Genomic DNA, 115,343 nt, shown 5'->3' on the forward strand with positions numbered 1-115,343 from the left:
GTCCTTTGGCTTTGTCCAAATGTGCTTCAATGACAGTTCCTCTCGCCATCCGGTCTGGGTTAGCAGATAGTTCTCCGATTTCTGCTACTAACAGAATCATTTCAAGCAGCGTATCGAGGTTTTCACCTTTGATAGCGCTGACTGGAACCATAATGGTATCGCCGCCCCATTCTTCTGGAACTAGAGCGAATTCCGTTAATTCTTGCTTCACCCGGTCTGGTTGAGCTTCTGGTTTGTCGATTTTATTAATTGCCACCACAATGGGAACTCCAGCTGCCTTAGCGTGGCTGATAGCTTCCACTGTTTGCGGACGGACGCCGTCATCTGCCGCCACCACCAAGATGGCAATGTCGGTGACTCGTGCTCCTCTTGCCCGCATTGCTGTAAATGCTTCGTGACCGGGAGTATCGAGAAATACAATTTGCTGCTCTTTGCCATCGTGTTCGACATCTACGTGGTAAGCGCCAATATGCTGGGTAATACCACCCGCTTCACCGGCAGCAACCTTTGTTTTGCGAATCGAGTCGAGCAGGGTTGTTTTTCCGTGGTCTACGTGACCCATAATTGTCACCACTGGCGGACGTCGCTGGAGTTTCTCCAGATCTTCGACATCGATCATTTCGGTGACTTTACGGGCTTCGGCTTCGGGTTCGGCAGTTGTAATTTCTGTACCTAACTCGTTAGCAACCTGCGTAATTATGGGAACATCAAGGCTTTGGGTAATGCTGACTGCTATACCCTTCATAAACAGGATTTTTACAATCTCTGTATCAGCAACTGCTAAAGCGTCTGCCAGTTCTTGTACCGTCATTGGACCAATGACTGTGACTATTTCTGGTCGCTCCCGCTTTTGCTCTGTCTGGCGACGATTTTGTTGTTGCTCGGCGCGATTGCTGCTACTGGATTTTTTCCCTCTAGTAACTGGAGTAACAACAGCAACAGCAGGTTGTGCTGCTCTAGCAGCCTTGGGTTTGGGTGGACGGGCAATAGAAAGACTGACTTGAATGGCGGCGGGTATTTCCAGTCCTTCTTCATCAAGTAGATCGTCTTCTAACAAGTCCTCATCATCAACAATCGGCTTGAGGCGCTTTCCTTTGGTGACGCCCTTACCGGGTTTAGCCGCTTCTTTGAGTTCGTCGATGTCTTCTTCCTGCCACTTCTTACCTTTGGCTTGGCGTGGCGGTGTTGGACGCTTGAGTTCGATAACTTCAGCTACAACTACGTCGTCATCGTCTTCCTCACCAGCTCCTGCTGTTTTGGTTGAGCCTGGGATTTGTTTTGCTGGAGCTGCCAATGTTGCTGCTGCTGGATGGTCAGCAGACGGACGCATTGGTCTGCTCGGTCGCGGACTATCTGCGCCTGCGGGTACTGGTGCAGACGGTTTCCCCGCACCGCGTTCCGATCTCACAGGTGGAGCAGGACGCGAAGTTTTTTGCGGCGGTGCTGCTGTTGAATCCCCTGTTGGTGGTTTGTTTGCTCTTTCTCTTTGCGGTCTTGCCTGGTGGTCGTGCTTGGCAGCTTGTTCTTGCTTTCCACCTCGTTCGCGTTCGCGATCGCGTTCGGGATCGCGTTCGGGTTTGGCTTGGTCGCGATCGCGCTTCAGAATTGGCTTTTCGCTAACACTGGCTTGGGGAGAATCGTCTGTATTTGGCTTTTCTCCTGCTGGTCTTGTAGGTGGTGCAGTCAGCTGCGGTTTTTGAGGTCTGTCCGGTTTTACCTTAGACCCTTGTGACGGTGCAACTGATTTTTCTGGCTTTGCTGCCGTTGTTTTTTCCGCCGGTTTTTCTGTATCTTGTGTCTTATTAGCCGCGTCTGTCACAACAAGTTCTTGAGCGGTCTCAGACTGATTCCGGGGTACAGGTTTGCTTGGTGCCACGGGCTTCATGGGTGAGACAGGGGTAGCGAAGGGCTTAGGGGGGGATAGAGGATTGACTTCAGAAGAAGCAAGTTTAATGTTGGTAGCAACTGACGCCTCGGAGGCGTTTGACGTCTGGTTTATCAAGTCTTTAGGTTTACGTATCTCCAAGATTTGTTGATTATTAGGTGCAGCAGGTCTGATTCGGGAGCCAGCTTGTAGTGAATTTATTCTATGGCTATTTCCGCCATTATCCTTTCTTTGCGGCACAGTTGTAGCCGCTAATTTTTCTGCTTGAGTCCGAATGCGCTCTGCTTCTGACTCTGTGATTGTACTGCTATGGCTTTTGACCGCAATGTTGAGCTGGTCGCAAATTGCTAATAGCTCTTTATTATCCAAATTCAATTCCTTTGATAACTCGTAAATTCTAACTTTGCCGTTGTTCATCCACTCTTCCCCTTTAATTTACAGTTTTAGCGGATGGTTGCCTGGTTGGTGACATCTCCATCCTTGTGATTACTGTTTTTTTTGGTTGCAGTTGCTATTTTTGCCGATGCCTCCAATCAGGAAAGAGAGATGTTCCCTTGTTAATGCTGGCATCCCCACCAGAATTGATGGTTGACGCCAAACTGCGCTTGGGCGCTACCAGGTTGCCATTCTGTTTTTTGTTTTTTTGCTGTTTCTGAGTCTTCCACAACACAACTAAGTAAAACTTGTTGGGAATGCTGCTTCGCCCCTTTTCATAAATGAAGAGCAATGCTAACAACACCCTTTTACTATTCTGGCACCACATGAGCAATTCTAGAGGACGTGTTGACAGCACAATTTGTTCGGCTGCCTGCACTTTTCCTCTGAAATTAGCGCTACAAGATAGTTTTAAGCTCCGCATGCATTCCCTTAGAGATTTTTCCGGCAGGGTTAGTGGTTAGTGGTTAGTACCTCAATCACTACTAACTACTAACTACTAACTATCCTTCTAAAAAATCTGTAACTTGTTCAAGCATAAGCTCAATTATCAGTTTGATGAGTGGTTATTTCCTTGGGATAGACGCTGCCACAATACTTGATACAGTGTTTCTGGCACTGATGCGTGTAGAGCACGCCCTAATTTATTTTTTTTTAGCGCTGCTGCGACACAGCTTTGGTTTGGACAAATATAGGCAGAACGCCCCATGCCCTCATCTAATTGTACCTGTCCTGAAGGAAACACGCGGACAATCCGCCAAAACTCTTGCTTTAACCCTACTTTACGGCAACTAATACAACGTCGGTAGTTTGGTTTCATCGTAACAAAAGATATTCAGATGTTACCTAGCTTGAAAACGGGGAGTGGGGAGTAGGGAGTAGGGAGTAGGGGTAAGAAATTTTCATTCCTTAATGATGACTACTTATCATCGCTTTTGTCCAAATCTTCATCATCGTTGTCAAAATCTTCATCTTCCTCTAGTTCTAATTCTTCCCGATCTTCATCAAGTTCGTCTTCGTCGAGTTCTTCCTCAAGCTCATCTTCAAACTCATCTTGCTCAGCCGCCTCTAATGCAGCTAATTCCGCCGCATATTTTGCCCTAGCGGCTACAAACTTAGCATCCTCTCCTGCATGATCGTACTTAGCTTTGTCTTTGATGTCAATTTTCCAACCCGTCAGTTTTGCAGCTAAACGGACATTTTGTCCTTCTTTACCAATCGCCAAACTTAATTGATCCTCAGCAACTAAGACGTGAGTTTGCCTGGTTTCAGGGTCCATCAGGCGGACTTCATCAACTCGTGCTGGACTCAAGGCGTTAGCAATGTAAGTTGCGGGATCTGGCGACCAACGAATGACGTCTATCTTTTCCCCACGCAATTCGTTAACAACAACTTGAATACGCGATCCCCGCGCTCCAATACATGCTCCTACTGGGTCTACATCGCGATCTAGTGTATCAACAGCAATCTTTGTTCGGGGTCCTACATGACGGGAAGGGGGGTTTGCTTCTCTGGCTACAGCCACAATTCTGACGACTTCATCTTCAATTTCTGGAACTTCATTAGCAAAGAGTTCAACGACCAAACCAGCATCAGCTCTAGAAACTAATAACTGAGGACCGCGTTGCTGACCTTGAGACACTTTTTTCAGATGTACTTTAAAGGTAGCATTTGCTCGGTAATTATCATTTGGTAATTGTTCCCGTTTGGGTAGTTCCGCTTCCACTTCTGGCTGACCCAAGCTACTTCTAACTGCCATAATGACTGATTGTCTTTCAAAGCGCAGGACTCTGGCTTGCAGTACCTCTCCTTCTAATTCTTGAAATTCTTCCTGCACCATCTGGCGCTGTTGATCCCGTAATTTTTGCGCCAAAACTTGTTTGGTTTGCATTGCTGCCATGCGACCAAATTCTCCTTGGTCGGGTGTTACATCTAGCACCACTTCTTGACCGAGTTGTGCTTCATCACCTCCCATTTCCTGAACTTGCTGTAAGGCAATTTCATGGTCAGAATTGGAGACAGCTTCTACAATAGTTTTTGTAGCAACGACGCGAAATCCTTCATCTTCCACGTCGAGTTGCACATCAAAATTGTCAAAATAATCATCATCAAACTGTTTGCGTTCTAAATTTTGAGCGCGACGATAACGTTCGTAACCTTTTAATAGTGCTTCCCTGATGGCTGATTGAACGGCAACACGAGGCAAATTCCGCTCGCGACTTATATTTTCAATTAAATCTTTTAATCCAGGTAACGTAACCATTGACATAAGCAAATCTCCTAATATTTTTCCATAAGTACATACAGAATTTTGGATTTTGGATTTTGGATTTTGGATTCTTTTCCAAAACTCTAAATCTAAAATCTAAAATCTAAAATCTAAAATTTTTCAGTGGCGTTCATCCAGTAGCACCCTAACAATTAGGGTACGAGGAATTTCAAGTACGCGACCTTTTTGGTTGATGTAAACTGCTGTTTCATCCCGGCGAATCAACTGACCATTCCACTCTTGCTGTCCCTCATGAGGTGAAGAAGTTCGGACAATGACAGGAAATCCTTTAAAAGAAATAAATTCCCGGTCAGTTTCAATTTCTCGTGAAATTCCAGGACTAGAAACTTCCAACACGTAGGCATCTGGAATGATTTCTGCCGCATCCAGAGTAGCTTCTAAAGCACGGCTCATCCGTTCGCAATCATCCAACCCTGTGTTTTGGTTGGGATTGCGGATATCTACCCGTAAAACAGGTGGGCGTTGGTTGGTGTGAAACACGGCTCCAACAACTTCTAAACCAATTTGTTCTGCTACTGGTGTTGCCAATTCTATAATTTGTGGGACTAAAGGGTGAGTCATGCGGCTATTCCAACAAAAAAAGTGGGTCATTGCCCACTTCCTGCGATAGGGATATCTTCCAAGAAGTCTTAGGGCGAACTTATAACTTAAGTTCGCCCTTAACCTTAGTTTAGCGCATTTTTTTTGAGTCAAGACGCCAAAACCTATTTCAACCAATCTTATCTCCAAAAGCTAGGCTAAGTGACACTAACTTTCTGAGGTTGCATCGGTTTGACTGCTTGAGGCACATTTTTAAGCAGCAATTCTATGTGCCTTGAGGTTACCATTATACACTTTTCCAGTTCCTTTGTTTATCAGAAAACTGTAATAACAATTTATGTGAATAAATTAACTTTTTTCCTTAGGTGATAACATGACAGAAGTTAGATCGCCAACTTGTTGAACGGCTGGTTTTGTTCTCAGTTGTCTGGTTTGCTGCAAAATTTGCATCATATCCTCTTCTGACATTTGCTGAACGTAATTGAGTTTGATTTCTTCTAGAAAATCGAGCACAAGGTTCTGAAGTTCTGAGAGGACTTGTTTGTCTTGCAATTCTGCTCCAAGAGCTTCGGTAAAACGCTGTACCAATTGACCAGAAAGTTTTGCCCCTACAGGATCTTCGGCTGCACTGACTACTGCACTGTAAAGGTTGGTCGCGATCTGAGTTGCTAACTGCTCGCTCAGTTGGAGCTGCATCTGTCCTACTCCAGGAAAGTTTTGCAAATCGCGATAAATAGGGGCTTGCTTGAGAGCACTATCTATGCTATGTCGTAAGATGGCGATCGCCTCTGGTTGGATTTTTGGTAAGACTTGGTAAATGATGGTTTGAACAAAAATGGTTCCAATGGCTTCAATTTCATTGATATTGTTAATATCTATGTAGGGACGTAAAGTTTCATTTTGCTGTAACCACCTTTTGAGTTCTCCTCTGTGAATAGACCCTTGAATCTGGTTGATAACCCGCACAACCACAATCTCCGTAATTTCCTCGGCAAAATTGGCTACAATTCCTTGATGCATTTGCTGGCGTAGGGGTTGAAGATTTAGTACTTTGGCTTGGTCTAGACGAATGGGTACAGGTATAACTCTTAACCATCGCCAAAATGGGAATAGTAAGAATAAGTCATACCAGCGCCAAAGAACTGCATTGAACCAGCTAAAACCAGGCTGGCTGCGCTTGATATAATAGCTTCGTGCTAGCAATTCTACAGCAAATATCAATACGAATGGTAAGTCTATTAGCCAAAAATCATCGATAAATTCGCCCTGTTCTCCTATACGACGGTAGTAATTGGTAGCAATTAAAGGTCTAATTGCCTGGTTGAAAAAATCTATTTCTTGAGTCCAATCGCGTTTTGATAAGTATGCTTGACTCCAAAAAATAGAAAAAGCGTTTTTTGATGATTCTACGTTAATGCGATCGCGCATCCGATTTTTGATTTTTTCTAATGTCCCACTCTTACCCACTCCAGTAAAGGGATTGCTATCAACCATTTCATTACTCAGATTGCGAAGTTCAGCTAGTGTTGTTTCTACTTGTGGCGATCTCAATCCTGTTTGACTCACTTGTTCTATGAGAGCGTCTACTGTTTTCAAATACTGGACTGTTTCGCGATGGGGCTCAATACCTTTAACGCGATCGTATACCTGAGTCACTTGAGGAAGTTTTTGTATATACAAATTTCGCCAAGGAACATAACTTAAATCAAATAAGACTAGGAGTAAATTTGCTGAGGCAAAAAGTGCCATCAATCTCTCAAACCATAAATTACGTGGTGATATAGGCTTTACGTTAGTCATTTGTTTGGTAATTAAGTCGTCACAAATAACTTAACTCGTTAGAGTTGTCATTGGTCATTTGGGTTAGTCAGATCCCCGACTTCTTAAAGAAGTCGGGGATCTTGCAGAGCTTGCTTAGCTTATACGACGTTAGATAGATGACAAAATAAGCAATTACTGTTTGCTTAGATTGTACCAAATATAAATTAAACTAATCAAAAATCATAAATAATTAAGATACAAAGACGTTAAAGAAACCCAAATTCATTTATTAACGTCATAACCATGCTAATTGGATTATGAGGAGTTTTGTCTATGTGGTGTGTGTTTGGAAAATCCAGTGTTAGCGTTGCTACAGCGTGTCTGATAACAACTAGCATAGTCATAACAGGCACAGCTTTTGCTGCCCTAAGGTATACACCTCAACAATTCCGTTCTGTGTTAAGGGGTTTAGGCTATAACATTAAGGTATCAAATGCGCCTCTAACAGACGCGGATACCAAAAAAGTCATCCTTGAATTTCAAAAAGGGTATAAATTAAAACCTGCTGATGGAGTAGCAGGAGAGAAAACTCAAGATCTTGCAGGGGCTACTATTGGAATTTTGCAGGGAAACCTGAATTTGGTAGTTAAGCCAAATCCTCTCTTACCAAAAAATCAATATTATGGTCCAAGGACAGAAGCAGCAGTAAAGCTGTATCAAAAAAAAGTTGGTTTGCAAGAAACTGGAATCGCTGATTTAGCACTCAGGCAAAGACTTGACCAAGAGGCAAAGGACATCTTAAAGGGAGCAGCACCGACACCAACAGCCGAACCAACACCTACAACTGAACCGACACCAACACCTTCACCCACATCTAAACCAAAACCGACAAGAAAACCTACTTCCACTCCAACAACTTCACCCAAGCCAAAGCCTACTTCCACACCGGAGGCATCACCTACAGAAACACCAACACCAGAAGCTACAGAAACACCAACACCAACACCAACACCAACACCGACTTCTACACCCACTCCATAAGCTTAAAAATAGTTAAGGGATGTCCAAGAAATAAATTATTCCCGATTGTGGGACGGGCGTCCTCGCCCGTTCTATATCTGGTGCAGGCGTCAATCCCGCACCACAAGAGAAAGTTGGATATTCTTTTATTTGGAAGTCCCTAACAGTTAACTTTTAAATTCTTTGACTTGGGCTGGGTTCCTCTAAAGGTCTACCTTTAGGAGTAGGAAGAATTGGGCGACCATTATCGTAAGGCATCGGGATGTACTGAACGCTTGGACGTCCGCCTTGGGATTGAGGATACAGATCCATGAGATCGTATATGACACGGGGCAGTCCAACTGTAATGGGCAGCCCCATTTGTGTTGCTTCCTCCGCAGTGATAGGATAGTCGTGGGTAACACGCCCGGTTGTCAGTGCGTCGATAATATTTTCGATGTTTTCTGGCTTGATTTTCTCTGTGGGAACTGAGTCTTTTAATAAAGTCCGTACAAAGCGCTGCACCTGCTCGATCGCTTTGCGAGACAGGTCAGCCATAATAAGAGTCTGGTCGTCAACTTCACCAATCGGTTTCTGTTCAACAACTTTAAGAATGCTAGCTGCTGGAAAGTTACCAAGTTGAGGATCCACTGGTCCGAGGACTGCATTGGCATCCATAACAATTTCATCAGCAGCTAGGGCAAGCATTGTACCACCACTCATAGCATAGTGAGGAACAAAGACACTGACTTTTGCCGGATGGCGAATTAATGCTCTAGCAATTTGTTCGGTTGCTAAGACTAAGCCACCAGGAGTATGCAAAATTAAGTCAATAGGAACTTCTGGTGGGGTCAGGCGAATTGCCCGCAAAATTTGTTCCGAATCTTCAATGGTAATGTAACGCGATACGGGAATGCCTAAAAAGCTGATAGATTCTTGGCGATGAATGAGCAATATGACTCGGCTTTTTCGTTGCTGTTGAAATTCCTGAATGGTGCGGATGCGACGAAACTCTATCTGACGTTTCTGCCACAAGGGTTGCAGAGAAGAAAGAAGGAGAAAAATCCAGAATAAATCACCTATACCGAAGCCCATAGGATTGATTGTAACAAACTAAGGGTAGTCGTCCTTATTGTGACAATTTTTAGAAATTTACTGGTCTATCTGGAGAGTTAGAAGGGCATTGGGCATTGGATATCATTCCTGCGTCCCATTTTCCCTATTCCCCATTCCCCATTCCCCATTCCCTCTTTTCATCAAGGTATTTGAATTTCAGTGACAAAAGCTTCTAGTACGGGTAAATCCTCTAGTGAAAGTGTTTCATCCTCAATAACTTCAGTCCCAAATGTTTTGATATGGGAATGGACGGCAGATTTAACATCAGCTAGGGCTTCCTCGTAGGTATCACCTTGACCAACCACAATCCCTTTGATGCCAAGGGGATAAGCAATATAACCATCAGAATGTTTTTCTACAATAATTTTTATGTGTTTCATCTTTTTTAATAACAACTTGCTGTAAGTACAGAATACTTTAACCATGTCGCCAAATTTTAATAGTGTCGTCATCGCTGCCTGTGACGATTATTTTTCCGTTAGGGCTGAAAGCAATGGATCGGACATAGCTGGTATGCCCTGTGAGAGTCATAACCTCAGCGCCTGTACTGACTTGCCAGATTTTGATAGTGCGATCCCAACTTCCACTGGCTAAAAATTGACCGTTGGGACTGAAAGCAACTGACCACACTGAGTCAGCGTGACCAGTTATGGTAACAATTTCTTGTTTTGTGTTAACATTCCAAAGTTTGATTGTATTATCAGCACTGCCACTTGCTAAAATTTGCCCATTGGGACTGAAGGCAACGGAGTTTACAAAGAAGGAATGACCTGTGAAGGTGTGCAGTTCTCTGCCTGTACTCACTTGCCAAAGCTTGATCGAACAGTCAGCACTACCACTTGCTAGAAGCTGACCATCTTGGCTGAAGGCGATTGACCATACTGAATCAGTATGTCCTGTGAGACTGCGGATTTCTACAGATGTGCTTGCCAGCCACAACTTAATTGTGCCGTCAGCTCCAGCACTGGCCAACATTCGCCCAAGCCCTGCTTGATACGAAGAAGAATCTGGCAAGAGGGGACTAAAGGTCACTGAATTGACCCAGTTGGAATGACCCGTGAATGTGCGAATTTCCTTGCCTGTATTTATTTGCCACAACTTTATTGTTTCATCAGAACTTGCACTGGCAAGCAACTGCCCATCAGGACTAAAGGCAACTGCATTCACCATATTGGAATGACCCGAAAACCAACGACCAAAAGTACGTATGAGTTTTCCATTGCTCAACTGCCACAATTTAACTGTGTGATCGTTACTTCCACTGGCGATCGCTTGACCATCAGGACTAATAGCGACGGCATGAACCATGCTGGAGTGACCGACCATAGTACGTATGCACTGCCATTGTAAAGAGGTTTCTGAGGAAAGGGGAGCGCGAGTAGGAGCAAAGAACTGTCTGCTAGTACGAGATTGAGGTGTAAGGCTTTGAGAGTGGGAACTAGACGAAAGCAACTGTGTGGGGGCAAGTTCTTCGTCTCCAGAAAGTAGATCTAGCCATTGTTGCACGGATTGGGGGCGATGGTGGGGCTGTAAATTCATCCCCCGCAAAATTGCTTCATTGACCCTGTTACTGATATTAGGATTATACTGTTGTGGTGGCTCTAGAGGAATTTCCTGGCTTCTGTCAACCGCATTTCTCGGTAAAACTCCTGTTAATATATTATATAATGTAGCAGCGAGAGCATAAACGTCAATGTATTCTCCTCTTGGTGCTTCCAATTCATATTGTTCGGGAGGGGCAAAACCGGGAGTACGATATACTGTATGTCTCTGGACTGCATTCGGGATAAATTCTCTAGCAATACCAAAGTCAATCAGTACAGCCTCATTTTTGTTAGCACGAATCATAATATTGCGTGGCTTGATATCTCGATGTAGCAAGCCTTTATTATGAATAACTTTCAGCGCATCACCAACTTGCTGGATGTATAAGAGTGCTTCCGTTTCTGATAATATTCCCAGACGGCGAACTCGGTTGCCCAGATCTTCGCCCTCAATATACTCCATAACTATGCAAGGAAGATTATCTTCATCAAAAATATTTTCTATCTGCACGATATGAGGATGGCGACAGACAGCAAGCCGAACTGCTTCATCGCGAAAATCTTGCTTCAATTTCACTTGGTGCGGCTTCCAAGCAGCCTTATTAAGAAGTTCTTCTCTAAGTGTTTTAATAACCCGCAGTTCTTTCTGCTCATTTCTGGCGAGGTAGGTCATACCAATTCCTCCCTCGCCTAGTTTACTTAAAATAATATACCGTCCCCCAAACAACTCTTGTCCTGCATTCCAGACCATTCGTAGTAATCGCCAAATTCTGTATTTATTCTGGCACAGCTATAAGATTGAGATTTAGTAGGGCAACCAACTTCCTTCGCCGTCACGCTGATACAGTGAGGATTGAAGGAAAATTTTATTAGTAAACTATGCTTATATTATCCTTAGATAATCACCGATTAAAAACTAAGAAAATTTTAAGATTTGTTTAATAACTAAAATTGAAGACCATGAGAATCATGTTGGATTTTGGAAATATACGTAGGTAGAGCTAAATCCCTCCGTATTCAGCACTATCATCGCATATTTTGGTATAAAATATTTGGGGTGATTGAAAAATTAAGGAATATTGCCCGTTCTTTCTTTCAAGAAAAAACTAAGTATAATTCGGAATGTTAGAAGATTATTTTGTAGCTATATATGTTTTTTTCAAGTGTGTTTATACAAAAATACAACCCACTCTACAAGAAGAAAGGCAAAGGGTAGAAAGTAGACGACAAAAGAGCCATACTTTTTATTTCACAAGTCTGTGTTTATGCTTGAGCATCTAAATTTAAGACAAAAATTAACAATTTTGCTGTCAATTGTAGTTATAGTGGGTTTAAGCTTGGGTGGGTTGGCGTTGTCTGCAGTCCTCAGGCACAATGCAAAGCAAGAAATAACAGCAACAGCCTTGTTGATTATGGAAACCATGAGTTCTGTCCGTGACTATACCAATCAACAGGTAAATCTGGAGTTAGCTGATAAATTAGCGGTTGATTTTGTACCCCAAAGTGTACCAGCTTACTCAGCCAGAGAAGTTTTTGAAGTTTTGCGAAAAAGAACAGAATATAAAGACTTTTTTTATAAGGAAGCAACACTAAATCCAACAAACTTGCGAGATAAAGCTGACAGTTTTGAAACCCAAATTGTTGAGCGATTCCGAAAAAACAAAAATTTCAAAGAATTGAATGGGTTTCGTGAACTACCAGGGGGAGATATTTTTTATATTGCTCGCCCGCTATTGGTCACCGAATCAACGTGTTTGGTGTGTCACAGCACTTTTAATGTTGCACCCAAAACTATGATTGACCGATATGGTTCAGTCAACGGATTCGGGTGGAAGTTGCATGAAATTGTAGGTGCTCAGATTATATCAGTACCTGCAAGGAAAGTTATCCAAAAAACACAGCAATCCTCTTTCTGGATTCTTGGAATTGTTTCCACTATGTTTATTGCTATCATTATCTTGGTGAATATTTTCTTAAATCATCAAATTCTTCGCCCTCTCAAACACATAACTCGCGTTGCTGAGGAAGTAAGTACAGGGCATATGGATGTAGATTTTCGGGAGATATCTAATGATGAAATTGGGAAGTTAGCCAAAGCTTTTAACCGAATGAAATTGAGTTTAGAACTGGCAATGAGAAAACTCAAACAGTTTTATAGTTCAGAAGAAAATTAGAAAATAGGGACGAGAGACTACTTTTTATTCACCCTAACGTACATATTTCATAGCAATGACTTAAATTGAGTGATAATTATGCTAAAAAATTTAAAACTAAAACAAAAATTTACAATTTTGTTACTTGTAATTCTTATAGTAGGTGTAACCTTTAGTGGAATTGCACTTTCTACAATATTAAATCAAAACGCTAGAGATGAAATTACCGCAAAAGCTTTATCTCTCATTGATACAATGTCTTCCGTGCGGGAGTATACAATTACTCAAATCACCCCAGAACTTACTGATGATTTAACAACTAAGTTTTTACCACAAACTGTCGCGGCATATTCAGCAAGAGAAGTTTTTGAAATTTTGCGAAAAAGGCCGGAATATCGTGACTTCTTTTATAAAGAAGCAACACTTAACCCAACGAACCTCCGAGATAAAGCCGACAGTTTTGAAACTCAAATTGTAGAAGGCTTTAGAAAAAATAAAAAATCAAAACAGGTAAGCGGATTTCGCTCGCTTCCTGGTAGTGATGTTTTTTACATTGCTCGTCCGCTAGCCGTGACAAAGGAAAGTTGTCTTGTCTGCCATAGCGCCCCTGATGCTGCACCCAAAACCATGATTGAACGTTACGGCACTGCGGGTGGATTTAATTGGCATTTGAATGAAATTGTAGCCGCTCAAATAGTTTCATTGCCCGCAAGCAGAGTTATTGAAAAAGCCAATCAATCTCTTTTCATTATGATAGGGCTTGTGTCTACTTTGTTTGTGGCTGTTATCTTGCTAGTCAATTTCTTTTTAAATCGAGAAGTTGTTGTGCCTCTCAAGCGTATAACTCGCGTAGCTGAGGAAGTCAGTACTGGGCATATGGATGTTGATTTTGAGCAGTTGACAAATGATGAAATTGGCAATCTTGCTAAAGCTTTCAAACGAATGAAGCTTAGTTTAGAGATGGCAATGAAAAGAATCAAACGTACTTATGGCAATACGGGGAGTGTGTAATTTTGGATTTTGGATTTTGGATTTTGGATTTTGGATTTTAGATTTTAGATTTTAGATTTTAGATTTTGGATTTTGGATTTTGGATTTTGGATTTTAGATTTTGGATTGAAAAGCTTTGTGTTTGAACGGGTTCAAAGAAAAGCAAACAATATTTCCCTATGAAAAGAGTGGTTAATTATTTTACTAACTACTAACTGCTCTTTCCAATTGGAAAAAAGAATGCAACGAATAGTTGAGCCAGTACTGCTCGGTTAAGAAAAAATGAGAAACCCGGTTTCTTCAAGAAACCGGGTTTTTTGCCTCCTTTTTGAATACTGTCTCGGCGCTCTAGGCAAGGCTTTCTCAATTCTCAATCCAAAATCCAAAATCTAAAATCCAAAATTTAAGAAAATAAACGCTGTCTGAAGGCAAAAGCGTCTTGTGAGTCGAGAATTTCCTTTGCTAGAAGCTCAACAAATTGATATGGCGCGACGTTTGGATGTTCGGCTAGTGTCTCCTCCACTATAAGACTTGCCATCGGTCCAATGTGATAAGCCAGTTCTTGCTGACAGCGTTCTATAAACGCTGGGTTGAGTGAGGATTGCGCTTGAGATGATGGAGCTTGAGGTTGGGATGTTGAGTATCGTGGTTGATAGGATTTGGATTGTGGTTGAACTTGTGGAAATTGCTGTGGAATTTCAAACGGTGGTTGACTCGGAAGTGAACTGAAATTGGCTTCTGGATGTTGGTTTTGGAAAGGTCGATTGGTTGCTGGCAAAAATTCATAATTCACCAAAGTGGGAGGCAAATTCTCATTTTGTGCTTGTAGTTGTGGTGATGGTTGTGGGGATACTTGGGCTATTCCAAGATGCGCTAAGTCTGTGAGAACTTCTCTTGAGTTTTGATAGCGCTGTCTTGGGGTATCAGCTAGTAGTTTATTGAGAATTTGAGCAAATGTATGACTAACATGGGCAAATTGATCCCACCTCCACTCTAAAGAATACTGATCCATTAAAAAACAAGGATCTCTTCCTGTCAGCAGTACTATTGCAGTGACACCTAAAGCATAAAGATCGCTGCTAGGAGAACACAACCCCAAGCTAATTTGTTCGCGGGGAGCATATCCCACCTTACCTACAAGTGACATTTTGCCAACAAAAGTTATCTGGCTATTTCTAGTTACTTCGTTTAAGTCAGCTATCTGCTTTCCTACACCAAAATCTATCAGCACGGGTAACTCTTTTCCTTGAGGCAACATAATGTTGTCAGGGGAAATATCTCTATGGATAATATTGTGTGTGTGAATATATTCCAAAATTGGTAACAGGTTCTTCAGCCACTGTACAACTTCACTTTCACCAAAAACTTGTCCCAGTTTTTGACGTTCTCGTAATAGTGCTGAGTACGTTTTACCATCAACAAACTCTTGTACCAAAAACAGCCGACCATCTCCTTCAAAACAAGCTAAGAATCGAGGGATTTGAGGATGTTCTAATTGATGGAGAATTTTAGCTTCTCTTTTAAATAAATTGCGGCATTTTTCTAGCGCACTTTCTCCCGAACCTGTGGGAGCAAATTCTTTTAAAACGCACGGTTCATTAAAACGACGCGTATCAAATGCCAAATAGGTTCTTCCCAATCCGCCCTGTCCCAAAAGTTTTTGGATGATGTAGCGATTATCGATAAATGTTCCAGAGGGTATTTCTGGTTTAATAACGGGGGATTGAGACATAATACGCGCACTCCTACCTAACCTCAGTATTTTAAAGACAATTAGTTTTATTTTTTACATAAATGATTTTGACAAGTAAAACTTATCTTCAACAGAAAATCCTAGTTTTAGGAGACAATTACATAGCAACAGACCTTAGTTTCTCGATGAATACACGTAATAAAATATACTTTTGAAGCAAGAAACTACTCATTGAACTTGCGAACCTTATAGAGAACCTAAATAATTAATCAGTCGAATTCTTATAAAATACGCAAATCTAACAATCGAATTCTATCAAGCAGTATGGATTACTAGTTTTTATCGCAATATCTCTTATTTAATTGCTTCGGGATTAATCAAGACAGTAGGTGTCTGTTTGACCTGCGCTTCTAGAGGTCTGACTTTTTCCACCAATTTAATAAACTGATCGTAGCTGGGTATTTTAGCAGCAGGAACATAACCGGCGTCTGATATTATGTAACCGGGTGCTTGCTCCATTGCTTTTTGGATCTGCTGCTGTCGATTACGCTCTACTGTAGGTGCTAGGAGTACAACTGCAGGAGGAATCCATCGACTAGTGTGTAGAATCCTAAATTTAGTTCCACTAAATTGCTGCTTGTAAAGCTCAAAATCTTTCTCAGCTATTGCGCCAGCATCTACACTCCCTTCATTGAGCCATTCGAGTACTGTTTTAGGAGTGGGCGCAAAACGAATTTGAGCCAGAGTTAATCCATACAGATCGTAGAGAGGAATATAATAACCAGCCGCAGAACCTACCGATTCCAAAGCAATAGTTTTATTTGCTAGATCTGCTATTTTGATAATCGGTGTATCATCTCGCACTACCAGTAAAGAACGCTGTCTGCTGCTAATTCCCTCCATTGAAAATAAAGGAATGTAAAGCCCTTTGCCCATAGCAATTGCTGCTAAACCAGGAGGGGCAAATACAATCTCCCATCTTTGCCGTTGAATCTGCTCGAGAGCTTGCAATTCGTTATAGGCTGGTTCTAGTTCTACGATTGACTGAGTTTGCGCTGCAAGATAGTTTTTGAATTGCTCGTACTTTTCTAATGAAACTGTTTGTTCGCCATAACTGACTACTCCTACAGTGAGTCTTTCTGTAGTCAAGGGTTCCTTAGCAGGACGGCATCCTACTCCAACTAGAGAGACAACCACACTTAACTGGATGAGTAGAAAGCACCGCCAGGTAATAGTTTTCATAATTAAACTTCTGGTTCTATCCCTGCTGCCCGTAACTGTGCTGCAAGTCGTTCGGCTCGTTGCCGTTCTTGTTCAGCTCGTTGCCGTTCTTGTTCGGCTAATTCAGAACCCCAAAGCAGCATTTGTCCTTGTTCATCCCACCAGCGTAACCAGTTACCTGTACGATTTCCACGGGTTCCTTGCCATATACCAAGATAAAGATTCATTTCTAGTATTTGGTAGCGGTTGTTTTCGTCGGGTTCTTGCAGTGCATACCGTCCTGCATCATCCAATCGATAAACTTCTAGTCTGCCTGTCTCTGGTTCTAAAATGATGTAGTTCAATACTTTTAAAATACGCTCGTAGAAAAACCATTTCCCTGGTGGATAAGTTGGCTTAACGGAATACTCAGTACCATCCACATCTGAGATAAACTCCATGATAACGGCTGGTGTCTCTCCTTGCAATTGCGGTGTATAACTGCGCTTCACCTCTTCTCTTGCTACAGAAATACTGGGTATATACGCCCAATCGGGAGCTTTGAGGGCAACTTTATCATTTAGGGTGGCACAGATGCCGTAATTAGTAGGAGTTAAAGCATTTTCTGGCAATCTGCCATTAACTTCTAAACTTTCGGTTAAAGCTGCGGCAAGGGGCGGTTGGTTAATATTATCCACAGGTTCATCTGGTAGTAAATAATCATCTGGTAATTTTTCCCAAGTAATTTTGTAGTCTTGGTTAGCGACGGCTATCATAACAGGTTTTCCTCTATGTTTTTAGAGTTGTTGATGTTTGATTCTAAATGGTTGGCTTTAGCCTCCCTACTCCCTACTCCCCACTCCCCACTCCCTAGTTTATTCATCATCATCTGGCGCTAAGTCAGCTTCTGTTAGCCCTTGTTGTGGAATTGCTGCAATAATCGCGTCTATAACTTTGGAAACTGGCAAAATCTCAAAGTCGTCAAAGTTAGGATATTTTTGCCCTTTAGGTACGATCGCCCGTTTAAATCCAAGTTTTGCTGCTTCTTTTAATCGCAATTCCATCTGCGATACGGAGCGCACTTGTCCCCCCAAGCCAACTTCTCCAATGAGTACGGTACGGGGGTCTACAATGCGATCGCGGAAACTAGCAACGATTGCTATAGCTATTCCCAAATCGACTGCTGGTTCTTCGACGCTCAACCCCCCTGCGGAAGCAACGTAAGAATCTAATTTCGACATGGGAATCCCTACTCGCTTTTCTAACACTGCTAGGATTTGTACCAAGCGGTTGTAATCTATACCTGTACCTGCACGACGGGGGGAGGGATAACTTGTAGGACTGACCAAAGCTTGCAACTCAACAACAATAGGACGTGTTCCTTCGCAAGCCACAACTAGGGCAGTACCGGGCGCGGGGTCATCACGATTTCCTAAAAATAACTCTGAAGGATTGGGGACTTCTCGCAAACCTGTATCTACCATTTCAAATATACCGATTTCATGCGTTGCCCCAAAGCGATTTTTTACTGTTCTTAATAATCGATGGGATGCAAATCGGTCACCTTCAAAATACAAGACTGTATCTACTAAGTGTTCCAATACTTTTGGTCCGGCGATCGCACCTTCTTTAGTCACGTGTCCCACAATTAACATTGTGATATCTTCGTGCTTTGCGACTTTCATCAAAGCTGCAGTACATTCCCGTACCTGAGCAACAGAACCGGGCGCAGAAGTCAAAGCCGGAAAGAATACCGTTTGAATACTATCAATAACTGCCACATTTGGTCTGAGTGAGTCCATTTCCTTCAAAATCTCTTCCAAATCAGTTTCTGGCAAGATATATAAATCCGCGCCTATAGTCTCAGCCGATTGTATTACCTCAGGAGTTATTTTTTGTACTGCTTCGCTATTTTCATTTTCGTTATCATTGTCATCGCTAACTAAACTAAGAGATTTTGAAACACCCAAACGAGCGGCTCTGAGTTTGACTTGCTGTCCTGACTCTTCTCCAGAAACGTAAAGAATGCGATATCTCTGCGCCAATTCGCTTGATACTTGCAGTAGCAGAGTAGATTTTCCAATTCCCGGATCGCCACCTATAAGTACCATTGAACCGGGGACAACGCCTCCACCAAGGACTCTATCAAGTTCTTCATAGCCAGAAGCCCAACGAGTCACTTGGCGATCGCTAATTTGGTCAAATGTTAGAGAAGCCCGTGCTTTTGCTGGCTTAGCTGTAGGTTTTGTGTTTCCCGCCTGTTGATGCCATCCACTTACCCGCCGACTTGGTATATCTGTCGATGACTGAATAGCCATCTGCTCTTCTAAAGAGTTGTAGGTGCCACAAGCCGGACACTTACCAAACCATTGAGGAGACTCCGAGCCACATTCACTACAAACGTAATATGTCTTTTGCTTTGGCATTTATTATAGCTTATCTTAATTTTTGCTTAAGTTTTTGAGCAAAGTGAAATTCAATAATGGTAGTAGATGCAGGTTTTTTCCATTCAAATTGTGAAATGATATCTTAATACTATGGTACTAAAAATTAAGCATGAAAAATTTTAGTTAAGGAGAGTTGAGAAACTTGGAAAGTCATAAAGAAAAAATTCTGGTAGTAGATGACGAGGCCAGCATTCGTCGGATTTTGGAAACACGCCTTTCTATGATTGGCTATGATGTGGTTACAGCAGGTGATGGTGAAGAAGCGTTGGAAACGTTTCGCAAAGCAGATCCAGACCTAGTCGTCCTTGACGTGATGATGCCAAAGCTAGATGGCTATGGGGTATGCCAAGAATTACGCAAGGAATCTGATGTACCCATTATTATGTTAACAGCCTTGGGAGATGTGGCTGATAGAATTACGGGTTTAGAGTTAGGTGCTGATGATTACGTAGTTAAGCCCTTTTCTCCCAAAGAGTTAGAAGCCCGCATTCGGTCAGTTCTAAGGCGAGTAGACAAAACTGGTGCTTCCGGTATTCCCAGTTCCGGTGTCATTCATGTTGGCAATATTAAAATCGACACTAACAAGCGGCAAGTTTACAAAGGTGACGAACGCATTCGCTTAACAGGCATGGAGTTTAGCTTGCTAGAACTGCTAGTTAGTCGTTCAGGCGAAGCTTTTTCCCGTTCGGAAATTTTGCAGGAAGTGTGGGGATACACACCAGAACGCCATGTAGACACCCGTGTCGTTGACGTGCATATCTCCCGCCTGCGAGCAAAATTAGAAGACGACCCCAGTAACCCAGAATTAATACTGACAGCACGCGGCACTGGTTATTTGTTTCAACGGATAATTGAACCAGGAGAAGAGTGAACAGTGACCAGTGACCAGTGACCAGTGACCAGTGACCAGTGACCACTAACAACTAACAACTAACAACTAGCCATTAATGACAAATGACTTTTTGCGGCGTCTGCCTATCGTAGTGGGTGGGTTAGGCGCTGTGCTTCTGTTGATTAATCGGTTACTGACACCAGACATAACTGATTCTCAAGCACGTGCGGATGTACTTGGTGTGATATTAAGTGCTGTATTAATTTTGATCGGTTTACTATGGCAACAAGTGCAACCGCGACTTCCTGATGCTGTTCAACTTGTGGGTGAAGAAGGTTTTGTCCTAGCCCCAGATTTACCGGAAACTGTAAAAACAGAACTTGCCTGGGCATCGCATCTGTTGTTAACTAATACAGTGACGCGATCGCTCGTTGTTTATTATCAAGGTAAAGTTTTGTTACGCAGGGGAATTTTAGCTGAAAAATCAGAGGTAGTACCCAGAGCAATACTCAAGAGAGTGCTAGAAAAACAAAAGCCAGTGTATTTGGTAGATTTAAAAGTTTACCCAGGACGAATTGAATTTGATTATTTACCAGAGAATACTCAAGGTGTCATTTGTCAACCGATTGGTAAAGAAGGCGTCTTCATCTTAGGTGCAAATGCTCCCCGAAGCTACACCAAACAAGATGAAATCTGGATTGCCGGAATAGCAGATAAATTAGCTGTTACGCTAAAGGGTTAGTGGTTAGTAGTTAGTAGTTAGTAGTGAATGGGAAAACAACTAACCACCAACCACTAACCACCAACCACTAACCACTAACTTTATGACAATTATTTACGTTTTAATCGTTGTTCTGATGCTTGTAGGTATTGCAGGTGCAGTTATTCCTGCCCTTCCAGGAGCAAGCTTAATTTTAATTGGAATTATTATTTGGGGCTTTGCCAGTGGTTCTTTTGCAGCTATAAAAATACCGCTTATTGTAACTGTTATAGTTTTACTTCTGAGTATAGGAATTGATTTTTTAGCAGGTTACATAGGAGCACAACAAGCAGGTGCTAGTAAGTGGGGGCAAATTGGAGCAGTGGTAGGATTGCTGCTAGGCTTTTTCGGGTTATTACCCACTTTGCCTGTTGGCGGGCCATTATTGGGGATGTTCTTGGGACCTCTTTTAGGGGCAATTATTGGTGAGTACCTTTACAGACGTGACTTGCTTGTTGCCATTAAAGCCGGGATTGGAATAGTGGTAGGTACAGTACTTGGAAATTTGATTCAAGGGTTGCTGGCAATAGGAGCCGTTGTGACTTTCCTTGTGACCACTTGGCCGCAGGTTTTTGGTTCTTAAAAAATTACCAAATAAACAAAACCCGCCAAGGCGGGTTTTTACTAACTTTCAAAGCACGGATTTTTAAAGAGTAACCTGTGAAAACAGGCTTTATATTATTTCATCAAGACTTTTGATTGATGAAATATTCGCGATTTGCACAAAACGTCAATTAACCAATTTGAGAAGCTTTTTTACGACGCAAGCCCAACAAACCAGCTACTGCCATTGCACCCAAGCCCAAAGTGGTTGTTGGTTCGGGTACTGCTTTTGTAGCTGCTAGTCCAGACAACCGAACACCGTCACCAGTGGTAAATTTGCTGCTATTGATACCGTAGTTTTTGCCAGGGTTACCCATTTGAATCACAAAGGATTTGACGTTCTTCAAAGTTAATGACTGGGTACCATCGTTAGGTCCGGCGTTAAGCAGAGTGCTAATGCTTTGTCCATTCACTTCTAGAATGCCACTGAAACCACTGTCTTCTACGTCAACAAAATCCAGTGACACTTCTTCATATGCCTTGTCAAAGTTGAACAAGAAACGACCAACTTCTAATTGACCAGTTTCAGGTAGTGAACCATCAGACTCGATAGCAACAGGACGGTACCAGTATTGAGTAGCATCAGGATTGGTGCCAAGGTCTGTTGCCTTGAATTTAATTCCTAAACCCCAGCTATTTGCAGTGCCATTCTTGTCAACAAATAAACGGCTACCTCCAAACTGACTGTTGTAATTTAAGCTTTCAACACTAAAGCCCATGGATGTTGTGTCAATACAAGTAGAAGAAACGCAACCTAAGTTGGTTGTGATTTCACCTTCTTGCTGAGGAATCAAAGAAATAGCATGAGCGGCTGGCATAGCAGCAGCTAAACCCATACTTAAACTTGTTCCTAAAATTGTTGCTGCTACTAAATTGAACTTTTGCATAACTTGCTCCCGATTAGATTAGCCCTATTAAATACGGGCAGCAGTTTTAATTTTTTGCCCGCTCTTTACATTCACTAATTTAGCCATCTTTTTTTCAATCGAGAAGTCTAAAAAGCAGAATTGATACAATCTTGATTTTGATATTTATGATTGTATTTTTGTCAGTAGAAATAACTAATACTTAAAAATGATTTGAGTTCTTTCATTCAAGTTTCAAGTTGATAGTATTACTGAATTTTGTTTTACATTACGTAAGTAATTCTCTACCAAGTGTCTTTACTTAAGCTTAAAAACATAATGGGGTTAAAGCCTTTACCAGCATAGGAGAGAACCGTTGAAGTCCAGCTATATTTTGCGATCGCGCTTCTCAACCTCTCAAGTTCTTTTTGTTTACTCAACAATCAATTCCAAATTGCTGTAGTTTTCCGATAAACTACTGGAAGAATTTGTACTGAGTTTTGGGATTTTTAGATCAAAAATAAGTATAAAAAATACTAAGTAATTTTGAGAAAATTTAGGACTGACGAACTGCGATCGACCATATTGCTCAGACAAGCTAGAACAGAAACCCTCCAAGCAATAAATTACCCATCTTGTGGGACGGGCGTCCTCGCCCGTTCTATATGAGTAGGGGTTGTGAGCACCGCACCACAAGAAATTTTGGGAAATTTTTTTATTTGGAAGTCCCTAAGACTCGCTTAAAGACTTTTTCGCTTCTGTTGCAACTGCTTCTACTTCATCTTTTGCCAAAGTTTCCAATACAGGTTTGGCATCTGCACTACCTAAACGCCTGAGAGCTTGCGCTAGTCTATACCGAAGTTGCCAATCTGGATTTGTGACAAATGGAGCTAAAAGGGGAACTGCTTGTGGATCGCCTAGCTCTCCCAAAGAACCAATCGCAGCTGTAATAACTAGCTCATTATTGGAAGCGAGTGCTTCTTTGAGCAACTCAAAGGCTCTTGGATCTCCTAACTCTCCTAATGCAGCAATAATGCTCAACTGGACAATCCATTCTTTGCTTGTACGGTAAACCTGTTGTAAATCTTGAAAAGCTTCCTGTAGCTTAAGAGCGCCCAAACAATCTGCTGCGGCTGCTTGTACATCAGCTTCTGGATCGTTGAAAAGGCGATCGCGCAGCACGTTTAAGGTTAAATCTATATTTTCATTGCCTAAGGTATCCAATTGACTGACGGCTGAGTAACGCACGCGAGAATTGCTGTCATTTATAGCGCTTTGGATTAACTCATAGCCTATAGATGGTTCTAATTGACGAACGAGATTTACTGCACGCAAGCGATCGCCCAAATCTTGCGAGCTAAGCATTTGCTTAACAGATTCTGGAGTAGTACTCATTTTTTTGTTAGTGGTTAGTGGTTAATAGTTAGTGGTTAATGGTTAGTGGTTAGTGGTTAGGGGTAGAAACATTCAACAACTAACAACTAACAACTAACAACTAACTGTCTTGACTTGCTGCCATTGCTCGGATAATATCACCACGGGTAAGAATACCAATGACTTGACTCTCGCTGTCAAGTACTGGAAGACGGTGAATATTGCGATCGTGCATGAGCCTAGCTGCTTCTGTTACAGTTTTGTCAGGAAAAATTGTGATGGGGTTGTGACTCATCACTTCGCCAACTGTTTGCCCTAATGCTTTATGTAAGTCACGTTCATAAGTACCGGGATTCTGTAAATAGATAACGCTGTCAAGAAACATTATGTAAGCCGGAGGTGTCACCCCTGTTTCTTGCCACATTAAATCTGTTTCCGAGATAATGCCTACCAATTTCCCGGTATTGTCTATAACGGGTAGTCCGCTGATTCGTCGCTCTGCCAAAATTTGAATGGCTTCCTTCAAAGGAGTTTCAGGTCGCACAACAACTGGGTTATGGCTCATGATATCGGCAACGGTTTTAGGCATTTGCTTGCTGTCACTTTCTATTTACTTCATTGCCATCATTGTATGTAATTGCCGTAGCAATAACCCTCTTCCTATTCACACATTTTAACCAAAAACAGTGACCAGTAAACAGTGACCAGTAAACAGTGACCAGTGACCAGTGTCAATTGGGTGGACGCTTAACATTTAATGCTTCAGTAGCTGATATTCCCTCGCCTTGAGTCCCAACGTACCACAAAACTGCTGCTGCCTCAGCACGAGTGACTGGCTTTTTCGGCTGAAATAGTGTGGTGTATCCAAATACACGTCGGATATTTGATTGTTCGCCATTCTGATGATCTGCCAGAATTGCTCGCAATGCTTTAGGGTCTATTTTCCCAGCATCCTGAAAACCCCAAGTTTGCTTGATTGCTTCTAAATTGGCATTTGGTAAGGCTTGGCGTATATCCAAAGGCACTTTCCACAAAATCAATTGTTCTCGTGTCAGAGGTGCGCCGGAACGAAACAATACTGCTGTAGAATCTCCTGATAAAAGGCTGGGAATTAATCCAGCTTCAGCTAATCCCTGAATCACTGGGAAATCTGGGTCGGTTTTTGGAACATCACTAAAAGCAGGTTGAGAACCAGAGGATGCTAAGCGAATCTGTTTGGCTGGATCGCTGGCATATATAGTATTGTTAGCAGTGACTAGCCAACGAGCATATTCACGTCGAGCAATAATTTTATTGGGTTCAAATTGGTTTGTTGCAACACCTCGATCGCTCTTAGCAGCATTTGAGCTTACGGATAAGACGCCCAACTCAGCTAAATCTCGAATGTATCTTTGGAATTCTTGGGGTGCTTTGCTTAAATCGCTAAATTCTTGAGGATTAGAAATTGCTGTGGCGTTGGCGGTAATGTTGGTTGGTTCGGAAGTTGTATTTGGTTGCGTTATTGGTTCGTTCGATCGCACCGGACCGACAAACTGTGATTCACTAGGTTGTGGAACTTCCGTTGCAGTTGTTTCGGGGCTGGAGGTAGGAGTTGGGGTAGCTTGTGCTATTGCTGTAGAATTTGGTTGATAATCAATCACTATCTCAGTTGAGGTTTGTGGTTGATTGGGTGCGGCGTTAGTGACAGTTTTGGGCTGAATAGAAACTTTGAGTAACAAGCGATCGCGTCGCGCCTCAATGAAATTTCCCTGCTCGTTGGACTGTTGTACAATTTGCCAGTTGTTTGCTGGAAGTTGTTGGAGATAGTAGCTAGCAATGATATTACTGGGGTCAATGCTCACCCAGCGAGTTGATGATGCACCTAGTTTTTCATCACTAGGTGGTGTCACTTCTTGCAAATTGGCATTGGGATATAAAGGGATATCCTTGGGAAAATCAGCAGGTAAGTTAACTGTTGCTCGATTGGTTTGCTGTTGTTGGTTTGTGCTTGCTTCTTGAGAAGCAAGACTAACTGGGTTACTGCTTAGCTTCGGATCTGCTGCCAAAGACCGCTCAATTTCTTTGGCAGTTGGACTATTGGCACAGGCTGTTAACGCAGCTAGTAGAACAGCCACACTTATCGCAACAACTGGACGTTTACTTTGCAACACGGACAACCATAAATGAGCAGATCAATTTCTACAGTAGCGCAGAGTGGGACGATTTACGGTGATGTTGAGTCCTATACTTTTGGACAAAGTTTATCACAAATATCTAATAGTTTTTCAGCCGCACCCCTAGGAGAAAAATGCTCAGCAACATATTGACTGGACAGCAAACCTCGGTGAAGTGCTTCAACTGGATTCTCCAGACACTCTCTCATACAATTGGCTAATCCGTTTGCATCTTCATTGTCAAAAAACCAGTTGAAAGGTCCAGCTACTTCTGGCAGTCCTCCCATTTTTGAGACAATGGAGCTTGTTTGAACGCTAGAAGCTTCTAAGACCACATAAGGAGCTGGATCTTGCCAACGAGAAGGAGCGATCAGAGCCACAGCGCTCTGAACTTCTAAAAGGGCTTCTTGATTTGGCAATTTACCTAAAAAACTAACGCTCTTTAAAATTCCTAATTTGGATGCTAACTGTTTCAATTCCTGAGCTTGACCTCCGTCTCCAATGAGGGCAACTTGAAATTCTTTATTTTCATTTTGTAAAATTTGTACAGCCCTCAATAAAATATCAACTCCTTTATCTGCATCTAATCTACCAACAAATATAAATTTATAAGGTTTAGATAAGTTTTCTAAAGTTTTACTAATCTTGTGAGGCTGAATTTTAATAGGATTATACAACGTAGAAACTGACCAAGGAAAAGCACAAGATTCACCTAAAAAATTACTGCAAGCTATATGAGAATTAGCTAATAATGTAGTAGTTAAACGAGTCAACAATTTGGCCCATTTTACAACAGTATATAACTTCCATTTAAGAGGATAGTTTGCTTTCGGCAGTGTCCTTTTGAATTCTTCTCTCAACCGTTGTGTAAACTTCATCGGCTCATAATAGCTATGAATAGAGTGGTAAAAGGTATAATGATATTTAATAATTATCTTTTTTCCTAAAATTTTACAAAGAAGCGCAAAAAGTAAGTCATTGGAATTCATGTGAACTATATCGGCCCAAAATACGTAGCTTAACCATTTTTGAAAATTATCTTGTCTTGTTGAAATGGTTTTAATTTTAATAGATTTTGCTTCTAACTCTGGTATGACTGAGTTAATGTAAGTTAAAACTCCGCTGATTTCATTGTTATAGTGGCGATGCTGGATCAAAAGCTTCAGATTCAAAAGTTGTTTTTCTTTTTCAACCTTGTCATCCACTAGATAAGGGAGAAAAACAGCAACATGAAATGGATTTTTGGACATACTCACTTCTTGGTCTTGCAGTATATATGTATAGTTCCCAAAAAACCAAACAAAGTAACATTGTCTCGTTTGCCATGAAAAATTGCTGGCTCCCTTAAAAACGATGGGGCCAAATATGCACCAGTACTGTAGTTTAATTCCACAGACTCACGAAGCAATCAAAGTTGTAGGTGTTAGTTCCACGAAAGGGCAAGTGCCGAATGGCACGTTACAAGGAAGGCTAAAAAACTGATAGAACAAAGGTTTCCTCAAATTAACCCAAATTCTAACTCTCGCTGTCGTACTAAGTTCCTCTCTATAGTTGGCAGTTATCAGCAACTATCTTAGGTGGTAAACTGAGAGTAAACCCGCTCTTTGCTTCTAAAGATGAACAAGGGTAGAGTTCGCTAATAATTCCGTGCAACCGATTTGGGAATGTTATTGGCGAGCAAATATGTGCTGGGCAACATCTGAAAAAATTAGTGTCAGTTCTTGTATCAATCAACCAGCAAGTACATATTCAGTATGCCTTTGAGTTTGGCGAAACAGGTTGATAAGAGCGAAATATTGCCCTCAAAGGAGAGGTAAGGGTGATTTTTAGGAGAAGATCTGGTCAAAAAACAATCAGAAGGCTAAAAAGAATGTATCTCATCTTAAAAACCAGTGTGGGATAGGACTATGAAGAATCTAAAATAGATATTAAATTAAAAAAAACAGAGGGACTATTCCAGCGACAACCGCCAGTCAATTTTACGAACACAATTACGCGTCGTCGGTTTGTTACCAGTGCTGAAACACGAATACATGCAACTTTACCAGAATCGGCCTATTTATTCTGAGGCTCCACTACAGCTGCTACTTTTTGTCGATGGACGCCCAAAGTCCAGACAGCAGGTACAGCGAATCCTTTCATACTTAGAAGAATTACAGGCTGACTGTAAGTTTGAACTACAGATCGTAGATGTAGGACAAAAGCCCTACTTGGCGGAACACTTTAAACTGGTAGCAACGCCAGCTCTTATCAAAATCCATCCGGAACCAAGACAAATTTTGGCTGGTAGTAACATTACATCTCAATTGAAAACTTGGTGGCCTCGATGGCAAGCTGCTGTTGACGCGTATTTAGAGTTACAAAATACTTTACGCGAAAATACGGTTGACAATTGTCTGAATCAGGAGAAAAAATCTACAATCGGTTCGCTAGCTGTTTCAGAAGAACTTTTACACCTCTCGGATGAAATCTTTCGCTTAAAACAAGAAAAAGAAAAACTTCAAGAACAGTTACAGTTCAAAGACCGAGTCATTGCCATGTTAGCCCACGACCTTCGCAATCCCCTCACTGCGACTTCCATAGCTATAGATACCTTACAATCTAACTTCAACGTGGAACAAGGTACTTTTGACCGCATCACACCAAAGATGACGGTACACTTATTTAAACAAGCTCGCATCCAAACTAAGATAATAGACAGGATGATTACTGACCTTCTACAGGTCAGTCGCGGCAGTGAAAAGGAATTTTATATCCAACCTCAGAAGATAGACTTGGGCAAACTTTGTTCAGAGGTACTAGAAGAGTTACGCGATCGCTACACAGCAAAATCTCATACTCTGACAAAAGACATCCCGAAAGACTTACCCAACGTCTATGCCGATCCAGAACGCATACGGCAAGTGCTGATGAATTTGTTGGACAATGCCATTAAATATACTCCTGAAGGCGGTACTATTGCCGTCTCCGGACTGCACCGTACAACTCAAAAAGTTCAATTTAGTGTTGGTGATACCGGTCCCGGTATTCCCGAAGAAAATCGAGAACGCATTTTTGAAAATCACTTCCGCTTAGAAAGAGATGAAACCATCGAAGGTTACGGAATTGGTTTGTGTTTGTGTCAGCGCGTTATCCGAGCACACTACGGTCAAATTTGGGTAGATGCTGCTCCTGAAGGTGGAGCATGGTTCCACTTTACATTACCAGTGTATCCAAATTAGTTAGTGGTTAGTAGTTAGTGGTTAGTGGAGAGCGACTAACAACCAACAACTAACAACTATCAACTAACAACTAACCCTTCCTCAAAACCTCAATAATTTGAAGATTGGCTTCGGGAAAAGTAAATGTTTCCAACTCACCTACACTCACCCAACGGACTTCATCACACTCAAGGGGTTGCGGAATACCTGAAAGATAGCGACATTCATGAACTGTAAGAGTCACTCGTAAGTGAGTGTAGGTGTGGTTAATTGTCACTAAATGTTTGCCAACCTCAATTTCAATCCCCAATTCTTCTTGTATTTCGCGTTTGATGCACTCAGACACTGTCTCATTTGGCTCAACTTTACCTCCAGGAAATTCCCACAAACCCCCCATGACTCCCTCTAGACGTCGGCGATCGATTAAAATTTGTCCTGAGTCATTTTTGATTATGGCAACACCGATGATTTTATGGGGTTTGGAACTGTCATCTAATTTCTGGACAAAACTAACCATTACTAGACTTTTTAAGTATGAGAAAACTTTAATCATAATATAGTAAAATCTAGTCATGTAGCATCAAGCCGAGGATAAACATGACATGAAACTTGGGGACTACGCAAAAGCAATAGGTATTTCCGCAAGGGACAGCATGGAGATACTTGAAAGCTCTTAAGATTCCATACCCCACAAAGCAACTAGACACAGGGACTGCGAACGCTTGACGCTCACCCTATTCCGCCAGGGTTGACGGTCACGCATTGTCCAATCATTTTCCCTTGTGAATGTGGGATTCAGTTACCAAAGACACCGTACATTCACCGGGGCAATGCCAGGAAGGAAAGTTTGATTTAATCAATAAATATACTGAAATATCTTAGAATAGTTCGAGGTCGAAGTTCCCCCTTTGTCAGTTGTGAAGATGCAAAACGTAGAAAAGCACACAATTAAACACAATCACGAGTGGTTTCCTTATTGTGAGGAGATGACTAACGCATCTCGCCAACTTTACAATGCGGCTCAATTTACACAACGCCAAGGTTTCTTTTATGGCTGGGGTACGCAGTCTGGTGGCACGTTAGACGTCATGTTTAAATCAAATAGCAATTACGGGGCAATGCCTGCAAAAGTTGCTCAACTGGTGTTAAAACAGAACGCTGATGCATGGTCGGCTTACTTCAAAGCAATGTCAGCTTACAAATTAGACCCAAACAAGTTTACTGGTTGCCCAAAACCGCCTAGTTATATTGACGAGAAAAACCTGGTCAAGTTTAATTACCAAGCTATTGGGAAAAAAGAGTTCAAGGGTGGCTATATTGTTCCTTCAATGTCTCCAATTAGGATACCAGTAAGACCAGGGTTAAAATTTTCAGACTTGTGTGAAGTGAGAATAGTACCATTAACTGGCTGTTTTGTGATAGAGGTGGTTTATGATGTTCCAGACAATCCAGAATTTTTCTGTAGTCTCAATCCAGAGTTAGCAGCCTCTATTGATCTAGGGTTAGATAATCTAGCAACGATAGTTTTTAGTGACCCGACCATACAACCAATAGCGGTAAATGGTAAACCTTTAAAATCAGCTAACCAGTTTTACAATAAGCAGGTAGCTAAATTCCGAGGTTTTCTTGCCATAGGTCAACGGACATCTAGGCGAATTCAAAACATTGTTCGTAACCGCAATAACTTTGTCGAAAGCTATTTACACTCCTCAACGAAAATGATAGTTGATGAGATGGTAAAACAAGGAGTACGGCTAGTAGCTATAGGGAAAAATGAACAATGGAAAACATCTCTTAATATTGGCAAAAGAAATAACCAAGCTTTTAATAGCGTACCGCATGCTAAATTTATCGAGATGCTGACTTACAAGTTAGAAAAAGTTGGCATCACCGTTAAGGTTGGTGAAGAGAGCTACACGAGCAAGTCTTCACTGATTGATTGGGACATCATCCCAACATTTGACCCTAACAACAAGGTAAAACATAAATTCTCTGGCAAACGGGTACAACGTGCGTGGTATGTTAGTAAAGATGGTTTGAGAATTCACGCTGATGTAAATGGCGCGTTTAACATAGCCAGAAAAGTAATCCCAAACTCTTTTAATTGTTTACAAGAGATTGTAGAGAGGGATAGGGGATGTCTGGTAGTACATCCTTTGGCGTTTAACACCTTTGTTCTATTGTGAAAATGATAAAAAAGGTGTTGCTTAAACTCAGGTGTAGTAGTCTGTCTATATTGGACTATGTAAACTGAAACTATATTGCTGTATAATGAATATACATTTAACGAGTCCGAGTTAGCAACATTACCAATTTCTTCTAACTTGCCATGGCTTGTGATGGAGTATTGCGCCACAGCTGATACAGTCTTGTGGCTGGCATCGTAAGGTACAAAATATCCCCTCCACTCAAGCTTGTTTCTAATAAATCCCAACCGTGAATGGTTTGGGAGTTTGTTTCCAAATATAAAGGAACAAAATCGGCGGACATAGCCGCTTCTCTGACTCGCAAACCACAAAAAGGATGTGCGGGTGTAATCAAAGTTGCAAAAGCGACCCAAAGACTATCTCCTGTAATACCATTACCAAGTATTTTTCCACCGAGTGCAGCAGCAGCAAAGGCTGGGGCTGCTAGTTCCGCAGGACAGAGAACTGCTTCAAAGTCAAATACCTGTTGCGCCACACCTGCAAAGTCAGGATCTGCATAATGGACAATGACTGGCACTTTGGGTGCTAATCCTTTGGCTTTCAGAGCAATTTCCAGATTAGTCGCATCATTCCCTGTCATAGCCAACAATGCTGCAGCCGTTTCCATATTGCTGGTTTTTAGTGTTGCAGGAAAGCTAGCATCAGCATGGATAACGGGAATACCCCATCCACGAGCAGTGTTGACATATTTGTTGTTAGTATCGCGCTCAATCACGACAACTTCATGCCCGCTATTATGCAGTTGTTGGACAATTTTTATACCGATACCCCCCAAGCCACAAATAATGTAGTGATTGCGGTGAGGAACTCGTGCTGCATCCCAAAATTGCTTGAAGCGCGTTCCTAAAATAAAATCGTTGAGCAACGCATACCAAATACCAAATACTGCGGCTCCGATTAACATCATCACAACAGTAAATAACTTAATACTGATAGGAGCTTGTCCTATTAATGCATCATTACCACCTGCACCAGTAATTATACCTACTGAAAAATACAGAGCATCAACGACAGATATTTTTAGCTCGGCGGACACGTAAGTGAGTGTGGCAACCAGAATAATAAATAATAGAACTAAAGCACCGACTAATACGGATTGAGCATGTTGTTTAAAATGCCGGAGATTGGTGAGGACTTTTAGCAGTTTTGCAATGAGGGATTTACGGGCGGGACGTATGCACGGTTGGGTTCCGACGATGAGGCGATCGCCCACCTTCAACTCTTGCTGTGATGCCACCGCCGTGACTAAATCCACCTCACCTTCCACAGGCAGATAGTAAATGAGGAGTCGCGATCGCTCATTCCACAAATCGCTCAACTTACAACCCCGCCAGGGGTGGTGTTCGTCAATCAATTCTTCATGGATGGGCCAAGTGTGTCCAAAAAGCTTGATTTGGCCGATCGCTTTGTTACCCAAAGCCGCAAACGTGAAGACTGGTGCTGCCAAACCCGCAACACTCATACTCCAGTGATTTGGCACGGTGTGATCTAGCCGTTCGCCCAAACTTGTGTTAAAGAAGCGATTGATAATGCGAATGCGTGGATTTAACACCCGCGCTTGCATCATAATCGCCAAATTCAGTTCATCATCAGGTCCGGCAATGACTACCGTGTGCGCTTGCTGAATTCCGGCGGCAATCAGAGTGCTAGCTGCAAGCAACTCACCAACAATCACATCTCCTGCTGTTTCGCTCGGAATATGTTGGTGATGAATGCCGACGACTAGCGCCCCCTGCTGTCTCAGCAAACGAAAGACCTTATATCCGGTTCGTCCTAAGCCACAGACAATAATTCGAGGTTTCATGAATGGGCAGCATGACTGACAGGAAAGCTGCATTTTTAATACTAATTTACATTCTTGCCGAATTCTCTCAGTTTGAACTGTAGTCAACAACACGATAATCCTAGATTTTCAGGCACTTTTATCGGATTTAAAAAGTCAATTAAGTTTGTACTAGCATTCTTTTTAGAAATTACCGATTGTGAAAAACTTAGCTCAAATAACAGCTTTTTTCGGAATTTTATGTACTTTCTTGGTAACAGAAATAATATCTGCCACAGCACAAACTCAACAACCACAAACAGAATCAAGACCGTTATCTGCGCCCAACGTCACAATGAAAGTACAGCGCATCTCTGGAACCTGTCCCCAATCAGTTGGATTGTGGTGGTTTTTGCTCCCCTTTGAAGGTGGTGCAGAACACACAGTAGTTGCAGATACAAAAGCATTTGCTGATTCAACTAAGTTAGTTTCATCTAATAACAAACAATTTGTTGAATTTGTATCACCTTTACGTATTAATTATGCTTCTTGTATCGGTCAAACACAAAATCAAGAATTGACCTTCTACAACGTCCAATTTAAAAACAAACAAGCATATTTTCGGATTGATTTACGAAAAATTAATGCACCTGCTCGTGAAATTACATACAAAGCTGTAGTCACATCTCGTCCTTTTGTACGTTGGGCTGTTGCTGATTAGCACACTCTTCAAACACATTGCGATCGCTTGGAAACCAAGTCGTTACCCACGAAGAGTTGCAATAAATAGGGTGTGGCGTTTATCAACCACACCCAAACATTTCTCTTTATCTTTAGGTAAAACCCTTTTCCATGACGAGAGAGGGAATATAGCAGATCTAGCCGTTTTGTCTTCGTGATGGATATTTTGCTTTTCTCGAACCATATAGCCGAGAAACGGGGTGAGGTATTTCTGAGTACCAAGAAGAACTATTCAATACGTGCATGAAAAGAAGATGAACAATTAATGAGAAAATTTTTATTTAGGTGTCATCACCTTATCAATCAAAACTAAGGGCGGATAGGTTGTCAGTTATGATTGGCTGATAATTAAAACTAGAAAATGGGCGAAAATCATCATGCCATGAAGCCGTCATGTTACATAACAAACGAAATTGAAGCGGTGTTGGAGCAGAATTAATGCGCTCAACCTGAACGTGTATAAGTTTTGGATTGTGTCGCAGCAATTCCAAAGCATCGCGTGCAATATAACGGGGGCAATAGCCCAAAATATAATGATCTTCTGTGTGTAGAGTTAATGCATTAGAATCATATGAATTCTGAGCCTCGTGAGCCAACCACAACATATCTCTGGGTTTTAATCTACTGATACGTTCGATTGAGCAAGGTGGGAGATGCCGCAGTCCATGTATAAAGAAGTGAATATGATATAAGCCATTCTCATCAGGTTCAGGACAGGGGAAAACTTCATAATGATCCGTTACCTTTTGCCCTCCGCTACGAGATAGAATGGTAATTGGGTCGTCTGAGTGTTGAGGAATATTTAACCACTGAACAAAATCCTTATATTCTGGACGAGAACGTCGCATTAATCGATTAGAGAACAAGGGAAACAGTTCTATAGATGTGTACACCTTATAAAAATCTGGGAATGAAAATATTGGTTGGAAGCCAGACTTAGACTGAGCTTCTAATACACCACTAGTATAAACAAATTGATACTTCTCCCCATCAAATGTTAACCGACCAATAGGGAACCAAGCGCGGCTATTTGGATCTTGCCAAGCTAAAAATAATGTTTTCATGGTAGGGTTTTCCGCAACTTTAGCAGCCTGCTTTGATTAATTTCCAATATTTTCAATGCAAACTCAATTGCTGTTTCTGAGATGATTACTGTAGGGATACGTTGAAAAAGTTTTAAAATATCATTATTCGACACCTTGTCAAGATGATTTAACCATACTCTAGCGGCATTCGGATAGCGTTGTAGCGCTTCACAAAATGCATCAAAAGTTTTAAGGGGTTTCTTGTCACTATCTTTAGCATACAAGGCAGACTTGCAGTTTGTGACATATGCTTGGACAGAAAAGCCAGTGTCTTTTGTAATCAGTCTTTGTTTTCGTTTTTCATCTGACTCGTTGCGACCAAGGCAAGAAGCATGGTCATAGGTTGGTGCTAGATAGGTCAAGCCATTTAAACTGACAAATGCCCAGTTTTCATGGTGGCGATCGCTATTCCCCACCCAAGCATCTAGAAGTAAATAGCCAACAAATGTTTCCTCTGCATTACTGATTCCCTTTAGTGGTATCCAATTTATAGGCAAATTTACTGAGTTATGTTTAATGGCATTGAATACGTTGTTAATCGTGTGTTGAAACACACCGTATTTTTGGTTTATTGGATAATCCGGTAATAATCCAGAAAGGATTTCATTACCAGCGATTAGACTTGCCTGTTCCGGTAAAAAACTTGGTGTAATGACTCCGCGTTCACCATCGGATGTTGCCAGATGGTACTCAGCATGAGGTAGTTCTAGCATCTCGCATAATTCAGACGCTATCTTCTCTGCCCAGTCTTCACCTGTTGGAATTTTTTCTGTCCCATTATTTAGAGTGTTGTACCTAATTTTCTTATATAAATATAAACGTCCCTCCTCATTACGAAACCAGAACTTTTCTCTAGTTCCTATTTCCTCAGTATACTGAGAAACATCTGACGGGACTCTAATTATAAGAAACTTCTCTACCATTTGCAATTTAATAGGTGGTACATATCACTAACATTAATTGCTTCAGCTTTTGTGAGTTCGTTGTACCGATTGAATCTATTGTGACTATAGGAAGTATAGCAATATGATGAATTACAACAAATAAACAAGGAATTAAACAAATGCGAAAACTGATTGAATTGATACTCAATGACCTTCCATTCGTACAAGAGCATCAATGGGTAATTGTCGCAGTGTTAGCTGTAATACTGTCTCCAATTCTCCTGATTAACCTGAAGTACTTTGTAGAAGACTACTTTCCGATAGAAAAATCAGATAAGAACTAATTTTTTGTTCTTTGATTTTCACCGTCGTCAAAATACCAGAGTAATTTACCTCTATTGCGATTGTGTCTATTCAATTACTTGCACAAACGATAGAGTGCAAACAGCACAAAAAAGGGCGGGGACGCCTGTTCTACACTTGGGCAGGCTAGAAGCCCGCACCACAAAAAAATTTTGGAGATTTTTAATTTGGAAGTTCCGAAGCCCAGGAACAGGAGAAGATACAAAGAGTTTCTTGATATCTTAATGCCTTTGCCCGATCTAAATTTCTGGATCGACTAGCCGAGTTGTAGGACGGCTTTGCAATACATCTTGTACGACTTGTACAACACAAACTACAGTGACAAGTCCCATGACAGCTATAGGTAATAAGCCTTTGCTCAGAAATGCAATTGCTAGTAAAACAAATGCAGCCCCAACTCGGTACTTAGTACGAATTTTACAATAAAGGATGACACCAAGGCGGTGAAGAACAGCTAGAGATAAATAACAAAGTGCTAGAGAACCACACAATAGCCAACGAATATTATCAGGTAGTCCAACCTCAGGATTGCTTAATAGTACTAGTTCTACTGCAACTCCAGTAGCAGCAATACCAATCACGAGAGGTAGATGAGTATACAGCCAAATATTGATAAGAACCGATCTTCCCTCTGTCTTAGTTCGTCGAATGGGTGTACCACCAAGGTTATCAAAATACACCCACCACAAGCTGAAAGCAGTACACAATCCTAAAACAGCAGTCATTGCTGTGGAAATTTGCCAATTCTTTTGAGAGACACCATTTACCACGGCGATAATGGCTTCACCCAAAACAAGAATTGTAAATAGTCCGAAACGTTCTGGTAAGTGAGAGGGATGGGGTGGTAATTGAAGCTGCAATTTGCTTGCTGTTATGGGTGTCGCAAAGTCAATAATAAGTCCCACCCCCCAAAGTGCAAAACGCCAAGGAGATGGTAAAAATGCTGATACCAACCAGCAAAAAGCAGCTATGGCAAAACCTGAAGCAAAACGATTTGTGAGAGGACGTGCTGCGGGAATATGCTGTCCAGCACGAGTGTATTCAATTACAAGCACGATACGTCCAAGCGCATAGGCGATCGCAAAACCAGCAGAGGTTTTATCCAATCCGTGATGTATGTTGACAGCCATTGCTGCTGCTGTAGCCATATGCAAACCTACTAGCAGTCGCCTTCCAATGTCATCGCTATCAAAGCGATTTGCGTAGAAAGTAGTACCAATCCACGACCACCAAACTGGTATAAATAAAACAACAAACCCTATCAAGCCTGACAAAGAAATATGTTCGTGGAGATAATGGGCGAGTTGAGAAACTGCTACGACAAATACTAAATCGTAAAACAGCTCCAGCCATGTGGCGCGTCGTTCTTCTTCGCTCTCTTCACCTATACGTAAACGTGGCGGGTCTAAAAAATTCATATTGTTAGTGGTTGGTGGTTAGTGGTTAGTAGTTAGCGGTTAACAACTAACAACTAACCACTAACAACTATCTATCAACAATAATCGCCCATAAACTTGCAGCTAGTCCAATCGCTGCTAAATGTTGCCAAAATAGCGATCGCATGGGTTGACGGGCAATTTTTTGTGTGAGTATTATAGTTAAAATTACTGAAAAAATCAAAGTACTGCCCTGTAGAAAAGCAATCACTGCTGGATGTGCAACTAATATAGGTAGCTGTTCCCCATTGAGACCAAAAGTTGCAAAAGTGACGGGTAAAATACGTCCTCCTTCTGCTAAACCCAAGCGCAGGTAATGGGCTAAGTTACCACCAAGCACGAGTGGTAGATAACCGTATGCTAGTTCGATAAATGGTCTTGGCTTGAGTTGAGAACCAACACGAGACAAACCATATGCTGCAAAGGGAATAACAATGGGAATCACTAAAGCAAACAGTGATAAACCTAAGTGGGGTAGAAACTGTGTGAGGTCGAAATGTAACCCCAACCAAGATTTCAACTCCGGTAAACGGTGGAGATATATACCTCCTAATAGTAAAAATAACAATGCGACTTCATAAGAACGGGGTATATGAGTTGTCCACAGTTCCATTCCGGGAGGACGTAAATTCAATTCAACGGAACGATGGGGACAAGCCTTCAGACAAGTCATGCACAATACGCAATCTCTGTTATCTTCTAACTGTGCTGGGTGAGAGTACAAGGGACACCCCCCACTTTCCATACCTTCGCCTTTTTGTTGTCCGCCTTTATAGCACTGATATGTCGTACACGTTGCGGAACAAATTCCTTGTTGTGCTCGCAATTCTGTCATGGAAAGTTTGGCAAACAAACCATTCATTCCACCAATAGGGCAAAGATATCGACACCAAAAACGCCTTTCAAAAAGAATTGAGAAAATCACTGCGCCTGCAGTGATTAATAACAGCAAACAACCAGAAAGATAAGCCGTATTTTCCAATTTCCAAAGTTCTTCCCATAAAAAAATTAAAGTAAATAATCCGAAGATAAACCATCCTCCCCATTTTTCTGCTTGCTCTCTGGGCCAGCGTTTTAGTTGTCGGGGAAACAGCCATAAGGAAAGTTTCTGGGTGACTTCTCCATAAATCATGAAGGGACAAACAGCGCACCAAATACGACCTAAAAAGGGAAATGCTAGCAGGAAAAATGGCCACCACCAAGCCCAGAATAAATTTAGGGCAAAATTGCGATCGCGTGTTTGCGGACCAACAAAAAGCACGGCAACGGTAAAAGCAAAGGCAATCAAAGTAAAACCATAATTAATGCGATCGGGCCACCAAGGACTGCGGAGAAATTTTCGCAAATTGGGATAGGCATTTAAAAGATTGACTCGAAATTCTTTTTTCTTTGTTTGAGCCGACCAGAAAATTTCTTCTGTTAGTGCTTTTGCCTCTCCTGCTTGCACGATCGCCCGTTCCACAAGGTTTTGCAGTTCCTTAAGATTTCCGGGAAAATCATAGGATTGCAAGCGTCGTAAGGCTTCTGGTGTCACTTTTGGCTTTGAAATTCCTCTTGCACTGGTGTAAAGACTGATGTAATATTCTACCTGCGCTTTGATATCAGTTTTCCGTACACGTAGCGGTGGAACTTTAATAACTTGACCTACAGCACGCTCAATAGTTGGCTGAATTTTTTCGGCAACAATCAAAATACGAGCACGGGTAGCACGAGGTTCAGCAGGTGGTTCTCCCGAACGAGTGACGGGGCTATACTGGGATGTTTGTAATAAATTAGCTAATACTGGTAATAACTCGGTCGGAGTTTCTTGGATGTTGTTGAGAACTAAGGTACCTTCTCCGAGCCATTCCAACAATCCTGGTTTGCCTCCATAACGACCAAATAAATCAGCACCACTCGTTTGCAGAATTCCACAGTTAACTTTAATAATAGGTTCTCGCCGATATGAGGAACCAAAATGAATGAGGGCGGCTATATTGTCCTTTTCTAAACCCGGTTCACCAAAAATCAAGACCGATTTGCGATCGCCCGCCGCTTGTCTAATTTCTTCCCGCAACCGGACTGCATAACGACTTGTCCCCACAATTCCACGCTGTGCTTTAGTGACTAAATAAGGTCGTAAGGCAACAGAACGTTCTTGTTCGTAGTTAAGGGCAGATGTGAGATGAGCCACTTCTTGAGCCATTTGGCGAGAAACAGCCTGAGCAATTTCTGGATATTGAGTCACTATTTCCCGAAATTTAGCAGCAGGTAGAATCCACAAGTGGCATTCTGTGATTGTTATAATTGTGCGCTGAGTCAATTCATCTAACAGCAGTTCTTGTAGGTTAATCACTGCTCCAGGGAGAAAACCAACAGCTAATGATGGGTTCGTTTTATTAGTACTATCGCTTTCCAACTGACCTTGTTGCAAAATATACAGGGCTTCTGGAGGGGACTCTTCAGTCATCAAACGATAATTTGCTGGAAAAACTTTTTCTTCTATAACTTCGGATAATGCATTCAAGGACTCAGGAGAAAGAATTCCCAAAGCCGTGCGTTCTTGTAGCCATATTAATATTTCTGTAGATGCCATAATACCATTTTGGATTTTAGATTTTGGATTTTAGATTTTAGATTTTGCGGAAAGAACAAAGCATCCTCAACACCAAAAAATCCAGAAATCATATCGTACCGCACACACCTGTTTCGTTGATCCGGAAAGTATACAACTTGGCACCAGGGTATTTCTCATGAGCTACTTTAGCGCTCTCCAATTCGTCTTGAAAGATAAAATATTCGCCACTATCCGGCTCAATCGTCATGTACCAGTTATAGTGCGTTTGCATGAATTCTGGCTTAACGCGGTCAAAGATGACTTGAGATTGCTTGCGGAATTCTAAGCATTCTGCTCTCCCTTGGGCTTTTTGTTCTTCTGTCCATTGAATTTCGGGGAAAATTCTTCCCCGGCGAGCAGTGCGATCGCGTTTTGTTTCAGTCATGGTTCTCACTTTGAGTACATAAAGCTGTTGCACTTTTAGTTTGCACAGTAGGGCGAGCGTCCTCGCACCCCACAAGAGCTAAGTTTACTAAAGCTGTGCAAGTTAAAGAATTGTTAGCTTATCTATATTTATAAATCAAAAGAGCAGGCAAGATGCCTACTCCAAATTAATGAAAGCTAACTTTTCAAAAAGCTACATCCTCAAGAGAGAGAGATGTAGGTAGTTAACCTCTTGTGGTACGGGCATCTTGCCCGTTGCTGCCACCTATTTCTAATTGCCCGTTGCTGCTACCTATTTCTAATTGCCCGTTGCTGCTACCTATTTCTAATTGCCCGTTGCTGCCACCTATTTCTAATTTAGGTAAAACTGACTCAGTCGTTGCTTTTGACAAAACCTTTGAATGACTAAAAAATCTGAAATACGTTGATACAAAAAATTCCTTCACCGGAAATAGTAGATATGTCAAAGGATTGATTGCCACAATAATATTGCGAGCATCGCGTTTGGCTGATGCTACAATTTGTCGTGCCACCCAATCACCGGACATAACTCCAATGGGATTAAGGTTGCTTTTGAAAGGTCCTAAAATTAATTTACGTATTACACAAGGAGCATCCAAACGACGTAATGTGACTAAATCTCCCAAAGCACGTTTGGAAAGTTCGTACAAAGGGCTAATCGCGGGGCTGACCTCTGCTTCAGAAGTATTTATCCACACTTCTTTGAGAGCTACGTGTTCGTGAGTCCGAACGGTGGTTAAAAAGAGTTCCAGCAGTCGCCAACTAGAAAAGGTATTGATCTCGTAAGATTTAAAAATTGCCTCTGGTGTTCTTTCACCTTTAACGTTAATACCGTGGTTGAGGACTAAAATATCTATCTGTTTTAGATGTTCAAGCAGTTCTCCCTCTTTCCCGACTTCCCAAGAAATTGTCTTCACTGTCAGTGGTTTGTCATTCACTGTCAGAGTTACGGGTTCTGATTTTGAACTCAGGGCTACCACCTTCGCACCTGCTAAATGCAAATGTAAAAGCAGCGATCGCCCTAGCGTTCCCGATGCTCCGGTAACGGCAATTTTTTTACCCTTTAGTGCCAGTGCTGTACCCATGAGCTTATCTATAAGAGTAAAAGTACTGCAATAGTAAGCGCGATCGCTATCGAAGTGATGCCGCCAGTGATAGGGTCGATTTACGAACCAGTTTCCCGGAGGAGTGATAAAAGGACCGGGCAGGTGAGTGACATCGGTTGCTTCCCGCGCCCATTCGCTGCCAATGCCACGTGCTATACAGCTAGCTAAAAACGTCAAAGTGTAAAGCGTTCCTACTAGGGCTGCCAACTGGTACTGTGGCGTCCACTGAGAACATCCCCACCAAACTACTAGCGAAAACAGCAACATCACAAGGCATTCAGGCAAATCGTGATGCCATTGTGCCTGACGGTAGATTTCAGCATTCACAACGTTCAAATCTCGATGAAAGACACGATGATGCCACACGTGTTGCCGATATAGTGGTTGCCAGTGATGGGCTAAGACGTGATACAAATCTCGTACTAGTTCTGCCCATAAGATAGAGCCTAGTCCCCAAGCCGCGATCGCTATCCAAAAGGACACCATAACCTACTTTACTTACACTCCAAAATTATTGTGTTGCAATTGCGTTGGTATTGCACGTAAACAGCCCAACTTTTGTGGCTTAGAGTGACTAGAACGACACAGTACAAATCCCTTAGTAATATATACCGAGAAAAACTCACTTGGCAAAGAGTTTACCCAGAATTGCTCTGCCCAGACATATAGCAATCCTAAATTATTCGTGAAAAGTTAGATCCCCGACAACTTTTACGAAGTCAGGGATCTGGATGCTGTCATCAAGGCAATTTTACGACTAAAATCCATATTTATATCTATTTGTCAATAGTTTTGGACTTTTGGTGCTACACTTTTCTTAACAACAGGCAACAAGAAGACTTTTATTTTCATTTTTGATTTTTCAGAACAGATGCAATTATCAGATATTCCTAACCTTTTTGTACCTCTCGTACTTTTAAGTTTAATCATGATTGCTGCAGTATTTTTCAGTCGTAGCAATTGATGCATTGAAATCTGAAGAGATAATAGATAAAGAAACCCGGTATCTAGGAGATACCGGGTTTCTATGACTCAGTAGGTAAGGCTAAAGCCCACCAAAAGCATCATACGGTGGCATAGCCCCCTAGTCCCTAACTGGTCACTGCTCACTGGTCACGGCTCACTGTTAATGAGTACTAATGACTAATCACAAATGATTAATGTCTAATTACTCCTAATGGGGGTTAAAATAAATCCCGATTGTCTCCAAAATATGAAGGTTTCATGATTTCCAGTAACGACTTTCGACCTGGCGTGTCTATAGTGTTAGATGGGTCTGTATGGCGAGTGGTAGAATTTCTCCATGTTAAGCCCGGTAAGGGTTCCGCGTTTGTACGGACAAAACTGAAAAATGCCCAGAATGGCAACGTGGTAGAAAAAACGTTCCGGGCTGGAGAAACAGTTCCGCAAGCCAATTTGGAAAAAAGTACAATGCAGCATACCTATAAAGAAGGTGAAGAATACGTCTTTATGGATATGGAATCTTATGAAGAAGGCAGATTGAGTGCTGCACAAATTGGCGAGCGTGTAAAATACCTCAAGGAAGGTATGGAAGTCAACGTAGTTCGTTGGGATGACCAAGTCTTAGAGGTAGAACTGCCCAACTCAGTAGTGTTGGAAGTTGTCCAAACAGACCCAGGTGTAAAGGGCGATACTGCAACGGGTGGTTCAAAACCTGCCACTGTGGAAACAGGAGCAATGATTATGGTTCCACTCTTTATTTCTCAAGGAGAACGCATCCGGATCGACACCCGTAACGATACTTACTTAGGCAGGGAGTAACCTACCTTTCACTTCACTCGTCAGCAAATCCCGAGTTTGATACGTTACAGGGATTTGTGTCCCTGCCTCGAAAGATGACTGACTTTACAGAAGATACCAAATTGGAATAAGTAATATTTTTTGGGACTGTTGAAACCGCCTAACTCAAAGGCACAACAATCCAAAATCCAAAATCTAAAATCCAAAGTTGGTATGAGTCTCTCTACCACCTAATTGCATGAGGTAAGAAAAGCTGTGCCATTAGACTTTAACGAAATCCGCCAACTACTGACGACCATTGCACAAACAGATATTGCAGAAGTGACTCTCAAAAGTGACGATTTTGAATTAACGGTTCGCAAAGCTGTTAGTGTTAGCAACCAGGTAATGTCAGTAGGTCAAGCGGGACAAGGTGCGGTGTCTTCGGGATTGCCACCCATTCCACCGCCTCCGCCATTGGTGGTGCCGACGGTGACGGAACTGACTCCTATTGACATGACGACTGCTACAAAAGGGATTCCGTCGCCAGTCGCTTCTTCCCCTGTTATTGACTTAAAACTGGTTGAAATCCCCTCCCCAATGGTGGGAACGTTTTACCGCGCCCCCGGTCCCAGTGAAGCGCCATTTGTGGAAGTGGGCGATCGCGTTAAGCGAGGTCAAACAGTTTGTATCATAGAAGCCATGAAACTCATGAACGAAATAGAAGCAGAAGTTTCAGGGCAAGTGGTAGAAATTCTTCTACAAAACAGTGAACCAGTGGAATACGGTCAACCTTTGATGCGAATTAAACCAGATTAAGTATTAATCTATATATCAAGTCAATAAACCGCAGCTAAGCCCTTCAGGGTCTAGCAAGCGTTTCCTGGCTAAATTTAATGGTCATTGTTAAAATTTCCAGCTGCGTCCTTACGGATCTACCCTGATGAAACAAGCGTTGCCTGTACCACCGGAAGTTGTGCAACAAGTGGCTGAATACTTCAGCCTCTTGAGTGAACCCATGCGTCTGCGGCTGTTGCATTTACTGCGGGATGAAGAAAAATGCGTGCAAGAATTGGTAGAGGCAACACAAACTTCTCAAGCTAATGTGTCAAAACACCTGAAAGTTATGTGGCAAGCAGGAATACTCAGCCGCCGTAGCGCAGGAACTTGTGCTTATTACCGGGTAGAAGATGAAATGATTTTTGAATTGTGCAACCGAGTTTGCGATCGTCTCGCCACTCGGTTGGAACAGCAAGCCCGTAACTTTCGGGTGTTAAATAATCAGTGACCAGTGACCAGTGACCAGTGACCAGTTACTGCTAAAGTTCAAAATTTTGTTTGTAACTTTCACGGGTGAGAGGTTGTTCTAACTCCAAACCTTCGCCGCCTAAAACGTCCAACTGTTTGCCGTTGACCTCAATGTATACTTTGGCATTGGGATTTAAAGAGGTGGCGGTGTAAACAACTTGTCCCACACGACCCATCATGGAGGAACTACCACCTCCTGTCGTAAAATCTTCTGATAAGTTGACGTGGACGCCGTCATCTCCTACTTTCACTCCCAGCAACTTGGTTTCTGTTGGGATAGTTGTGGAATCAGTTCCTTCCGTTGGTCCAGCTAATAGCTTTGAAAAAGCTGCTTCTATAACTTGGTCGGGTTCTCCTTGGGGTAGTGTAACTGCTTGCGGAACTAATGAAAGCTTTGTGCCATTGTCTTGCAACCAATAGACTTCAACCTTTTGTTCGTTAGTGATTTGCGTGTTGCTGTTAGGTTGTTGAGTGACACCCGGATTGGGCTTTGATATTACTCCTTTTTCTGGGTTTAACGCGTAGTAAGCTATAGCACCACTGACAGCAATAACCGCTACTGAAATAGCTGCAATGATACCTGAAGAAATACGATTACCTTGTTGTTCTTTCATATTGAATTCCTTGCTTTAAGCTGAAATAGAAAAAAGTCTTACTTTAAGAAGAAGCCTGGTAAAAGACGTTACCTAAGAGCCTGGAGTTTCCAAAAACTTGGAGGACGGTTCTATTCGTATGAATGCTGCGATTTCTAATTCTTGTTGTTTCATATTTAATTTTAGAATTCGTACTTGTAGACCGTCACCTTCTAAGTTTCCCAAATCCAATCGTTTGTTGATATTATTCACAATTTGATTTAAAAATTGTGGTGGAGCGGCTTCTCCATTGGCAGTGACCTCTGGCTCGACGAGTTGAATATTTTTACCACCAATAATATTTAGCCCTGATTCTGCCTTAATTAACAAAGGTTTATTTTGGCTTTCATTCTGTAATTCTACTTGGAATCTCAGTCTATTGTTTGTTAAAAATTTTACACTTGGATCGACAAATTTATATACAGAGTTATATTCTGTATTTGATGAATCGTCCACGCTAATTTTCATTTTTTCCAACTGAGCTAAGAATTTGGGTGACTGTAAAAGCTTGTTGATATCCTCCTGGGTTAAAACAACGCGCAGACCCGCCTGTAAAGGTCGTTGAAATAACGGTTTTCTTCTAAGAGTACGCGGGTCTAATTCAATGGCGTCGGTTTCCAATTCTAAAGCGGCAATTTGAAGATTTTGCTGCTTGAGTTGCAAAGAACGACCCGCAACCCTCACTCGTTGGACTTTTCCTTGTAGCAACTGATGAGAGGGCGCATTATCAACTCGTACCTGTAACTGCTTCACATTAGCGAATTGAGAGCGTATGGCATTTTCAGCAGTTCGGTCAATCACCAATCCTACAGGAGCAATCAATCCTAGCAAGCCGGATAGGACTATTGTGAGGAGTTCCATACTTGTTAGTTGTTGGTTGTTAGTTGTTGGTGGAGAATGACTACTAACTATTCACAATGACAGGCGAGACGCCTGTCCTACGCCACTAACCATTAACAACTAACCACTCCTTTATAGTAGATACAACTTCAGCAATATCAATTTCCTGAGAGTTGCGGCTTTTCCTTTCAACGACTTCAACTTTACCATTGGCGATCGCTCGTCCGGTGACGATTCTATAAGGGATTCCAATTAAATCGGCATCTTTGAATTTTACTCCCGGTCGCTCGTCGCGATCGTCAAGTAGGGTGTCAATTCCGGCTTGGTTCAGTTCTGCATAAAGTTTTTCCGCGATTTCCACTTGTTGGGCATCTTTAACGTTAGGAATCGTAACAATTGCCTGATAAGGTGCGATCGCAGCAGGCCAAATAATCCCATCTTTGTCATAGGATTGCTCTACAGCAGATTGCGCTAACCGCGATACACCTACACCGTAACAACCCATGATTAGAGGTTTTTCTTCTCCTTGTTCGTTGGTATACGTTGCGCCCATTGCTTGGGAATACTTAGTACCTAATTGAAAAATATGTCCTACCTCAATTCCACGAGCGCTCATCAAAAGTTGATCGGGATTGTGAACGGCTCGATCCCCAGGTTTTGACTTACGCAGATCTACTGTAATTTCGGGTAATTTATACTGCTCATGCCAATTTGCACCAACGACGTGATAGCCAGATTCATTTGCACCCGTGGCAAAATTCTTCAAATCAACGGCTGTTTTATCAACAAAGCGTACAAAATTAGGAACGACATCTTTGGCGGAGTGAATGTGACTGTCGGCAATATCTGGTGCAATATAGCCCAAAGGTAAAGGTTTTAGCAGTTTTGATTGATCTTCCGCATCTGGTACTAACAACTTAATAGCAGCTTTGGCACCAAACTGAGGAGCAAGTTTGGTCAGTTCGTTTTGCAACTTGACATCATTAACCTCTTGGTCGCCTCGGATACTAACTAGCACTAACGCTGTCATCCCATTATCAAAAATTGTTTGATAAAGAACATTTTTTACGACTTGGGTGGGGGAACATTTGAGAAATTTACACATTTTCTCAATAGTCTCTGTTCCAGGAGTTGCCCGCTTTTCATAGCTAGTAAACGGTGACGGTTCTGCATCAGGTGGGAGAGAAACCGCTTTTTCTACGTTAGCAGCGTATTGTCCATCTTCTGTGTACAAGACTTCATCTTCGCCTGCTTCGGCTAGCACCATAAATTCCTGGGAACCAGAACCGCCAATTGCACCGGAATCAGCTTGTACGGCACGAAAAGCTAGACCGCATCTTCGTAGGATATTATGGTAGGCGGTATCCATATCCTGATATGTTTTTTTCAAACTTTCTTCATCTGGGTGGAAGGAATAAGCATCCTTCATGATAAATTCTCGTCCGCGCATCAAGCCAAAGCGAGGACGAATTTCATCGCGGAATTTTGTCTGAATTTGGTAAAAAATCTGTGGAAGCTGACGGTAGGAACGAATCATATCGCGTGCGATCGTCGTAATCACTTCCTCATGAGTCGGTCCCAAAGCTTGTTCTTGCTCGCGACGATCCTTGAGGAAGAACATAATGCCTTCCCCTCTGGTGTAAGTGTCCCATCGTCCCGACTCTTTCCATAACTCAGATGGTTGTAACTGAGGTAAGAGACATTCTTGTCCTCCCACTTTGTTGATTTCTTCCCGGACAATTTGGGAGACTCTTTGCAAGACTCGCCACATAAATGGAAGGTAAGCATATACACCGCTACCGATGCGACGAATGTAGCCGGCGCGGACTAAGAGTTTATGGCTGGGAATCTCAGCATCTGCTGGATCGTCCCTAAGTGTGAGGAATAGCATTTGTGACAGTCGCATCGTTTGTCCCCTTTCCAGATTCAATAATCCTTTAATCAGTTAAGTTAGTCTATTAGCTTGCTATAAATTACCAAAAGGTATAAGCAAGCTTACTTTAATCAACCTTTTTAAAATGTCCGCTCACAACTTCAGGAGAAAAGCACCTTGCCCGATATTAGTTATCAAGCCCAACCACCCTTGGAATTTATTCCCCCGGCGTTAGATCCTTTATTTTTACGCGTTGTCCAGTTGGTATTACCCAAATGGATACGCTGGCAAACAGCAATTAACCATATTGAAGCAGACAACGTAGAGGTTTTGGTAGATTTATACCGCCAGTTCCAAGAAGGTAAAATCCGCTTTATGCTGGCATTTCGCCATCCAAAGACGGACGATCCCTTTGCTTTGGGCTATTTGCTTTATCACATTCTGCCAAAGGTAGCACGACATGGGGGTACAGTGCTACAGCATCCCATTCACGCTCATTTTATCTATGACCGTGGAATTCCTCTTTGGGCTGGTTCCCACGTTGGCTGGATTGTATCTCATTTGGGTGGAACTCCTATTCAACGAGGGAAAGCAGATTGGACGGGATTGCGATCAGCACGTGACTTATTTGTCAACGGTCAGTTTCCCATGGCGGCTGCACCCGAAGGAGCTACCAATGGTCTTTCAGAAATTGTCAATCCTCTAGAACCGGGTATTGCCCAAATGGGTTTTTGGTGTGCTGAGGATTTACAGAAAGACAAGCGGGATGAACAGGTGTTTATTGTACCAGTCGGTATTCGCTACAATTATGTTGCCGCTCCTTGGGATTCTATTGCCAATCTTTTAACTGAATTAGAAACGATTATTGGTGTAGCCTCATCGCCTTCCCCTGCGACCTTCGACTGTCTCTACCCTCGCCTGATAAGCGTGAGCGAACGTTTATTATCTTTGATGGAAGAATTTTACAAGCGGTTCTACCATAGAAAGTTGCCAGTTCCCGAGTCCGGACTAGATGTCAATGAGCTTTTTGCCGCTCGTCTTCAAGCTGTGTTAGATGTGGTTTTACAAGTTGCTGAAGGTTATTTTGACTTGCAAGCTAAAGGAAATTTTAGCGATCGCTGTCGGCGGGTAGAGCAAGCGGGATGGAATTATATTTTTAGAGAGGAATTTAAGGATATAAAAGCACTGTCTCCTGTAGAAAAGGCGTTAGGCGATCGTATAGCAGAAGAAGCGAATTTGCGAATGTGGCACATGAGACTGGTGGAAAATTTAGTTGCAGTCACGGGCAAATACGTGCGAGAAAAACCCACAGCAGAACGATTTGCCGAGACAACTTTACTTCTGTGGAATGTCGTCAATCGGATTACAGGTGGAAACCCTGTCCGAACTCCCAATCTTGGCAAGCAAAATGTGAAAATAATCATTGGTGAGCCGTTGTCTGTTTCCAAGCGTTACCCTGCTTACAAAGCAAGTCGCCAAGGTGCAAGACAAGCAGTTGCCGATCTCACAAAAGATTTACAACAGAGGTTGGAAGGGCTGGTTTTGAAGGATAATACATAACAACAATATTGAGCAAAACTATCTACTTAGAATTAGTTAAATAGGTAAGCATTTCTTCAATTTCATCAATATCCGTTAATGACAATCCCTCATAAATTTGAGTAGGTAGGGCTAAAGCCCACCACCCACTCCCACAAAGAAGGTGCAAGATGTCAAGTGAGGTACTCTAAGAAATAATTAACCGCAGATGAACGCGGACAGACGCAGATAAATTTGTACCTCAGGAAACTAGGAAACGCAATAACTCCTGGCTCAACTGTTGAGGATTTTATAGTCATATTTATTTTGGCAAGTATAATCCGTAAGTAGAGACATTTAGTTAAGCTAACCAGTTATATACAGTCAAGCCAGAAATTTGACAAAAATGGGATTGATTGTTAGTAACAATCGCCATGCTATTAACCATTGCTGAAGCAGCAATCAAAATATCCGCATCCCCGATAGGAGCTCCTTTTCTCCTTAGTTCTGCATAGATATCAGCTGCTTGAACAACTATCTCATCAGTTAAAGGGAGAATAATGTTGTTGGTGCAAAACTGTTCAAATGCTTCGAGTTGCTTATTAGCCGTTTTAGCTTTCAGTCCTCGTAGAATTTCATAGCGAGTAATAATCGAGAAAGTAAACCTGCTATGTTGCGCCAAATATGATTGTGCTTTAGCAAGGACAAGAGGATTTTGGCGCAGAATGACTGACAGCGTATCAGTATCTAAAAGAACTGGATCTTGGCTCATGCTTCAGTTCTATCAGAGAAAAAATTGTCTCGATTCAAGGCGATTTCTTCAATTTCGTCAATATCCGTTGCTGACAATCCCTCATAAACTTGAGCAGCGAGTTGTAGCATATCTTGAGGACTAAGAGGAGTAGTAGGTTCAACTATCAGTTGGACAAATTGCCCTTCAATCAATTCAGGTTCTTCTAAAGGGCGAAACACACCATTTTCATAAATAGCTTTTAAGGTTTGCATTTGATAACCTAGTCTTTATTTACTAAACATTGTATTCGCTCTCCGTGAAAAACGGTTTGCGGTTAAGAGCTAGTTCTGAGACCTCAATCATTGTTAACCGAGGAGTATTGAGTTCTATTTGCCATTGAGTCAGAACCGCTTTCGGAGCAAGAATGAGAATCCGCTTGGCAATTCCTGCTAACCAAGCTTGACGAATGAGCAAGCCGGCTTGAATGGTTTTTCCTAAGCCAACTTCGTCTGCTATGAGGAGTTTGGGAGGCCAATTTTGATAAAGACGCTGAAAAGCGCTAATTTGATGAGGATAGGGTATTATTGCACAGGTGGCTTCGCCTACGCGATCGCCTCTACCTGGAATTGCTGCTCCATATTGAATCATGCTCCAAATTTGTTTGAATTGTTCTTGCAAGTCTGGGGGCTGATTATTGGTTTCAGTTGTAGTATCAATAGATCCAATCTCTACAGTATTTAGGGTACTCGCTTCTAGCTCTGGACTTGTTTCCAAGCGTTTCGGTTTTTGATCGTTAGGTGGTAAATACCTCAAGAGTTGTTCTCGTACTGCAGTGGGAACATCCATTACCAGAAAGCGTTTGGCTTGATTAGTCCATAATTTAGCAAATCCACGCTCTTCATCATCTACATAGGTTTTTGTCCCGCCCCAGTCAGTGAAAACGTGAAAGCTTTCCCAATTGCTTGTCCAACCTTTGGCTGTTTCATTAACACTGCCATTAAAGGCTAGTCGGTTTCCCGCTTTGTCTTCGATCGCTCCTGCTTTTTCATGAAAAATACCTTGTATGGGAAGTGGTTGGCGATCTAGACTACAGGGTAAGGCAAGTTTGACTTCTAAATAACCACGAGCAATCATCCAGGATAAGAGTTCTAGTGCGTCTGCTTCTTCATCATTTTCTGCAACTAGAGGAGAATTAGACAGGGAACGATCTATGACTTCTCTGAGTTTTTCACCTCGTGCGATGGAGTCTACTTCTTTTTCTTGAAGAGTACAGCCAATGATTAACCGCATCACTCCATGATTGCGGATTAAACCTTCAATTCCCAATGCGGCGAGGGTGAGGATGCGAGCGGAAAAAAATCCTGTAGAGCGATCGTATCTGACTGCACAATTCAAAGCAGGTTCGTAAAACTCTTTAATTAAGCTCAAAGTGTCAGAGTCATATTTAGTTTGCCAAGTGTAGTCTGTAAGTAAACTCATAGATTTTTATGCATTAGAATGTAAGCGTGCATTTAACTACAGTTTCATCCCATACAAAATATAATTTTTCATCCGATTTCTTGGATACAAGTAGTAATAAATAAAGCTGTAAATAATTTTGTTTTCCTCTGGTTTAGGCATAATTAGGATAAAAATACGATTTATTTTTGAATAGTGCGGTAAGTTTGATGAGGAGCGTTCGGTTTTTCAGGATTTGTATATTCAAGCAATCCTTCATCAATTAAAGGCTTTAAATACTGGTCTAATAAATATTTTCTATTTCGTTTTAATAAAGATTCTAATTCACTAGATGCGCGACTTTTTAGTTCGCACAACTCAAGGATTAAACTTTTGATTTCCTCTGGTTCGTTTCGTTTACCTATTTTCGTTAATCGCTCTTCCAATGAATCTTTTTTATTGGGAGTAAATAATTCAAGAGTCAGTTGTTCAGGTGTAAGTGTACTACTATCCAGGTTAGAATTTTCCAACTGTCCAGATAAGCTTTCTCTAGCAGGTGTACTACTATCCAGGTTAGAGTTTTCCAACTGTCCAGATAAGCTTTCTCTAGCAGGTGTACTACTATCCAGGTTAGAGTTTTCCAACTGTCCAGATAAGCTTTCTCTAGCAGGTGTACTACTATCCAGGTTAGGGTTTTCCAACTGTCTAGATAAGCTTTTCCTATCAGGTGTACTACTGTCTAAATTAGATTTATCTACCTCTGATTCATCCTTTGATTGAAACTCAGGGCTAAGAATGTAGCAAGTAGCCGATCCTTTGCCTTGTTGTAGTAGTAGTCCGGCATCCCGTAAGCGTCTCAGGTGTTGACTAGCTGTAAGAGTATCAACATCATTAGTGAAACGGTAAATAAAATTATTAATAATCTTCACTTGGCTCAATAGAACCAATGCTTTGACTTCATCATTACTTAATGCGTAATTTTTAAATTGTTTCAGCCATTCAATATCATCTCCATCAAGGAGATGATGAGTAAAAAGGGTAACGTGAAAATAATCTCTATCGCGATTGGAAACAAACAAAGGTAGGGTCAAGTTAGCTTCTAGCATTTTCTCTAACATCACCCGACCTCCAGATCCTTTTGTTTCTGCAATGTTTACTTCATGGAGAACTGCTGCAATTTTTTCGTTACGAGTTTTAGAACCAGGTTGATCGAATTCATCTGTAGGTTTAAGAGAATAACCAGGATTACGAATTTCTAGACGGTCAGAAAAGCGAATAATCTGGACAGGACTCCATTCTCGATAGTTACGATGCATTAAGGCATTAACGATCGCCTCTCGGATCACTTTACGGGGAATCAGGGGGGTTTCTCGGCGGTGAATGTCATTTTCTGCAAGATTAAAGGCTTTGGGGAGATCGTTAAGGACAAGGGTGATTAATTTGGGAATAGCTAATAGTAGGGGTTCGCGGATTTCGATACTTTGATAACGCTTATCCAGATCTGAAACCCACTCTTTACCTTCTACAAGGATGTAGTCGATACGGTGCATGGGGAAGTAGCGTCGCAAGGCGATCGCATTTCCAAATAAGATTAATCCGGCTATAGTGGGGCAATATTCTCCTTTTTGAGTGGGATGTTTGGTGAGCACATTTAGGGCAAAAAGTAGCTTCCGATCCTCATAACCGAGTTCACTAGCGTTAGAGTTTACGGCTTGTCTTTCTCTGCGATAAGCGGCGATCGCTTCTGGATCTAAATCATCGAAGGTAGCGTCTGGGATTGGTGTAGTGTCATAGGTTTGATAACTGCGTTCTTGATAGAACCGTTCTATGTCTTTTTCAGTACAGCGTTGGTCAGTAGAGGAAATGCGTCTGTATGCACCTTTAGGAAGCCCTTGATTTTTTATATAAATAGGTTTTTCTGAAGGTTGGGCTTCGGGGATAAAAGCAACAATTATGGTTTTACCGTCTTTGATAGCGAGCTCTATATAAGGACGAATGGGAATGTTAAAAACTTCGCTACATTGGCTAGATAAGTCTGTTTGAATTTTGTCAGGGTTAATGATTCCTTCGATTTCATACTCATTGTTGTTACTGTCTTGTGGAGATTTAATCCCAAGGAGCAAGTATCCGCCACCTAAACCAGGTTCATTGGCAAATGCGCTAATGGTTTCCCAGCAACTTTTACCTACTTCTGATGCTTTCTTGGCTTCGATTTCTGTACTTTCGTCTTGGATAGTGAGGAATTCCCAAAGTTCATCGAAGGTTAGCATTATTCTCGATCTCCTTCCTGTAGTTCAAGATTGAGGGTGGAAAGATTAAGCTCATAAACTCCACAAGGTTTAAAGTTCGCTTTTTTCTGTCCCACTTTAACATTCACTGACTACTTTGACCAGACTCCAATAACTTCGGTTCTTTTTCTTGCAACATTTGGATTTCTTTTTTTCCTAATTCGGCATAGATATCAGGCGATTGAACAACTATAGCAATCCTAAATCATTTGCAAACAGTTAGATCCCCGACTTCTCAAAGAAGTCGGGGATCTGAACACTCGAATTTACACAAATCAGATAGGATTGCTATATTTTATTCGTTAAATAAAAATGTTCTTAGTGCAAATCTCTTCAAATATATTGAAAATAACTCATGCATAAGAAAATTTTGCTAAGAGTTTCCGTCTTTTTGATTCTTCATAATTCAATTTCCTACGCTATTTGAATATTGAGCCACAATTCTAATTGTTTGGGTCGTGCAACTTTTTCGCTAAAAGCTAAGCGACGCAAGCTTTCTAAGACATCAAAATCTTTAGCAGCTTCTGCTACCTCTCCTTCTTCTCCTGCAAAGCCCGTGTAGGTAATGGAAACAGGTAACACTTCCACACCTTGGGCTTTATGAGTAAACATGAGAGTGAGAATTCCATCTTCTTTAAGAACGCGGCGACATTCTGCAAAAATACTTGCCATGCGTTCTTGATAGTCTTTGGTAGCTAATGCTTTTGCGCCTTTTTCTCCTTGAAATTTAGCAGGGTTAGCTACCGCTTCGTTTTCTTTATCTGTCAGTTGACGAGTGAAGAATTCAGGGTAAACATAACCTGCTGTACGTTTAAGCCAAACATAGAAGAAGTCGCTTAATTCCGCATACATTACGTTGTCATAGTAGGGAGGATCGAAGACAACAGCATCTACGCTGCTATCTTCTAAATGAACGAGATTATCTCCAGAGTCGTTAGTAATGGTAATATTGGGACAGGTAAACGAAGTTGTTAGCTTTAGATCGAGTTGCTTGCTTTTGCTGCTAGCTTTTTTGATGTCAATGTCTGGACGACTTAACTCGATAAGTTCTTCAATACATTTTCCAGTTTGTGCGATCGCCCAATCATAACCTAGTCCAGTAATTAAGGGTGCCATTTCAGCATAAGACCAACAAAAAGCAAAATCATGACGATTAAAAGTATTTGCCACAACTTCTCTTGTTGGCATCCATACAGACATTCGAGAGTTATAATTCAGCAGTTTATCTAAAGCAAAACTTAAATAAATAAATGCTGCTTTAGTTGTTTCATCTAACGTTCCTTGTAGTTCTTCTTTTTCTAATAATTCTCGGAATACTTCTACACTTGTCCCATGACAAAGAAGTTGACGAGGATTAAATAAATCTCTCCAATATCGAACACCGTAATTTCTTGAACGATCAGCAAACATAGGAAGATATTCCTCGGTAGGAACAAAATTCTAAGCTTCCCATTCAATTAATTTTTCTACTAGCTTTTCCTTAATTGCTACTAAATTATCATCAGTATGTGGAGGTACGCGGTATCCCCTCTCCCATTTTTCTCTAATTTTACCTGTTTTAGTTTGTGTTTCTATTCTTTCTTTATATACGATAGCGAATAATTGATCGCCCATTTCTCCTGCTTGTGCTTGAGATCTTATCTCATCACCTGAAACAACTCGATTACAATCAGGATAGGGACACTGAGCATCACCTTTGCTAACTGTACCTGCTGATTGGTCTTTGCTTTTACTAACGATTTCAAATTCACAAATGCGTTTATTTAAATCTGGCTTTAAGCGTACTCCTGTGCCATCAGGTGCTAGTTTCCAGTTAGGAGAAAGAGGGATAATGCCTTCGCAATAAGGACAACGTATAGTACGGGCATAAATGTAATTGGTTGCGATTCATATTCAGCCGTCAGTTTGACTTGTTTATCTGCACCTGAGACAGTGTTAATTGCGCCAAGCAGTTTAAACCCATCACCACTATCAAAAACCCTTAAACTGAGCAAGCTAATTTTCTTAACTTGTGCGCCTCGTGCATCTTCCCAGATTTTGGTTAAAGCTTCCCGCAATGGTGCTAGAATTACCCGTTCAGAGGACAGTCAGCTACTCGTTTCATCCATAAAACTGGCAAAGGTAATACGCCAACTTGAGGGACACAATGCACGTTTAAACACCTTAGCCTTCGACCTCGTGGTATTCCACAAACTAAAAAACAGGTTGCGGTCAAGTGCGATGTCAACTATAATATAGGGACCTATCAAAACCTTCACAGGTTACGTTTTTCCTTTAAGTACCCCCACTTGGCTGTTCTGCATCAAAGTCTGGTGATGTTAGGTGGAGTATTTTCGAGCAAGTCCTTCAAAGCTTGGACTTTCAGATTTTGTAGATGATATTGCTTCTCCCAATTACACCAATGATGCTTAGCTCAAGGCTGAACAGATTGGTTATGTTAAAAGTGAGCAAAAGAGCGTTGTATAAAACTACTAAGTTAAATGTATCATATTCTAAATAACGTTCCGATACAAATGAACTATATTTAAAATATCCAATATGTTTATCTTAGAAAAATCAATGGTAGCAAAACCTTTTCTAAAATGGGCGGGAGGGAAAGGTCAACTCCTCGATCAGATGAATAGTTTTTTTCCCAATGAATTAGCAGAGGGTTCAATAAAAAAATACGTAGAGCCATTTGTTGGAGGTGGAGCAGTTTTCTTGCATCTGGTTCAAAACTATCCAATTCAAGAAGTTTTTATTTTTGATATTAATATTGAATTAGTCATAGCATACAAAACCATTCAATGCAGTGTAGAGGAACTAATTTCACTTTTATTAGATATACAAAATAAGTATTTATCTCTTGATGATAAGGAAAGAAAAACATACTTTTATCAAGTGAGGGCAGAATTTAATTGGCGACGCAAAGAAATAGATTCAACCAAATATAATTCAGAATGGATTGAGAGAACTGCACAAATCATTTTTCTAAACCGTACTTGTTTCAATGGACTTTTTAGAGTGAATTCAAACGGAAGTTTTAATGTTCCAGTAGGTAGATATAAAAACCCTAATATATGCGATCATACAAATTTAAAAGCTGTTTCTGAAGCTCTTAAAAAGACTCAAATTCATTATGGAGACTTTAGTAAGTGTGAAGAATCTGTAGATAGTAATACATTTGTTTATTTCGATCCACCTTATAGACCAATTAGTAAAACGTCTAACTTTACTTCATATTCACAAAATATATTTGATGATTCTGAACAATTGCGACTGCGAGACTTTTTCAAATCTCTTGATGCAAAGAGAGCTAAATTACTTTTAAGTAACTCCGATCCAAAAAATGAAGATGTTAACGATAATTTTTTTGATAATTCCTATGCAGGTTATCGTATTGAAAGAGTCATGGCTGTACGCAATATAAATTGTGATGCTTCAAAGCGGAAACTAATTAAGGAAATTTTAATTATGAATTACTAAAAGCCTATATTTGACTCTAAACTCTAGTAAGTACTGCTCGCATTCCCCAAAAAATCAAATTCTGTTCCACATAGAACCGTGCTGCAATCTCAGGAAACTGGGATTGCAAATAGTTTATTAACAAGGTGCGATCGCCTCCAGTCATTGCAATCTTCCCCTCAGGGTAATCCCGCCTCCACGCCTCAACAAAATCTTTGATTCCAGCAACTAGAGTATAGATAACTCCACTTTGTATTGCTTCTTCAGTCTTTAAAGCAAACCGTTGTGGAAGTTGCTCTTGTCGTTCAACCATTGGTAATTGTCCAGTTTTTTGAGCAAGCGTCTTAAACTGTAGACCTAACCCTGGAAGAATTGCGCCGCCAACTAAACGTTTGTTAGCGTCTGCACCTGTAAAAGTTAGTGCTGTTCCCGCATCAATAACTAACATGGGAAAACCCCAATTCTGCCCAGCACCCAACAAAGCTAGGGAGCGATCGATTCCTAGTGTAGGATAAAGACCTTGTAAGGGGATTTGGTCTAAGGTGATAACGCGAACATTTGGGTAAGATTGCCAGAGTTCTGTTTGACTAGGAACCACAGAAGCTAGAAGTAGGGAGTAGGGAGTAGGGAGTAGGGAGTGGGGGAGGAGGGGAGTGAGGGAGGGGGGGAAATGGGTTATGAAGTCCTCTAATGTTTTACAGTTAGATAATTGATGTATAACTTTTGGTGGCAAATGGTCTGTGTCCCAAGCAGAAATGTCTGATTTGCCTGTAAACCACGCCCAATGCAGTCGAGAATTCCCTATCATCAATGCCAGCCATAAAGTACTGTTTGCCATTCTTCCTACTCCCCACTCCCCACTCCCTCTCATAAACTTTTTTTAACCAAATAATATAAATTTTCATAAAACGTTACAAAAAACTCGTGGCACAATAGAAGCAGAGTAATAAATACTCATTCGCTTAGGAGGGGATATTATGGTAGCACTCACCGAAAAAACTAACAAAAGGCTGACCATGCAGATAGTCGATATTGCTTCCGACACAACGGCAATTCGATCTCTGGATTGGGACCGAGACCGCTTTGATATTGAGTTCGGTCTGCAAAATGGAACTACCTACAACTCATTCCTCATACGCGGTGAGCACACAGCATTGGTGGATACATCTCACGAAAAGTTTCGCCAACTGTTTTTAGATACCCTAAAAGGTTTGGTTAATCCAGCCGATATCAGTTATTTAATTATCAGCCATACCGAGCCAGACCACAGTGGTTTAGTTAAAGATGTGTTACAACTTGCTCCAGAGATTACTGTTGTTGGCTCGAAAGTCGCTATTCAATTTCTGGAAAATTTAGTGCATCAGCCTTTCAAGCGCCAAATTGTGAAAAATGGCGATCGCTTGGATTTAGGCAACGGACACGAATTAGAATTTGTGATTGCACCCAATTTACACTGGCCTGACACCATCTTTACCTTTGACCACAAAACCCAAACTCTCTTCACCTGTGACGCTTTTGGGTTGCACTACTGCTCGGACAGTACCTATGACGAAGATTTAAAAGCGATTGAAGCTGATTTTGAATATTACTATGAATGTCTGATGGCTCCTAATGCCCGCTCGGTCTTATCTGCGCTCAAGCGCATGGCTGAACTGGAAAAGATTAGCTTAGTTGCCACAGGCCACGGTCCCCTATTATATCACAATGTTGAAGAATTAACCGGACGCTACCGCAATTGGAGCCAAACACAAACTAAAGCAGAAACAACAGTCGGGGTCTTTTATACCTCAGATTACGGGTATAGCTATCGTCTAGCTCAAGCAATAGCTTTGGGTATCACAAAAACGGGCGTTGCTGTTGAACTGATAGACTTACGTGCCGTTAGTGACTTGGTAGAATTGCGAGAGCTTGTCAGTCGCTGTGGTGGAATTGTCGTTGGAATGTCTCCAGCTTCAGATGCAACTCAGATTCAAGGTGCTCTCAGTACCATCTTAGGTTCTGTGAACGAGAAACAAGCAGTCGGAATCTTTGAGTCAGGCGGAGGAGATGACGAACCAATTGACCCATTACTAAGTAAATTCCGGAATTTAGGTTTAACAACAGCGTTCCCAGCGATTCGGATTAAACAAACGCCCACAGAAAACACCTACAAGCTTTGTGAAGAAGCAGGAACAGACTTAGGACAGTGGGTGACACGCGATCGCAGCATCAAGCAGATGAAATCTTTAGGTGCTGACCTCGACAAAGCCTTAGGTAGAATCAGTGGCGGGCTGTACATTATCACTGCGAAAAAGGGCGATGTATCCAGTGCCATGTTAGCGTCTTGGGTCAGCCAAGCCAGTTTCAAACCCATAGGCATAACAATAGCGGTTGCCAAAGACAGGGCAATTGAATCGCTGATGCAAGTGGGCGATAAGTTTGTACTTAACGTCTTAGAAGAAGACAACTACCAACGCCTGATGAAGCACTTCCTCAAACGATTTGCTCCAGGTGCTGACCGCTTTGAAGGAGTCAAAACCCAATCAGCAGAAAATGGAGCACCCATCCTTACAGAAGCTTTGGCATATATGGAGTGCGAAGTGGTCAGTAGAATGGACGGTGGCGATCACTGGATTGTATACAGCACGGTTTACGCAGGACGGGTGAGCAAGACAGAAGCCCTCACCGCCGTTCACCATCGTAAGGTTGGAAATCATTATTAGATTTTGGATTTTGGATTTTGGATTTTAGATTGAGGGATTTGAGATTTTAGATTGGGGATTTGAGATTTTTGATCGATCAAAAATCTCAAATCCTAAAAACCTAACACTAGAAATAATCTAAAATCTAAGACCTGGAAAATCTAGCCTTAGAAATAATCCGAAATCCGAAAACCAAAATCAGAATTAAAAATCCCAAATTCCTTAATCCAAAATCCAAAATCTAAAATCCAAAATCGCTATGTCTTCCACAAAACCCCGTGACGTTCAAGTCCTCCCCATTGCCACAGATACAACTGTATTCCGTTCTCGCAGTTGGACTCGCCTAAGATTTGAAATTGAATATGCTCTTGCTAAAGGTACAACAGCTAATTCCTATTTAATCAAAGGAGATAAAACTGCTCTCATCGATCCTCCAGGAGAAACATTTACAGAAATTTATCTGGATGCACTGCAGAAGCGGTTTAATTTACAAGAGATTGATTATGTGATTTTGGGTCATGTTAATCCCAACCGTGCAGCAACTTTAAAAGCAATGCTTGAAATTGCACCTCAAATTACCTTTGTTTGTTCTAACCCAGGAGCAATCAATTTGCGCGGTGCTTTGGAAAACCCAGATTTACCAGTTCTTGTGATGCGAGGGGAAGACACTCTTGACTTAGGGAAAGAGCATCTTTTACAATTCATTCCTACTCCTAACCCTCACTATCCAGATCAACTCTGTACTTACGATCCACAAACAGAAATTCTCTACACAGATAAGTTATTTGGAGTGCATATTTGTGGTGACCAAGTCTTTGACGAAGGTTGGGAGATATTTCAAGAAGATCGACGCTATTACTATGATTGCTTAATGGCTCCTCATGCTCGTCAGGTTGAGACAGCCTTGGAAAAACTTTCTGAGTTTCCGGTGAGAGTGTATGCAACCGGACACGGTCCTTTGGTACGCTATGGTTTGCTCGATCTGACAAAAGCTTACCGCCAGTGGAGTCAACAGCAAACATCTCAAGATACTTCTGTTGCATTGATTTATGCTTCCGCTTACGGGAATACGGCAACTCTAGCCCAAGCGATCGCTCGTGGTATTACCAAAGCTGGCGTTGCGGTAGAATCAATAAATTGCGAAGTTGCCGAACCGGAGGAAATCCGGACAGCCTTAGAAAAAGCAGCTGGCTTTATCATTGGTTCTCCAACTCTCGGCGGTCACGCACCAACACCAATTCAAACCGCGTTGGGGATTGTTCTCTCAACTGCAACTAACAACAAACTCACTGGTGTATTTGGTTCTTTTGGTTGGAGTGGGGAAGCAGTTGATTTCCTAGAAGATAAGCTGAAGGACGCAGGCTATCGTTTTGGTTTTGAAACCATCCGAGTTAAGTTCAAACCAAATGATACCACCCTACAAATGTGTGAAGAAGCAGGAACCGACTTTGCCCAAGCACTTAAGAAAGCCAAAAAAGTGCGTTCCCAAAGTGTACCAGCTACAACAACAGAACAAGCTGTTGGTAGAATTGTTGGTTCGCTGTGTGTATTGACAGCAAAACAAGACGATATCTCCAGTGCCATGTTAGCTTCTTGGGTATCTCAAGCAAGCTTTAATCCTCCTGCTTTGACCGTTGCGGTGGCTAAAGACCGTGCTGTGGAATCACTAACATACTCTGGCAACAAATTTGTTCTTAATGTTTTAAAAGAAGGCAATCACTTGGGTTTGATGAAGCACTTTCTAAAACCCTTTGGTCCTGGACAAAACCGATTTGTTGATGTTGCAACAGCAGAAGCTGAAAATGGTTGTCCAATCCTGACTGATGCGCTTGCATATATGGAGTGTACTGTAACAAACCGTATGGAATGCGGCGATCATTGGCTGATTTATGCAACTGTCAAAGATGGTAAGTTGCTAGATAATGAGGGTGTGACTGCAGTACATCATCGCAAGTCAGGTAGTCATTATTAACACTTGACCAGTGACCAGTGACCAAGTTGTTCTAGAACCTGGCTTCTTTGAGAAGTCGGGTTTTTTGCAGTGGACTGGCAAACCTTAATTTAGGACGGGCGGGGACGCCCGTACCACAAGATACAAGATCCATCAAGATACAAGATCCATCAAGATACAAGATCCATCAAGATACAAGATCCATCAAGATACAAGATCCATCAAGATACAAAATCCATCAAGATACAAGATCCATCAAGATACAAGATTTTTATTTACTAATAACTGATAACTGTTCGGGTTGGGACAAATACATCTCTGAGTTCTGGGCGTTGCAGTAAGCTAGCTTGCTACCAAAGAGATATCCTGTACTTATAAGTAAAGATAAAAACGCAAAAGTCACAGGAGTCATCAAGCGATCGCTTTCCACTTTCCATTGAGGCTGAATTCCCAGAAATTCATGTACACTTTTAATAGCTAACAGCAAAGAATTTTTATTAATTCTGTTCCATGTCATTAAATCTCCATTTTTATTGGAGTTGAGATAAGCACACAAATAACCGGGCATTGACTCATCTTTCTTGATCACAAATGAATACCCATTAGTCAGTTTGGCAACTAACGTCCTTTTTCCTTGTTGTTGAAGTGTACTAGGCTTCATATTATTTTCTTCAAGTATCCCGATCGCTTCTTTCTCTGATAGCATTTTGCACCTCTATACTATTTTGATGGAAGCTTGACAAAATATTTTTTTCAAAATTTAAACTTCTTTATTTAAACATTATTTGTGACCAGCAACACATCTTCCTCTTGAAAGAGAAAATTCTTTCAATAGAAAAGATTCACTGGTCATTGGTCACTGGTCACTGGTCACTGGTCACTGATTAAAAATATTCTACGCGTGCATCTAGACCTTGCGATCGCAAATAGTCAGACTGTTTTTCTGCTTCCGAACGACTGTTATATTGTCCGGCATTAACATAAGTACCCAGTCGCGAGTCTGCTTGAAAAGCAGAGGGTACATATTGACGGACTCTACTTAAAGTGTCGTAACTGCGAATTGGTACAATGACCACATAGCGATTTTCACGTCCGGGAGTCCATTCAGGGGAATTGCCCCCATTGCCAGAAAGATCGGGATAACCACCAGAACTACCAGGGTAACCTCCTGGATTATTCAATCCCAACGCTTGCCAAGTTTGATAATCGACAAATCCATTCGCTTCGAGTCCGCGATTTCTTTGAAATTGACTTACAGCATTCCTAGTTGCCGGACCATAATAGTTGGTGATTCTACCTTGAAACAATCCTAAATCCTGCAAACGCCGTTGTACTATTTCGACACGCTGACTCCTCTCACCCAAACAAATATCACCTTGATTAACTGAACAATTAGAATTTGCAGAATTTGTCCCTCCTGCCAAAGCATCTGATATTCTGGCTAAGGTTTGTGAGTCAGCAACACCACTGCGTGTCAGTCCATAATTTTGTTGGAAACGTTCTACAGCTTCCTGAGTTGCAGGACCATAATTTCCCGTGGGATTTGGACGAAAATAACCCAATTGCTGCAAGTCTTCTTGCAATTTTCTAACTTCTTGACCTGAATCACCCAGTTTTAAATAGGAACCACTAGTGTTATCTTGGTAACCGGGTTGGTTTGATGGATAATAACCGGGTTGATTTGGTGGGTAATCGGGTTGGTTTGATGGATAATAACCGGGTTGATTTGGTGGGTAATCGGGTTGGTTTAAACTGACACGAATAGCTTCTTTTGTTCTCGTACCAACAATACCATCAGATCTGATGCCATTGGATTGTTGGAATTGAGAGACGGCTCGCTCTGTTTCTGAGCCAAAATAACCTGTTATATCACCGTTGAAATGTCCCAACCGTTGCAAATCTTGTTGCAATCTTCTGACGGATGCACCTCTGCTACCCCGTCGCAAACCCTCACCGACACGACCACCAGAAATTCGGTTTTGACACTGCGATCGCAAAAGTTGTTGCGTTTGGTTACCTACCACCCCGACAGTAGGAAGCCTATTGTCTCGTTGAAAACTTTTGACAGCTTCCCGTGTTTTGGAAGCAAATTTACCTGTTACCTTACCGTTAAAATACCCTAATTGTTTTAAACATCTTTGAATGCTAGCAACTTCAGGTCCATCACTTCCTACTTTCTGAGCGGCTAGAGTTTGTTCTGCCACACCGAGAACAAACAAGGTTAAGGCTACAGCCAAAAAAGGGCTTGTAGCACTGCTAGATAGTTTCATCCAATTTAAATGTGTAAAAAAATTCTCACTCAATTTAACAGGCGCATATGGATTGCTAGATAACAGTCTGTTCGCCGATCCGGGATAAAAATATCTAATAATTGTCATAGTTGTTTGCTCGGTGTGGTTTACAAACCTGGTAACGAGTTTTGGTAACGAGTTTTTAATGATTGGGATGGAACTAAACGTTATTTAATTGTTGGTGTTTCATAATACCACGCTTTGTAACACCTTGACAGTGCATATTTAATGCAACATTTCAGACATACAATCTTTTCCAAAATTTCATTTGTCACTGGTCACTGGTCACTGGTCACTGGTCACTGGTCATCATCAATTCTTCTGACATATCAAAGTTAGTAGTAACATTTTGCACGTCATCCAAACCCTCCAAAGAATCGATTAACTTTAAAAGCGATCGCGCTTGATCTAAATCTGTGACTTCTACGTTATTACCGGGAATCCAGCGTAATTCAACATCGCTCACCTGAAAACCTTTTTCTTTAAGGGTTTGGCTGAGGCTTTCCAAAATTGGCACTTCGGTAAATACCTCAGCCGTTTTATCCTCAGTCATCTCATAAGTATCAGCACCGCCCTCTAAGGATGCTTCTAAAAGCTGTTCTTCATCCACAACTCCATGCACCGTACAAACGCCTTTCTGGGCAAACATCCAACTGACACAGCCTGTTTCACCCAGGTTTCCACCATTTTTACTAAAGGCGGTACGCAAGTCAGCCGCAGTTCGGTTTCGATTGTCTGTCAGTGCTTCGATGAGAACAGCAACTCCAAGAGGACCGTATCCTTCATAGCGAATTGATTCTAAACTAGAATTATCGCCTGCAAACGTACCAGCACCTTTAGCGATCGCCCTTTCGATATTATCATTGGGAATTCCTGCAGCCTTTGCCTTTTCAATAGCAGTACGTAATTGAAAATTGCCAACAGGATCGGGTACTCCACTTCTGGCCGCGACAATAATTGCACGTGACAGTTGAGTAAAAGTCTTGCCTTTTTTTGCATCTACCACTGCCTTTTGGCGTTTAATATTTGCCCATTTACTATGTCCTGCCATACGCGGAAATTATCAATACAAGCTTTTTAAAATTAGGATATAACCTGATTTTATCCTTTGCCTAGTTCTGTTTCCGAAAAAGAAGCGTGCTATTGCACATCAACTGCGTCAAAATAAAGACAGAAATGTCCGCGATAAACGGCTACACATCTTCCTTGTACTAACAACCCAATTCTCATGACCTCCTCTGCTTCCACCTCAGAATTTATATCAACAAAAACCTGGATTTGGCAAGGGTTTCCCATTTGTTATCAAACCCAGGGAACCTCCGGACCTGCTGTTGTTTTAGTACATGGCTTTGGCGCTTCATGGTGGCACTGGCGAAAAAATATACCTTCACTGGCAGAAAATTGCCGTGTGTTTGCGATTGATTTAATTGGTTTTGGTGGTTCGGCAAAACCAAAACCGGGAGAAAAAATTTTCTATACTTTTGAAACGTGGGGACAGCAAATTGCGGACTTTTGCTGTGAAGTTGTGGGCGAACCAGCATTTTTAGTTGCTAACTCTGTTGGTTGTATTGTAGTGATGCAAACAGCAGTGGATAATCCAGAACTTGTCTTGGGAGTTGCCTTGCTCAATTGTTCTCTGCGACTGCTACACGATCGCAAACGGGTAACTTTACCCTGGCATCGTCGCTATGGAGCACCTCTACTCCAACAGGTACTCTCCATTAAACCAATAGGAGACTTCTTTTTCAACCAAATTGCCAAACCAAAAACAGTACGGCAGATTCTCCTCAAAGCCTATGCTAATTCTGAGGCAGTCACAGAAGAATTAGTAGATATTCTGATGGAACCCGCACAAGATCCTGGTGCTGTTGCTGTGTTCCTTGCCTTTACCGCATATTCTACCGGACCTCTACCCGAAGACCTATTACCTCAACTTCCATGCCCTGCAATTATTTTATGGGGAGCAGCCGACCCCTGGGAACCAATTGAATTAGGTAGAGAATTGGCTAATTATCCACAAGTACAAAAGTTTATTCCCTTAGAAGGCGTTGGGCATTGTCCGCAAGATGAAGCTCCTGAAGTTATCAATCCAATTTTACAAGATTGGATTTGGGAGTTAGGACTGAAAAAGTAACCGCAGATGCACGCAGACGAACGCAGATAGTTATCCATCAATTATCCGCGTCTGTCCGCGTGCGTCTGCGGTTCAAAATTTCCTGTAATTATGGTGCAACAGGGTTTTCCAACGTGCGGATTTTTTCTACCCAATCTTTCCCCACTTGGATACTGATATCAGAACCGAGGTTACCCGTACTTTCTACACGCACTTCCCCAAATCCTAAAGAATTGCGAATCGATTCAGCACTGTTACCATCACCTTGTTGAGCAACAATGTGAGTCACTTCCAATGGTTCGCCCCAACTTTTAGCGATGTAAACGTTATTGTAACCAGCTTTTTGCAGCGCCTTAATTAAAGGTCGGAGATTGGTATTCTGGCTACCTGTACTGTCTTGAACAGCAACACGCAGTGAACCAGGCTCGCTAGAAAGAGGTATCAACTCCGATTTCACTTCAAAATGCTGAGCCATCATAGTATCGATACGCTGTTTATCTGGTACCCAGTAGCTGGCTTCAAACTCTCCTGGTTGACTAAACCGACCGGGTAGCATCATCATTTGCATATTGGAGCGGTTTGTTCTGACTCCATAACCGACTAGCGCTAATAACTCCTCAACTGTTAAGTTAGTATCAATATTGTCTTTAACTACGTTAAGAATTTTAGGTAATTGAGTGACAGTAGCTGGGTTAAGTGATTGATCCATTAAGGCTCGCATCACCATTTGCTGCCTTTGAATGCGACCAATATCTCCATTTTCATCATGACGAAAACGTAAAAGTTGTAACGCTTGGTCGCCATTAAGATGCTGTTTTCCAGCTTTTAAATTGATAAATAAGTGTTGAGATTCATCCTTATACTTCATATCCTTGGGAACGTAAACCGTGACTCCACCCAAGGCATCAATTAATTTGGCTACTCCCAAAACATTAATCCGAATATAGCGATCAATTCCTACTCCATCCAACACGTTACTAACAGTTTTGGCAGTTAAGGCTGGTCCACCAAGAACATTTGTGGCATTCATTTTCCTAGCATTATGCCCTTCTATTTTTGCACGGGTATCTCTAGGAATGGAAAGCATAACTAATTTTTTCTTCTCTGGATCGAATCTGATCAAGAGCATGACATCAGCTAGTCCATCAAAAGAATTGACTTGGGGATGATAACCTAGCTTAAGGCTTTCACTCGGTGGGTTCTGAACATCCTGTGGGAGTACGCTCATCCCCATAACTAATATGTTGACAGGACGGGTTAATTCGGAAAACCGCAGCCCATTCCCTGAGATGCGATCGCCATCAAACACTGCTGCTTCATCTGGGCTGAGGTTTGTTTGCATTAAAGGTGTACTTGTTAAAGAAACCGCTAACAGCGCTCCTGCTGTTGCTGACACCATTGCAATCCCACTCATCCCAACCCAAAACCACAACCAGCGTCCCAAACTATGGTTTTGAATATTTTTATCACTTGAGTCGGGGCGGGATGCTGAGTGGTTTCCTTGCGCCGAAGTTCTTTGAATGGTCACTGACTTCCTCACACTTACTGATAAAAAGTGAAAAATATGCTGTCTAACTATAAAAACAGCTAAATCGACTTATAATAGCTAACTCTTTTTGATTATTAGCGGTAAATTTACCACTAGAGTGTTAACCAAAACACTTATTGCAGTAATTCTCCTACTTTTTAGTAAATCCGGAGATGTTTTATTGAAGTATGGCAATAGAAAACTTGATTTGCCTAGAGCTGATTTGAAGAAAATGCCAAAGAAGAAGAAAATTACGTGAAAACACCGAAAATCATTTTTCATGAAGGTTCTTAAGACAATTATTTTCCCAACCATCGTTCGGCAAATTCACTAAATCCAGATAGACGGTAAGACTTGCCTTTAACTATACGAACAATCAACAAAGTGCTAACTAAAAAGTATCCAGAGGTAAGAAAGCTATTAAGAATAAGTAGACGCAGTGTTAAAAAATCTGAACTTTCCGCGACCGTTGCTAACAAGAGGTATCCCAAAAGCCAGGTAAAAGCCAAAGTTATTGACAGACGACTGACCGCAAGTTGTTCCCGAGTTCCTTGATGACGGTAGAGAGTCCACAAAGATGGGAAAAAACCAATGATTGGAATTAAATACAGAAGTAGCTGTGGGGATTTTGGATTTTGGATTTTGGATTTTGGATTTTGGATTGGGGAAGGTGGGTCCCCCTCTGGGGATAAGGGGGATTGGGGAAGGTGGGGCCCCCTCTGGGGATAAGGGGGATTGGGGATTAGGGGTTGGGGATTGGTCATAGGATTGGATATTGGGGATTGGGTATTGACAATATTCTTCCCCATGTCGGCACTCAATTCCCTATTCCATACTCAAGAATCATCACTTTGTTGAAAATTTTTCGTTTTTTTATGTGTAATCCTAAGTTAGGGGGATGATCCCGGTAGTGTAGTCAGAGATAATAAGCGTAAAAGTAAAACAATAATTCTATTTAGTTGTATCCCGCAATCAGCAGATGCAGACACGCAAGCTCTTCGACTGGTGGCAAACACTCTCACCTCTATCGCGAATTAGCGCTATCGCTCTGTTCGCTCCACTACTTGTGCTCAATGGTTGGGCAGTTTCTGCAATTTTTCATTACTTCCACTCGCTGATTGTCATTTTAGTCGGTGCGTCAGTGCTAGCGTTTCTGCTCAACTATCCCGTCAGCTGGATGGAGCGTCACGGTGCTAGGAGAGAACAAGTAGCTGTTTTAGTGTTTTTACTCGCCTTATCGGTTTTATTAGGTTTGGGGGTGACTCTCATCCCACTGGCTTTAACTCAAGCCCAGCAACTGGTGGCTCGTATACCGGAATTAATTGATTCTGGGCGATCTCAGTTGATGATGTTAAATGAGAAAGCAGAAAGCCTTGGCTTACCGATTAGCCTTGATGCTTTGGTCGTACAAATTAATGACCGTGTCAAGGGACAATTGCAAGCGATATCCGGACAAGTTTTAAATCTGGCTGTCATAACAGTGACTAGCTTGCTTGACTTTCTCTTAACAATGGTTTTGACCTTCTATCTTTTGCAGCACGGAGATGAGTTGTGGCAAAGTTTGGTAGACTGGCTACCCACGAGATTTCGTGACGCTTTTTCAGCAACAGTACGCCTGAGTTTTCAAAATTTCTTTATTACTCAATTAATTGCGTCAACCTGTATGGCGTCAGCCCTGATTCCCACTTTTTTGTGGCTAAAAGTACCATTTGGTCTGCTGTTTGGCTTAACCATTGGTATCATGGCTCTGGTTCCTTTTGGTGGATCTGTGGGTATAGCTCTGACTACGCTCATTGTCACCCTACAAGATTTCTCAATGGGGGCAAGAGTACTGATTGCCGCAGTGATTGTCCAGCAAATTTTAGAAAACTTAATTGCTCCTAGAATTTTAGGTAGCTTTACTGGTTTAAACCCCGTTTGGGTTCTGATTTCTGTTTTGACAGGTGCGAGAATTGGAGGGCTTTTGGGTGTTATTGTGGCAGTACCCACAGCTGTCGTTATTAAAACTGCTCTCAGTGCAGTGCGTCCTGCATCTAGCAGTACGGAAGAGGTTGAAGGTACAGAAACCATCTGCGTTCAACCACAAGGTACGGCTGATGAAAGTATCACGACGCCATCAAGTAACCATTCTGTAGAAGTAGCTGCACCCGTTGTTTCAGAATCGCCTTCTGGTTCTCAAAGCAATCGCAATGAGATAAATCCTAAGAAAGTGGCTCCACAATTGAACCCATAAACAAAATACTTCCTGTCCGATTATCCCGAATCGTACAGAAGAAGGGGCGATTGACAATCATACTGAACGGTTCTTCAGATGGCACTTTAGCTGATAATGGCACTATTCCTACAGAAGTAGCAGCAGCAGCTTCAGTGCCTTCTTCATTAACTTCAAGAAATGTTTTATGCTTAACTTCGCTAATTTTGAGGTTTTTACCCATGGCAGAAAAGTTAGCTTTATTACTAAAAGCCTCGCCCATACCTAATGCTGTTAGAGCTTTATTTAAGGTGATATCGTAGTCCATTTTAAAGCGAGGCAAGCGCACAAATCCTTCTCTTTTACTAAACTGAGACATCCAGTTGTCCCAGTTTTCTGCACTCAGATTTTGATAAAAGCTTTTTAAGCTAGATGTCTCTTTGGGAAGAAAAATATAAAAGCTCACGTTACCATCTTTACCATAAGGTAAACTTATTGCCTGAAATTGTTGATTCTCATAATATCTATAGTCACCTCTTTGTGACATCATAGGGTGTTGTTTCTGCTGACCCGATACAAGGTAAAATGGGCGATCGCTTGTTTGGTCTTTGTCAAATTCATCTGACCATCGACCTTTAAAATAAATAGCATTAATAAGGAATAAAACTTGATCGGTCTCGATTCTTTCTACAATTTTGTTAATTTTTCCTTCAGTACTATCGTTAACCCAGCTATTGATAATACTAGGTGCATTTGCATCTTTAAAGTTTAAATTGGCTATCCTAGCAGTATAAAAATCTTGGTTTCTTCGGATAAATTCTCGATCAAGACTAGCCTCTCTATTTACCCAAAGCGAATTCGCAATAGTCAGTTTTACGAACGGGTCGGAATTTTCTAAACTTTTCTTCAGCGCCGCGTTAGAGGAGTTGATTTGTTGTAAAGTCAACCCCTGTAACTCCAGCGCTTTTGTCATTGCTTCTCTCGTACTACCACTTGCTCCGTTATAAGTCATAGCTAAAGCAATGGATACACTTGAGGGGGAAACAAAAATATTGCGATCGCTCTCCTGATTCAGAACTTCAGAAAATAATTTAAACCCAAACTTTGTGTTAGCATTAACGAGTTTGTCGTCAGGAGTTGATGACTGTTTTGACATGGGAGATTCCGAACGAAGTAGATTCGTTTGTGCATACGCGCTCGTATTATTCCCGATTTGCGAACATCCTATAACACCCATAAGAACAACGCTAGCAGCAGTCAGAACATAGCGTCTCCCCAGACGAACTCCATAGCGTCTTTGCAAAAAATTTTCACGAGCATTGCTTTTCCGCTTCATTTGACTCCACAATCTCCTGAGACTTTGTTTTGACTATGGCATCTCAGGTGACTTATTCACTATATGGTTACAGTTTTGGCAACAGCAGCAGCACAATTAAACGGGAGGGACGCACTCCATTTAGATGCAAAGCGTTGTAAGATTGACAAAGAGTAAGGAACAAGGAGTCAATTATTCCTACGACAGCACAGCTATTAACTTGCTTTATTTTGACTTACTGGGCAACAAAGATGTACTTGCCTGTTAATGTTGTTCGCGTAGATGAACGCACAGGACAAGTTTTCTTTCTGGCGGGAGAGGAGACAGCAATTCTCATCAATCGTAACGGACTGTGGAGGCTATTATGACAAAGCCAAATTTTCAGGCGATGACTCGTAAAGATTTACTAGCTTATATGCTCGAACATCGAAATGACGATGAAGCATTTTATGCCTTGATGGACAAGGTAAACGCTGAACCTACTGGGGAGTTTTATCCCGCCCCACAATCGATTGACGATCTAAAACATTTTCCCCAATTGTTAGAAAAATTCCGTCAAGAGAGAGAAGATGAAGCGCATTCCTGATGGAGAGGATAATAGCAGAGGAATAGGCAAAAGTCCTTACCTCGCTCCTACACTCCACCAAGCTAAAGCATAGGCTTGAGTGGCTTCGTTTACTTTTTGACGGGACTGAACGCGAATTTTGTAGTTACCTGTAGCAGGAACGGGACAAAAAATGTGCTCTACGCTGTCAACATCACTGATTGAGGAACAAACAGTCGCGCTCTCAATACCTTCTCGTGCGTCTGCTTTAACTAAATGAAGGTCGAGATTGTTTAAACCGCGATCGCGAAAATCCTCTCCTGCGTCAAATAGACCGTTCTTATTTTTATCGTTAAGTTCTACTAATCTATCCCAACTTAAGGTAATAGCAACAAAGCTTCCCTGTTGTAAAGGTTTCGCTATTGTATAATCTATATAAGATAACGCATTAACTGTACGGTAATCCCATCCAAGACTGGGTACAGGTTGTGTTGGATTCCATTGACCGGCGCTAAATTGTTGGTAAGCTCGGAATGCGTTTAAATGACCTGTTCCCATTTGAGCATCTAAGGGAATTTTGGGGTTTTTGTAGGCATCAGAGTCAAACCAGTCTTTGTTAAGCTTATCAATAAGTGTCCGCGTCATTCCCAAATGCGAACCGTTGCCAATGTCTTTGATTTTGTCTGTAGAATTCATCAGCACGGCTTTCATCACTTCATGACGACGGGAATCTAAACTCCAGTTAGTTCGTTTTGTACGCAATTGTCGATCGCCAAATTCTTGTAATAAGGCGACTGTCGCTGTCACTTGAGGAGCAGCAAAGCTTGTTCCCGTTACTTTATTCAATTTACCATCTGGGTTAAGTAAAGTGATATTATTACCAGGCGCAACTAAAGCGATCGCGCGACGCGGACCTAAATTAATTTCTTTCCCAGCCAGTCGAACAGCTAGCCCTTCGCTAACAGCCGCCAAATTAGAAACATCAACTTTATTAAAAATTCCCGAACGACGAGATGAAAAAGCCACGTTCATTCCGTTATAGTTATCAGTAGGGATAGGAATTCCTCCCTTGCCTTGATTACCTGCAATAATATATAGGGTATCGTGAACGCGACTAGACCAGTCAATGCACAGCGTTAGCAGAGCTTTACCATCTAAAGTAGGTGATGGGCGGGGGTCGCGGTTTAATGGTTCGCCAAAGCTAAAATTAATAGCCCGAATATCTCCACCATTTTGTCCTGCGATATGCTGTGCAGACATACATTCTTCTGGTTGACCCAAGTTTTTACCAGACCCTACCGCCGAGGAGTAAAGACGCGCTTGTGGAGCAATACCGGGCAGAGCTTTATCATGGCTTACCATAACACTAGCGACATTGTAGGCATGCGGATCGACACCACTATTTGATTTAGCCAGTCCATTACGTAAAAATACGCCTGCAAGGAACACGGAGCGATTCTTAGAAACTGCCTTATCTAAGCCAAATTGACCCGGACGCCCAATTTCTACCTGACCGAGCGCTATCTTGCGACCTGTTAAATTATATGGTGGTTTGTGTAACTTAAAAGCATCAATACCATTAGTTCCAAAAGGACTGTCCAAAGCAATAGCTAGTACGGGCGCACTCAAACAAGCAACACCACTACCCCAAATAATCCAAGTGTGTTTGTTCACCATAAATAGTTAGTTGTTGGTTGTTGGTTGTTAGTTGTTAGTTGTTAGTTGTTGATGATTGAGAAGTACCACTAACCACTAACTACTAACCACTAACCACTAACCTTTGTTACTATATTGACAGACGAGGACGCTTAAAAAGCCACTAGCCATGACCCAAACCCTATCTACAAAGCCCATTGTAATCGCTCCATCTATCCTATCAGCAGATTTTAGCCGTCTGGGAGAAGAAATTCGAGCAGTAGACGAAGCAGGTGCAGATTGGATTCACGTAGACGTAATGGACGGTCGTTTCGTCCCCAATATCACGATTGGTCCTCTGATTGTGGAAGCGATTCGTCCAGTCACGAAAAAACCACTGGATGTCCACTTAATGATTGTGGAACCAGAGAAGTATGTAGAAGACTTTGCGAAAGCAGGCGCTGATATTATCTCAGTCCATTGCGAACACAACGCTTCACCACACCTACACCGTACTCTCGGTCAAATTAAAGAATTAGGTAAGCAAGCCGGTGTTGTACTCAACCCATCAACACCACTAGAACTGATTGATTATGTTCTAGACATTTGCGACCTCATATTGATTATGAGCGTCAACCCCGGTTTTGGCGGTCAAAGCTTTATTCCTGGCGTAGTTGCCAAAATTCAAAAATTACGTCAAACTTGCGAAGAACGAGGTCTCAACCCCTGGATTGAAGTGGATGGGGGGCTGAAGGGCAATAATACTTGGCAAGTTTTAGAAGCAGGCGCAAATGCGATCGTGGCTGGTTCTGCTGTCTTCAAAGCCAAAGATTATGCTGAGGCAATAACTGGGATTCGCAACAGCAAACGTCCTACTCCACAGCTAGCAACAGCATAATATCTATTCTTTCATAAAAAAGGTGTTGGAACCTATCAGAACCCCGGTTTCTTCAAGAAACCGGGGTTCTAATTTCCGCCTATCCGTTTTCAATTCAACAAACTACCTTTATCGGTGGCGACCACCCAACCACTTAGCTGCAGCTAGCCCCAAAATAGCTCCTACAACAGGATTGCTCAGAAATCTCATAATACCTGGTTGCTCTGCCAAAACTTCGCGGAAAATATCAGGATGATTGTGATAAGCGAAGGATGCAAGTTTGCTCACATCATCAGCACTCATACGACCGGGATGGTGAGTAGAAAGACCAAGTTGTTGTTCTAATTGCCGGTCTTCTAAACCTCTTTGTTTTAAATGCTTAAAAAAGGCACGAGCTACATCATCCCGTTCATTCGGTTTAATTTGAGAAATTGCCTTTTGTAATTCTGGTTCCATTTGATTGGTAGGAATTCGGTCTGGATGTAAAGACCGACCAAACAACTGACGTCTTTCGTCTGCTGTTGTCCTTTGGGCAAAATCATCAAAATTCTCGTACTCTGTTCCTGAAGAGTTTGAAGTATCATCTAGTGATTCAACATCACCTTGAGCCAAATCTTTCATGATTTGACGTCTATATTGTTCGCTACTACTCATTTTGAAATCTCCTTGTTAATTGTTGGTTGTTAGTTGTTACTTGCTAACCACTATCTACTAACCACTAACCACTATCTACTAACCACTAACCACTAACTATATTGAAGTTGATTCGTTTGCACATCGTACTGAACAGTCAAAATTCGCTGTTTATCTGGTGCAAATACAAGAACTGTTAAATCCTGTTTTGGAAAGTTCCGATGAAAACCTTCAGCTAAAGACTTTGCTAATGAACGCACTTCATTAGGAGGAACTTGAGAGGAAATAACGACACCAAGCTTATTGTTGTCACGCACGTAAGCATCTGAAATTAATCCCTTTGATGCTTGGATAACCCAATCACCAAAACTTTCTCCGTTTGGGGTATTTCCTCGCTCTAATTCTCCATAAGCAACATCTCGGCTGACTGCGGGCTGATTAGTCGTGCGATTGACTTGTGCTACAGCACCACCCGAGCAAGCAGTGGTAATCGTCAAGATTAAAATCAAAACGGAAGCTACCAATATTCTACGGCTCTGTTGAAGCCAACCCATTTTTCTTGCCTCCAAAAAACTTTCAAAAACTCCCCATTTTTGACCCTACTCCCCTCCCGATAGTCTTGGTGTCTTGGTGATACCTGTGATTAGGTAATCTTTAGGCGGGATAGGAGTAGTTTCCAATATGCTTCGGTTGAGGGTTGTTAGTGCTCTTCAGAAACCCGGTTTCTTGAAGAAACCGGGTTTCTATTCAGGCTTATCCAAAGCGTATCAAGCTATAACACTTGTCATTTGCTTGCTGAGAGCGATTCACCCTGACCGATTACTTAAACGCTACGCAAAAGGCATTTGTTCTAGTCAATATTTTTCTTGACTTTATCTTTTACGTCTTCAACACTGTGACGTACTTCGCTTTCAGCTTGCTTTGCTTTACCTTCAGCTTTATCTTCTGGATCTCCAGAAACATTTCCGATTGCTTCTTGAGCTTTTCCTTCGATGTTTTTAGCAGCTGCTTTAGCGCGATCTTCTAAACTCATAATTGTTCTCCTTGATTTTTTCAAAGCTTTTCATTAACTTTGAAGCTTTTTGTTATTACCCTTACAAAGTAACTTAATCTTCTTTCTAAAGCCTTCCGTCACGAGATACATTAGTTGTCTATCCTAAAAGGTGGAGAAGGTCATGTATTACTATTCCTACCTTGATTAAGACTAAATCGAAAAAATTAATGAAAATTAAGATATTTCAGAAACAGGGTTTCTAGACTTCAAGCGTATGTAATATCAGGTTCGGTTAAACGCTTATAATATCTGTAGTAGGGGTTGAGGAACGAAACCCAACATGAATTCTCAGCTTGTGTTGGGTTTCTCCACGGTAAGTCCAACTTAGTGTTAATAGATTTTATTATAAATAATGAGCCGAAGTTGATATAATACCATTTCACCAAATAATTGCTACACACGATCGCCCTTAGGGCATGTTTTCAAACGACTTGTTTAGCCTCCTAATTTTCTACATGGAATTTCAAGTTAGCTATCATCAATACACAATACTGCTTAGATCTGAACCGAACCGTATTGGGAAGTCTCCTACAAGGAGTATGGTGAATAAATTAAATGTTACTGTTTCTTTTTCGTAAAAAACCGCCGATACAATTCACAACCTGCGATCGCTTGAGATCCAGAAAGTTTAATCAGCCCCATACTGCTTAACTTGTGAGTTAGGATGGGATCTAAGGGAACAGCTGCATTGGCATTCAGAACGGTATCAAAAGCTTGTGCTAACTCAGGCTGTTCTTGCAAAGTTGCCAAGTGACGCTGCAAATGATGAGAATAAATTCCGCTAGCAGTGGGAGCAGTTTCTAGCAGTTGCGACAGAGTTATCTCCTTTCGACCCAGATGATAGAGTGCTAAGTGTACAAGTGCCGGATGTCCCCCAACCATTACCATTAATTGTCTGGCTCCTTCCCCATCTGTCCAATTGAGTCCATAGCGTTGGGCTAACTGCTGCACCTCTTCTTGGCTGAAGGTGTCTAATTGAATCGGTAACCCTATATTGAAAGGAGACTGATTAAGTTCGAGAGGAACATAAATATCTGTTGAGTGAACCACGAGCAGACGAAGCTTTTGCCAAACGGGCAGTCTTTTCGCTTCTTCGTACCAAGAACGCAACAGAGGTAGAAAATCCTTCGCTACTTGGGGATACTCGAAAATATAGTTCACTTCATCCAACGCCAAGATCAGGGGAGCATTAATTGACTTTAGTAAATATTCCTGAAAGTAGAGGGTGCAGCTAATTTTACTTCCCAAATCTTCATCCCAATACTCGTCTAACATCGGTTGACGCTGAAGCTGGCGAGCGATGTTGGCACATAACCAGCGCAAAAGTTGATTCAAGTCGCTTAGAATTGCCCGCTCGACTTGTTCTAGATTCAAGCTGATAGTGTAGTAGCTCTGGCGGTTCGCATAGTCAAGAATCCTCAACAGCAGTGAAGTTTTGCCCATTTCTCTAGGAGCTTTAATTCTGATTAGCGCTCCTGGTTTCCCAATTTCTTGATAAACTTGCTCCTCAAGGAAAGAACGTTCGAGGTAAAAGGGAGAGTCAAGAGGAACTGAGCCACTGGGGTAGCAAGGTGACCTATCCTGCTTAACTGTGGGGGGAAATTGCGTCAGGTCTTGTCTCAAAGGTTTTGTTTTTGGGGCTGCTTTGGTGATGGCATAAGTCTCCAACAGCATTCGACAGTTTTTTTTGGTTACGCGCTGACCAATGACCTTGGAGAGTCGCCCAAACAACTCTGGAGCAACGACATTGGTAAAGTAGCCGGGACTATAACCTGCCTCTATCGCCATTTGGTTATAAGTTCTATACTGCCAAATGCCATGCAGAATCAGGTTTTCTGTGGAATTAAGGGGGCGATTGTGGCTCTCAATTAGCAGGCGGTCAATAATTTCAAACAGACAATCAAGGTTCATAGAGATTACAGGCAAATGTCACGCTTGATTCAGACAGAAGGCAGACAACTGTAAGACTTACCCATTGACAAAATTTTGATTGTGTGGTTTATGCCATAGTGGACATAAATCACCTCAACAAAATCGGGGTTTTGAACCTGGAGGATATAAGCCTTCCTTCTACTTCTTATATAAGTGCAATTGAAATCAATTTATGCACTGGCGGAAGATGGAACGTGGATTGTAAGCTGAACAATTTTGCAGCCACAGTGCAATTGATCCGCAGATACAGACAAGGAAAAAGTTTTGTAACGTAACATCATGAGCAAATTAGCGCTCGTGGACAGCTGACATCACTGTGCTAAAAGAAAAATCAAGCTCAATTTTCTAATTCAATTTTTTAACTTTAGATTTGCCTAGGGGTTGAGAGTTTATTTTCTAAGTAAATAGCTGAAATCAAGATTTTTATAAAACCTTTTTAATACAAGTATTACCTATTATTCTCTCATGAGAGTGATAGAATAATGTTAAGTAGTTAATCAAAATTAATGACACAAAATTAGATTAGAAACCCTTATCCAGTTTCAGTAGACTGAAAAATGAATGCGATTGCCTTTGGCACCGCGATCCCCGCAATCATTCTGGGGAAAAGACGAAGATTCGGACTCTTGTCTAATTAACTTTTCTAAAAAATTATTCTATAAGCAAAGCTAATTACCTTAGGGACTTCCAGAAAATAAATTGTCCCAAAAAAACAAGAAACAACATTTTATAAATAATGATAATCATTAAAGAAAGATGAACAGGGCAAACGTACCTTGTCAAAAAGAAGCTCTCAATGTCAATAAACCCTCAAATAATCGCATTAATGCTCGCTTATTGACAATATTTTAAGTAATTGCCCGAAGGGCAGTGGGCTGAGCGCAAAGCGCACGCTCCGCGAACGCCCAATCACTTTAACTCCTGAAAAGCCCATCAAACAATAAATTCTTGTTCTCAAGTTAACACACTAATTAAGGATTTTGTCAAGACTAATTAAGATGCGCTTGCCCTGAATTTTATCCCGTGATGCAAAAACATAAAAAGCATTGTTTGTCAATATTTAGAGAGCGGCTCCTTACCCCGAATTATTAACGGGATACTTTGGAAACAATACATAATTTACAACTATTTGAGCCTTAACTGAACCGTATTGCGCTAGAATTCCACTGGAATTAGTCAACAAATAACTAATAACGATCGATGCAACGTAAACCCCAATTCAATCCTTGTTACTCTGTTGAAATTATAGAAACAGATAATGTATTTTTGTTGTCCGAGAGAGAGAAAGTCTGGTTAAGCGATCGCCTTTCTTGTAGTTTAGCTGCTTTAATCGATGGGGCTCGCAATATAGATGAAATTATTGACATCATTCAACAGTCACTACTGCAAGACCCAAAATCTTTACAGTCAGGTACTACCTTCTTCCAAGAAGTTCTCAATGTGAGTATTAAAGCCCAATATGCTTTATTAAAAATGCAACAAAAGGGCTATCTTGTTCAAGAAGATAACTCTCTCCCATCGCACTTAGGCATATTCTGCCATCATCTCAATATTGATCCCACGGTAGCCCATCAAAGATTGCGCTCGACTAAAGTAGCAGTAAAAGCTAATGGTTCGGTTGCTGCTGAAAACTTCATTGCTGTGCTTGAGTCTCTCCAAATTCAAGTAGCAGACGAAGGTGATTTGACAGTAGTTTTAACCGATGATTATCTCAATACCGAGCTAGATAAGTTCAATCAACAAGCCTTAAAGTCCCAATCTCCCTGGATGCTGGCTAAGCCATTAGGGACAATAGTCTGGATTGGTCCTTTATTTAATCCTCGGAAAACAGGTTGTTGGAACTGTTTAGCCCAGCGTTTGCAAGATAATAGACCGATTGAAGGGTTTATTCACAGACAGAAGCATATTTCTTCCCCTTTAACTCCTCCTTTGGGATTTTTGGAATCTACAGTACAAACTGCATTAGGAATGGTAGCCACAGAGGTGTTTAAGTGGATTGTCCAAGGGGAAAATCAACAATTAGAAAACAATTTGATTGCTTACGATGCGATCGCACTGCAAACTCAAAATCATAGCTTGGTTAAGCGTCCTCAATGTTCTAGCTGTGGAGATATGGTAAATGGGTTAACCAACAACCCCCTAAGAGTTGTTTTAGAACACCGCCAGAAAACCTTTACCGCCGATGGAGGACATCGTTCTTGTTCGCCACAAGAAACTCTCAGGAAATATCAACATCTTATTAGCCCCATTACTGGCGTTGTGCGAGAACTCAATAAAATTCCTGGGAATGGATTAACTCATAATTACATTGCCAAACATCATTTTCTCAGTATTTTCGACGATTCAGCTAGTTTGCGTCAAAATTTGGGGGGTAGAAGTGCAGGGAAAGGTAGGACTGACTCTCAAGCTATGGCTAGTGGTTTCTGCGAAGCGATCGAGCGATATTCTGGGGTGTTTCAAGGGGATGAAATTAGAGAAAAAGGCAGTTACCAACAAATGGGAGACAAGGCGATCCATCCCAATGTTTGTATGAACTTCAGCCAACAGCAATATCAAAATAGAGAACAATGGAATATTGAGTGTCAAGGCTGGTTTCAAAAAGTCCCCGAACCTTTTGATGAAGAAAGAGAAATTGACTGGACTCCCGTTTGGTCTTTAACCCACCAAAAATTTAAGTATCTGCCAACGGCTTACTGTTATTATGGCTATCGACCGTCCTATAAACCCGACTGTTGGGCTGATTCTAATGGATGCGCGGCGGGTAATACTCTTGAAGAAGCAATTCTGCAAGGGTTTATGGAGTTAGTAGAGCGGGATGCTGTCGCGTTATGGTGGTATAACTCCCTACAAAAGCCTCAAGTGGATTTAGATAGTTTCGACGAGCCTTATTTTCAAAGCCTGAAGCAATATTATCAAACTATTAATCGGGAACTTTGGGTTTTAGATATTACCAGCGATCTGAGTATTCCAGTTTTTGCAGCCATTAGCCGGAGAAGCGATTGCTCTGTAGAAGATATTGTTTTGGGTTATGGCGCTCATTTCGATGCCAAGATTGCTATTAGTCGAGCTTTGACTGAAGTTAACCAAATTTTACCTAACGTTTTATTTGCAAAAGCTGATGGTAGTACGAACTATCCTCCATCAGCCGATCGCTTGGCGGTAGATTGGTGGAAAACTGCAACTTTAAGCGATCGACCTTATTTAGTTCCAGACAAGAGAATTGCTGCTAAAGTCAGTGGCGATTATCGCGAAATGGCAAGTGACGATTTACTCGAAGATGTCAAGCTCTGTCAACAAATTGTTGAGAACAATGGTTTAGAAATGCTGGTTTTAGATCAGACTCGTCCCGATATTGGACTGAGAGTTGCCAAGGTAATCGTTCCTGGAATGCGCCATATGTGGAAAAGGTTAGCACCCGGACGGCTTTATGAAGTTCCGGTGAAAATGGGTTGGTTGCAAGAACCACTGACAGAAGAGCGGCTCAATTCTTTTCCCATGTGGATGTGAGGTTCTCCTTACTTAGTGATGTTATTTTTCATGAGTTTTTCTATGAGTTCTGGGATGAGTTTTAGGAGTTTCAGAGACTAAGAGAAAAACTAATATCAAAGGTAGTTCACTGCGATTGAAGCTCACATTCCGCTCCCAAACTCCTGGCCTGTTTGTTGGTGATTTTAATCGTATTAAGTACTTAGACAGAATTAATTACACACATTGTTTTGCTGTTTCCTGTTCCCGTTCGGCTGACGCTCACGGCGAAGCCTGTTCCCTGCTTCCACGAATGAATTTAACCCTTCGGCGTCGCTCAGGGTTAAAGCTGAGCGTAGTCGAAGCTTTAATTTTGTCCAACAACTTAATTAAGCAAACGAAGAAGTAGAAGGAGAGCTTATGTCCTCTAGGTTCAACCTACTATAGCATTCCTAAATCATTCGTGAAACTCTCTGTTTTCCTCCTCTGCGCCCTCTGCGCCTCTGCGGTTAATTCAATCAAAACCTTTTTCACAAATCATCTAGGATTGCTATAAGTTGAGGTGATTTATGTCTACTATGAAAACCACACAATCAAAATTTTGTCAATGCGTAAGTTCTAGAAGGAATAAGAGTTTGGGAGAGTTCTTGCGTAAGTCCTAAAAGCTAGTTCTGGCTTGAAAATTGTTTAAGTCCCGTTAAAAAATTAGCCATTAGGAGGTCAAAAATGTCAAGTATAAATCAACCCTGGACGACCGTTGAGAGCATACTTAAAGCGATCGACAATGTCGATAATGGTAAGGAGCGCCAAAAGATTGGGATTCTTGGAGCTGGAATAGCTGGTGTAGCAGCAGCTTATGAATTAAAGAAGCGGGGTCACCAAGTGGAAATTTTGGAAGGCTCAGATCGAGTTGGAGGTCGAGTCTGGACACACCACTTCGATAACGGTCAATACGGCGAATATGGTGCTATGCGTATCCCAGGCAAGCACGACTATACCCGCCATTACATTAAAGAAACGAACCTTGAACTAGGTCGCTTCATCACTTCCAATCCTAAGGGTTTCTATGATGTTCGGGACACTATCACCCGCATCTTTGAAGCGATCGACAATCTCTATCCTCAATACAAAAACCTCCGTCCAAGCGACCTAGCGCTAGCCAGTGAAATCGGTGAAAATGGCTACCCAAAGGGAGTAGGTGCCATTTTAGATAATCTTCTTACCCCGATTGTGGAAGACCTTTCGCAGGAGGATAAGCTAGCCCTTTACAGTGGTCAACTGACTGACAAGCTAAAAAAACTTGATGCCAAAACTTTGCGCCACTTTCTCCATGAGGAGCGTCCTGAGCCTGACGGAGCGATGGAGCTGATTGGCTCTCTTACTTCCTTAGAAAATTTGTGGCAAGGCAGTCTCCTTGACGAGCTTCGATCGACGATTGCGGGTCACAGCAGCGGCTTGCAAGAGATTATCGGTGGCATGGATAGACTCCCCAATTGCCTCGCTGACAAGCAAATAAATACGAGGGGAACTGTTCGGGAGGATATCCAGTTTAGAACTGAAGTACGGGGCATCACCACCCAAGAAAACGAGGTGGAACTCACAGCAGGTGAACAGCCGCTCCAGAGACACTACGACTACGTCCTTTGCACGATTCCCTTCTCAGTTCTCCGCCGTCTGGAGTTGAATGGCTTTAGCTCCGAAAAAATGCTCGCTATCCGCAACATTACTTATGCGTCCTCCACCAAGGTGCTGCTGTACTGCCAAGAACGATTCTGGGAGGACGAAAAGTACGACATTGTTGGCGGTGCGTCTATCTCCGACCGCATTAGCCGCCAGACCTACTATCCCTCTAACCACGTCGAGGACTACCGCAAACCATGGCCGGAGCAAGAGGAGGGTCGAGAATTTCAACCCGTGTCTCTACATGCAGCTTACTCTGATGCATTCTGCAAGCGAGACGAGGGGACTTCTGCCAAACAACCGGGGGTACTTTTGGGCAGCTATACCTGGGGCATGAACGCGCGTCGGCTGGGTGTGTTGAGTCAGAAAGAGCGGGCTCAGACGGTCATAAATTCTATCAGCAAATTCCATGAGGAAATTACTAAACCAGGGCAAGTCATAGGTAACGCCTCCATGTTCTGGGATCAGAACAAGTGGAGTACTGGAGCCTTTACCCATTTCGATTCCTCAGATATTGATTGGTACTATCAAGCTGGACTCAAACCTGAGGGGCGGCTACACTTCGCGGGAGAACATCTGTCGCCTGCTCCAGGCTGGATTCAAGGAGCCTTAATATCCTCTCTGAGGGCTGTCCTAGAAATGGTCAAAAGTTTTCCAACTGCCTACTGATTTTCATGCAAATTTCAGCGCTTTTCATTTCTTTTTCGATGTGGATGTGAAGTTATCCCTACTTAGTGATGTTATTTTTCATGAGTTTTTCTATGAGTTCTGGGATAACTTTTATGAGTTTCAGAGACTGAGAGAAAAACTAATATCAAAGGTAATTCACTGCTTTTGGGATATTCCCGACGCAACCTTTGAATTTTAGCGATCGCCAATAAGTCAGGATGTAATCGCTTAATTTGTGTAGGCTCAATGCGATCGTATCCTGACTGACCCAATCAACAATTATTTGTCAGTAGGAGTACAAAATGTCCGAACGGATCGGCGACATCGGTTATAAGCTCTACAGTACGGGTTGGAAAAATGGGTTACATCCCCATCTGACACCAATTCAGCACTGGTTACTCAGTATTTTTCTGCGCTACCGTCAAGGCTATGCAGAAAGCTTGAAATGGGTCAAAGAATATCACGTTGAGAAGAGCGCCAAATAACGATTAGAGCCTCTCATCCTGAAATAATTAAATATTAGCGTTGTTCTTCCTACATCGTCACAAAGGATTAACGCACATCCGATCGAGTTGTACAAGCATGGGTGAAAAGCCCTGAACAGCGCCGCAATATTCTCACTCCTGGATTACGAAACGAATCTGCTGGAAAAATTGATGATTTTAATAATTTTTTATCAGATATAAATAATGCTTTAAAAATTGTTGGTAGTACCATCAAGGCTATTTCACCGCTTATTTGATAAAAATAGGGCTTACGCGACTGACACGAAAAACTGTAAGATGTGTGAAGCTACGAAAAAATTTCAGCGTAGTCATCAGACTTGTAGCGTTAGGCACCGACTTCCAATTCCGAGCCAGATTGATTACAGATGATGCTAAATGGATATTCGATTATTGATGCGGATTCCCACGTTATTGAACCTCCCAGTATGTGGGCTGAGTATCTCGAACCAGAATTTAAACAGTTTGCCCCTTCAGCAGAAATGAAAATTCAAGGGGAAGACATTGTAAAAAAAGTCTCTAGGCAAGTTCGAGATAAGGCGAATAAGCAGATGATGGAAGCTCACCCCAATGCTTATTTCCAAGGCTACAATGTCAAGTCTCATCTTCAAGAAATGGTGCAGATGGGGATCGATCTGGCATTCCTTTATCCAACTTATGGATTGTGGCTTTGGGCGATCGATACTATGCAACCGGAAGTTGCTGGCGCTTTTACCCGCGCCTATAACAATTGGTTAAAAGACTTTTGCAGCTACGATCCAGATAAGTTGAAGGGGGTAGGAGCAATTAATCTGCACGCGCCAGAGTCAATGGTGTATGAATTGCATAGAATTGTCGATTTTGGCTGGAAAGCGGTGTTTTTACGCCCTAACCCCGTCAAAGGAAGACTATTGAGTGACTCTGCTTACGAGCCATTTTGGACAGAATGCGAGCGACTAGGTATAGCAGTAGGCATTCATGAAGGGACTCACAGTCGTTTGCCAACTACAGGTACAGAAAGGTTTAACACTCGTTTTGCTACCCACGCTTGCTCTCATCCGATGGAACAGATGATGGCTTTATTAGCGTTGATTGAAGGAGGGGTATTAGAACATCATCCAAAACTTAAAGTGGCTTTTCTGGAGTCCGGTTGTGGCTGGCTTTCCTATTGGCTGTGGCGACTAGATGAAGAATACGAAAATTTACATTGGGAGGATAAAATTCATGATCATGTCAAAATCAAGCCATCAGAGTATTTTCGTCGCCAGTGTTTTATTGCCATTGAGCCTTCAGAACCTTATTTGGCTCAGGTGATTGAATACATTGGCACGGACAACTTAATTTTTGGTTCGGACTATCCCCATATGGATCATAAGCCGAACATCGTTGCAGAAATGGTAAAGCTTGAGGAAAAATTATCGAAAGAAACTGTGCAAAAGATTCTTTGGGATAATCCTCGCCGCTTTTACAATTTGTCTTGAATTACAGATTATATAGGAGGAAACGACAATGAGCAAACCACCAGATCAAATAAAGCCAGGACAGCAGTATGAAAACACTACCTATTACCAGATACTATTTGTAGAACCTTCTAAGGAAGAAAACAAGAGAGAAAGTCTAAATTTAACTACAAGTATATTGGCGAAAACAAGAGGTTCTGTCTCTCAAAATGAGCAAATCTCTGAAAATGCCCAAATGCAAAACGCTCACCCAAGTAGTTTTGACAATTTTGAACTTGATCGAGAGACAATAGAAAAGCTGAAAGATTATCCCAGACAAGGAGATGAACACAAGCTATCTTCATATTTGCCCTCACCAGGAGTCATTTTCCCAGATGGTTTTATGAAGGCATTATCTGACCCTGAATCTCAAAAAATTGAACAAACTGAGCTAGGTAATTTTTATCAGCCGATACGAAGCATACTATATAGTCGCAAAATATCGCAGCTGATTGCTAAAACTTGGTGGTCTTATTTGGAAGCAAAAGAAAAGGGCTTATGGTGTGAGTTTACTGCTGGGAAATGGGATAACATTATTAAATCTAAGGATGTAAATGGTTTCTACATTTTAGATGGTCTCATAGCTAGAGAAATTTTTCTTTTTGGTGGGGGAAACCCTCCTAACAATCCCTACTCTGAAGCTGACACGATTTACCTTCGACAACTTACAAGAGAACCTGTAGAACAAGCAAGATTTCTTATTTTACCTAGCAGCAAATCTTGGCAGGGAATTTCTTTAGCTCTCTTATTGGCTGGACAAGCTTATTACAAAATAGAAGATAAATACCACCAAATTTCCCAACCTATTCTCAGTACAGGTGAAATAGTTTCTAAGTATAGTCTAGAGGTAGATTGGAATAGGTTTAATGGTGATATCAAAGAGATTATTATTAGCCAGGAAAAACCCTGGGTAGCTTACCATACTGTTATCCCCTATCCTCCCATACCTGATGATGCCGATCAAAAGAATATTGGAAAATGGGCAAACGCAGAAGATGATGGTGGAGAGCTTCCTTTTTACGTAAAGACAGAAGACAAAAAGGATTATTTAATAGATGTGGACTATTTAAGGTCTCCCTATCCCTATATTCCCCTCAGTTGTAGTTAATTTTAAAAGTCACTCCTTGAAAATAGTTTGTAGCTTAGAATGTAGGCACAATGATAAAATCCTGGAAAGCCTGTATAAAAGGATTCCAGGTTTTTCAAGCTTCTTATGGAACGGCAACCAGACAAGATTAAAACAGACTATCAGATTATTCAGAAAATCTACGAAAGTGCTAATTCATTAGTCTATCGAGCGATTCTCAAGCCTGATAATCAACCAGTTATTTTAAAGATTCTTAAGGAAAACTACCCTACTCCCTCAGAATTGACTCGATACAAGCAGGAATATGAAGTCACCCGCTCCTTAAATACTGATGGAGTTATTAAAGCATACAATTTGCAGCGATATGAAAATAGTCTAGTCATGTTTTTAGAAGACTTTGGCGGTGAATCTTTAAAATTGTTAATGCCCGAACGCCAATTTACTCTCAAAGAATTTCTCTCTATTGCCATCAAAACCACTGAGAGTTTGGCGGCTATTCACGCTGCCAATATCATCCACAAAGACATTAACCCCTCTAATATTGTCTATAATCCAGAAACCGAACAACTCAAAATCATTGACTTCGGCATTTCCACTCGTTTATCGCGAGAAAATCAGACAGTTGGCAATATTGAGCGTTTAGAAGGAACTTTAGCTTATATTGCTCCAGAGCAAACTGGAAGAATGAATCGAGGAATAGATTACCGCAGCGATTTTTATTCCTTGGGTGCTACCTTCTACGAATTGCTGACTAATCAACTACCTTTTGCAACCACTGACTCTATAGAATTAGTTCATTGTCATATTGCTCAACAACCTGTTCCCCCACATGAACTTGTAGAAACGTTAAATTCAACGTCTCAACCAATACCTAAAGCCGTTTCAGACATTGTGATGAAATTGTTGGCAAAAACCCCAGAAGAACGATACCAAAGTGCTTGGGGAATCAAAGCCGACTTGGAAACCTGTCGCGAGCGCTTAGAGAGTTTAGGGCAAATTGACGAGTTTTGTTTAGCAACTCAGGATATTTGCGCTCGCTTTGTTATTCCTGAAAAACTTTATGGTAGGGAAAAAGAAGTTACTCAACTACTAACTACTTTTGAGCGAGTCAGTCAAGGCAGCAGTGAGATAATGCTGGTTTCTGGTTATTCAGGAATTGGCAAATCTGCCTTGATTAATGAAGTTCATAAACCAATATTACGCCAGCGAGGATACTTTATTAGCGGAAAATTCGATCAGTTGCAGCGAGATATTCCTTATGCGGCGATCACTTTAGCATTTCAAAACTTAATACGGCAGTTACTTACCGAATCTGAAGCAGCACTACAAACTTGGAAACGAGAACTTTTAATAGCCTTGAATCCTAATGCTCAGGTTATCATTGATGTAATTCCTGAATTGGAGCAGATTATTGGTAAACAGCCGCTCGTTGAACAATTAGGAGCAACTGAAGCTCAAAATCGATTTAATTTATTTTTTAAAAGATTTATTCGCGTTTTCACTAAAAAAGAACACCCTTTAGTTATCTTCCTGGACGATCTACAGTGGGCAGATTTAGCATCTTTGAAGTTAATCGATCTATTAATAACCGATTCTGATAGCAAATATTTATTAATAGTCGGAGCCTATCGAGATAATGAAGTTGATGCAACTCATCCTTTGATGCAAACCTTAGAGCAAATTGAAAAAGAAGCTGCTAGGATCAATAATATCTTGCTGCAACCATTAGGAATCGAATATATCAATCAATTAATTGCCGATACTTTAAATTGCTCTATAGAAAAGTCAAAATATTTAGCATATTTAGTAACCAATAAAACTCAAGGAAACCCTTTTTTCTTAACTCAATTAATGCAATCTCTATACAGAAAAAATCTTTTGTCATTTGACCATAATCAAAATATTTGGCACTGGAAATTTGAGGAAATTGAAAGAAGAGAAATCACTGATAATGTAGTTGATTTAACTATCGATAAGATTACTAAACTAGAGGAAAAGAGTCAGAAAGTTTTGCAATTAGCTGCCTGTATTGGCAATCAATTTAATTTAGAAGTTCTTTCTGTTGTCAATAATAAATCTCAAATAACTACAGCTAGAGAACTTCAGCCAGCATTAGAGGTAAGTTTAATTTTACCTCTAAGTAATGACTATAAAATACCTCTGCTTTGGAATCAGGAAGAAATATCAAAAAATACTTCAGAAATATCCGATGCTTTTATTCCCAAAATTCCTAAGTATATTCCCTATCAATTTTTGCACGACCGAGTTCAACAAGCAGCCTATGCTTTAATTCCAGAAGACGAGAAAAAATTAGTTCATTTACAAGTAGGTCGTCTGCTTCTAAAAAATATTCAAGAAGATAAGTTAGAGGAAAATATCTTTGCTACTGTCAATCATTTAAATGAAGGATATGAGTTAATTATCGATCAATTTGAAAGAGATAGTTTAGCTAAATTAAATCTTCAAGCTGGTAAAAAAGCAAAAGCATCAACAGCTTATCAAACCTCTCTAAGATATTTAGAAATGGGGTTAGGTTTATTATCTCCAAATAGTTGGGAGAATCAATATAAATTAACTTTGGAAATCCATGAAGAAACTTTAGAATTGCTCTACTTAAATACTAAATTAGCTCAAATTGAAAACTTTTCTGAAATTATCATCAAACAAGCTAAACTCAATCTTGATAAAGTCAGAGCTTATCAAATAAAAATATTATATTATTATAGTATATTTCAGAGTCAGAAAGCAATAAATACTGCTCTAGAAATTTTACCAGAATTAGGAATAAATCTCTCTACTCAAGCTATTGACATAAATACAAAAATTGAACAGCTACAGAAATATATTAAATTACTATTGAAAAATAAACGCATTAAAGATATAGCTAATCTTCCTGCAATAATCGAGCCACAGAAACTATCAGCTATACAAATATTGCAGCAGATTATATCAGCTACACATACAACAAATTTTTCATTATTTGTTTGGGTAATATTAACTCTAGTTGACTTCTGTATAAAATATGGAAATTCTCCTCAAGCTGCTAGCATATATGTTACTTATGGAATGCTTTTGTGTGGAAACAAAAGAGACATTCTTCAAGGATATGAGTTTGGCAAAATATCTCTGAAGTTACTAGAAAAAATTAATAATACTAAATCAAAAGCTTTTGTTGTGCAAATGTATTACGGGCAAGTATGGCACTGGAAAGAATATCTTAAAGATAAAGTGGCGCAACAAACATTACTAAATGGTTTTCAGAAAGGGATAGATACAGGAGAGTATGAGTATGCTTCTTATGCAGTTATCAACTATTGCTTAATCAAGTTTTTAAGAGGAGAAGATTTAGAAGAAGTTACTCTTTGTTACAAAAAATACACTAACTCAATTGAAAAATTGAAACAAGAGTTTTGTTTTTATAATATAAAAATTTTTTATAATCTGACAAGATTATTATTACAGAAAAATCATAACATTCCAATTATAATTGGTAACTCTCAACAACAAGAAAATCAATACTTAAAAGAATGGAAAAATCAAAATAATGAATGGTTGCTATTATTTATCTATTTTTCTAAGACAGTTTACTGTTATCTTTTAAAAGATTATTGTAATGCTTTTAATAATGCCATTAAAGCAGAAAAGTATAAAAATGGTACGGCTGCATATCTAACTACACCGCAACACAATTTCTACTCTTCTCTTTCCTTTCTTGCTCACTATCATAATTGCAACCTAGAACAACAAAAAAACATTATAGAAAAAGTAGAAAAAAATCAGGATGATATGAAAATATGGGCTGGTCATTGCCCCGCAAATTTTCAAAATAAATATGATTTAGTAGAAGCAGAGAAAGCGCGAGCATTGGCAGAAAATTGGCAAGCTCAAGAACTTTATGAAAAAGCAATTCAAGGTGCTAAAAAATCTGAATTTATCCACGAAGAAGCCATAGCTTACGAACGCGCAGCAGAATTTTATTTCTCTCTAAGTAGAGAAGAAATAGGGAAACTATACTTAAGAAATGCCTATCATTGTTATTCTTGTTGGGGCGCAAAAGCCAAAGTTCAAGCCTTAGAATTGGAGTATCCACAGTTTCTCATGGATATAAACGACAGAAAAGAAAACCAAAGCATTAATACAACTGAATCTACTGCTAGTACAAATCCCCAAGCCCTCGATATCGTCACAGTTACCAAAGCCTCTCAAATATTAGCTAGCGAAATTAAACTCGACCAACTGCTGGCTAAGTTAATGAAAATTGTAATTGAAAATGGCGGTGCTCAAAAAGGCTTTTTGATATTGGAAAAAAATCAGAGATGGGCGATCGCAGCTGAAGGGACAGTAGATTCTGATGACGTGTCTCTACTACAATCGCTTCCCATTGACTCTGTAAATGGCGACAAGCAGACACCTATCCTACCAGTTGCGATCGTTAACTATGTTGTCCGTACTCAAGAAAATGTAGTTCTTAATAATGCTACCGAAGAAGAACGGTTTATCCGCGATCCCTACATCGTCGCCACTCAACCAAAATCGATTCTCTGTACTCCTTTGTTACATCAAGGCAAAACAAGTGGTATTTTATATTTAGAAAACAATTTAACCACAAATGCATTTACCAGCGATCGCATTGAAGTTTTAAGAATTCTTTCTGCTCAAGCTGCTATCTCCATTGAAAATGCCCGTCTCTACGGACAGTTAGAAGATTATAACCGAAATCTAGAGCTGAGAGTAGAACAGCGCACTCAAGAACTCTCACAAACCCTAGAAGTTCTCAAAGCTACCCAAGCCGAACTGCTCTTTGAAAACGAGTTACTTAAAAGTGCCGAACAACCCTCTACCTTTGACTATCAAGTGGGAGGAAGTTTGCCGATGGATGCTCCCACTTATGTTGTGCGCTCAGCAGACCGTTATCTTTACAAAGCGTTGAAGCGCGGGGAGTTTTGTTACATTCTCAATCCTCGGCAGATGGGCAAGTCAAGCCTGATGGTACGCATGATACACCATCTCCAGCATGAGGGATGTAGCTGCGGGGCGATCGACCTGACCCGCATTGGTAGCGAAAACATCACGCCTGACCAATGGTACAAAGGCTTGACAGTAGAGCTATGGCGAAGTTTTGGTTTACTAAGAAAGGTTAATCTAAAAACTTGGTGGCAAGAGCAAGGAGATATTTCTCCGGTTCAGAGGTTGAGTCAATTTATTGAAGAAGTTTTGCTAGTTGAAGTTGCTCAAAATGATGACACTATCTCTAAAAACCTGATAATTTTTATCGATGAAATTGACAATGTCTTGGGCTTGAATTTCCCAGTTAATGACTTTTTTGCTCTGATTCGCTCCTGCTATAATCAGCGCAGCATTAATCCAGAGTATCGATGTTTAACCTTTGCTCTTTTTGGAGTCGTTACCCCTAGCGACTTAATTACTGACCACCAAAGAACGCCCTTTAACATCGGTCAGACCATTCAATTGGAAGGCTTTAAAGAGCATGAAGCGCAACCTTTACTTCAGGGATTGGCTGAGAAAGTGAGTAATCCTCAAACACTCTTAAAAGAAGTGTTAGCCTGGACTAGTGGTCAGCCTTTTTTGACCCAAAAGCTCTGTAGACTTATCCGCAATTCTTCATCTCCTATCCCTACCAACAGAGAAGCCGAATGGATTGAAAATTTAGTGCGAACTCAGGTAATAGAGAATTGGGAATCACAGGATGAACCAGAACATTTTAGAACCATTCGCGATCGCCTCCTCAATAGCAAACAATCCGTTCGGCTACTAGAACTCTATCGACAAATTTTGCATCAAGGAGAGATTGTTGCAGTTGATAGTTCAGAGGAAAGAGAATTGCTTTTGTCGGGGCTAGTAGTCAAGCAACAGGGAACTTTGAGAGTCCAGAACCGTATTTATGAATCGATCTTTGTTTGATTTACTATGCGGCATCAACCTTCTTTTACCATCCAAACCAAAAAACCCAAAATTTGCTCGATTGGAGGTAAAGGATAATCATTCAAATCTATTGTTACAACTTGTGACTCTAGCTTAAGAAATCGCCATTGTGTGCCACTGGTGACGCAGCCGTAAACAACTAAAATTGGTTGACCACAAGCTTCATTAAAGCGTTGCATAGCAACCATTTCAGCAATACACTGTCCCAGTCCCAACTTTAAATCCGCTTTTTTTGCTTCTACAACAACTATAGTAGGAGCTTCTACAGTTAATTGTTCTGAGGATCGGCTAACTAAAAAATCGCAGACTCCATTGAGTCCTGCATCTATATCTACATCAAACTGTTCTCCAGAAAAAACGCTAATTTCTCTGTTGAGAATGCGTCGCATCTCTAAAAGTACAGGATTGATTATTACCTCGGAACGAGCTTTTTCTGTACCTACTGCTACTGCCCAAGGCAAATCTTCTAATATTATTTCTAGCCTGGGACTAAGGGTTATTGGTGCAATTGTATCTGGAAAAAATTTTACCCCCTCAACGATGGTGAGTTTCAAATCCCGCTTCACTTTATCGATGGTAAATTGGCTGTAGGGCATAAGAAACTATAAATAAAAATTTATCAAGCAGGAGTTAAAAAGTCTATGGATTATTGTACCGTGCGATCGCTTGCTTCAACACGTAATTCCGATGATTCAGATATTTTGGGAAAACTGTTGTGATGATTGTGGCTGCTATCAAAGAGCGATCGCAGCAGTGTCTGGAATTTGAGGAGGAACAGCAGGATTCAATGGACTTTGTGGGTATCCAACGAGTCTCGGTTGAAGTATGAGCCAATTGCCAAGTGTGACGGGACGCCAAGTGATAGCAGATCTTGGCAAGGTGGGTTTTGAAGTGGCAAGGATACGTGGAAGTCACCATATTCTCATACATAGCGATCAGCGTCGAACCGTGGTTCCCATGCATTCTGGTGAAACAATTGGTCGTGGTTTACTTACACAAATACTGCGCGATTGTCAAATAACTCGTAATGAGTTCAGGTCGCTGTTATGAGAGTTGACCTAACTATCATTATCCTTCGATTTGGGCGATCGCTTGTCATTTATCTTCTAGTGTTCCACATTCGTCGAAAATCGTCAGTGATGGTGGTAAATGCTACTTACACGTGAGGGCGGATAGCACTTAGATGCGCGGCGAGAGCGCTAAAGACTCGAATGTGAGCGAATTTCAGCTAAGATATCCGAGATTTCTGCTTCCGATTGAATATGCTGGGACAAAACTTGTGCGGTGACTTCTAAAACTCGGTTAGAAAATAATTTGGCTAAATCTTGTCTTAGCCCTTGTCCAATGTAAAATTTGAGTAAGGCTTCAACGGACATATCTCGATATGCAGCTACTTTTTTGAGGGATTCTAAAGTATCTGCTGGCATTTCAAGAGATACTGTCTCTTTAGGGCGGCGGTGCAATTGTAATGTAAATTCTTCCTCAAGCTTGTTCATAAAGTTTCCTTTCATTTGGAGTAGCAGGACGAGCAGAAATTATGCGGTTGCGCTTACCTCTTTCAAGATAAACAACTAACAACAGACGTTGCTCTAAAGAGTAACCAAGAATAAACTCCCGTTTCTCACTATTGGAGAGCATCTTCGGAGTAGCATCACCAACTTGGTAGAAGGGATCGAAGAAAACCTCCGCTGCTTCTTCAAAGGTAATGCCATGTTTGTCAAGATTACTCTGGGCTTTGTTACTATCCCACTCAAATTCAACGCCTTGCAGTTGATAGAGAATATTCATATATTTATTCTATCGCTTTGTTGATGAGTTGTATCAAGGCATCAACAAAGGTGGATTTTACGCTATAATGCACCATTATCAGTTTAATCGGTGCATTCGCTCACGCAAACGCACTCTACAAAAGCGGCGATCGCTCTGTTAATCTGAGCGGATTGTCGGTGACATCCTTGGTCGAAATTCCGATATTGATATATTGATATTGTTCATAGACAATTTGCAATTTAACGCTATGCCAACCGAGCATACTCGCCAAACTCTCCTTCTGTGAGAATTTTGCCCATTTTTTGGTACTCCCGCCGAGTCGCCCAAATCAGATGATTCATAGAAATCGCACCACCATCATCGGCGGCGAGGAAGGCAGCTGCTAGAGCTATGTTGCGAATGTTACCTCCGGCAATCTCGAAGCGTTGTGCCATAAAATCTAAATCTACATCTGGATTCTTGGGAGTAGACTTGGGGAAAATTTGCTCCCAAATACGGCGGCGTTCTTTTTTGTTGGGGAAGGGAAATTCAAGACTAAAATGCATCCGCCTGACAAAGGCATCATCCATGTTTTTGCGTAAGTTTGTCGCTAAAATTACAACTCCTTGATACTCTTCCATCCGTTGCAATAAATAGCTAACTTCGATGTTGGCGTAGCGATCGTGGGAATCACGGACTTCACTACGTTTACCAAACAGCGCGTCTGCTTCATCGAAAAACAAAATGGCGTTGCTGGTTTGAGCTTCGTTAAAAATCCGAGACAGATTTTTTTCGGTTTCGCCAATATACTTGCTAACTACACTGGAGAGGTCTATTTTGTAGAGATCCAAGCCTAATTCTCCAGCTATAATATTAGCGGACATGGTTTTGCCGGTGCCAGGAAGACCAGCGAAGAAAACGTTGACTCCCTTGCCCATAGCTAGTTTGTTATCAAAGCCCCATTCGTCGTAGACGACAGTGCGGTACTTGACTGAATTACAGATTTCTCTTAGCATCTGCATTTGGTCAGGAGGCAGAATGATGTCATCCCATTTATAATAAGGATTGATTTTAGTGGCTAGGTTGCTCAATTTTCGGTTAGACTGCAAGCGGCATCCTGCATAAATATCTGCCATTGTCAAGTGCTGCTGTTCTGGATCGCGCCAGTGGGCTATATTTCGGGCAGTAGCTGTCGCATCCTCGATTTGACCGCCACTAAAGCGGAATTTACTGGCTAATATCTTTAAGTCTGCCTCAGAACCAAAACCTGTGTCACCTCTGAGACTCTTGTGCCATAGTTGCACCCGTTCGGCATTTGTCGGATGGGAAAACTCAATCCGTAAGAAGGGAATGTCTTGCAATGCATCTACTGGTTCCCAGGTCACTTCTCCAGCAAGAAAAGTCAGTAAATTGGCATCTTCCAACTGCTTTATGAATGACAAGAGCCGTGTTTGTTTATCATCTTCTAGTAAACTATCAAAGCCCTTCCAGTAGAGAGCCGATTGCTGCAAACGTGCTTCACGACAAACCAAATTGATAGCTGTATCAAATGCAACATTTTCTGAATTGAGCAGGCGATCGCCATCGACAATCAACAATCCCATACCCAACTCCTGACAAATTGCTTCAGCAGTCGCCTGCTTACCGACACCGTAAGAGCCTTGAAAATAAAATATACATCCTTCGGTCAGTACCTGTTTTTTCTGAGTTAGCTGTTGGAAGCGTTGCTTAACGTCGATCGGTAATAACAGGTCTTCTAGTTTAGCTTGCGGTAATTTATATTTAGTGTAAGTATTGATGCGAGAGTCAATTTCATCAGTATTGAGTAAGTAATTGACTATGCGATCGTCTAGTTTAAGAAACTTACCCAATAGTGGGGGTTGGTGTTGAGATGGATCGTCGAAGACATTCAGTAAGTGATGCTTTAGTAGGGGATGGGTCGGGGTAAAACGTTGACGTGTTGCCAGCTTCTGTTCTAAAGAAGGACAAAGGAGGTTCAAAACCAAATCTATACTGGGACGCTTCTTTGTGACATCACCATGAAGGTAAGCAATTAGGCTCTCGTAACGTAAATCGAGTTCTGGAGCCAGACAAATCAGAAGAATATCAATATCAATAGTTGTGAGTTGAAAGCTGCGAGCGAGTGCTTCTAAACGTAACGTAATATTACGTTGGATGCTTTTTTCTTTACATAAAGCAATCTCATCTGCCAGTTGCTCGAAAACATCCTGAACCTCATCTGTAGACAAAGGTGTAGAAGCAGCCGCCCAGTGTGGCATCCCAACTGGTTTTGCTAGCATTGCCTCTAGATCTTCTTCAGAAATATAGAGTCCTTGGAAGGCTGTATCAGTTGACTGAATCTGCTGTAATCGTTGTAGCTGAACTTGGATAAGTAAATCTATCCGTTCTAGCTCTGCCAAAATGTGTTGCAGGGAGGTTGCATAATGTTCCATTGCAGTGACAGCTGTTGTTGGTGGCTTTGTGGACTGATTGTTGGGTTTTGTTTTTTCAGCCAATTTGTAGGCGATCGCATTTTATCAAAACATAGAGACGAAGCATGATAAGTCAAGACAAGGGTCTTCGTGTCTACACTTCTATACGTTTACATATCTACTAGAATTTTGATTATCAGTATAGTGTATTTCAGGTAATTCTAATATTGCCTACTATTTTGGCGCATTAGATGCAATAGAGAAGTAACATATATTTAGCTTATACTTGAATCTTGGGTTATTCCTTTTTGTTGAGTACTAGGTGATGTTTTGTCACACGCTTGCATGAAACTGCTGTAGTGTTTTTAGATCATTAGTCCCGTAACTATCTACAAGAGTGCGATCGATTGTGTTTTATTATCCTTCAGTTTGGGCGATTCCCTTCAGGATAGCTTCGCTTCACGCATCATAAGCGCGTTGCATTACCACAAATTACAGACAGAATTTCCCGCAAGTATCGAGCCATCGTCGTTACGTTGGCATAAACTAAGCGTCTGATGAGTGATTATTCAACCAAATGAATCCAAGACAAAGCAGAATGAACCGTGTTAAATAGGCGTTTATCACCTGTGTAGAAGTCTGCTTGAAATCTTTGAGCTAATGCTAAATAATGAGCATCATAAGCAGCAGAGAGGTTAAATTGTTGCGCGATTTCCCAGGCTTGTTGATGAAGTTGGCGATCGCCATAAAATTGAATGGGTAAATTCAGAGCATTGTTAAGACATTGCTGGGCTTCTGTATTCAGTAATTGTTTTGCCAGTTTCATTCGATAGAATACATTTGTAACTTCGTAACATAAGAGGGTGGGAGCAATAATCTTGGTTTGGGTTTGCTCCCATTTATCCCATAATGTTAGATAGGGAGATGTTTCTCTATGACTGTTGATTAACTTAACTATGAAATTAGCATCCACACAAATCAATTGTATAGTCATGATTTTTCTTGATTAGAAAACCAAAGAACCATCAATTCTCGATCTCTTTCTTCTCGCATTTGATGAACGATTTCATCAATATCCGGTTCAAAGGGTTGATCGCTACGCCGTTGCTGAATGGCTTGAGCATTGGCTAAAATTGCTGAACGTAAGTTTTGCCAATTCAATTGATGTGTTAATTTTTGGTTTAATAACTCTCGTTCTTCAGGAGACAAAGCTTTGATTGCATTAGCTAAAGATTCGACAAGCTGAATATTCATAGACGTTCCCTATCCTGTTATCAAAGCGAAATAAGTGAATATCCTTATAACCATTGGGCAACATTTGACAAACTCTTAAGCTGGCTTGGGCGTGCTTGTTAGTTGGGTTAATGCCTTTTTCTTCAATTATGACATTACTCTTGCGGAGAATTGTCTTGTGTGGGTTTATCTAGTTCTTGTCTATAGTTTTGTATAGCTTCAAGCATTTGCTCAAACTGTGGGTCATCTTTAAAAACTCCAGCCATTGCTAACCAGGGTTTTTTCTGCTCAGCAGAGGGCAATTTTATAGATAAAGAAACAATTTCTGCGCCAGCTAAATGGGTTTCTAGACGTTGCTGAAGTTGGGCTAATGCTGTTGTGCGATCGCTTGCTTTTACTTGTAATTCAGGCAACCCTGGAACAATAGCAACTGTTCTGCCATCAGCTTCTTGCTTGACAATAACATTTACCAAAACTTCGTTACTATCTTGGCTAGGTTGTAATGTTGCAGAGGAAAAAGAATTCATAATAATTTTTTGGTTTTGTTCCGTTTAATTGTAGGATGCTAATGCTATCCCCATTATAGGGTGGGCATTACCTTCATTTGCGCGATAGAACTCCGTTCCGCTAGCGCGATCGCACTCCTTGGGTATCTTTTAGAGAGAGTATCGCTTTTGGTCGTTAGTGGGGGATTTGTATTGTAGATGTTTCAGATATTAGAAGCTAAAATAGGGCAAAATTCAATTCCCGCTAAAATCAAAGCTAGGTAGAAAAGTAAAAATGACTATCACTCTAAATTTACCACCAGAGTTAGAAAGCGAACTTAGTAGTGTTGTAGATTGTAATTTCATCAAGTTAATTGATAAATTGTTCAAGTTATTTTTACATAATGCCTAAGTCCCTTAGTGTTATGCCAGCTAGCTCCTTTGTCCTGGTTGTTTTTGAACGAAGCCCCTTCAATATTAGCGCCATCGAAAATTGCCTCATTCAAGTCGCTTTCAGAAATGCTTACTGCACAAAGATTAGCTGCTCGAAAACTGGCGCTAGATAAATTCGACTTGATAAACTCCGACCTAGTTAGGTTAGCTTTGTCAAAGCAAGCTGTGCGTAAATCAACCATGTAGAACTGTGCCTTCACTAAGTTCGCACCCCGGAAGTCAGCCCCAAGCGCACAAGTCCGATCAAAATTAGCTCCCGATAAATCAGTGTTGATGAATTTACAACGAAGAAAAACTGTGTTCTGTGCGGGTACGTCGGAAAGATCCAAATTGCTGAAATCGAAGTCCTCTATACTGTAAAGACTTAGGTCCGCAGCTTGTCCTTGTGTTCCCCCGGAATTGATATATTGGATATGTTCCTCAAGAATTTGCTGGAGAGCATCGTGACTTAGTGGTTCGGGAATCTGCTGATTCATAGCTTTACTTTAAAAACGAACATTAATTGTAATAATATGCTTAAGTTCATCTACTGTGGCGTTTTGCTCTAGGTACTGCCACAGAGCATTATAATGATTTTCATTTAGATAGGTAGCATCCAATATCACTTTGACAGGTTCTAGTTTGCCAGTATTTTTATTGGGAAATTGTTTGCGAAGCTGATTCACAATAGAGTCACCAGATTGCTGGGGGTTGAAGCTGAATCGCGCCCCAGTTGAGGGGGAGGGCGGGGCTTTTACATCATATGGTATGCCGTTAGCATCGTAAAACTTAATTTCAGCTGGTCCTCGCTCAATGGGTTTTTTAATCTTCCCTTGAGCTTCTGTCTCTAGACCCGCCATCGCCTCTCTTAAACCTTTATTTTTAATCTTACCACCCTCTGCTGGATCTGCACAAAGACTATCGAAGCGTGGATCGCTACTGTAATGTGCCGGAACATCTGCTTTGCTGTTAATAATACGGAACTTGTCAGCTTGATTTCCTGCTTTGCCCATTAGTGTTGTTAGATCATTAGTTCCGTAACTATCTACAAGTTTTTTGACCTGTTTGTTTATTTTAGAGGAAAATGCTAGTGCGATCGCATTTGGGGAATGGTTGCCTGTATTTTCTTATACTTCAACCTGAGCGTTCGCATCCTCTGGCGACACATCCCCATAAATAACAGACATAATCCCCGGCAAGTATTGATCCATCATCGTCACGTTGGCGTAAACTAAGGGTTTGATGAGTGCAAAACTGAGTCTATCGCCTTGAACATCTATACTAGTTTTGTAGCGAATTTCCCCGTCGGCAAAGTCTAGTTCAAAGTTGCCGATCACCATGCCAGAATTTGCTCTAGTCAAGAATTCTGCCACCGCTAGCCGTTTGTCTTCTGGTACATTAACGGAGCAAACTGAGTAAAAGATAAATTGCTGCTGTTCAATTCTGGTGCTGGCGTAGCATGTCCATTTGCCATTTTCGCCTTGAAAAACTATTTGTAAAACTGGTTGTCCTTCAATCTGGACGAAAAACCAATCGTCTGCTTTGAAGAAATTAACCATTTCTTCAAAAATCGCTTCACCTGTCGAAGATGTTTTGAGTTTTGCTTCTATTTGCTGAGTCATTTCATCTAGATTAATATCAGCTAATTCTGTTAAGAAATGACTTATTCCTTCGAGCATTTTGTCACTGGCTTTTTTGGTTCTTGCAGAGAGATTAGCTTCAGTCCAGTCTTTGAAAAAATTGACAATTCCCTGAGAAATTTCTTCGCCAGAAGTGCTTGCTTGAGCAAGATTTGCGGGACTAATATAAGACCAAAGTGTGCGATAGCCGATTTCGCCTGACTCTTGTTGCTGGGTGACAGATAAAGCTAACCAGCTTTCGGTGGAGAGTAATGGATTGTCGGGTTGTTGTTGGTTTAAGTTTAGGAGGTAGGTTGTGGCTTCATGATTGTTGGTAGCGTGTTCTTGCAGGTGGGGGAGTAAATCGGGTTTGAGAGTGGTTTCGATTTGGATGTCTTGTTCTGGGAGGAATTCTCCAGCAGAAAGGGAATTACGTACATCAGGTTTGAGGTTGAATAATTCTTCTTTGTCGATGCGATCGTATAGTTTTGGATCGACTTGGAAGGTAAGGCGACACTCAATGATTATGTCGTCTTGTTTTGTTAGGTTTAGGGTAAGTCTGGAAATTTTTAGAAGCGATTGGGAGGAATCATGTAAGATTAGTTCGCTTTTAAGTTGATGATTTTCTGTTGTTGCAATCATGATGAACTCTCCCTGGTTTTATGAATTTTCATCATTAAATCGTTGAAAGTCTGATGCATCAAAGTCTGGAAAAAGCTGTGGCATAATTTCTCTAAAGTTTCTCTCTTCAACTGATATGGGTACATAAGGATTAAAATATTCTGGTTGAGCAATAGCTTTATGCCAATACCAAAAACCCCGTGATTTAAGTAACAGTTGAAGATAACCTTCAAAATCTACACCTAATGGACTCATTTCTTCACCAAGGTAATGATAATAGACTTGTGGATTATTGGAACCATCTAAATAAAGTGCTGCACAAGCTTCATCAACGAAAAAGTCTAGAGGATGTAAAGGTTTGAAAGAGTCATCTTCATCAAAATAAATAATATCTTTCCAATCTTGAAATACTTCCTCAACAGGTAATAAATTAATATATCCAGCAGCTAACCCCCCATCAGCAATTTCTTTTTGTTCCTTTTTTTCCCACTCGATTGTGATACCATTTGCCTGACTATAAAAATCAATCATTGCTGTTGTGAGGTTGAAGTTTTTTTGAGCTTCCTTTAATTTATTTTTTGTTGCTGGTGGATTAAATTTACATTTAACTACATTAATCGCCGAATTATTTTGAATAGAGTCTGCCATTAAATGGAACTGTTGGACAATGTTTTGTCTTTTCATGGCTCTTCTTTTCTTGGTTTGCTCAAATACAAATATTAGATGTGCAAATTAGATGCGTTTTAGTTTAATTGCCATCTTAGTCTATATCCATTGAATTTGACGACGTTGATGCATTTGAGACTATGGACGATTGACGTTGCTTTTTGCGGCTTTCTTCTTCTGTTTCATCTCGTTCCCTTTTTGTCGAAGATGATGGTTGGTCTATATGCATAGGTGATGCAGGTGCGGTAGATGGTGAGGCGGGTGCTGTTGGGGCTGCTGTTGATGTAGATGGTCCTGCGGAGGAGGATGATGCTGAGGAGCTGTACATATTTCGTAATTTTTCAATTCTTCTATCCCCAAAATTTGGAAATTCTTTCGAGTCTTTAAGATCATGCTCATAAACTTTGCCGCCATTTTTTGTAGCAGAATCTGTAATCTTCTTGGCTATCTCTTTGTTCATATGTAGGTTCTTCGGATCTCTGTTATTATAGTCTTTCATTAGATTGTCGGCTGAAATAGTTCCAATATTGATAGATGGTTTATCTTGCTGATCCAACGAATCATCATTGGGAAGCTCATGAGGTAACTCTGGTGGATAATTAGGAATTCTACCTGTCTTCGGGCTATTGTTTATTTGCCAATCATCTTGATTGGCTCCGCTTCTGCCCTTCTTTTTCTGCATCTGGTTGATTTCAAACTTAATTTTAGTAGCTAAGTATTCTTCAGCAGGTATATGCGTTCTCTTACCATGCCCACCATATTCTACGGTAACTTTATAACTTAGAACTTTCTTCTGTTTTAACACTAGATCTTTTACATATGTTTCAACTTTTTTTTCCATTTCTTTAGTGTTAAAGGAGTTTGTAATTGTTGTCAAATTTCTATAATCATTCCCTGGTCCATGTACGTGGTGATTAAGAAGATGACCTCGTACATATACCTGCCCACCCCTGTTTCGCTCTGTTACTTGTTTCACAAGCTCTGAATCTGTACTACCGCCAGTAGGTTGACTACCCACAGTATCCCCTGGTTTTATACTTAGAGGCTCGGCTACCATTTCTTCACCATCCACACTCTTAACTTTAGTAGTTTTATTCTGTGTTAGCGGAATCATCTGCTCTTTCTGTTTTGGGAAGCTAACTTTGGTTTGTGGCAAATCTTTATCTTTCTTTCCAACATCTTGATAGAAGTCTTTCAGTTTATTTGTTATCTTTTGTAGTAAGTCATTAATCTCTTTGCCAGTATTCTCAGTATAAGATTTAGGTAAATTTGGATTTTTATTCTCTGATCTGCTTTGAGTGTTAGCTTTGATTGCATCGACCTGGGCAGCCAAATTTTTCATCTCTTCAAGCAGAGCCTTTTTTGAGTCTGTATCACGGGTATACTTATTAGCTTTATTATTAGTTTTATTTTTTTCATGCTTTGGATCTTCAAGTCTCTTGAGAAATTCGTTTAATAGTTGTGGCTGAGAAGAAGCGACCATCAATTTTGCAGACTTATCTTTGCCTTGGAAGAAAAGAGTATGGGTCTCGTTTTCTTCATCTTTAAACTGCTTTTTGGTTTTCCACCATTCTACAATTTTATCCGTTATACTGGTTGCTTTTTCCTTGTTGTCCTTACCATTTTCATCTCTAGTCCTTTGGTCAGACTTACCGCCCTTATCTTGCCCAGCACGGGGCTTCTCATCAGGTTTATTGTCCTTACCTTTATTCTGCTTACCGCTTTTATCTTTGTCAGCACTGGTTTTCTCATCAGGTTTATTGTTCTTACCTTTGTTCTTATTAACTTTATTAGCAGCCTTAACACCTAGGTCAATTACCCCATCGATCGCCTTTTCAATCGGTCGTTGCAACTTCTGAATAATTGCCTGAACTTTCTCGGCAATACCGCCCAAGCCCAACAAACTTGCTAAAAATCCGATGACCACAGGTACTGCCTTAGCTAAGGCACCCTCAACCATTTTCACTGCTTGGTCGATCGCTCCCTTAGCGATCGCTTCTACAGAATCCAGAATTGCGTTAATCAAATCTGTAATCTGCTTGGCACGCTCAATGAAAAACTTGATAATTTCATAAATCGCCTTACACGCTTTCAGGAATGCTGAAGCCGGGTTCATCAGACCGATAATCCACTCTATCCCTGCCTTAATGACGCTTTCAATGACAAAGTTTTGAATGGGGTCAAGCACCATTGCCTTGAGGTCGCCAATTTTATCCTTGACTAGCTCCCACAGCCCAGCCACGCCTTGGGTAGACAAGATTTTGAAGATATCAAAGCCTGTATCTGCAAGAGCGGAGTTTTCTTGGTTGCCGTTATCAGCAGTTGTTTGGGAAGACACGGGAGAATTTTGAGCAGTATTCTGTGTCGCATCGCGCCCTTGCCCTGCTTGTGTTGTTTGTGGTGTTTGCCCTGCTTGTGGTGTTTGTGTTGCTTGTCCTCCTTTTGTTTCCCCTTTCCCTTGCTTGCCTTGCTTTGTGGCATCAGCGGGTTGCGATCGCTCTCCAGTTCCCCCTTCTAATCGTTCCGTTGCTCGTGCCTGAATCGTCTCAGCCGTTAGCCCCAGCACCTGCGTCACTAAGCTAAAAATACCTGGAGGGTCAAAGGCTTTTGGCATCTCAATTCCTGTTCCTGCCAGAGTACCAGTCAGCCAGGAAATCAGCCCTTCCTTGAGATGCTGGGCAATATTCTTGACAAAATTCTCAAAGCCTTGTTTGATGGCTTTAACCAGATTTTTGAAGAAACCAATCGGATCTTTGAGGATTTGCGGGATGACTTTTGCGACTCGTGCTAAAACTTGTAGCAGCAGTTTACCAAGTTCAATAATCGTTTTAATCGTGTTTACGATAAACTCGATCGCTTTTTGGATCAGCCCCTTATTTTGCTCCTTCATCTCCTTGATGCGATCGTCAATCTCTTTCAGGTTCTCCTGATACTTCTGCGATAGGGTATTAATTAGCTCATCTTCCTTATCGCTGACAGTTTGCTGCAAATCTTCAAACTTGCTTTCAATGTCTGCGGCTGCTTCCTGACCTACTTCTTGCAAGTCTTCAGGCAATTTATCGAGATAGTTCTGAATTTCCTGCTTACCGTTGGCAATTTCCGCTTTTGCTTGAGTTAGCCCTTGACTGATAATAGTGACAACCTTATCGATGACACCATTCATCTTTTGGATGTAAAGATCCCGCCCTTCTTCGTAAAAAGCATTCACCTCCGAAGGCATCCCGAACAATTTGTCTCCTATCCAAAGCAACCAGCCAAAAGCACCACCATAACGCTTGTCTTTATATTTCTTCATTCGCTGGTCAACGTAATCCTCGAATGCCTTCTTAGCGTCAGCCGCACCAGCATCAAACTCTTGCTCAACTTGGGTATCTAGGTCGCTAAGAGTTTTTTCAACTTTTGCTTTGGTATCTTCATAAATCTTATTAATATCAGTAGCGACCTTCGTCCGTGCCTCTTCGTCTTTGCCCTTAGTTCCCGCTTGCTTATCTGCAACTTCACCAAACTGTTGGACGCGGGTATCGTGCATACCCTGCATCTGTTCTTGTGCCGTAGCTACGGCAGCACCTTCAGCTTTGGATATTAAACCTTGCTCATCTTCTCGGTATTTTGGCGGTGCTTCTTGGGCGTTGGTTTGAGCCTCACCTTTTGATTGAAGCGTTGCTTGGAACTCTGGCTCGTTGGATTTTGCTAACTGCTCTTCGGTAACATCTGCATCAGCCATCTGCTTGTCGAGCTTTTTGCTGTCTTCTTGCAGTGGTGCTTCGACTTCGCTCTCCCCTTTAGACTTGGGTGCTGCGTTCTGGGCATTTATATCCGTTGGGGCTTCTCCCGGTTCAGTGGGTGGCAGTGGTTCTACAGTTTTCGGCTCAATGCCACTGGTGTCAGGCGTTTCCTTTGTTTTTTCGTCTAGGGGACCTTGAGAGTTTTTCTGTTCTTCATTTACTTTGTCACCCAACTCTTCTTTTACCGAGTCGAGTTTGTTGTCATTCTTAAATTCGTCAGCCTCTTCCAGGGTTTTGGGAGCCATATCAGCAATTCGCTCCATCAGCTTGGCTTTGAAGGCTGCTGCATCAAATTCTGGAGTCTCAGTTTGCTGCATCTCGCCAACTTGATTGGCTTGTGCCTTACTATCCACTTCATTTGTGGGGGGTTCAGCAGCAGCTTGAGCTTCTTCGGCTTTTTCCTCGGCGGGTTGGTGTTCCTGTTGTTCCTTGGCGACTGTTTGGGCGTTGCTGGTTACTGCTTGGAATGCTGGGTCTTCTTGAGGGGAAGCGGGAGCTTTCTGTTCGCCAGTTATTGGGGAGGTTCCCGCTTCTGCCATAACTGGAGCTGTTGTTGCACCTGCGTCGTTTCCACTTTCTCCTTGGGAAGCTGATGCGGCACCACCACCTGCTGTACTTGCCGGAGAAGGTTGCCCTTGACCTTGTGCAGTGTCGCCTGCTGGCGGAATTGGTTGCGTCGGTTCCTGTTTATTATCTGGCTTAGTTTGTTCTTGTTCCTTGGGACTTTGCTTGTTATCTGGCTCAGTTGTTTCTGGAGAATTTAGCTCTTTGCACTGTATTATCGGTTCAGGTTGAGAAGATGATGGGGTGACAAGAGGTTTTGTCTGTACCTTGTTTTCTTTTTTAGAGATAGATTTAGTAGAAACTGATTTAGCCTGAACTGCACTACCATTTTGCTGAACAACGTGAGTCAACTCATGGGCAAGTAACTTCTGACCTGATTGACTACTAGGGTCATACGCACCTTGCCGGAAGAAAACATTCTGTCCTGTGGTGAAAGCGCGAGCCTGGATAGATTTATTGAGTTGGTCTGATTGGGTATTAGTGTGTATTTTGACACCGCTAAAGTCAGATCCAAACTGTTGCTCCAGTGGTTGCCGAGTCTTTTCGGGGATGGGCTGTCCGCTACCCTGCGCTTGTTGGATTGAACCCTCCAAGTCTTGAGTCCCCGCCATATTAGCTTCAGCAGACTGATGCTGATTGGCTGACTTCATTTGGACACGTGTTTTTTGGCGATCGCCTTTAGTTTTCTGAGACGATTTTTTCGCAAGTTTGTCTTGCTGTTGTTTCTCAGGCTGCTGCTGTTGCTGAGTCGCGTCAATTTTCGGCTTCTGCTGGGTAAGTTTATCTTTCTTATCTCCTACAGTTTTGTTCTGCGACTTCTTAGCGGCGGACTGAGGCTGTTTCTGAGCAAGCTTGTGTTCCTCATCTTCTTGAGGCATTTCCTGACGCTGAAGCGTGCTGATTTCTGGTTTTTTCTGAACTTGTTCGGGCATATCCTCTGGCTGAATAGCCCCACTTTCAGGCGATCGTTCAACAGCAGGTGTATTCATCCGCTGTACTACTTGGTCTGCAACCCGATCCGCCTCTTGCTCATACTTATCCCCTGCGGGGTTAATGGTCAGCTTTGCTTGAATTGGTGGCTTGGTTTGAGCAGTTTTATCTTCCTCCTCATCTTCTTTGGGAGGCATTTCTTGGCGTTGAAGCGTGCTAATTTCCGGTTTGGTTTGAGCAGTTTTATCTTCCTCCTCATCTTCTTTGGGGGGCATTTGTTTCTGTTGAGATGTGGCGGTTTCCGGCTTAGTTTGAACTGGTTGGTCGTCCTTTTCTTCTTCTGGTGATTCTTGAGGTTGAGGTGTGGCGGTTTCGGACTTGGTTTGAACTGGTTGCTTGTCCTTTTCTTCTTCTGGTGATTCTTGGCGTTGAAGTGTGGCGATTTCCGGCTTAGTTTGAACTGGTTGCTCGTCCTTTTCTTCTTCTGGTGATTCTTGGCGTTGAAGCGTGGCGGTTTTCGGCTTAATTTGAGTCGGACTAGCAGATGTTTTCCCGCCCATTTCTCGCGCCAATTGCAACACTTGATTTACGTAGGGATTTCCATACTGCTGTTGCAATTGAAGTAATAATTGCCTGTTAGAAGATTGCTGATTAGCTGGGGCGCGATTGAGGACAGCCGCATGGGCGCTGGGATTGGGAGCATTGCCCATCCGCGAAATTTGCTGCACTAGTGGATCGCGCTGTGTATGTGACGACACACTTTTTTCCGCCGCAGTTTGCTGTGGATCTAACTTGGTATTAACGTTTTTATCCAGCTTCGGCGTGTGCATATCTGTACCTCAGACAATCCTAATTGGACTGGTGTATCTTGTGGAAATATTGTTTTGATTTCTATCAGCAACTTTGTTGCAATTTTGTGCGTCCTCCCCAGGAGATTTTCAAATATCTAAAGGGGGATTATTTAATTGAATGGTACTGTTTTACTTTTTGGTTGAATTATTTAATATTTCGCTAATTGCTTGAATTACTCTTTAAACTTTATTATGTTTATTTTTATCTAGTTCTTCTTTTGCATCCTTGCTAGTAGATAATTGTTTTTCTGGCTGATTTGTTTCATCTTTATCTTCTTTTGATGACACTGTTTGCTGCTCATCTTCTAGCGCTTTTTGCAATATTGCATCATCTTGATTTTCTTGCTGTGTCAATTGCAATTTATCTAGCTCTTCTTTCGCATCCTTGTTAGTAGAGAGTTGTTTATCTGGCTGATTTGTTTTTTCATCTTTATCTTGTTTTGATGGCACTGTTTGTCGCTCGTTCTCTAGTTCTTTTTGTGATATTGCATCACCCTGTTTTTCTTGCTGTGCCAATTGCAACACTTTTTTGACATAACTATTTCCATACTGCTGTTGCAACTGAAGTAGAAATTGCTTATTAGAAGATTGCTGATTAGCTGGAGTGCGATTCAGAATAGCTGCGTGAGCAGTGGGATTGGGAACATTAGCCATCTGCGAGATATGCTCCATGAGTGGCTCTTTTGGGTGGGCTTCTGGTGTAACTGGCGACACCTTTTTTTTGTCCACCTTCTTTTTTGGCGACAGGAGTGACATGATCTTGGCTTTTTTATCTCGTTTGGGTACGTACATTTCTACCTCTATATCTCTAATTGTTTTTTCAAGTTTCTGAAATCCGGAATCTATTACCATTTCCACGCTGGATTGTACCTGCTTCAACGAGTTGTGCCAGTTCAGTTTCCAACTCAGACCGTGCTACTCCCAATTCTCGCATTAATCCTGTAATGGTCATACCATCAGCACTATTTCTAATTAATTCTAAAGCTCTATCTCTGAGGGACGAGGACGCTGGTGGTTTATTTGCCTCCACAGCTACAGAACCAGCAATCACCCAGTAAGTAACTTGGACTTTTTGCTCTTTGTCAGCAAAGTTAGCATCAAAACCATGAATTTCAAAGGTTTTGTTATAAGGTAGTGGTACATAAGCTACATACATACGTGGTAGCTGAATATTAGAGCCAAAGACAAAGTGTACACCCGATCGTCCCTGAGTTTGCCCCAAAGGTGGACGGGTAATCGGAGGAATATCCGCAGGTAAAATGGGAGCAAGCATGACTGAAAAAGGTTGTCCTTCTTGCAATTCTGGTACTGTAACGCTGACAGGAACTAAACTGCCTTTGGGTAATGCTTCATCTGTTTCAAACGCAAGTTCTTGTGTCCCTGTCAAAATTGTTGATGCAGTACCTCCTGTGGCTGAAATGACTAGTTCATTAGACTTTTGCCCTGGAACGAGATTTATATTTTCTCCTGGTGTCAAAATCAGATTTCCGTTGACGTCAGGACCGATTTGATTTATTTGCAAATTATGAACATGATCTGCACGAGCAAATTGTGTAGAAGTTCCTGGATTTGATCTTGGTTGGATACTGGTTGCAGTCTCTCCTGGAACAGGAAGTTTTACTGAAGAAGCAATTTTTAAATCAAATGATTGTTTATCCTGAGTTTTAGCAATACTAATACTGTTATCTGATGAAGTGAAAGTTTTTGTATTAATTTTGCTAGCAGTTACAACATCATCTGCTAAGTTATGGGTATGATCTGCACGAGCAAATTGTGGAGAACTTCCAGGAAGTGATATTTGCTGGACGCTGCCTACAGTATCTCCTGGAGTGAGATTTGTTGTATTGATTTTACTTAGGAGGTCATACAGCATAGTATTGCTGTAGACAATTTGGCGATACTTCGCAGTTTCTTGTTCATCAAGTGTTGGTGGTGCATTATCCGTTGGAATATTCACCACAGCAAGTAGTACTTTAGTATCTTGATTGGGTTCAGAATAAATGCGTAGATAGTCGTTATAGTATTGCTGAACTATATCTTGAACAGGAAATGATACCGTTTCAGAGGAGTCTGCAATCAGTGTTAAATCTACAGTTTTGACTGCTTCACTTTGCCGATCTACAGAAACGGTAATTGCTGGTGAAGTTTGTGTTTCAAAACCACTTACTGAAGCTTTAATTTGATAAGTTCCATTAGGAACTATCAGCGTGTAATTCCCTGTTGCATCAGTAAATGTAACTGCTTTGACGATTTGAGTTTGCGGTTCTATTGCTTCAACTTTTACACCTAAAATAAATTCGGAATCGGTATCAGTTTCTACAAAAATTTTACCTTTAATTTGTGCAGATGGCACTTCTGCACTAGCAGAAATAGTGTAAGTTTCTTTAACCCGTGCGTAACCATTTTCTGCCTGAGAAACACGTTCTGTGGGCTGTTCTTTATATTGGATATAAATGTAGTTTTTCCCTCTTGAAGCGACTTCCAAGGTTTCAGTTATATTCTGGCTAACAATAATTTCTCTTCCAAAAGAATCTAAGGCTACGCCTTGGGAAATTTGAACTCTTAACAAAATTTTATCTTGTTGACTATCCTTTTCAATTGTTAAGTTTTTATCAACTTCTAAGCCGCTGACTATACCCTTACCTAGAACGAGGCGATTGAGGAGATTGTTTTTTTGAATTCCATATTGCTGTTCGAGTTCAAAATCACGAACAGTCAGCAATTTTCCATAAAAATAACTGTTGCGTTCAAAAGAAATTAACGAGCTATTTTTGTCTTCCATTCCATTATTAGCAGCCATAAGTGTAAACTCCAGTTTGATTTTATATAATTTTAATTAGCTTAGTTTGGTGTCTAAACCTAATCTCGATCGCCTTTCTATTTGTCCAAATTCTTCAGTATCATTTAAAATATTTTCATGTGAAATAGCAAATCCTATATCCAAGGTTAAAGAAGGTTCAAAGATACAGCTATTGAATCCCAAGTAAGACTCGTTATCTAAAGCTATCCAAGGTTGTAATACTTTTATAGAAGCTTCTGTATGAGCAGGTTTATCCGCATCAATGAGACGCTGAATGGTTTGTAATTCTAGTTTGTTATCAATTTGAAAAGGATTGAGTAAAACCCAAAAACGAAAGGGTTCGTTGTCGTTAAAGTAATTTTTTTTTAGATTCTGTAGAATTTCAGATGTTTCATTATTTGTGCTATTGTTTTCAAGTTGAAAATATTCATAAATCAAGGGACGATCGCCCGTGAGTAACTCAACCGTCGCTGCAATTCCTTCTCTTGTCCCCCGCAGCTTATAAAGTTGTGGTGCTTTTTTAATCAAGTTGCGTAATTGCTCTTTTGTCCAATTGTCATCAATAGCGATCGCAAGCCACGTAGATAGCCAAGGTAAAAATTCCTCACTCACAACGTCCGCGTCAAAGTAGCGAAAAATGTAGTCTATCTGTCCTTCTAAATTTCCTAAGAAAGTTTCAAAGAGCGAGAGAAAACGTTCAAGAAAATCGCGGCTGTTTTCGTCCTCTTGATAAATCGCTGGTAAGTAGCGTAGATAGGACAGTCGCGGAAAATCGACTCGAATACTTTTTAAAAGCGGTGTTTCATATTCAGTACCAATGAGTTCTACTTTTAAATGTAGATATCGCCCTTGAGGTCTGGGAATCTCTTTATCGCCTCGAATTAAGGCATCTTCAGGATTAATCAAAGGTTCAAAATAGTCTCCTGAGTGCCACTGATTGTCTGTAATTGAGTAATAAACTTTAATTTGTGTGTTATGTGGAATCTCCCGTTCTAAAATCAGCTTGTGCCATTGTTGACCGGGGATAGTACTATCAAAAACTGTTTCAAAGGAACCCGAAGGTAATTCTTGCTGCTTCTGTCGTAGAAATTGCTGCTTGCGCCGCAAAATGTTGACTGCTTTTTTTTCAGAATTGAAAATAAAAAGTCTGTCAGTACGGTTGTAAGTCATTTTGCTGACAGCGCCCCGGTAAGCAAAAACGGGTTCTACAGTTCCTCCCGATGGGGGACAGCGAAAAATGAATCTGTCTTCTTCTTCACCTTGAGGAAGCGATCGCTTATCGCCTACGTATACATTTCCCTGGCTGTCAACAGCTAGTCCTGAAGGTTCAATTTCTTCTGGAACCAACACCTGCTCGCGCAGGCTGCGAAAATTAATCCAGGTACTCGTATAGTTTGCATCAAATCTTACCACTTTTTCATAATTTTTTACACTATCAAGGACATAGACAGTGCCATTTTTAGCAAGAGCGATCGCAGTTGGTTTAACAATGTTACCTCTGGCAAATCTTGTTGTTTCTATGCGTTGTCCTGAGGGAGCATATTTAGCAACAGCCTGTCCACCACGATCCAAAAGAGCATACAATGTCCCATCTTTCGTATCAGCTGCTAAATCGATAACCTTCACACCTTCTGGAAGCGATACTACCCATCTAATCTGCCAGTTAAACCGGGAAAAGGCATAAATGCGAGATTGAATTGTGTTCCCTGCAACCTGAGATTCATCTGCTACGTAAATTGTGGAATCACTAAAGGCAATATTCGTAGGCAAATCTAATAAAGCTTCTAAAGATGCGACGGGCTGTAAGTAATTTTGTACTGCATCAAAAAGCCAAATACGCTGCTGTTTTGTATCTAGCAAATATAGTTGTCCAAAGTCATCAACTGCCAAATCAACAGTTTCCAAATTGCTGAAAGATTGCTGGCTGAGAATCTGTTGTTCAAATACAAATTGATAACCAGTTTTTAGTCGCACCCCCTCGTCGTAAATTTGCAAATTATCCGGTTTGTATTTTTGCCAATCGGCTTTTGTATTCAGCACCAAAAATTGAAATTCTTTTGCTTCCATAGTCTTTTGGGCAAAGCTTAATCAGGTAAATTAGCACTAACAGGGTTTTTACGCCGTCAGTCATTTTTTGTCACTCAACCTCTATATTGTACCTGCGATGAAATCACTATCTTCAACACCTTGAGATTCGACAGGATTCGCTAATTCTATTAGCTCGTTAACCAAAGAGCTAATTACAGCAACTGCCCCTCCGCCAGCAGCTATAACTTGACTGATTCTAGAAAATACACTAATTAACTTTGCAAAAATGCCAATGAATGTATCAAATCTTTTTAATTCATTAATGACTGCTTGTAAATCGGTTATTGTTTTCTCTAAAACTTTTGCAGCTTCGCCTTTTTTAAGATCGGTAGCTATTTCCTCAATTGCCTGATTTGCAGCTTTATTCGCTTCATTTAAAAGCTTTACCTCCTCGTTAAAAATAAATGCGTTTTGATTGTTATTTATTAAGCCTTCATCAAACAAATCTATTCTTTGTTTTGTAGATACTTTCACTAAATCGATGATGACTTTTGTCAATTTCAGCAAGTCCTTTTTAGTTAAAAATTCATTAGCCATTGGTAAATCTCCTAAATTCAAAGAGTTCTGTTTTTCTGCAAATATTTTACTGTTTGAGAGTATTCACTCAAAATTTCTTGAGCTTTTATCATCTCACTTTCAGTTAAATCCAATTTACTAGACTGATTGTTTTTTTCTAAATCATTTTCTCTTTCTACTAAAACACTTTGGCATAATTGCTTTATTTCTTCCGAACTAATAGCATCTTTTCCTGTACCTTTAAAAACATCTTTGAGCCGAGAATGAGCTTTTGCAGTTGCTAGAAGTATATCAATATAGTCTTGAGCATTATCTTTTTTATCTTGAACTATTTTCATTGCTTTTTGGTAATCTTTTTGGACTTCTAAAGCAACAGTAATCTGTGACTCATTAAATTCTCTAGTAATCTGTGACTCATTAAATTCTCTTAGCGGTGCAAAATAGGTTTGATAATAGTTATTAATCTGTGTTTCTTCTATCTCAAGAATTCCCTCAAGATAACCGTCTTGAGCTATACTGATTAACCCGCCATTTTGTTGCTGATTATCTTTAAAAGTGGAATTTCCTGTAATGTAACTTTGTAAAGAATCATCAGCACATAATATTGCTTTTTTAAGGGCTTTTCCTCTTTTTTCTTTAGATAAAGTATTGACGAAAATCTGAAAAACATTTATTCCAGCTTGTATAGTAGTTTTAGGAAGTGTAGAACTTCCAACCTTTAAATTTATAAGTGCTGTTTGAAGGTCACTGATATTCTCATCAAAAGAAACAGTTTTTCCACTGGCAACTTGACCTAGTTCTGTCATGTAATTAAGTAACACACTATTAGCAATTTTCACTCTATTGCGATTGGGTTTATTTTGAGAGTTACATTCTTGTAATGTATTCTCACGCGTTTCTATACCATTAGAAGCAGTTAAAATAATATAGTTACCTCTTCTTAAACAAGACTCATAAATATCCTGTGCTAGAAGATCGGAAGAATTTTTAATGGCAACTTGATGATTTTTAACAAAATTTTCAACAGATTTAAAATCCCGACCACAACTGTTTAATAGAATTGTCACCGGGATGAACAAAACAAATAACTTTAAAACCTTGTGGAAATTGTCTTTCATGATAGTTGTCAATCTTAAAAAATATAGAAATGGAAAGAATACGAGCAAATTGCTTACATACTGAACTCAAGAATTATCAAACAACGTATAAAAAGGCATAAAAAAGAGAATGCACATAACGTTTATTTTGTAAAGTGTGTAATTCCTAAAATTATTGTTTTTCATAATAAATTTCGTGTTTTTTTGAATAAATTAAACTGTATGTAGAAATGTGGATATTACCATGTCGATCTAAATTTGCCTCCGTATCTTTATCTACATTTTGAAAAGACAACTCTAAACTTTTTACACAATCTACACCCCTCGTAAAATCTGCAATAGCTTTATAAATTTCTGATTTATAGACTGTGCGTCCAAACTGCCAACCTTTGCCATTAAATCCTCCATGCAAGGGATGTAAAAATCGCTCAATCAGAGATTGATTGACTTGTTGACAAACTTCATTTGGGTCAAATCCCGAACGAATTCGCAATAAAGCCTTCACTTTAATTTCAACATAACTTGGAGGAAGAACTTCCAATTTGGTAGTAATTAACCTGTGTGGTTCTAAATGCTGGTAAACATTTTGCAAAAAGCCTAAACTTGGTTTTGCGGGTATCAGAGTCTCGCTATAAGGTACAACAACTACTTTTATCAAATTTTTGGCTTCCGTCGCTGGTGGGGCGA

General features: G+C 41.1%; 99 protein-coding genes (2 of these 99 cut by a window edge). 30 read left to right on the forward strand and 69 right to left on the reverse strand.

Translation table 11 applies throughout. From position 1 onward, the window contains the following. The 6 genes from infB to WA1_RS40315 all read right to left on the reverse strand — a co-directional run. Nucleotides 1-2,302, reverse strand: partial view of a translation initiation factor IF-2 gene (gene infB / locus WA1_RS40290; protein WP_017742687.1) — the 5' portion only. Its footprint begins 938 nt before the window's first position; the window shows 2,302 of its 3,240 coding nt (coding positions 1-2,302); it begins with the start codon at nucleotides 2,300-2,302; its stop codon lies off the left edge, out of view. Nucleotides 2,303-2,396: 94 nt separating this feature from the next. After that, complete coding sequence (locus tag WA1_RS60790; RefSeq protein WP_017742688.1) at nucleotides 2,397-2,744, reverse strand: hypothetical protein; 348 nt, start codon at nucleotides 2,742-2,744, stop codon at nucleotides 2,397-2,399. Between the two features lie 126 nt (nucleotides 2,745-2,870). Further along, nucleotides 2,871-3,140: a YlxR family protein gene (locus WA1_RS40300; protein ID WP_017742689.1), complete on the reverse strand. Its 270-nt coding sequence runs from the start codon at nucleotides 3,138-3,140 to the stop codon at nucleotides 2,871-2,873. A gap of 99 nt (nucleotides 3,141-3,239) precedes the next feature. After that, nucleotides 3,240-4,583: a transcription termination factor NusA gene (gene nusA, locus WA1_RS40305; protein WP_026134564.1), complete on the reverse strand. Its 1,344-nt coding sequence runs from the start codon at nucleotides 4,581-4,583 to the stop codon at nucleotides 3,240-3,242. Between the two features lie 126 nt (nucleotides 4,584-4,709). Then, complete coding sequence (rimP, locus tag WA1_RS40310) at nucleotides 4,710-5,171, reverse strand: ribosome maturation factor RimP (RefSeq protein WP_026134565.1); 462 nt, start codon at nucleotides 5,169-5,171, stop codon at nucleotides 4,710-4,712. Nucleotides 5,172-5,498: 327 nt separating this feature from the next. Further along, entirely contained in the window at nucleotides 5,499-6,950 is a 1,452-nt protein-coding gene (locus tag WA1_RS40315) for a hypothetical protein (RefSeq protein ID WP_026134566.1), read from the reverse strand. A gap of 294 nt (nucleotides 6,951-7,244) precedes the next feature. Between WA1_RS40315 and WA1_RS40320 the strand changes: the two genes are divergently transcribed. Further along, nucleotides 7,245-7,952, forward strand: a complete 708-nt coding sequence (locus WA1_RS40320) for a peptidoglycan-binding domain-containing protein (protein ID WP_017742693.1) — start codon at nucleotides 7,245-7,247, stop codon at nucleotides 7,950-7,952. Between the two features lie 153 nt (nucleotides 7,953-8,105). Here WA1_RS40320 and WA1_RS40325 read toward each other — a convergent pair whose 3' ends face one another. The 3 genes from WA1_RS40325 to WA1_RS40335 all read right to left on the reverse strand — a co-directional run bounded on the left by WA1_RS40325 (nucleotide 8,106) and on the right by WA1_RS40335 (nucleotide 11,321). Then, nucleotides 8,106-9,005, reverse strand: coding sequence for an SDH family Clp fold serine proteinase (locus tag WA1_RS40325; protein ID WP_017742694.1), 900 nt, complete (start codon nucleotides 9,003-9,005; stop codon nucleotides 8,106-8,108). Nucleotides 9,006-9,166: 161 nt separating this feature from the next. Beyond that, nucleotides 9,167-9,406 carry a type II toxin-antitoxin system HicB family antitoxin gene (locus WA1_RS40330; RefSeq protein ID WP_017742695.1) on the reverse strand — a complete coding sequence of 80 codons (240 nt, stop codon included), beginning with the start codon at nucleotides 9,404-9,406 and terminating at the stop codon, nucleotides 9,167-9,169. Between the two features lie 37 nt (nucleotides 9,407-9,443). Then, complete coding sequence (locus WA1_RS40335; RefSeq protein WP_017742696.1) at nucleotides 9,444-11,321, reverse strand: serine/threonine-protein kinase; 1,878 nt, start codon at nucleotides 11,319-11,321, stop codon at nucleotides 9,444-9,446. Between the two features lie 514 nt (nucleotides 11,322-11,835). Here WA1_RS40335 and WA1_RS40340 point away from each other — a divergent pair. Beyond that, a complete protein-coding gene (locus WA1_RS40340; protein WP_017742697.1) occupies nucleotides 11,836-12,744 on the forward strand; it encodes a c-type heme family protein in 909 nt (302 codons plus the stop codon). A gap of 78 nt (nucleotides 12,745-12,822) precedes the next feature. Then, complete coding sequence (locus WA1_RS40345) at nucleotides 12,823-13,734, forward strand: c-type heme family protein (protein ID WP_017742698.1); 912 nt, start codon at nucleotides 12,823-12,825, stop codon at nucleotides 13,732-13,734. 382 nt (nucleotides 13,735-14,116) lie between these two features. Here the strand turns inward: WA1_RS40345 and WA1_RS40350 are convergent, their stop codons facing one another. From WA1_RS40350 to radA, 4 genes are all read right to left on the reverse strand, one after another. After that, nucleotides 14,117-15,445, reverse strand: coding sequence for a serine/threonine-protein kinase (locus WA1_RS40350; protein ID WP_017742699.1), 1,329 nt, complete (start codon nucleotides 15,443-15,445; stop codon nucleotides 14,117-14,119). A gap of 315 nt (nucleotides 15,446-15,760) precedes the next feature. Continuing rightward, nucleotides 15,761-16,648, reverse strand: a complete 888-nt coding sequence (locus tag WA1_RS40355) for a phosphate/phosphite/phosphonate ABC transporter substrate-binding protein (RefSeq protein WP_017742700.1) — start codon at nucleotides 16,646-16,648, stop codon at nucleotides 15,761-15,763. A 2-nt stretch (nucleotides 16,649-16,650) separates the two neighbouring features. Continuing rightward, the gene (locus WA1_RS40360; RefSeq protein ID WP_017742701.1) at nucleotides 16,651-17,382 is read right to left on the reverse strand and encodes a Uma2 family endonuclease; all 732 of its coding nucleotides are present in this window, start codon (nucleotides 17,380-17,382) and stop codon (nucleotides 16,651-16,653) included. Between the two features lie 99 nt (nucleotides 17,383-17,481). Beyond that, nucleotides 17,482-19,032: a DNA repair protein RadA gene (gene radA / locus WA1_RS40365; protein ID WP_017742703.1), complete on the reverse strand. Its 1,551-nt coding sequence runs from the start codon at nucleotides 19,030-19,032 to the stop codon at nucleotides 17,482-17,484. Between the two features lie 163 nt (nucleotides 19,033-19,195). Between radA and rpaB the strand changes: the two genes are divergently transcribed. The 3 genes from rpaB to WA1_RS40380 all read left to right on the forward strand — a co-directional run bounded on the left by rpaB (nucleotide 19,196) and on the right by WA1_RS40380 (nucleotide 21,228). Further along, the gene (gene rpaB / locus WA1_RS40370) at nucleotides 19,196-19,924 is read left to right on the forward strand and encodes a response regulator transcription factor RpaB (RefSeq protein ID WP_017742704.1); all 729 of its coding nucleotides are present in this window, start codon (nucleotides 19,196-19,198) and stop codon (nucleotides 19,922-19,924) included. Nucleotides 19,925-20,000: 76 nt separating this feature from the next. Continuing rightward, complete coding sequence (locus WA1_RS40375) at nucleotides 20,001-20,627, forward strand: cofactor assembly of complex C subunit B (RefSeq protein WP_017742705.1); 627 nt, start codon at nucleotides 20,001-20,003, stop codon at nucleotides 20,625-20,627. 82 nt (nucleotides 20,628-20,709) lie between these two features. Further along, nucleotides 20,710-21,228 carry a DUF456 domain-containing protein gene (locus tag WA1_RS40380; protein ID WP_017742706.1) on the forward strand — a complete coding sequence of 173 codons (519 nt, stop codon included), beginning with the start codon at nucleotides 20,710-20,712 and terminating at the stop codon, nucleotides 21,226-21,228. Nucleotides 21,229-21,379: 151 nt separating this feature from the next. On the opposite strand, the gene WA1_RS40385 is transcribed toward WA1_RS40380, so the two are convergent. The 6 genes from WA1_RS40385 to WA1_RS40405 all read right to left on the reverse strand — a co-directional run bounded on the left by WA1_RS40385 (nucleotide 21,380) and on the right by WA1_RS40405 (nucleotide 26,870). Further along, on the reverse strand, nucleotides 21,380-22,135 hold the full coding sequence (locus WA1_RS40385; protein ID WP_017742707.1) for an LEVG family PEP-CTERM protein: 756 nt from the start codon (nucleotides 22,133-22,135) through the stop codon (nucleotides 21,380-21,382). 263 nt (nucleotides 22,136-22,398) lie between these two features. Further along, a complete protein-coding gene (locus tag WA1_RS60795) occupies nucleotides 22,399-22,533 on the reverse strand; it encodes a hypothetical protein (protein WP_272819330.1) in 135 nt (44 codons plus the stop codon). Between the two features lie 289 nt (nucleotides 22,534-22,822). After that, nucleotides 22,823-23,488 (reverse strand): phycobilisome degradation protein NblB, encoded by a 666-nt coding sequence (gene nblB / locus WA1_RS40390; protein ID WP_017742708.1) that lies wholly within the window; start codon nucleotides 23,486-23,488, stop codon nucleotides 22,823-22,825. A gap of 100 nt (nucleotides 23,489-23,588) precedes the next feature. Next, nucleotides 23,589-24,056 (reverse strand): CBS domain-containing protein, encoded by a 468-nt coding sequence (locus tag WA1_RS40395; RefSeq protein WP_017742709.1) that lies wholly within the window; start codon nucleotides 24,054-24,056, stop codon nucleotides 23,589-23,591. A gap of 142 nt (nucleotides 24,057-24,198) precedes the next feature. Further along, entirely contained in the window at nucleotides 24,199-25,617 is a 1,419-nt protein-coding gene (locus tag WA1_RS40400) for an S-layer homology domain-containing protein (protein WP_017742710.1), read from the reverse strand. A gap of 71 nt (nucleotides 25,618-25,688) precedes the next feature. Then, nucleotides 25,689-26,870 carry a glycosyltransferase family 4 protein gene (locus tag WA1_RS40405; RefSeq protein ID WP_017742711.1) on the reverse strand — a complete coding sequence of 394 codons (1,182 nt, stop codon included), beginning with the start codon at nucleotides 26,868-26,870 and terminating at the stop codon, nucleotides 25,689-25,691. A gap of 783 nt (nucleotides 26,871-27,653) precedes the next feature. Between WA1_RS40405 and WA1_RS40410 the strand changes: the two genes are divergently transcribed. Next, nucleotides 27,654-28,841 (forward strand): histidine kinase, encoded by a 1,188-nt coding sequence (locus WA1_RS40410; RefSeq protein ID WP_017742712.1) that lies wholly within the window; start codon nucleotides 27,654-27,656, stop codon nucleotides 28,839-28,841. 70 nt (nucleotides 28,842-28,911) lie between these two features. On the opposite strand, the gene mutT is transcribed toward WA1_RS40410, so the two are convergent. After that, entirely contained in the window at nucleotides 28,912-29,337 is a 426-nt protein-coding gene (gene mutT / locus WA1_RS40415) for an 8-oxo-dGTP diphosphatase MutT (RefSeq protein ID WP_033334963.1), read from the reverse strand. A 469-nt stretch (nucleotides 29,338-29,806) separates the two neighbouring features. Here mutT and WA1_RS40420 point away from each other — a divergent pair, with 469 nt between their 5' ends. Next, nucleotides 29,807-31,006: an RNA-guided endonuclease InsQ/TnpB family protein gene (locus tag WA1_RS40420; RefSeq protein WP_272819331.1), complete on the forward strand. Its 1,200-nt coding sequence runs from the start codon at nucleotides 29,807-29,809 to the stop codon at nucleotides 31,004-31,006. A gap of 133 nt (nucleotides 31,007-31,139) precedes the next feature. Here WA1_RS40420 and WA1_RS40425 read toward each other — a convergent pair whose 3' ends face one another. Then, nucleotides 31,140-32,831 carry an NAD-binding protein gene (locus tag WA1_RS40425; protein ID WP_017742715.1) on the reverse strand — a complete coding sequence of 564 codons (1,692 nt, stop codon included), beginning with the start codon at nucleotides 32,829-32,831 and terminating at the stop codon, nucleotides 31,140-31,142. A gap of 178 nt (nucleotides 32,832-33,009) precedes the next feature. On the opposite strand from WA1_RS40425, the gene WA1_RS40430 reads away from it, so the two are divergent. Continuing rightward, complete coding sequence (locus WA1_RS40430) at nucleotides 33,010-33,510, forward strand: hypothetical protein (RefSeq protein WP_017742716.1); 501 nt, start codon at nucleotides 33,010-33,012, stop codon at nucleotides 33,508-33,510. Between the two features lie 319 nt (nucleotides 33,511-33,829). Here the strand turns inward: WA1_RS40430 and WA1_RS40435 are convergent, their stop codons facing one another. Beyond that, nucleotides 33,830-34,594: an HIRAN domain-containing protein gene (locus tag WA1_RS40435; RefSeq protein WP_017742717.1), complete on the reverse strand. Its 765-nt coding sequence runs from the start codon at nucleotides 34,592-34,594 to the stop codon at nucleotides 33,830-33,832. Then, complete coding sequence (locus WA1_RS40440) at nucleotides 34,591-35,538, reverse strand: HipA domain-containing protein (protein WP_017742718.1); 948 nt, start codon at nucleotides 35,536-35,538, stop codon at nucleotides 34,591-34,593. The genes WA1_RS40435 and WA1_RS40440 overlap by 4 nt, the downstream gene beginning before the upstream one ends. Before the next feature lie 140 nt (nucleotides 35,539-35,678). On the opposite strand from WA1_RS40440, the gene WA1_RS57660 reads away from it, so the two are divergent. Continuing rightward, nucleotides 35,679-35,843, forward strand: a complete 165-nt coding sequence (locus WA1_RS57660) for a hypothetical protein (RefSeq protein ID WP_017742719.1) — start codon at nucleotides 35,679-35,681, stop codon at nucleotides 35,841-35,843. A 258-nt stretch (nucleotides 35,844-36,101) separates the two neighbouring features. Here WA1_RS57660 and WA1_RS40445 read toward each other — a convergent pair whose 3' ends face one another. The 4 genes from WA1_RS40445 to WA1_RS40460 all read right to left on the reverse strand — a co-directional run bounded on the left by WA1_RS40445 (nucleotide 36,102) and on the right by WA1_RS40460 (nucleotide 41,891). Beyond that, nucleotides 36,102-37,280, reverse strand: coding sequence for a low temperature requirement protein A (locus WA1_RS40445; protein WP_017742720.1), 1,179 nt, complete (start codon nucleotides 37,278-37,280; stop codon nucleotides 36,102-36,104). A gap of 67 nt (nucleotides 37,281-37,347) precedes the next feature. Continuing rightward, the gene (locus WA1_RS40450; protein WP_017742721.1) at nucleotides 37,348-39,873 is read right to left on the reverse strand and encodes an AAA-type ATPase lid domain-containing protein; all 2,526 of its coding nucleotides are present in this window, start codon (nucleotides 39,871-39,873) and stop codon (nucleotides 37,348-37,350) included. Nucleotides 39,874-39,961: 88 nt separating this feature from the next. Beyond that, nucleotides 39,962-40,279, reverse strand: coding sequence for a hypothetical protein (locus tag WA1_RS40455; protein ID WP_026134568.1), 318 nt, complete (start codon nucleotides 40,277-40,279; stop codon nucleotides 39,962-39,964). Nucleotides 40,280-40,502: 223 nt separating this feature from the next. Further along, the gene (locus tag WA1_RS40460) at nucleotides 40,503-41,891 is read right to left on the reverse strand and encodes a bifunctional sterol desaturase/short chain dehydrogenase (RefSeq protein WP_017742723.1); all 1,389 of its coding nucleotides are present in this window, start codon (nucleotides 41,889-41,891) and stop codon (nucleotides 40,503-40,505) included. A gap of 738 nt (nucleotides 41,892-42,629) precedes the next feature. Here WA1_RS40460 and efp point away from each other — a divergent pair. The 3 genes from efp (at nucleotide 42,630) to WA1_RS40480 (ending at nucleotide 44,433) form a co-directional block, all read left to right on the forward strand. Then, nucleotides 42,630-43,187: an elongation factor P gene (efp, locus tag WA1_RS40470; protein ID WP_017742725.1), complete on the forward strand. Its 558-nt coding sequence runs from the start codon at nucleotides 42,630-42,632 to the stop codon at nucleotides 43,185-43,187. Between the two features lie 234 nt (nucleotides 43,188-43,421). Next, nucleotides 43,422-43,964, forward strand: a complete 543-nt coding sequence (gene accB, locus WA1_RS40475) for an acetyl-CoA carboxylase biotin carboxyl carrier protein (protein ID WP_017742726.1) — start codon at nucleotides 43,422-43,424, stop codon at nucleotides 43,962-43,964. A gap of 124 nt (nucleotides 43,965-44,088) precedes the next feature. After that, complete coding sequence (locus WA1_RS40480) at nucleotides 44,089-44,433, forward strand: ArsR/SmtB family transcription factor (RefSeq protein WP_017742727.1); 345 nt, start codon at nucleotides 44,089-44,091, stop codon at nucleotides 44,431-44,433. Between the two features lie 31 nt (nucleotides 44,434-44,464). On the opposite strand, the gene WA1_RS40485 is transcribed toward WA1_RS40480, so the two are convergent. From WA1_RS40485 to WA1_RS40495, 3 genes are all read right to left on the reverse strand, one after another. Then, nucleotides 44,465-45,067 (reverse strand): GerMN domain-containing protein, encoded by a 603-nt coding sequence (locus WA1_RS40485; protein ID WP_017742728.1) that lies wholly within the window; start codon nucleotides 45,065-45,067, stop codon nucleotides 44,465-44,467. 72 nt (nucleotides 45,068-45,139) lie between these two features. Further along, nucleotides 45,140-45,946, reverse strand: a complete 807-nt coding sequence (locus WA1_RS40490; RefSeq protein ID WP_017742729.1) for an LmeA family phospholipid-binding protein — start codon at nucleotides 45,944-45,946, stop codon at nucleotides 45,140-45,142. A gap of 85 nt (nucleotides 45,947-46,031) precedes the next feature. Beyond that, entirely contained in the window at nucleotides 46,032-47,831 is a 1,800-nt protein-coding gene (locus tag WA1_RS40495; protein ID WP_081403035.1) for a proline--tRNA ligase, read from the reverse strand. Nucleotides 47,832-47,975: 144 nt separating this feature from the next. Between WA1_RS40495 and WA1_RS40500 the strand changes: the two genes are divergently transcribed. Continuing rightward, nucleotides 47,976-49,358, forward strand: a complete 1,383-nt coding sequence (locus WA1_RS40500) for a glycerol acyltransferase (protein ID WP_017742731.1) — start codon at nucleotides 47,976-47,978, stop codon at nucleotides 49,356-49,358. A 319-nt stretch (nucleotides 49,359-49,677) separates the two neighbouring features. Here the strand turns inward: WA1_RS40500 and WA1_RS40505 are convergent, their stop codons facing one another. The 7 genes from WA1_RS40505 to WA1_RS40530 form a co-directional block, all read right to left on the reverse strand. After that, nucleotides 49,678-50,088, reverse strand: coding sequence for a type II toxin-antitoxin system VapC family toxin (locus WA1_RS40505; protein ID WP_017742732.1), 411 nt, complete (start codon nucleotides 50,086-50,088; stop codon nucleotides 49,678-49,680). Further along, the gene (locus WA1_RS40510) at nucleotides 50,085-50,321 is read right to left on the reverse strand and encodes an antitoxin family protein (protein WP_017742733.1); all 237 of its coding nucleotides are present in this window, start codon (nucleotides 50,319-50,321) and stop codon (nucleotides 50,085-50,087) included. Before WA1_RS40510 ends, WA1_RS40505 begins: the two co-directional genes overlap by 4 nt. A gap of 22 nt (nucleotides 50,322-50,343) precedes the next feature. Continuing rightward, the gene (locus WA1_RS40515) at nucleotides 50,344-51,528 is read right to left on the reverse strand and encodes an SNF2-related protein (RefSeq protein ID WP_017742734.1); all 1,185 of its coding nucleotides are present in this window, start codon (nucleotides 51,526-51,528) and stop codon (nucleotides 50,344-50,346) included. Between the two features lie 161 nt (nucleotides 51,529-51,689). Further along, entirely contained in the window at nucleotides 51,690-53,756 is a 2,067-nt protein-coding gene (locus WA1_RS40520; protein ID WP_017742735.1) for an ATP-binding protein, read from the reverse strand. A gap of 432 nt (nucleotides 53,757-54,188) precedes the next feature. Continuing rightward, the gene (locus WA1_RS40525) at nucleotides 54,189-55,184 is read right to left on the reverse strand and encodes a DUF1156 domain-containing protein (RefSeq protein ID WP_017742736.1); all 996 of its coding nucleotides are present in this window, start codon (nucleotides 55,182-55,184) and stop codon (nucleotides 54,189-54,191) included. Between the two features lie 30 nt (nucleotides 55,185-55,214). Further along, on the reverse strand, nucleotides 55,215-55,388 hold the full coding sequence (locus tag WA1_RS57665) for a hypothetical protein (protein ID WP_017742737.1): 174 nt from the start codon (nucleotides 55,386-55,388) through the stop codon (nucleotides 55,215-55,217). Between the two features lie 188 nt (nucleotides 55,389-55,576). Then, the gene (locus WA1_RS40530; RefSeq protein ID WP_017742738.1) at nucleotides 55,577-55,831 is read right to left on the reverse strand and encodes a hypothetical protein; all 255 of its coding nucleotides are present in this window, start codon (nucleotides 55,829-55,831) and stop codon (nucleotides 55,577-55,579) included. A 481-nt stretch (nucleotides 55,832-56,312) separates the two neighbouring features. Between WA1_RS40530 and WA1_RS40535 the strand changes: the two genes are divergently transcribed. Beyond that, nucleotides 56,313-57,239: a DNA adenine methylase gene (locus WA1_RS40535; protein ID WP_017742739.1), complete on the forward strand. Its 927-nt coding sequence runs from the start codon at nucleotides 56,313-56,315 to the stop codon at nucleotides 57,237-57,239. 16 nt (nucleotides 57,240-57,255) lie between these two features. Here WA1_RS40535 and WA1_RS40540 read toward each other — a convergent pair whose 3' ends face one another. After that, nucleotides 57,256-58,056 carry a pantothenate kinase gene (locus WA1_RS40540; protein ID WP_017742740.1) on the reverse strand — a complete coding sequence of 267 codons (801 nt, stop codon included), beginning with the start codon at nucleotides 58,054-58,056 and terminating at the stop codon, nucleotides 57,256-57,258. Between the two features lie 139 nt (nucleotides 58,057-58,195). On the opposite strand from WA1_RS40540, the gene WA1_RS40545 reads away from it, so the two are divergent. Further along, a complete protein-coding gene (locus tag WA1_RS40545; RefSeq protein WP_017742741.1) occupies nucleotides 58,196-59,920 on the forward strand; it encodes a diflavin flavoprotein in 1,725 nt (574 codons plus the stop codon). A gap of 238 nt (nucleotides 59,921-60,158) precedes the next feature. Then, nucleotides 60,159-61,871: a diflavin flavoprotein gene (locus WA1_RS40550; protein WP_017742742.1), complete on the forward strand. Its 1,713-nt coding sequence runs from the start codon at nucleotides 60,159-60,161 to the stop codon at nucleotides 61,869-61,871. Between the two features lie 250 nt (nucleotides 61,872-62,121). Here WA1_RS40550 and WA1_RS40555 read toward each other — a convergent pair whose 3' ends face one another. The 3 genes from WA1_RS40555 to WA1_RS40565 all read right to left on the reverse strand — a co-directional run bounded on the left by WA1_RS40555 (nucleotide 62,122) and on the right by WA1_RS40565 (nucleotide 65,192). After that, the gene (locus tag WA1_RS40555; protein ID WP_017742743.1) at nucleotides 62,122-62,556 is read right to left on the reverse strand and encodes a hypothetical protein; all 435 of its coding nucleotides are present in this window, start codon (nucleotides 62,554-62,556) and stop codon (nucleotides 62,122-62,124) included. A 178-nt stretch (nucleotides 62,557-62,734) separates the two neighbouring features. Beyond that, nucleotides 62,735-64,228 carry a peptidoglycan-binding domain-containing protein gene (locus tag WA1_RS40560; protein WP_066613189.1) on the reverse strand — a complete coding sequence of 498 codons (1,494 nt, stop codon included), beginning with the start codon at nucleotides 64,226-64,228 and terminating at the stop codon, nucleotides 62,735-62,737. A 205-nt stretch (nucleotides 64,229-64,433) separates the two neighbouring features. Continuing rightward, nucleotides 64,434-65,192: a YebC/PmpR family DNA-binding transcriptional regulator gene (locus tag WA1_RS40565; RefSeq protein WP_017742745.1), complete on the reverse strand. Its 759-nt coding sequence runs from the start codon at nucleotides 65,190-65,192 to the stop codon at nucleotides 64,434-64,436. Between the two features lie 177 nt (nucleotides 65,193-65,369). Between WA1_RS40565 and WA1_RS40570 the strand changes: the two genes are divergently transcribed. Beyond that, complete coding sequence (locus WA1_RS40570) at nucleotides 65,370-66,275, forward strand: alpha/beta fold hydrolase (protein ID WP_017742746.1); 906 nt, start codon at nucleotides 65,370-65,372, stop codon at nucleotides 66,273-66,275. An 88-nt stretch (nucleotides 66,276-66,363) separates the two neighbouring features. Here the strand turns inward: WA1_RS40570 and WA1_RS40575 are convergent, their stop codons facing one another. Both WA1_RS40575 and WA1_RS40580 read right to left on the reverse strand, forming a co-directional pair. Beyond that, the gene (locus WA1_RS40575; protein WP_017742747.1) at nucleotides 66,364-67,782 is read right to left on the reverse strand and encodes an LCP family protein; all 1,419 of its coding nucleotides are present in this window, start codon (nucleotides 67,780-67,782) and stop codon (nucleotides 66,364-66,366) included. A 299-nt stretch (nucleotides 67,783-68,081) separates the two neighbouring features. After that, complete coding sequence (locus WA1_RS40580) at nucleotides 68,082-68,444, reverse strand: hypothetical protein (protein WP_026134570.1); 363 nt, start codon at nucleotides 68,442-68,444, stop codon at nucleotides 68,082-68,084. A gap of 317 nt (nucleotides 68,445-68,761) precedes the next feature. On the opposite strand from WA1_RS40580, the gene WA1_RS40585 reads away from it, so the two are divergent. Further along, nucleotides 68,762-70,015: an AI-2E family transporter gene (locus tag WA1_RS40585; protein WP_017742750.1), complete on the forward strand. Its 1,254-nt coding sequence runs from the start codon at nucleotides 68,762-68,764 to the stop codon at nucleotides 70,013-70,015. Here the strand turns inward: WA1_RS40585 and WA1_RS40590 are convergent. Beyond that, nucleotides 69,984-71,309, reverse strand: coding sequence for a serpin family protein (locus WA1_RS40590; protein ID WP_017742751.1), 1,326 nt, complete (start codon nucleotides 71,307-71,309; stop codon nucleotides 69,984-69,986). The genes WA1_RS40585 and WA1_RS40590 overlap by 32 nt on opposite strands. Before the next feature lie 173 nt (nucleotides 71,310-71,482). On the opposite strand from WA1_RS40590, the gene WA1_RS61970 reads away from it, so the two are divergent. Then, the gene (locus WA1_RS61970) at nucleotides 71,483-71,656 is read left to right on the forward strand and encodes a DUF6888 family protein (protein ID WP_419183632.1); all 174 of its coding nucleotides are present in this window, start codon (nucleotides 71,483-71,485) and stop codon (nucleotides 71,654-71,656) included. After that, on the forward strand, nucleotides 71,653-71,874 hold the full coding sequence (locus WA1_RS40595; RefSeq protein ID WP_017742754.1) for a DUF6887 family protein: 222 nt from the start codon (nucleotides 71,653-71,655) through the stop codon (nucleotides 71,872-71,874). Before WA1_RS61970 ends, WA1_RS40595 begins: the two co-directional genes overlap by 4 nt. Nucleotides 71,875-71,910: 36 nt before the next feature. Here WA1_RS40595 and WA1_RS40600 read toward each other — a convergent pair whose 3' ends face one another. Beyond that, entirely contained in the window at nucleotides 71,911-73,509 is a 1,599-nt protein-coding gene (locus WA1_RS40600) for a S8 family serine peptidase (RefSeq protein ID WP_017742755.1), read from the reverse strand. A gap of 148 nt (nucleotides 73,510-73,657) precedes the next feature. On the opposite strand from WA1_RS40600, the gene rpe reads away from it, so the two are divergent. Beyond that, nucleotides 73,658-74,365, forward strand: a complete 708-nt coding sequence (gene rpe / locus WA1_RS40605; protein WP_017742756.1) for a ribulose-phosphate 3-epimerase — start codon at nucleotides 73,658-73,660, stop codon at nucleotides 74,363-74,365. A 108-nt stretch (nucleotides 74,366-74,473) separates the two neighbouring features. Here rpe and WA1_RS40610 read toward each other — a convergent pair whose 3' ends face one another. The 4 genes from WA1_RS40610 to WA1_RS40625 all read right to left on the reverse strand — a co-directional run bounded on the left by WA1_RS40610 (nucleotide 74,474) and on the right by WA1_RS40625 (nucleotide 77,942). Next, on the reverse strand, nucleotides 74,474-74,998 hold the full coding sequence (locus tag WA1_RS40610; RefSeq protein ID WP_017742757.1) for a hypothetical protein: 525 nt from the start codon (nucleotides 74,996-74,998) through the stop codon (nucleotides 74,474-74,476). Between the two features lie 92 nt (nucleotides 74,999-75,090). Further along, nucleotides 75,091-75,531, reverse strand: a complete 441-nt coding sequence (locus tag WA1_RS40615; RefSeq protein ID WP_017742758.1) for a hypothetical protein — start codon at nucleotides 75,529-75,531, stop codon at nucleotides 75,091-75,093. A gap of 296 nt (nucleotides 75,532-75,827) precedes the next feature. Then, nucleotides 75,828-76,010: a CsbD family protein gene (locus WA1_RS40620; RefSeq protein ID WP_017742759.1), complete on the reverse strand. Its 183-nt coding sequence runs from the start codon at nucleotides 76,008-76,010 to the stop codon at nucleotides 75,828-75,830. Nucleotides 76,011-76,589: 579 nt separating this feature from the next. Further along, complete coding sequence (locus WA1_RS40625) at nucleotides 76,590-77,942, reverse strand: AAA-like domain-containing protein (protein ID WP_017742760.1); 1,353 nt, start codon at nucleotides 77,940-77,942, stop codon at nucleotides 76,590-76,592. Nucleotides 77,943-79,163: 1,221 nt separating this feature from the next. On the opposite strand from WA1_RS40625, the gene WA1_RS40630 reads away from it, so the two are divergent. Beyond that, the gene (locus WA1_RS40630; RefSeq protein ID WP_017742761.1) at nucleotides 79,164-81,470 is read left to right on the forward strand and encodes a TOMM precursor leader peptide-binding protein; all 2,307 of its coding nucleotides are present in this window, start codon (nucleotides 79,164-79,166) and stop codon (nucleotides 81,468-81,470) included. Nucleotides 81,471-82,154: 684 nt separating this feature from the next. Then, nucleotides 82,155-83,777 carry a flavin monoamine oxidase family protein gene (locus WA1_RS40635; RefSeq protein WP_017742762.1) on the forward strand — a complete coding sequence of 541 codons (1,623 nt, stop codon included), beginning with the start codon at nucleotides 82,155-82,157 and terminating at the stop codon, nucleotides 83,775-83,777. 71 nt (nucleotides 83,778-83,848) lie between these two features. Here the strand turns inward: WA1_RS40635 and WA1_RS56035 are convergent, their stop codons facing one another. Then, a complete protein-coding gene (locus WA1_RS56035; RefSeq protein ID WP_148662871.1) occupies nucleotides 83,849-84,049 on the reverse strand; it encodes a hypothetical protein in 201 nt (66 codons plus the stop codon). 30 nt (nucleotides 84,050-84,079) lie between these two features. Here WA1_RS56035 and WA1_RS40640 point away from each other — a divergent pair, with 30 nt between their 5' ends. From WA1_RS40640 to WA1_RS40655, 5 genes are all read left to right on the forward strand, one after another. Beyond that, nucleotides 84,080-84,262 carry a hypothetical protein gene (locus tag WA1_RS40640; RefSeq protein ID WP_017742763.1) on the forward strand — a complete coding sequence of 61 codons (183 nt, stop codon included), beginning with the start codon at nucleotides 84,080-84,082 and terminating at the stop codon, nucleotides 84,260-84,262. Between the two features lie 101 nt (nucleotides 84,263-84,363). Then, nucleotides 84,364-84,519, forward strand: coding sequence for a hypothetical protein (locus WA1_RS57670; protein ID WP_017742764.1), 156 nt, complete (start codon nucleotides 84,364-84,366; stop codon nucleotides 84,517-84,519). 129 nt (nucleotides 84,520-84,648) lie between these two features. Further along, complete coding sequence (locus WA1_RS40645; RefSeq protein WP_272819333.1) at nucleotides 84,649-85,740, forward strand: amidohydrolase family protein; 1,092 nt, start codon at nucleotides 84,649-84,651, stop codon at nucleotides 85,738-85,740. Between the two features lie 28 nt (nucleotides 85,741-85,768). Next, the gene (locus WA1_RS40650) at nucleotides 85,769-86,866 is read left to right on the forward strand and encodes a hypothetical protein (protein ID WP_017742766.1); all 1,098 of its coding nucleotides are present in this window, start codon (nucleotides 85,769-85,771) and stop codon (nucleotides 86,864-86,866) included. 105 nt (nucleotides 86,867-86,971) lie between these two features. Beyond that, nucleotides 86,972-92,767 (forward strand): AAA family ATPase, encoded by a 5,796-nt coding sequence (locus WA1_RS40655; protein ID WP_017742767.1) that lies wholly within the window; start codon nucleotides 86,972-86,974, stop codon nucleotides 92,765-92,767. 14 nt (nucleotides 92,768-92,781) lie between these two features. Here the strand turns inward: WA1_RS40655 and WA1_RS40660 are convergent, their stop codons facing one another. Further along, complete coding sequence (locus tag WA1_RS40660) at nucleotides 92,782-93,384, reverse strand: hypothetical protein (RefSeq protein ID WP_017742768.1); 603 nt, start codon at nucleotides 93,382-93,384, stop codon at nucleotides 92,782-92,784. A gap of 229 nt (nucleotides 93,385-93,613) precedes the next feature. Here WA1_RS40660 and WA1_RS40665 point away from each other — a divergent pair, with 229 nt between their 5' ends. After that, nucleotides 93,614-93,838 (forward strand): type II toxin-antitoxin system HicA family toxin, encoded by a 225-nt coding sequence (locus tag WA1_RS40665; RefSeq protein ID WP_017742770.1) that lies wholly within the window; start codon nucleotides 93,614-93,616, stop codon nucleotides 93,836-93,838. Between the two features lie 149 nt (nucleotides 93,839-93,987). On the opposite strand, the gene WA1_RS40670 is transcribed toward WA1_RS40665, so the two are convergent. The 18 genes from WA1_RS40670 to WA1_RS40750 form a co-directional block, all read right to left on the reverse strand. Then, nucleotides 93,988-94,284 carry a hypothetical protein gene (locus WA1_RS40670; RefSeq protein ID WP_017742771.1) on the reverse strand — a complete coding sequence of 99 codons (297 nt, stop codon included), beginning with the start codon at nucleotides 94,282-94,284 and terminating at the stop codon, nucleotides 93,988-93,990. Continuing rightward, on the reverse strand, nucleotides 94,271-94,576 hold the full coding sequence (locus WA1_RS40675; protein WP_017742772.1) for a BrnT family toxin: 306 nt from the start codon (nucleotides 94,574-94,576) through the stop codon (nucleotides 94,271-94,273). Before WA1_RS40675 ends, WA1_RS40670 begins: the two co-directional genes overlap by 14 nt. Before the next feature lie 227 nt (nucleotides 94,577-94,803). After that, nucleotides 94,804-97,053, reverse strand: a complete 2,250-nt coding sequence (locus WA1_RS40680; protein WP_017742773.1) for an AAA family ATPase — start codon at nucleotides 97,051-97,053, stop codon at nucleotides 94,804-94,806. Nucleotides 97,054-97,534: 481 nt separating this feature from the next. Continuing rightward, the gene (locus tag WA1_RS40685) at nucleotides 97,535-97,963 is read right to left on the reverse strand and encodes a type II toxin-antitoxin system VapC family toxin (protein ID WP_017742774.1); all 429 of its coding nucleotides are present in this window, start codon (nucleotides 97,961-97,963) and stop codon (nucleotides 97,535-97,537) included. Continuing rightward, a complete protein-coding gene (locus WA1_RS40690) occupies nucleotides 97,960-98,223 on the reverse strand; it encodes a hypothetical protein (protein ID WP_017742775.1) in 264 nt (87 codons plus the stop codon). The genes WA1_RS40685 and WA1_RS40690 overlap by 4 nt, the downstream gene beginning before the upstream one ends. After that, nucleotides 98,192-98,287, reverse strand: coding sequence for a hypothetical protein (locus WA1_RS61975; protein ID WP_419183602.1), 96 nt, complete (start codon nucleotides 98,285-98,287; stop codon nucleotides 98,192-98,194). The genes WA1_RS40690 and WA1_RS61975 overlap by 32 nt, the downstream gene beginning before the upstream one ends. Before the next feature lie 70 nt (nucleotides 98,288-98,357). Continuing rightward, nucleotides 98,358-98,729 (reverse strand): hypothetical protein, encoded by a 372-nt coding sequence (locus WA1_RS40695; protein ID WP_017742776.1) that lies wholly within the window; start codon nucleotides 98,727-98,729, stop codon nucleotides 98,358-98,360. 344 nt (nucleotides 98,730-99,073) lie between these two features. Then, nucleotides 99,074-99,616: a pentapeptide repeat-containing protein gene (locus WA1_RS40700; RefSeq protein ID WP_017742777.1), complete on the reverse strand. Its 543-nt coding sequence runs from the start codon at nucleotides 99,614-99,616 to the stop codon at nucleotides 99,074-99,076. A gap of 9 nt (nucleotides 99,617-99,625) precedes the next feature. Next, nucleotides 99,626-100,132 carry a hypothetical protein gene (locus WA1_RS40705; protein WP_017742778.1) on the reverse strand — a complete coding sequence of 169 codons (507 nt, stop codon included), beginning with the start codon at nucleotides 100,130-100,132 and terminating at the stop codon, nucleotides 99,626-99,628. A gap of 114 nt (nucleotides 100,133-100,246) precedes the next feature. Next, nucleotides 100,247-101,380: a type III secretion system chaperone family protein gene (locus WA1_RS60800; protein WP_017742779.1), complete on the reverse strand. Its 1,134-nt coding sequence runs from the start codon at nucleotides 101,378-101,380 to the stop codon at nucleotides 100,247-100,249. An 18-nt stretch (nucleotides 101,381-101,398) separates the two neighbouring features. Further along, on the reverse strand, nucleotides 101,399-102,043 hold the full coding sequence (locus WA1_RS40715; RefSeq protein WP_017742780.1) for an SMI1/KNR4 family protein: 645 nt from the start codon (nucleotides 102,041-102,043) through the stop codon (nucleotides 101,399-101,401). 76 nt (nucleotides 102,044-102,119) lie between these two features. Next, nucleotides 102,120-108,134 carry an eCIS core domain-containing protein gene (locus WA1_RS40720; protein ID WP_017742781.1) on the reverse strand — a complete coding sequence of 2,005 codons (6,015 nt, stop codon included), beginning with the start codon at nucleotides 108,132-108,134 and terminating at the stop codon, nucleotides 102,120-102,122. 201 nt (nucleotides 108,135-108,335) lie between these two features. Then, complete coding sequence (locus tag WA1_RS40725) at nucleotides 108,336-109,007, reverse strand: hypothetical protein (RefSeq protein WP_017742782.1); 672 nt, start codon at nucleotides 109,005-109,007, stop codon at nucleotides 108,336-108,338. Beyond that, nucleotides 108,976-110,955 (reverse strand): carboxypeptidase-like regulatory domain-containing protein, encoded by a 1,980-nt coding sequence (locus WA1_RS40730; RefSeq protein WP_017742783.1) that lies wholly within the window; start codon nucleotides 110,953-110,955, stop codon nucleotides 108,976-108,978. The genes WA1_RS40725 and WA1_RS40730 overlap by 32 nt, the downstream gene beginning before the upstream one ends. A gap of 36 nt (nucleotides 110,956-110,991) precedes the next feature. Next, on the reverse strand, nucleotides 110,992-113,022 hold the full coding sequence (locus WA1_RS40735) for a phage tail protein (RefSeq protein WP_017742784.1): 2,031 nt from the start codon (nucleotides 113,020-113,022) through the stop codon (nucleotides 110,992-110,994). Nucleotides 113,023-113,103: 81 nt separating this feature from the next. Then, nucleotides 113,104-113,580 (reverse strand): hypothetical protein, encoded by a 477-nt coding sequence (locus WA1_RS40740; RefSeq protein WP_017742785.1) that lies wholly within the window; start codon nucleotides 113,578-113,580, stop codon nucleotides 113,104-113,106. Between the two features lie 17 nt (nucleotides 113,581-113,597). Beyond that, nucleotides 113,598-114,677, reverse strand: a complete 1,080-nt coding sequence (locus WA1_RS40745; RefSeq protein ID WP_017742786.1) for a hypothetical protein — start codon at nucleotides 114,675-114,677, stop codon at nucleotides 113,598-113,600. A 151-nt stretch (nucleotides 114,678-114,828) separates the two neighbouring features. After that, nucleotides 114,829-115,343, reverse strand: the 3' end of a protein-coding gene (locus WA1_RS40750; RefSeq protein ID WP_017742787.1) for a putative baseplate assembly protein. The gene runs 2,092 nt beyond the window's last position; 515 of the gene's 2,607 nt are visible here — the last part of the coding sequence; the start codon falls outside the window, past its right edge; it ends in the stop codon at nucleotides 114,829-114,831.

Origin of the sequence: Scytonema hofmannii PCC 7110, from assembly GCF_000346485.2 — a bacterium.
Lineage (GTDB): Bacteria > Cyanobacteriota > Cyanobacteriia > Cyanobacteriales > Nostocaceae > Scytonema > Scytonema hofmannii.

Excerpts from the sequence above, each read along its gene's own strand:
- WA1_RS40405 (WP_017742711.1), bottom strand. The coding sequence starts at position 26,870 with ATGTCCAAAAATCCATTTCATGTTGCTGTTTTTCTCCCTTATCTAGTG.
- rimP (WP_026134565.1), bottom strand. The coding sequence starts at position 5,171 with ATGACTCACCCTTTAGTCCCACAAATTATAGAATTGGCAACACCAGTA.
- WA1_RS40450 (WP_017742721.1), bottom strand. The coding sequence starts at position 39,873 with ATGGCATCTACAGAAATATTAATATGGCTACAAGAACGCACGGCTTTG.
- WA1_RS40320 (WP_017742693.1), top strand. The coding sequence starts at position 7,245 with ATGTGGTGTGTGTTTGGAAAATCCAGTGTTAGCGTTGCTACAGCGTGT.
- WA1_RS40585 (WP_017742750.1), top strand. The coding sequence starts at position 68,762 with ATGCAGACACGCAAGCTCTTCGACTGGTGGCAAACACTCTCACCTCTA.
- WA1_RS40675 (WP_017742772.1), bottom strand. The coding sequence starts at position 94,576 with ATGAATATTCTCTATCAACTGCAAGGCGTTGAATTTGAGTGGGATAGT.
- WA1_RS40435 (WP_017742717.1), bottom strand. The coding sequence starts at position 34,594 with ATGAAAACATTATTTTTAGCTTGGCAAGATCCAAATAGCCGCGCTTGG.
- WA1_RS40375 (WP_017742705.1), top strand. The coding sequence starts at position 20,001 with ATGACAAATGACTTTTTGCGGCGTCTGCCTATCGTAGTGGGTGGGTTA.
- WA1_RS40615 (WP_017742758.1), bottom strand. The coding sequence starts at position 75,531 with ATGGGTTGGCTTCAACAGAGCCGTAGAATATTGGTAGCTTCCGTTTTG.
- WA1_RS40650 (WP_017742766.1), top strand. The coding sequence starts at position 85,769 with ATGAGCAAACCACCAGATCAAATAAAGCCAGGACAGCAGTATGAAAAC.
- WA1_RS40665 (WP_017742770.1), top strand. The coding sequence starts at position 93,614 with ATGAGCCAATTGCCAAGTGTGACGGGACGCCAAGTGATAGCAGATCTT.
- efp (WP_017742725.1), top strand. The coding sequence starts at position 42,630 with ATGATTTCCAGTAACGACTTTCGACCTGGCGTGTCTATAGTGTTAGAT.
- WA1_RS40460 (WP_017742723.1), bottom strand. The coding sequence starts at position 41,891 with ATGGTGTCCTTTTGGATAGCGATCGCGGCTTGGGGACTAGGCTCTATC.
- WA1_RS40490 (WP_017742729.1), bottom strand. The coding sequence starts at position 45,946 with ATGGAACTCCTCACAATAGTCCTATCCGGCTTGCTAGGATTGATTGCT.
- WA1_RS40525 (WP_017742736.1), bottom strand. The coding sequence starts at position 55,184 with ATGTTTGCTGATCGTTCAAGAAATTACGGTGTTCGATATTGGAGAGAT.
- WA1_RS40570 (WP_017742746.1), top strand. The coding sequence starts at position 65,370 with ATGACCTCCTCTGCTTCCACCTCAGAATTTATATCAACAAAAACCTGG.
- WA1_RS40420 (WP_272819331.1), top strand. The coding sequence starts at position 29,807 with ATGACTAACGCATCTCGCCAACTTTACAATGCGGCTCAATTTACACAA.
- WA1_RS40690 (WP_017742775.1), bottom strand. The coding sequence starts at position 98,223 with ATGAATATTCAGCTTGTCGAATCTTTAGCTAATGCAATCAAAGCTTTG.
- WA1_RS40660 (WP_017742768.1), bottom strand. The coding sequence starts at position 93,384 with ATGCCCTACAGCCAATTTACCATCGATAAAGTGAAGCGGGATTTGAAA.
- WA1_RS40300 (WP_017742689.1), bottom strand. The coding sequence starts at position 3,140 with ATGAAACCAAACTACCGACGTTGTATTAGTTGCCGTAAAGTAGGGTTA.
- WA1_RS40740 (WP_017742785.1), bottom strand. The coding sequence starts at position 113,580 with ATGGCTAATGAATTTTTAACTAAAAAGGACTTGCTGAAATTGACAAAA.
- WA1_RS40635 (WP_017742762.1), top strand. The coding sequence starts at position 82,155 with ATGTCAAGTATAAATCAACCCTGGACGACCGTTGAGAGCATACTTAAA.
- WA1_RS40590 (WP_017742751.1), bottom strand. The coding sequence starts at position 71,309 with ATGAAGCGGAAAAGCAATGCTCGTGAAAATTTTTTGCAAAGACGCTAT.
- WA1_RS40620 (WP_017742759.1), bottom strand. The coding sequence starts at position 76,010 with ATGAGTTTAGAAGATCGCGCTAAAGCAGCTGCTAAAAACATCGAAGGA.
- WA1_RS40550 (WP_017742742.1), top strand. The coding sequence starts at position 60,159 with ATGTCTTCCACAAAACCCCGTGACGTTCAAGTCCTCCCCATTGCCACA.
- WA1_RS40670 (WP_017742771.1), bottom strand. The coding sequence starts at position 94,284 with ATGAACAAGCTTGAGGAAGAATTTACATTACAATTGCACCGCCGCCCT.
- WA1_RS40520 (WP_017742735.1), bottom strand. The coding sequence starts at position 53,756 with ATGCTAACCTTCGATGAACTTTGGGAATTCCTCACTATCCAAGACGAA.
- WA1_RS40735 (WP_017742784.1), bottom strand. The coding sequence starts at position 113,022 with ATGGAAGCAAAAGAATTTCAATTTTTGGTGCTGAATACAAAAGCCGAT.
- WA1_RS40350 (WP_017742699.1), bottom strand. The coding sequence starts at position 15,445 with ATGTCTCAATCCCCCGTTATTAAACCAGAAATACCCTCTGGAACATTT.
- WA1_RS40440 (WP_017742718.1), bottom strand. The coding sequence starts at position 35,538 with ATGGTAGAGAAGTTTCTTATAATTAGAGTCCCGTCAGATGTTTCTCAG.
- WA1_RS40455 (WP_026134568.1), bottom strand. The coding sequence starts at position 40,279 with ATGACTGAAACAAAACGCGATCGCACTGCTCGCCGGGGAAGAATTTTC.
- WA1_RS40610 (WP_017742757.1), bottom strand. The coding sequence starts at position 74,998 with ATGAGTAGTAGCGAACAATATAGACGTCAAATCATGAAAGATTTGGCT.
- WA1_RS40730 (WP_017742783.1), bottom strand. The coding sequence starts at position 110,955 with ATGGCTGCTAATAATGGAATGGAAGACAAAAATAGCTCGTTAATTTCT.
- WA1_RS40485 (WP_017742728.1), bottom strand. The coding sequence starts at position 45,067 with ATGAAAGAACAACAAGGTAATCGTATTTCTTCAGGTATCATTGCAGCT.
- WA1_RS40335 (WP_017742696.1), bottom strand. The coding sequence starts at position 11,321 with ATGGTCTGGAATGCAGGACAAGAGTTGTTTGGGGGACGGTATATTATT.
- WA1_RS40715 (WP_017742780.1), bottom strand. The coding sequence starts at position 102,043 with ATGAAAAGACAAAACATTGTCCAACAGTTCCATTTAATGGCAGACTCT.
- WA1_RS60800 (WP_017742779.1), bottom strand. The coding sequence starts at position 101,380 with ATGATTGCAACAACAGAAAATCATCAACTTAAAAGCGAACTAATCTTA.
- WA1_RS40700 (WP_017742777.1), bottom strand. The coding sequence starts at position 99,616 with ATGAATCAGCAGATTCCCGAACCACTAAGTCACGATGCTCTCCAGCAA.
- WA1_RS61975 (WP_419183602.1), bottom strand. The coding sequence starts at position 98,287 with ATGTTGCCCAATGGTTATAAGGATATTCACTTATTTCGCTTTGATAAC.
- WA1_RS40720 (WP_017742781.1), bottom strand. The coding sequence starts at position 108,134 with ATGCACACGCCGAAGCTGGATAAAAACGTTAATACCAAGTTAGATCCA.
- WA1_RS40745 (WP_017742786.1), bottom strand. The coding sequence starts at position 114,677 with ATGAAAGACAATTTCCACAAGGTTTTAAAGTTATTTGTTTTGTTCATC.
- WA1_RS40515 (WP_017742734.1), bottom strand. The coding sequence starts at position 51,528 with ATGAGTTTACTTACAGACTACACTTGGCAAACTAAATATGACTCTGAC.
- WA1_RS40625 (WP_017742760.1), bottom strand. The coding sequence starts at position 77,942 with ATGAACCTTGATTGTCTGTTTGAAATTATTGACCGCCTGCTAATTGAG.
- radA (WP_017742703.1), bottom strand. The coding sequence starts at position 19,032 with ATGCCAAAGCAAAAGACATATTACGTTTGTAGTGAATGTGGCTCGGAG.
- WA1_RS40630 (WP_017742761.1), top strand. The coding sequence starts at position 79,164 with ATGCAACGTAAACCCCAATTCAATCCTTGTTACTCTGTTGAAATTATA.
- WA1_RS40345 (WP_017742698.1), top strand. The coding sequence starts at position 12,823 with ATGCTAAAAAATTTAAAACTAAAACAAAAATTTACAATTTTGTTACTT.
- WA1_RS40555 (WP_017742743.1), bottom strand. The coding sequence starts at position 62,556 with ATGCTATCAGAGAAAGAAGCGATCGGGATACTTGAAGAAAATAATATG.
- WA1_RS40565 (WP_017742745.1), bottom strand. The coding sequence starts at position 65,192 with ATGGCAGGACATAGTAAATGGGCAAATATTAAACGCCAAAAGGCAGTG.
- WA1_RS40600 (WP_017742755.1), bottom strand. The coding sequence starts at position 73,509 with ATGGTGAACAAACACACTTGGATTATTTGGGGTAGTGGTGTTGCTTGT.
- WA1_RS40380 (WP_017742706.1), top strand. The coding sequence starts at position 20,710 with ATGACAATTATTTACGTTTTAATCGTTGTTCTGATGCTTGTAGGTATT.
- WA1_RS40560 (WP_066613189.1), bottom strand. The coding sequence starts at position 64,228 with ATGACAATTATTAGATATTTTTATCCCGGATCGGCGAACAGACTGTTA.
- WA1_RS40655 (WP_017742767.1), top strand. The coding sequence starts at position 86,972 with ATGGAACGGCAACCAGACAAGATTAAAACAGACTATCAGATTATTCAG.
- WA1_RS40685 (WP_017742774.1), bottom strand. The coding sequence starts at position 97,963 with ATGACTATACAATTGATTTGTGTGGATGCTAATTTCATAGTTAAGTTA.
- WA1_RS40535 (WP_017742739.1), top strand. The coding sequence starts at position 56,313 with ATGTTTATCTTAGAAAAATCAATGGTAGCAAAACCTTTTCTAAAATGG.
- WA1_RS40640 (WP_017742763.1), top strand. The coding sequence starts at position 84,080 with ATGTCCGAACGGATCGGCGACATCGGTTATAAGCTCTACAGTACGGGT.
- WA1_RS40595 (WP_017742754.1), top strand. The coding sequence starts at position 71,653 with ATGACAAAGCCAAATTTTCAGGCGATGACTCGTAAAGATTTACTAGCT.
- WA1_RS40495 (WP_081403035.1), bottom strand. The coding sequence starts at position 47,831 with ATGCGACTGTCACAAATGCTATTCCTCACACTTAGGGACGATCCAGCA.
- nusA (WP_026134564.1), bottom strand. The coding sequence starts at position 4,583 with ATGGTTACGTTACCTGGATTAAAAGATTTAATTGAAAATATAAGTCGC.
- WA1_RS40725 (WP_017742782.1), bottom strand. The coding sequence starts at position 109,007 with ATGGTAATAGATTCCGGATTTCAGAAACTTGAAAAAACAATTAGAGAT.
- WA1_RS40325 (WP_017742694.1), bottom strand. The coding sequence starts at position 9,005 with ATGGGCTTCGGTATAGGTGATTTATTCTGGATTTTTCTCCTTCTTTCT.
- rpe (WP_017742756.1), top strand. The coding sequence starts at position 73,658 with ATGACCCAAACCCTATCTACAAAGCCCATTGTAATCGCTCCATCTATC.
- WA1_RS40510 (WP_017742733.1), bottom strand. The coding sequence starts at position 50,321 with ATGCAAACCTTAAAAGCTATTTATGAAAATGGTGTGTTTCGCCCTTTA.
- WA1_RS40340 (WP_017742697.1), top strand. The coding sequence starts at position 11,836 with ATGCTTGAGCATCTAAATTTAAGACAAAAATTAACAATTTTGCTGTCA.
- WA1_RS57665 (WP_017742737.1), bottom strand. The coding sequence starts at position 55,388 with ATGGGCGATCAATTATTCGCTATCGTATATAAAGAAAGAATAGAAACA.
- WA1_RS40425 (WP_017742715.1), bottom strand. The coding sequence starts at position 32,831 with ATGAAACCTCGAATTATTGTCTGTGGCTTAGGACGAACCGGATATAAG.
- WA1_RS40315 (WP_026134566.1), bottom strand. The coding sequence starts at position 6,950 with ATGACTAACGTAAAGCCTATATCACCACGTAATTTATGGTTTGAGAGA.
- WA1_RS57660 (WP_017742719.1), top strand. The coding sequence starts at position 35,679 with ATGCGAAAACTGATTGAATTGATACTCAATGACCTTCCATTCGTACAA.
- WA1_RS40480 (WP_017742727.1), top strand. The coding sequence starts at position 44,089 with ATGAAACAAGCGTTGCCTGTACCACCGGAAGTTGTGCAACAAGTGGCT.
- WA1_RS40445 (WP_017742720.1), bottom strand. The coding sequence starts at position 37,280 with ATGAATTTTTTAGACCCGCCACGTTTACGTATAGGTGAAGAGAGCGAA.
- WA1_RS40355 (WP_017742700.1), bottom strand. The coding sequence starts at position 16,648 with ATGAAAACTATTACCTGGCGGTGCTTTCTACTCATCCAGTTAAGTGTG.
- WA1_RS40545 (WP_017742741.1), top strand. The coding sequence starts at position 58,196 with ATGGTAGCACTCACCGAAAAAACTAACAAAAGGCTGACCATGCAGATA.
- nblB (WP_017742708.1), bottom strand. The coding sequence starts at position 23,488 with ATGAGTACTACTCCAGAATCTGTTAAGCAAATGCTTAGCTCGCAAGAT.
- WA1_RS60790 (WP_017742688.1), bottom strand. The coding sequence starts at position 2,744 with ATGCGGAGCTTAAAACTATCTTGTAGCGCTAATTTCAGAGGAAAAGTG.
- WA1_RS40505 (WP_017742732.1), bottom strand. The coding sequence starts at position 50,088 with ATGAGCCAAGATCCAGTTCTTTTAGATACTGATACGCTGTCAGTCATT.
- WA1_RS40385 (WP_017742707.1), bottom strand. The coding sequence starts at position 22,135 with ATGCAAAAGTTCAATTTAGTAGCAGCAACAATTTTAGGAACAAGTTTA.
- WA1_RS40540 (WP_017742740.1), bottom strand. The coding sequence starts at position 58,056 with ATGGCAAACAGTACTTTATGGCTGGCATTGATGATAGGGAATTCTCGA.
- WA1_RS40360 (WP_017742701.1), bottom strand. The coding sequence starts at position 17,382 with ATGATAGCCGTCGCTAACCAAGACTACAAAATTACTTGGGAAAAATTA.
- WA1_RS40395 (WP_017742709.1), bottom strand. The coding sequence starts at position 24,056 with ATGCCTAAAACCGTTGCCGATATCATGAGCCATAACCCAGTTGTTGTG.
- mutT (WP_033334963.1), bottom strand. The coding sequence starts at position 29,337 with ATGGTTAGTTTTGTCCAGAAATTAGATGACAGTTCCAAACCCCATAAA.
- WA1_RS40410 (WP_017742712.1), top strand. The coding sequence starts at position 27,654 with ATGCAACTTTACCAGAATCGGCCTATTTATTCTGAGGCTCCACTACAG.
- WA1_RS40330 (WP_017742695.1), bottom strand. The coding sequence starts at position 9,406 with ATGAAACACATAAAAATTATTGTAGAAAAACATTCTGATGGTTATATT.
- WA1_RS40705 (WP_017742778.1), bottom strand. The coding sequence starts at position 100,132 with ATGGGCAAAGCAGGAAATCAAGCTGACAAGTTCCGTATTATTAACAGC.
- WA1_RS40695 (WP_017742776.1), bottom strand. The coding sequence starts at position 98,729 with ATGAATTCTTTTTCCTCTGCAACATTACAACCTAGCCAAGATAGTAAC.
- WA1_RS40645 (WP_272819333.1), top strand. The coding sequence starts at position 84,649 with ATGATGCTAAATGGATATTCGATTATTGATGCGGATTCCCACGTTATT.